The sequence below is a fragment of the Kitasatospora sp. NPDC001664 genome, assembly GCF_053596675.1.
Genome location: NZ_JBSFGS010000001.1, coordinates 1 through 108051 on the forward strand (window position 1 = coordinate 1; position 108051 = coordinate 108051).

118 protein-coding genes and 3 pseudogenes (1 of these 121 only partly in view) are annotated in these 108051 nt (G+C 74.0%); 61 read left to right on the forward strand and 60 right to left on the reverse strand.

The window, feature by feature from the left end; all coding sequences use genetic code 11:
• Positions 1–139: 139 nt before the first annotated feature.
• From ACWCYY_RS00005 to ACWCYY_RS00015, 3 genes are all read right to left on the reverse strand, one after another.
• Positions 140–460 carry a hypothetical protein gene (locus ACWCYY_RS00005; RefSeq protein ID WP_449794582.1) on the reverse strand — a complete coding sequence of 107 codons (321 nt, stop codon included), beginning with the start codon at positions 458–460 and terminating at the stop codon, positions 140–142.
• Positions 454–789, reverse strand: coding sequence for a hypothetical protein (locus tag ACWCYY_RS00010; RefSeq protein WP_449794583.1), 336 nt, complete (start codon positions 787–789; stop codon positions 454–456). The genes ACWCYY_RS00005 and ACWCYY_RS00010 overlap by 7 nt, the downstream gene beginning before the upstream one ends.
• Before the next feature lie 119 nt (positions 790–908).
• A complete protein-coding gene (locus ACWCYY_RS00015) occupies positions 909–1166 on the reverse strand; it encodes a Prokaryotic metallothionein (protein ID WP_345279311.1) in 258 nt (85 codons plus the stop codon).
• Between the two features lie 134 nt (positions 1167–1300).
• Between ACWCYY_RS00015 and ACWCYY_RS00020 the strand changes: the two genes are divergently transcribed.
• Entirely contained in the window at positions 1301–1630 is a 330-nt protein-coding gene (locus tag ACWCYY_RS00020; RefSeq protein ID WP_449794584.1) for an antibiotic biosynthesis monooxygenase family protein, read from the forward strand.
• A 10-nt stretch (positions 1631–1640) separates the two neighbouring features.
• Here ACWCYY_RS00020 and ACWCYY_RS00025 read toward each other — a convergent pair whose 3' ends face one another.
• The gene (locus ACWCYY_RS00025) at positions 1641–3407 is read right to left on the reverse strand and encodes an NAD-binding protein (protein ID WP_449794585.1); all 1767 of its coding nucleotides are present in this window, start codon (positions 3405–3407) and stop codon (positions 1641–1643) included.
• 186 nt (positions 3408–3593) lie between these two features.
• On the opposite strand from ACWCYY_RS00025, the gene ACWCYY_RS00030 reads away from it, so the two are divergent.
• Positions 3594–4208, forward strand: a complete 615-nt coding sequence (locus ACWCYY_RS00030) for an HdeD family acid-resistance protein (protein ID WP_345279303.1) — start codon at positions 3594–3596, stop codon at positions 4206–4208.
• Between the two features lie 52 nt (positions 4209–4260).
• On the opposite strand, the gene ACWCYY_RS00035 is transcribed toward ACWCYY_RS00030, so the two are convergent.
• The 8 genes and pseudogenes from ACWCYY_RS00035 to ACWCYY_RS00070 form a co-directional block, all read right to left on the reverse strand.
• A complete protein-coding gene (locus tag ACWCYY_RS00035; RefSeq protein ID WP_345279301.1) occupies positions 4261–5037 on the reverse strand; it encodes an enoyl-CoA hydratase in 777 nt (258 codons plus the stop codon).
• Between the two features lie 113 nt (positions 5038–5150).
• Positions 5151–5981: a hypothetical protein gene (locus ACWCYY_RS00040; RefSeq protein WP_449794586.1), complete on the reverse strand. Its 831-nt coding sequence runs from the start codon at positions 5979–5981 to the stop codon at positions 5151–5153.
• A 104-nt stretch (positions 5982–6085) separates the two neighbouring features.
• Positions 6086–7129, reverse strand: coding sequence for an enoyl-CoA hydratase/isomerase family protein (locus ACWCYY_RS00045; protein WP_449794587.1), 1044 nt, complete (start codon positions 7127–7129; stop codon positions 6086–6088).
• A gap of 116 nt (positions 7130–7245) precedes the next feature.
• Positions 7246–8457 (reverse strand): fumarylacetoacetase, encoded by a 1212-nt coding sequence (gene fahA, locus ACWCYY_RS00050; RefSeq protein ID WP_449794588.1) that lies wholly within the window; start codon positions 8455–8457, stop codon positions 7246–7248.
• Positions 8454–9218, reverse strand: a complete 765-nt coding sequence (locus ACWCYY_RS00055) for a hypothetical protein (protein WP_449794589.1) — start codon at positions 9216–9218, stop codon at positions 8454–8456. Before ACWCYY_RS00055 ends, fahA begins: the two co-directional genes overlap by 4 nt.
• Entirely contained in the window at positions 9215–10411 is a 1197-nt protein-coding gene (locus tag ACWCYY_RS00060; protein ID WP_345279291.1) for a homogentisate 1,2-dioxygenase, read from the reverse strand. Before ACWCYY_RS00060 ends, ACWCYY_RS00055 begins: the two co-directional genes overlap by 4 nt.
• 24 nt (positions 10412–10435) lie before the next feature.
• Positions 10436–11572 carry a 4-hydroxyphenylpyruvate dioxygenase gene (gene hppD / locus ACWCYY_RS00065; RefSeq protein WP_380150549.1) on the reverse strand — a complete coding sequence of 379 codons (1137 nt, stop codon included), beginning with the start codon at positions 11570–11572 and terminating at the stop codon, positions 10436–10438.
• Positions 11573–11796: 224 nt separating this feature from the next.
• Positions 11797–12420: pseudogene (locus ACWCYY_RS00070) on the reverse strand (phosphoribosyltransferase); the annotation flags it as partial.
• 188 nt (positions 12421–12608) lie between these two features.
• Between ACWCYY_RS00070 and ACWCYY_RS00075 the strand changes: the two are divergent.
• From ACWCYY_RS00075 to ACWCYY_RS00120, 10 genes are all read left to right on the forward strand, one after another.
• Positions 12609–13781, forward strand: coding sequence for a sedoheptulose 7-phosphate cyclase (locus ACWCYY_RS00075; protein WP_449794590.1), 1173 nt, complete (start codon positions 12609–12611; stop codon positions 13779–13781).
• Positions 13766–14515, forward strand: coding sequence for a cupin domain-containing protein (locus ACWCYY_RS00080; RefSeq protein ID WP_345279285.1), 750 nt, complete (start codon positions 13766–13768; stop codon positions 14513–14515). The genes ACWCYY_RS00075 and ACWCYY_RS00080 overlap by 16 nt, the downstream gene beginning before the upstream one ends.
• On the forward strand, positions 14512–14910 hold the full coding sequence (locus ACWCYY_RS00085) for a hypothetical protein (RefSeq protein WP_449794591.1): 399 nt from the start codon (positions 14512–14514) through the stop codon (positions 14908–14910). The genes ACWCYY_RS00080 and ACWCYY_RS00085 overlap by 4 nt, the downstream gene beginning before the upstream one ends.
• Before the next feature lie 114 nt (positions 14911–15024).
• Positions 15025–15354, forward strand: a complete 330-nt coding sequence (locus tag ACWCYY_RS00090) for a hypothetical protein (RefSeq protein WP_449794592.1) — start codon at positions 15025–15027, stop codon at positions 15352–15354.
• Positions 15351–15743 (forward strand): hypothetical protein, encoded by a 393-nt coding sequence (locus ACWCYY_RS00095; protein ID WP_449794593.1) that lies wholly within the window; start codon positions 15351–15353, stop codon positions 15741–15743. The genes ACWCYY_RS00090 and ACWCYY_RS00095 overlap by 4 nt, the downstream gene beginning before the upstream one ends.
• A complete protein-coding gene (locus ACWCYY_RS00100) occupies positions 15740–16273 on the forward strand; it encodes a VOC family protein (protein ID WP_380150533.1) in 534 nt (177 codons plus the stop codon). Before ACWCYY_RS00095 ends, ACWCYY_RS00100 begins: the two co-directional genes overlap by 4 nt.
• 3 nt (positions 16274–16276) lie before the next feature.
• Positions 16277–17389, forward strand: a complete 1113-nt coding sequence (locus ACWCYY_RS00105; protein ID WP_449794594.1) for an NAD(P)-dependent alcohol dehydrogenase — start codon at positions 16277–16279, stop codon at positions 17387–17389.
• Positions 17390–17463: 74 nt separating this feature from the next.
• A complete protein-coding gene (locus ACWCYY_RS00110) occupies positions 17464–18135 on the forward strand; it encodes a response regulator (protein ID WP_449794595.1) in 672 nt (223 codons plus the stop codon).
• Positions 18136–18275: 140 nt separating this feature from the next.
• Positions 18276–20288 carry a sensor histidine kinase gene (locus ACWCYY_RS00115; protein ID WP_449794596.1) on the forward strand — a complete coding sequence of 671 codons (2013 nt, stop codon included), beginning with the start codon at positions 18276–18278 and terminating at the stop codon, positions 20286–20288.
• Between the two features lie 121 nt (positions 20289–20409).
• The gene (locus ACWCYY_RS00120) at positions 20410–20601 is read left to right on the forward strand and encodes a hypothetical protein (RefSeq protein ID WP_345279273.1); all 192 of its coding nucleotides are present in this window, start codon (positions 20410–20412) and stop codon (positions 20599–20601) included.
• Positions 20602–20677: 76 nt separating this feature from the next.
• On the opposite strand, the gene ACWCYY_RS00125 is transcribed toward ACWCYY_RS00120, so the two are convergent.
• Positions 20678–21484: an alpha/beta fold hydrolase gene (locus tag ACWCYY_RS00125; RefSeq protein WP_449794597.1), complete on the reverse strand. Its 807-nt coding sequence runs from the start codon at positions 21482–21484 to the stop codon at positions 20678–20680.
• Between the two features lie 81 nt (positions 21485–21565).
• Positions 21566–23368, reverse strand: coding sequence for a multicopper oxidase family protein (locus tag ACWCYY_RS00130; protein ID WP_449794598.1), 1803 nt, complete (start codon positions 23366–23368; stop codon positions 21566–21568).
• A gap of 307 nt (positions 23369–23675) precedes the next feature.
• On the opposite strand from ACWCYY_RS00130, the gene ACWCYY_RS00135 reads away from it, so the two are divergent.
• The gene (locus ACWCYY_RS00135; protein ID WP_380150530.1) at positions 23676–25034 is read left to right on the forward strand and encodes a M28 family metallopeptidase; all 1359 of its coding nucleotides are present in this window, start codon (positions 23676–23678) and stop codon (positions 25032–25034) included.
• Positions 25035–25141: 107 nt separating this feature from the next.
• Here the strand turns inward: ACWCYY_RS00135 and ACWCYY_RS00140 are convergent, their stop codons facing one another.
• The 5 genes from ACWCYY_RS00140 to ACWCYY_RS00160 all read right to left on the reverse strand — a co-directional run bounded on the left by ACWCYY_RS00140 (position 25142) and on the right by ACWCYY_RS00160 (position 31809).
• The gene (locus ACWCYY_RS00140) at positions 25142–26842 is read right to left on the reverse strand and encodes an acyl-CoA dehydrogenase family protein (RefSeq protein WP_345279267.1); all 1701 of its coding nucleotides are present in this window, start codon (positions 26840–26842) and stop codon (positions 25142–25144) included.
• 22 nt (positions 26843–26864) lie between these two features.
• On the reverse strand, positions 26865–27410 hold the full coding sequence (locus ACWCYY_RS00145; RefSeq protein ID WP_345279264.1) for a PadR family transcriptional regulator: 546 nt from the start codon (positions 27408–27410) through the stop codon (positions 26865–26867).
• A 122-nt stretch (positions 27411–27532) separates the two neighbouring features.
• On the reverse strand, positions 27533–29041 hold the full coding sequence (locus tag ACWCYY_RS00150; RefSeq protein ID WP_449794599.1) for a DUF4246 domain-containing protein: 1509 nt from the start codon (positions 29039–29041) through the stop codon (positions 27533–27535).
• Positions 29042–29118: 77 nt separating this feature from the next.
• The gene (locus ACWCYY_RS00155) at positions 29119–30426 is read right to left on the reverse strand and encodes a cytochrome P450 (protein WP_449794600.1); all 1308 of its coding nucleotides are present in this window, start codon (positions 30424–30426) and stop codon (positions 29119–29121) included.
• A gap of 99 nt (positions 30427–30525) precedes the next feature.
• Positions 30526–31809: an ALF repeat-containing protein gene (locus tag ACWCYY_RS00160; protein ID WP_449794601.1), complete on the reverse strand. Its 1284-nt coding sequence runs from the start codon at positions 31807–31809 to the stop codon at positions 30526–30528.
• A gap of 159 nt (positions 31810–31968) precedes the next feature.
• Here ACWCYY_RS00160 and ACWCYY_RS00165 point away from each other — a divergent pair, with 159 nt between their 5' ends.
• Both ACWCYY_RS00165 and ACWCYY_RS00170 read left to right on the forward strand, forming a co-directional pair.
• Positions 31969–32931: a DNA glycosylase AlkZ-like family protein gene (locus ACWCYY_RS00165; RefSeq protein ID WP_449794602.1), complete on the forward strand. Its 963-nt coding sequence runs from the start codon at positions 31969–31971 to the stop codon at positions 32929–32931.
• 83 nt (positions 32932–33014) lie between these two features.
• On the forward strand, positions 33015–33467 hold the full coding sequence (locus ACWCYY_RS00170) for an SPW repeat protein (RefSeq protein ID WP_345279254.1): 453 nt from the start codon (positions 33015–33017) through the stop codon (positions 33465–33467).
• Positions 33468–33530: 63 nt separating this feature from the next.
• Here ACWCYY_RS00170 and ACWCYY_RS00175 read toward each other — a convergent pair whose 3' ends face one another.
• Both ACWCYY_RS00175 and ACWCYY_RS00180 read right to left on the reverse strand, forming a co-directional pair.
• Complete coding sequence (locus ACWCYY_RS00175; protein WP_345279253.1) at positions 33531–34916, reverse strand: class II fumarate hydratase; 1386 nt, start codon at positions 34914–34916, stop codon at positions 33531–33533.
• 52 nt (positions 34917–34968) lie between these two features.
• On the reverse strand, positions 34969–35148 hold the full coding sequence (locus ACWCYY_RS00180; RefSeq protein ID WP_345279251.1) for a hypothetical protein: 180 nt from the start codon (positions 35146–35148) through the stop codon (positions 34969–34971).
• Positions 35149–35270: 122 nt separating this feature from the next.
• Between ACWCYY_RS00180 and ACWCYY_RS00185 the strand changes: the two genes are divergently transcribed.
• Genes ACWCYY_RS00185 through ACWCYY_RS00195 form a run of 3 tightly spaced genes read left to right on the forward strand, consistent with a single transcriptional unit; the run spans position 35271 to position 36894 of the window.
• A complete protein-coding gene (locus ACWCYY_RS00185) occupies positions 35271–35699 on the forward strand; it encodes a hypothetical protein (RefSeq protein WP_345279249.1) in 429 nt (142 codons plus the stop codon).
• On the forward strand, positions 35693–35926 hold the full coding sequence (locus tag ACWCYY_RS00190) for a helix-turn-helix transcriptional regulator (RefSeq protein ID WP_380150529.1): 234 nt from the start codon (positions 35693–35695) through the stop codon (positions 35924–35926). The genes ACWCYY_RS00185 and ACWCYY_RS00190 overlap by 7 nt, the downstream gene beginning before the upstream one ends.
• Complete coding sequence (locus ACWCYY_RS00195; RefSeq protein WP_449794603.1) at positions 35923–36894, forward strand: NAD(P)-dependent alcohol dehydrogenase; 972 nt, start codon at positions 35923–35925, stop codon at positions 36892–36894. Before ACWCYY_RS00190 ends, ACWCYY_RS00195 begins: the two co-directional genes overlap by 4 nt.
• Here ACWCYY_RS00195 and ACWCYY_RS00200 read toward each other — a convergent pair.
• Both ACWCYY_RS00200 and ACWCYY_RS00205 read right to left on the reverse strand, forming a co-directional pair.
• Complete coding sequence (locus ACWCYY_RS00200; protein WP_449794604.1) at positions 36846–37229, reverse strand: ribosomal maturation YjgA family protein; 384 nt, start codon at positions 37227–37229, stop codon at positions 36846–36848. The two genes, ACWCYY_RS00195 and ACWCYY_RS00200, sit on opposite strands and share 49 nt — an antisense overlap.
• Positions 37230–37307: 78 nt before the next feature.
• Complete coding sequence (locus tag ACWCYY_RS00205; protein WP_449794605.1) at positions 37308–38030, reverse strand: SDR family NAD(P)-dependent oxidoreductase; 723 nt, start codon at positions 38028–38030, stop codon at positions 37308–37310.
• A gap of 65 nt (positions 38031–38095) precedes the next feature.
• On the opposite strand from ACWCYY_RS00205, the gene ACWCYY_RS00210 reads away from it, so the two are divergent.
• Together ACWCYY_RS00210 and ACWCYY_RS00215 are read left to right on the forward strand one after the other, a co-directional pair.
• Positions 38096–39022: a helix-turn-helix transcriptional regulator gene (locus ACWCYY_RS00210; RefSeq protein ID WP_345279241.1), complete on the forward strand. Its 927-nt coding sequence runs from the start codon at positions 38096–38098 to the stop codon at positions 39020–39022.
• A 48-nt stretch (positions 39023–39070) separates the two neighbouring features.
• A complete protein-coding gene (locus ACWCYY_RS00215) occupies positions 39071–39916 on the forward strand; it encodes an NmrA family NAD(P)-binding protein (protein WP_449794606.1) in 846 nt (281 codons plus the stop codon).
• Positions 39917–39938: 22 nt separating this feature from the next.
• Here the strand turns inward: ACWCYY_RS00215 and ACWCYY_RS00220 are convergent, their stop codons facing one another.
• Entirely contained in the window at positions 39939–40439 is a 501-nt protein-coding gene (locus tag ACWCYY_RS00220; RefSeq protein ID WP_449794607.1) for an iron chaperone, read from the reverse strand.
• Positions 40440–40485: 46 nt separating this feature from the next.
• Complete coding sequence (locus tag ACWCYY_RS00225; RefSeq protein ID WP_449794608.1) at positions 40486–41172, reverse strand: DUF6193 family natural product biosynthesis protein; 687 nt, start codon at positions 41170–41172, stop codon at positions 40486–40488.
• Positions 41173–41359: 187 nt separating this feature from the next.
• Between ACWCYY_RS00225 and ACWCYY_RS00230 the strand changes: the two are divergent.
• Both ACWCYY_RS00230 and ACWCYY_RS00235 read left to right on the forward strand, forming a co-directional pair.
• Positions 41360–41920 (forward strand): annotated as a pseudogene (locus ACWCYY_RS00230) (MFS transporter); the annotation flags it as partial.
• 43 nt (positions 41921–41963) lie between these two features.
• Positions 41964–42581: a hypothetical protein gene (locus tag ACWCYY_RS00235; protein ID WP_449794609.1), complete on the forward strand. Its 618-nt coding sequence runs from the start codon at positions 41964–41966 to the stop codon at positions 42579–42581.
• Here the strand turns inward: ACWCYY_RS00235 and ACWCYY_RS00240 are convergent.
• A complete protein-coding gene (locus tag ACWCYY_RS00240; RefSeq protein ID WP_449794610.1) occupies positions 42524–42883 on the reverse strand; it encodes a winged helix-turn-helix transcriptional regulator in 360 nt (119 codons plus the stop codon). The genes ACWCYY_RS00235 and ACWCYY_RS00240 overlap by 58 nt on opposite strands.
• Positions 42884–42955: 72 nt before the next feature.
• On the opposite strand from ACWCYY_RS00240, the gene ACWCYY_RS00245 reads away from it, so the two are divergent.
• Together ACWCYY_RS00245 and ACWCYY_RS00250 are read left to right on the forward strand one after the other, a co-directional pair.
• Positions 42956–43387 carry a YybH family protein gene (locus ACWCYY_RS00245; RefSeq protein WP_380150528.1) on the forward strand — a complete coding sequence of 144 codons (432 nt, stop codon included), beginning with the start codon at positions 42956–42958 and terminating at the stop codon, positions 43385–43387.
• A 184-nt stretch (positions 43388–43571) separates the two neighbouring features.
• Positions 43572–43886 (forward strand): hypothetical protein, encoded by a 315-nt coding sequence (locus ACWCYY_RS00250; protein WP_449794611.1) that lies wholly within the window; start codon positions 43572–43574, stop codon positions 43884–43886.
• 16 nt (positions 43887–43902) lie between these two features.
• On the opposite strand, the gene ACWCYY_RS00255 is transcribed toward ACWCYY_RS00250, so the two are convergent.
• Positions 43903–44427: a GNAT family N-acetyltransferase gene (locus ACWCYY_RS00255; protein WP_449794612.1), complete on the reverse strand. Its 525-nt coding sequence runs from the start codon at positions 44425–44427 to the stop codon at positions 43903–43905.
• 121 nt (positions 44428–44548) lie between these two features.
• Here ACWCYY_RS00255 and ACWCYY_RS00260 point away from each other — a divergent pair, with 121 nt between their 5' ends.
• From ACWCYY_RS00260 to ACWCYY_RS00285, 6 genes are all read left to right on the forward strand, one after another.
• Positions 44549–45724 (forward strand): acyl-CoA dehydrogenase family protein, encoded by a 1176-nt coding sequence (locus ACWCYY_RS00260; RefSeq protein ID WP_449794613.1) that lies wholly within the window; start codon positions 44549–44551, stop codon positions 45722–45724.
• An 88-nt stretch (positions 45725–45812) separates the two neighbouring features.
• Positions 45813–46193: a hypothetical protein gene (locus ACWCYY_RS00265; protein WP_345279226.1), complete on the forward strand. Its 381-nt coding sequence runs from the start codon at positions 45813–45815 to the stop codon at positions 46191–46193.
• A 177-nt stretch (positions 46194–46370) separates the two neighbouring features.
• Positions 46371–46832 carry a hypothetical protein gene (locus tag ACWCYY_RS00270; RefSeq protein WP_345279224.1) on the forward strand — a complete coding sequence of 154 codons (462 nt, stop codon included), beginning with the start codon at positions 46371–46373 and terminating at the stop codon, positions 46830–46832.
• Positions 46833–46951: 119 nt separating this feature from the next.
• On the forward strand, positions 46952–48199 hold the full coding sequence (locus tag ACWCYY_RS00275) for a multidrug effflux MFS transporter (protein WP_345279222.1): 1248 nt from the start codon (positions 46952–46954) through the stop codon (positions 48197–48199).
• Between the two features lie 115 nt (positions 48200–48314).
• The gene (locus tag ACWCYY_RS00280) at positions 48315–48557 is read left to right on the forward strand and encodes a hypothetical protein (RefSeq protein ID WP_345279220.1); all 243 of its coding nucleotides are present in this window, start codon (positions 48315–48317) and stop codon (positions 48555–48557) included.
• Positions 48554–49051 (forward strand): SsgA family sporulation/cell division regulator, encoded by a 498-nt coding sequence (locus tag ACWCYY_RS00285; protein ID WP_380150527.1) that lies wholly within the window; start codon positions 48554–48556, stop codon positions 49049–49051. The genes ACWCYY_RS00280 and ACWCYY_RS00285 overlap by 4 nt, the downstream gene beginning before the upstream one ends.
• A 21-nt stretch (positions 49052–49072) precedes the next feature.
• On the opposite strand, the gene ACWCYY_RS00290 is transcribed toward ACWCYY_RS00285, so the two are convergent.
• Positions 49073–50122 carry a hypothetical protein gene (locus ACWCYY_RS00290; RefSeq protein ID WP_449794614.1) on the reverse strand — a complete coding sequence of 350 codons (1050 nt, stop codon included), beginning with the start codon at positions 50120–50122 and terminating at the stop codon, positions 49073–49075.
• A gap of 446 nt (positions 50123–50568) precedes the next feature.
• Here ACWCYY_RS00290 and ACWCYY_RS00295 point away from each other — a divergent pair, with 446 nt between their 5' ends.
• Complete coding sequence (locus ACWCYY_RS00295; RefSeq protein ID WP_345279216.1) at positions 50569–51165, forward strand: aggregation-promoting factor C-terminal-like domain-containing protein; 597 nt, start codon at positions 50569–50571, stop codon at positions 51163–51165.
• A 77-nt stretch (positions 51166–51242) separates the two neighbouring features.
• Here the strand turns inward: ACWCYY_RS00295 and ACWCYY_RS00300 are convergent, their stop codons facing one another.
• From ACWCYY_RS00300 to ACWCYY_RS00330, 7 genes and pseudogenes are all read right to left on the reverse strand, one after another.
• Complete coding sequence (locus ACWCYY_RS00300) at positions 51243–52181, reverse strand: ABC transporter substrate-binding protein (RefSeq protein WP_345279215.1); 939 nt, start codon at positions 52179–52181, stop codon at positions 51243–51245.
• A 77-nt stretch (positions 52182–52258) separates the two neighbouring features.
• Complete coding sequence (locus tag ACWCYY_RS00305; RefSeq protein ID WP_345279214.1) at positions 52259–52939, reverse strand: ABC transporter permease; 681 nt, start codon at positions 52937–52939, stop codon at positions 52259–52261.
• Complete coding sequence (locus ACWCYY_RS00310; RefSeq protein WP_345279213.1) at positions 52936–53607, reverse strand: ABC transporter permease; 672 nt, start codon at positions 53605–53607, stop codon at positions 52936–52938. Before ACWCYY_RS00310 ends, ACWCYY_RS00305 begins: the two co-directional genes overlap by 4 nt.
• A complete protein-coding gene (locus ACWCYY_RS00315) occupies positions 53597–54673 on the reverse strand; it encodes an ABC transporter ATP-binding protein (RefSeq protein ID WP_449794615.1) in 1077 nt (358 codons plus the stop codon). Before ACWCYY_RS00315 ends, ACWCYY_RS00310 begins: the two co-directional genes overlap by 11 nt.
• A 235-nt stretch (positions 54674–54908) precedes the next feature.
• A pseudogene (locus ACWCYY_RS00320) lies at positions 54909–55298 on the reverse strand (rhodanese-like domain-containing protein); the annotation flags it as partial.
• Positions 55295–55792, reverse strand: coding sequence for a cysteine dioxygenase (locus ACWCYY_RS00325; protein WP_345279207.1), 498 nt, complete (start codon positions 55790–55792; stop codon positions 55295–55297). The pseudogene ACWCYY_RS00320 and the gene ACWCYY_RS00325, both read right to left, overlap by 4 nt.
• 312 nt (positions 55793–56104) lie before the next feature.
• Positions 56105–56824: a hypothetical protein gene (locus ACWCYY_RS00330; protein WP_449794616.1), complete on the reverse strand. Its 720-nt coding sequence runs from the start codon at positions 56822–56824 to the stop codon at positions 56105–56107.
• A 170-nt stretch (positions 56825–56994) separates the two neighbouring features.
• On the opposite strand from ACWCYY_RS00330, the gene ACWCYY_RS00335 reads away from it, so the two are divergent.
• A complete protein-coding gene (locus ACWCYY_RS00335; protein WP_345279203.1) occupies positions 56995–57261 on the forward strand; it encodes a GlsB/YeaQ/YmgE family stress response membrane protein in 267 nt (88 codons plus the stop codon).
• Between the two features lie 72 nt (positions 57262–57333).
• On the opposite strand, the gene ACWCYY_RS00340 is transcribed toward ACWCYY_RS00335, so the two are convergent.
• The 5 genes from ACWCYY_RS00340 to ACWCYY_RS00360 all read right to left on the reverse strand — a co-directional run bounded on the left by ACWCYY_RS00340 (position 57334) and on the right by ACWCYY_RS00360 (position 60748).
• The gene (locus tag ACWCYY_RS00340) at positions 57334–58221 is read right to left on the reverse strand and encodes an ADP-ribosylglycohydrolase family protein (protein ID WP_449794617.1); all 888 of its coding nucleotides are present in this window, start codon (positions 58219–58221) and stop codon (positions 57334–57336) included.
• Positions 58222–58335: 114 nt separating this feature from the next.
• Positions 58336–58926, reverse strand: coding sequence for a TetR family transcriptional regulator (locus tag ACWCYY_RS00345; protein WP_345279199.1), 591 nt, complete (start codon positions 58924–58926; stop codon positions 58336–58338).
• A 38-nt stretch (positions 58927–58964) separates the two neighbouring features.
• Positions 58965–59969, reverse strand: a complete 1005-nt coding sequence (locus ACWCYY_RS00350; RefSeq protein ID WP_345279197.1) for an aldo/keto reductase — start codon at positions 59967–59969, stop codon at positions 58965–58967.
• A gap of 72 nt (positions 59970–60041) precedes the next feature.
• On the reverse strand, positions 60042–60440 hold the full coding sequence (locus ACWCYY_RS00355) for a (4Fe-4S)-binding protein (protein ID WP_449794618.1): 399 nt from the start codon (positions 60438–60440) through the stop codon (positions 60042–60044).
• Positions 60440–60748 (reverse strand): GNAT family N-acetyltransferase, encoded by a 309-nt coding sequence (locus tag ACWCYY_RS00360; protein ID WP_345279193.1) that lies wholly within the window; start codon positions 60746–60748, stop codon positions 60440–60442. Before ACWCYY_RS00360 ends, ACWCYY_RS00355 begins: the two co-directional genes overlap by 1 nt.
• 555 nt (positions 60749–61303) lie before the next feature.
• Here ACWCYY_RS00360 and ACWCYY_RS00365 point away from each other — a divergent pair.
• Positions 61304–62629 carry a M20/M25/M40 family metallo-hydrolase gene (locus ACWCYY_RS00365; RefSeq protein WP_449794619.1) on the forward strand — a complete coding sequence of 442 codons (1326 nt, stop codon included), beginning with the start codon at positions 61304–61306 and terminating at the stop codon, positions 62627–62629.
• A gap of 214 nt (positions 62630–62843) precedes the next feature.
• Here ACWCYY_RS00365 and ACWCYY_RS00370 read toward each other — a convergent pair whose 3' ends face one another.
• The 3 genes from ACWCYY_RS00370 to ACWCYY_RS00380 all read right to left on the reverse strand — a co-directional run bounded on the left by ACWCYY_RS00370 (position 62844) and on the right by ACWCYY_RS00380 (position 64445).
• Positions 62844–63470 carry a DinB family protein gene (locus ACWCYY_RS00370; RefSeq protein ID WP_449794620.1) on the reverse strand — a complete coding sequence of 209 codons (627 nt, stop codon included), beginning with the start codon at positions 63468–63470 and terminating at the stop codon, positions 62844–62846.
• Positions 63471–63535: 65 nt separating this feature from the next.
• Positions 63536–64102 carry a YdeI/OmpD-associated family protein gene (locus ACWCYY_RS00375; RefSeq protein ID WP_345279187.1) on the reverse strand — a complete coding sequence of 189 codons (567 nt, stop codon included), beginning with the start codon at positions 64100–64102 and terminating at the stop codon, positions 63536–63538.
• A 52-nt stretch (positions 64103–64154) separates the two neighbouring features.
• The gene (locus ACWCYY_RS00380) at positions 64155–64445 is read right to left on the reverse strand and encodes a hypothetical protein (RefSeq protein WP_449794621.1); all 291 of its coding nucleotides are present in this window, start codon (positions 64443–64445) and stop codon (positions 64155–64157) included.
• 265 nt (positions 64446–64710) lie between these two features.
• Between ACWCYY_RS00380 and paaA the strand changes: the two genes are divergently transcribed.
• Genes paaA through paaE form a run of 5 tightly spaced genes read left to right on the forward strand, consistent with a single transcriptional unit; the run spans position 64711 to position 68429 of the window.
• The gene (paaA, locus tag ACWCYY_RS00385; RefSeq protein WP_345279179.1) at positions 64711–65670 is read left to right on the forward strand and encodes a 1,2-phenylacetyl-CoA epoxidase subunit PaaA; all 960 of its coding nucleotides are present in this window, start codon (positions 64711–64713) and stop codon (positions 65668–65670) included.
• Entirely contained in the window at positions 65667–65954 is a 288-nt protein-coding gene (gene paaB / locus ACWCYY_RS00390; protein WP_345279177.1) for a 1,2-phenylacetyl-CoA epoxidase subunit PaaB, read from the forward strand. The genes paaA and paaB overlap by 4 nt, the downstream gene beginning before the upstream one ends.
• Before the next feature lie 16 nt (positions 65955–65970).
• Complete coding sequence (gene paaC, locus ACWCYY_RS00395) at positions 65971–66852, forward strand: 1,2-phenylacetyl-CoA epoxidase subunit PaaC (protein WP_345279175.1); 882 nt, start codon at positions 65971–65973, stop codon at positions 66850–66852.
• Entirely contained in the window at positions 66846–67352 is a 507-nt protein-coding gene (gene paaD, locus ACWCYY_RS00400) for a 1,2-phenylacetyl-CoA epoxidase subunit PaaD (protein WP_345279173.1), read from the forward strand. The genes paaC and paaD overlap by 7 nt, the downstream gene beginning before the upstream one ends.
• 3 nt (positions 67353–67355) lie before the next feature.
• Complete coding sequence (gene paaE, locus ACWCYY_RS00405; RefSeq protein WP_449794622.1) at positions 67356–68429, forward strand: 1,2-phenylacetyl-CoA epoxidase subunit PaaE; 1074 nt, start codon at positions 67356–67358, stop codon at positions 68427–68429.
• A 25-nt stretch (positions 68430–68454) separates the two neighbouring features.
• On the opposite strand, the gene ACWCYY_RS00410 is transcribed toward paaE, so the two are convergent.
• Positions 68455–69525, reverse strand: a complete 1071-nt coding sequence (locus ACWCYY_RS00410) for an FAD-dependent oxidoreductase (RefSeq protein ID WP_449794623.1) — start codon at positions 69523–69525, stop codon at positions 68455–68457.
• 77 nt (positions 69526–69602) lie between these two features.
• Between ACWCYY_RS00410 and ACWCYY_RS00415 the strand changes: the two genes are divergently transcribed.
• The gene (locus ACWCYY_RS00415) at positions 69603–70703 is read left to right on the forward strand and encodes a M20 family metallopeptidase (protein WP_345279167.1); all 1101 of its coding nucleotides are present in this window, start codon (positions 69603–69605) and stop codon (positions 70701–70703) included.
• Between the two features lie 42 nt (positions 70704–70745).
• On the opposite strand, the gene ACWCYY_RS00420 is transcribed toward ACWCYY_RS00415, so the two are convergent.
• A complete protein-coding gene (locus tag ACWCYY_RS00420; protein WP_345279161.1) occupies positions 70746–71117 on the reverse strand; it encodes a YbjQ family protein in 372 nt (123 codons plus the stop codon).
• A 73-nt stretch (positions 71118–71190) separates the two neighbouring features.
• Here ACWCYY_RS00420 and ACWCYY_RS00425 point away from each other — a divergent pair, with 73 nt between their 5' ends.
• The gene (locus ACWCYY_RS00425) at positions 71191–72120 is read left to right on the forward strand and encodes a hypothetical protein (protein ID WP_345279159.1); all 930 of its coding nucleotides are present in this window, start codon (positions 71191–71193) and stop codon (positions 72118–72120) included.
• 7 nt (positions 72121–72127) lie between these two features.
• Here the strand turns inward: ACWCYY_RS00425 and ACWCYY_RS00430 are convergent, their stop codons facing one another.
• A complete protein-coding gene (locus ACWCYY_RS00430) occupies positions 72128–72871 on the reverse strand; it encodes a hypothetical protein (RefSeq protein ID WP_449794624.1) in 744 nt (247 codons plus the stop codon).
• 38 nt (positions 72872–72909) lie between these two features.
• Here ACWCYY_RS00430 and ACWCYY_RS00435 point away from each other — a divergent pair, with 38 nt between their 5' ends.
• Positions 72910–73644 carry an aminoacyl-tRNA hydrolase gene (locus ACWCYY_RS00435; protein WP_449794625.1) on the forward strand — a complete coding sequence of 245 codons (735 nt, stop codon included), beginning with the start codon at positions 72910–72912 and terminating at the stop codon, positions 73642–73644.
• A gap of 60 nt (positions 73645–73704) precedes the next feature.
• Positions 73705–74154 carry a hypothetical protein gene (locus ACWCYY_RS00440; protein WP_449794626.1) on the forward strand — a complete coding sequence of 150 codons (450 nt, stop codon included), beginning with the start codon at positions 73705–73707 and terminating at the stop codon, positions 74152–74154.
• A 7-nt stretch (positions 74155–74161) separates the two neighbouring features.
• On the opposite strand, the gene ACWCYY_RS00445 is transcribed toward ACWCYY_RS00440, so the two are convergent.
• Together ACWCYY_RS00445 and ACWCYY_RS00450 are read right to left on the reverse strand one after the other, a co-directional pair.
• Positions 74162–74899: an ABC transporter permease subunit gene (locus ACWCYY_RS00445; protein WP_449794627.1), complete on the reverse strand. Its 738-nt coding sequence runs from the start codon at positions 74897–74899 to the stop codon at positions 74162–74164.
• Positions 74896–75804, reverse strand: coding sequence for an ABC transporter ATP-binding protein (locus ACWCYY_RS00450; RefSeq protein ID WP_449794628.1), 909 nt, complete (start codon positions 75802–75804; stop codon positions 74896–74898). The genes ACWCYY_RS00445 and ACWCYY_RS00450 overlap by 4 nt, the downstream gene beginning before the upstream one ends.
• A 133-nt stretch (positions 75805–75937) precedes the next feature.
• Between ACWCYY_RS00450 and ACWCYY_RS00455 the strand changes: the two genes are divergently transcribed.
• Genes ACWCYY_RS00455 through ACWCYY_RS00465 form a run of 3 tightly spaced genes read left to right on the forward strand, consistent with a single transcriptional unit; the run spans position 75938 to position 78912 of the window.
• Entirely contained in the window at positions 75938–77152 is a 1215-nt protein-coding gene (locus ACWCYY_RS00455; protein WP_345279147.1) for a sensor histidine kinase, read from the forward strand.
• Complete coding sequence (locus ACWCYY_RS00460) at positions 77149–77796, forward strand: response regulator transcription factor (RefSeq protein ID WP_345279145.1); 648 nt, start codon at positions 77149–77151, stop codon at positions 77794–77796. The genes ACWCYY_RS00455 and ACWCYY_RS00460 overlap by 4 nt, the downstream gene beginning before the upstream one ends.
• 57 nt (positions 77797–77853) lie before the next feature.
• Complete coding sequence (locus ACWCYY_RS00465; protein WP_449794629.1) at positions 77854–78912, forward strand: hypothetical protein; 1059 nt, start codon at positions 77854–77856, stop codon at positions 78910–78912.
• On the opposite strand, the gene ACWCYY_RS00470 is transcribed toward ACWCYY_RS00465, so the two are convergent.
• The 3 genes from ACWCYY_RS00470 to modA all read right to left on the reverse strand — a co-directional run bounded on the left by ACWCYY_RS00470 (position 78913) and on the right by modA (position 81776).
• On the reverse strand, positions 78913–79983 hold the full coding sequence (locus tag ACWCYY_RS00470; protein ID WP_449794630.1) for an ABC transporter ATP-binding protein: 1071 nt from the start codon (positions 79981–79983) through the stop codon (positions 78913–78915).
• A gap of 174 nt (positions 79984–80157) precedes the next feature.
• Positions 80158–80979 carry an ABC transporter permease gene (locus tag ACWCYY_RS00475; protein ID WP_345279139.1) on the reverse strand — a complete coding sequence of 274 codons (822 nt, stop codon included), beginning with the start codon at positions 80977–80979 and terminating at the stop codon, positions 80158–80160.
• Positions 80976–81776, reverse strand: a complete 801-nt coding sequence (gene modA, locus ACWCYY_RS00480; protein WP_345279137.1) for a molybdate ABC transporter substrate-binding protein — start codon at positions 81774–81776, stop codon at positions 80976–80978. The genes ACWCYY_RS00475 and modA overlap by 4 nt, the downstream gene beginning before the upstream one ends.
• A gap of 192 nt (positions 81777–81968) precedes the next feature.
• Between modA and ACWCYY_RS00485 the strand changes: the two genes are divergently transcribed.
• The 7 genes from ACWCYY_RS00485 to ACWCYY_RS00515 all read left to right on the forward strand — a co-directional run bounded on the left by ACWCYY_RS00485 (position 81969) and on the right by ACWCYY_RS00515 (position 89265).
• Positions 81969–83345: a cytochrome P450 gene (locus tag ACWCYY_RS00485; RefSeq protein WP_449794631.1), complete on the forward strand. Its 1377-nt coding sequence runs from the start codon at positions 81969–81971 to the stop codon at positions 83343–83345.
• 164 nt (positions 83346–83509) lie between these two features.
• On the forward strand, positions 83510–84289 hold the full coding sequence (locus ACWCYY_RS00490) for an MHYT domain-containing protein (protein ID WP_345279132.1): 780 nt from the start codon (positions 83510–83512) through the stop codon (positions 84287–84289).
• A gap of 26 nt (positions 84290–84315) precedes the next feature.
• Positions 84316–86769, forward strand: a complete 2454-nt coding sequence (locus tag ACWCYY_RS00495) for a sensor histidine kinase (RefSeq protein ID WP_449794632.1) — start codon at positions 84316–84318, stop codon at positions 86767–86769.
• On the forward strand, positions 86766–87176 hold the full coding sequence (locus ACWCYY_RS00500; protein ID WP_345279128.1) for a roadblock/LC7 domain-containing protein: 411 nt from the start codon (positions 86766–86768) through the stop codon (positions 87174–87176). The genes ACWCYY_RS00495 and ACWCYY_RS00500 overlap by 4 nt, the downstream gene beginning before the upstream one ends.
• 104 nt (positions 87177–87280) lie before the next feature.
• Entirely contained in the window at positions 87281–87610 is a 330-nt protein-coding gene (locus ACWCYY_RS00505; protein WP_449794839.1) for a DUF742 domain-containing protein, read from the forward strand.
• The gene (locus ACWCYY_RS00510; RefSeq protein ID WP_449794633.1) at positions 87591–88211 is read left to right on the forward strand and encodes a GTP-binding protein; all 621 of its coding nucleotides are present in this window, start codon (positions 87591–87593) and stop codon (positions 88209–88211) included. The genes ACWCYY_RS00505 and ACWCYY_RS00510 overlap by 20 nt, the downstream gene beginning before the upstream one ends.
• Positions 88212–88296: 85 nt before the next feature.
• Positions 88297–89265: a hypothetical protein gene (locus tag ACWCYY_RS00515; RefSeq protein WP_449794634.1), complete on the forward strand. Its 969-nt coding sequence runs from the start codon at positions 88297–88299 to the stop codon at positions 89263–89265.
• A 92-nt stretch (positions 89266–89357) separates the two neighbouring features.
• Here ACWCYY_RS00515 and ACWCYY_RS00520 read toward each other — a convergent pair whose 3' ends face one another.
• Entirely contained in the window at positions 89358–90716 is a 1359-nt protein-coding gene (locus ACWCYY_RS00520) for a cation:dicarboxylate symporter family transporter (RefSeq protein WP_449794635.1), read from the reverse strand.
• Positions 90717–90873: 157 nt separating this feature from the next.
• On the opposite strand from ACWCYY_RS00520, the gene ACWCYY_RS00525 reads away from it, so the two are divergent.
• Entirely contained in the window at positions 90874–92496 is a 1623-nt protein-coding gene (locus ACWCYY_RS00525; RefSeq protein ID WP_449794636.1) for a sensor histidine kinase, read from the forward strand.
• Entirely contained in the window at positions 92493–93194 is a 702-nt protein-coding gene (locus tag ACWCYY_RS00530) for a response regulator (RefSeq protein ID WP_449794637.1), read from the forward strand. The genes ACWCYY_RS00525 and ACWCYY_RS00530 overlap by 4 nt, the downstream gene beginning before the upstream one ends.
• A gap of 41 nt (positions 93195–93235) precedes the next feature.
• Here the strand turns inward: ACWCYY_RS00530 and ACWCYY_RS00535 are convergent, their stop codons facing one another.
• The 4 genes from ACWCYY_RS00535 to ACWCYY_RS00550 form a co-directional block, all read right to left on the reverse strand.
• Positions 93236–94441 (reverse strand): DUF6236 family protein, encoded by a 1206-nt coding sequence (locus ACWCYY_RS00535; protein ID WP_449794638.1) that lies wholly within the window; start codon positions 94439–94441, stop codon positions 93236–93238.
• Between the two features lie 102 nt (positions 94442–94543).
• Positions 94544–95140: a class I SAM-dependent methyltransferase gene (locus tag ACWCYY_RS00540; protein ID WP_449794639.1), complete on the reverse strand. Its 597-nt coding sequence runs from the start codon at positions 95138–95140 to the stop codon at positions 94544–94546.
• A gap of 77 nt (positions 95141–95217) precedes the next feature.
• Positions 95218–95805 (reverse strand): class I SAM-dependent methyltransferase, encoded by a 588-nt coding sequence (locus ACWCYY_RS00545; protein ID WP_449794640.1) that lies wholly within the window; start codon positions 95803–95805, stop codon positions 95218–95220.
• Positions 95806–95833: 28 nt separating this feature from the next.
• Complete coding sequence (locus tag ACWCYY_RS00550; protein WP_449794641.1) at positions 95834–96658, reverse strand: class I SAM-dependent methyltransferase; 825 nt, start codon at positions 96656–96658, stop codon at positions 95834–95836.
• Positions 96659–96735: 77 nt separating this feature from the next.
• Here ACWCYY_RS00550 and ACWCYY_RS00555 point away from each other — a divergent pair, with 77 nt between their 5' ends.
• A complete protein-coding gene (locus tag ACWCYY_RS00555; protein WP_449794642.1) occupies positions 96736–97689 on the forward strand; it encodes an N-acetyltransferase family protein in 954 nt (317 codons plus the stop codon).
• Positions 97690–97696: 7 nt separating this feature from the next.
• Here ACWCYY_RS00555 and ACWCYY_RS00560 read toward each other — a convergent pair whose 3' ends face one another.
• Positions 97697–98749 carry a PQQ-dependent sugar dehydrogenase gene (locus tag ACWCYY_RS00560; RefSeq protein ID WP_449794643.1) on the reverse strand — a complete coding sequence of 351 codons (1053 nt, stop codon included), beginning with the start codon at positions 98747–98749 and terminating at the stop codon, positions 97697–97699.
• Between the two features lie 83 nt (positions 98750–98832).
• Between ACWCYY_RS00560 and ACWCYY_RS00565 the strand changes: the two genes are divergently transcribed.
• Positions 98833–99402, forward strand: a complete 570-nt coding sequence (locus ACWCYY_RS00565) for a putative glycolipid-binding domain-containing protein (protein WP_345279102.1) — start codon at positions 98833–98835, stop codon at positions 99400–99402.
• Here ACWCYY_RS00565 and ACWCYY_RS00570 read toward each other — a convergent pair.
• On the reverse strand, positions 99399–100595 hold the full coding sequence (locus ACWCYY_RS00570) for a UDP-N-acetylglucosamine--N-acetylmuramyl-(pentapeptide) pyrophosphoryl-undecaprenol N-acetylglucosamine transferase (RefSeq protein WP_449794644.1): 1197 nt from the start codon (positions 100593–100595) through the stop codon (positions 99399–99401). The two genes, ACWCYY_RS00565 and ACWCYY_RS00570, sit on opposite strands and share 4 nt — an antisense overlap.
• A gap of 273 nt (positions 100596–100868) precedes the next feature.
• Between ACWCYY_RS00570 and ACWCYY_RS00575 the strand changes: the two genes are divergently transcribed.
• From ACWCYY_RS00575 to ACWCYY_RS00595, 5 genes are all read left to right on the forward strand, one after another.
• On the forward strand, positions 100869–102206 hold the full coding sequence (locus ACWCYY_RS00575) for a diaminobutyrate--2-oxoglutarate transaminase family protein (protein WP_449794645.1): 1338 nt from the start codon (positions 100869–100871) through the stop codon (positions 102204–102206).
• Positions 102207–102370: 164 nt separating this feature from the next.
• Positions 102371–103813: a pyridoxal phosphate-dependent decarboxylase family protein gene (locus tag ACWCYY_RS00580; protein WP_449794646.1), complete on the forward strand. Its 1443-nt coding sequence runs from the start codon at positions 102371–102373 to the stop codon at positions 103811–103813.
• A 48-nt stretch (positions 103814–103861) separates the two neighbouring features.
• On the forward strand, positions 103862–104320 hold the full coding sequence (locus ACWCYY_RS00585) for a peptidylprolyl isomerase (RefSeq protein ID WP_345279094.1): 459 nt from the start codon (positions 103862–103864) through the stop codon (positions 104318–104320).
• 360 nt (positions 104321–104680) lie between these two features.
• Positions 104681–105403, forward strand: a complete 723-nt coding sequence (locus ACWCYY_RS00590; protein WP_449794647.1) for a tRNA-dependent cyclodipeptide synthase — start codon at positions 104681–104683, stop codon at positions 105401–105403.
• A 32-nt stretch (positions 105404–105435) separates the two neighbouring features.
• Positions 105436–106629 (forward strand): cytochrome P450, encoded by a 1194-nt coding sequence (locus ACWCYY_RS00595; protein WP_449794648.1) that lies wholly within the window; start codon positions 105436–105438, stop codon positions 106627–106629.
• Positions 106630–106746: 117 nt separating this feature from the next.
• Here the strand turns inward: ACWCYY_RS00595 and ACWCYY_RS00600 are convergent, their stop codons facing one another.
• Together ACWCYY_RS00600 and ACWCYY_RS00605 are read right to left on the reverse strand one after the other, a co-directional pair.
• Positions 106747–107544, reverse strand: coding sequence for an inositol monophosphatase family protein (locus tag ACWCYY_RS00600; protein ID WP_345279358.1), 798 nt, complete (start codon positions 107542–107544; stop codon positions 106747–106749).
• 119 nt (positions 107545–107663) lie between these two features.
• Positions 107664–108051, reverse strand: the end of a protein-coding gene (locus tag ACWCYY_RS00605) for a type III PLP-dependent enzyme (protein WP_345279088.1). Its footprint extends 791 nt past the window's final position; 388 of the gene's 1179 nt are visible here — the last part of the coding sequence; the start codon falls outside the window, past its right edge; its stop codon occupies positions 107664–107666.

The window sequence follows — 108051 nt, forward strand, 5'->3', positions numbered from 1 at the left end:
GTCCGGCAGCAACGGCTCGATCCGCGCCCACTGGGCATCAGTCAACGACACATCAGATCCAACGATCCGATGATCCGAAAGAAACGGCCTAGGCCCGTGGATGCGCCGGGGCTCCGGGCCGCCGGCGCATCCGGTTCGGTCAGGAGCAGGCAAGGACCTGCCAGTCCCGGTCGGCGTACGAGAACAGGAAGTACGCGTACCCACCAGGGGGTGCGCTCTGGCACTGGCTGGTCCGGCCGGGGGCCGGTAGGTAGACCTTGAAGCTGTGCGTGGAACTGCAGCGGTTCTGGACCGTGTAGATGACGTCCGCCGGGCCGCTGCCTCCGCTCACCCCGGCGCGGACACCGCAGAATCCGGGGTCCGCGGAGGCCGTGGTGGCCGGGCCGGCCACGGTGAGGGAGAGGGCGAGTGCTGCGATGCTCATGCCCGCGGCGGCGAACCTGCGGCTGGTGTTCAGCATGAACGGACCTCCCACGAGGTGGAGCTGCCCGCGTAGACATAGGTGCGGTCCCCGTACGGGTCGATGCTTTCGCAGAACGTCGACCGGCCGCTCTCCGGGATGTACACCTTGAAGTTGTGGGCGCTGCCGCACTTGTTGTGCACGCGGTAGGCGAAGTACGGGACGTCACCGCCGTTGATCGGGGTCGGCCCGGCCACCCTGACCCCGCAGAAGCCGGGGTCGGCCGACGCGGTGGTTGCGGGGGCCAGCACGAGGAGTGGTGACGCCAGTGCGGCCGCCAGCAGTGCCTTCCCCAGGCGCTTTCCGAGGGCGGCGGAAGAGGTTCTCATGGCGCTCCCACATGTTCACTGGTGACCGAGGGTGATGCTTCGTGTGCGATGCGGGAATCCTCGCACGGCCGAATGCCGGAGAGCACCCGTCGTTCGGCGGGGGTCGGGGGTGCCGGCCGTCAGGCCGGGTGGGCGCCCACCGCGTCGCGGATCTGCTCGCCGAGGCCGCCGTCGCGGCGGGCGCAGTTGGCGCAGCAGAAGAACTTGCCGGAGACCTCGACGCCGTGGCCGACGATCCGCACCTGGCAGTACTCGCAGCGGGGCGCCAGCTTCTCCATCGCGCACTCGAAGCTGTCGAAGGTGTAGCTGTCTCCGGTGATCGTCCTGATCTCGAAGGCCAGCCAGTAGTCGTTGCCGCAGACCACGCAGACTGCCATGGGATTGCTCCGTCTCCGATGGGGAAGGCGCCCGGCCGGGCTCGGCCGCGCGCTTCCACTGTCGAACCGGGCACCAGGGGCGGCAAGCTCGGGCGGCCGAACGGAGAATGGAGGGGTTACCGGAGGTGGTGGCGATGATCGTCCGGATCTGGGAGGCGCAGGTGGTCCCGCGCCGCAGGGACGAGTTCTGCACCAGGCTGGCCGAGGTGGTGATCCCGGCGCTGGACGGGACCGACGGCTTCGAGGGGGCGGAGCTGATGAGGTCGGTCTCCGAGCTGGACCACCGGGTGCTGGTGGTGACGCGCTGGCGGGACGAGGCGGCACTGCGGGCCTACGCGGGGACGATGTGGCGGATCAGGCCGGTCTGGGCGGAGGGGGAGTTCGGCTTCCTGGAGCACCCGCCGTCCGTGTCGCACTTCGAACACCTGCCGCTGGCCGCCGAGTTGACGGCCCAGCAGCGGTGAGAGCTAGGGGCTACTCCTCGGGCGGGACGGGCGGCGGCGGGCTGAGCCGGGCCAGGCCGCTGCGGGTCGCGGCGACCAGCACCCGGTCGCCGGCCTGCAACCGGTGGCCGCGGTCGGCGAAGTTCCAGAACACCACTCCGGGCCGGCGGGCCAGCCGGACCGCGACCACCCGGACCCCGCCGGCCTCCTCCAGCTCCCAGACCGTCCGCCCGAGCAGGCTGGAGCCCACCCCGTTCTCGCCGCCCTCGGCGGTCAGCTCGGCGAGCAGCAGCACGTGCCGGAAGACCGAGAGGGTGCCGACCACCTCACGCCCCATCAGGGCAGCGGCGAAGCCGGGGGCGGAGAGGTAGGAGACGGAGCGGGAGACCACGTTCCCGAGGGTGGCGTAGACGTGGTGGGCGAACTCGTCGTCGAAGAGCCGGACCACGATGCGGATCTCGGGGTGGATCGCCCGGGCCTCCAGGGCCGCCTCCAGGTTGGCGGCGTCGTCCCTGGTCACCGAGACCACCGCCCGGGCGTGCTGGACCCGGGCCCGGCGCAGCTGTCCGTCCAAGGGGGCGTCACCGAGCAGCACCGGCACGCCGAGTGCCCGCATCGCGGCCACGCCCTGGGACTGCGGGTCGCGCTCCACGCAGACCACCGGCACCCCGGTCTCCCGGAGCATCCCGGCCACCCGGGTGCCAAGGTTGTTCAGCCCGACCACCACCACGTGGTCGCGCAGCCCGGCTCCGGGGCTGCGGGGCAGGCCGCGCCGGCCGGTGGCCAGGGCCTCCACCGCGATGGCGGTGGCCAGGGGTGCGAAGGTGATGCCGCAGAAGGTGACGATCACCTGGGCGGCCCGGGCCCAGGGGCCGCTGCCGTCGCCGGGGGAGTCGCCCGGCCGGTCGGGGTTGGCGGCCCCGGCCACGTCCAGCAGGGTGTAGTAGAGGGCCCAGCCGAGGTGGCCGGTGGACCACCAGATCACCGCCCCGCCCAGCAGTACCGCCCCCAGCGCCACGGTGAGCAGCAGCCGCAGCCGGGCGCTGGTGAAGAACCGCAGGGCGTCCAGCACCCGCCAGCGCAGCCTGCGCCACCAGGGGGTGCGCTGCCGCGGCGGGGTGTTCAGCGCCTGGAGCGCGGCGATCCCGCCGGGCTCGCGCTCGGCCCGCTCGGGTGGCGGCCCGCCCTGGCCCTCGTCGCCGAAGCGGCGGGCCAGCTCGATGAACTCAGCGGCCCGTCCGGCGGTGTCGGGCAGCAGCCGCAGCCGGCTCAGGTCCTGCGGGTCGATCCGGTCGGCGACCACGGTGAGCTGGTTCTCGTGGATCTCCTCGTCGTACGCGACGTAGAGGTAACGGCCGTTGACCTGGACCGAGTTGGGCCGCTCCAGGGCGCCGTCGGCGAAGGCCGGGGCGGCGGTGGCGGAGCCGGAGAGCGAGGTGCAGTTGGGCAGCAGCCGTTCGATGTGCTGGCCGAGCCGCTGGTTGTACATCCGCAGCACGATCCGGATCCCGGGGTTGAGACCCTCGGCGGCCATCGCGGCGTGGATGTTGCCCTGGTCGGTGCCGTCCACCAGGGCGATCCCGTTGGCGTCCGCCACCCCGCAGGCGCGCAGGGTCTCGGCCGAGATGGCGGCGTACTCGTGCACCGCGGCCAGCCCGGGGATCTGGCTGATCCGCGGTCCGTGGTCCTTCGTCAGGTCCGGGACCAGTGCGACCACCGGGACGTCGTAGTGCTCGATCAGCTCGCGGATCAGACGGTGGGCGAGCGCGTTGCCGCCGCACACCAGGTAGTGACTCAACCGGCCCCCCGACCTCGTCCCGCTCCGGCCCAGTGGTGCGGCCCCCGACCCGATCATAACCAGCGAGGTGTCCACCGGATGGCGGTCCGATGGCCGTCCCCCGAACGGCCGTTCCCGTACGGCGCACCGCCCCGGGGAGCGGCAGAGTGGGGACGATCGACACCACTGCCCGTCAGGAGCCGCGCCGTGAACGAGGTCTACCGCCCCACCCCGATCCCCGACGAGGAGCACCCCGGCTTCGAGGGCCCGATCCAGCGGCTGGCCAAGATGGCCTGGCAGGTGCTGCTCGCAGCCGGCGTCGTCTCGCTGGCGCTCGGTGTGATCGTCTTCGTCTGGCCCAAGCAGACCCTGTGGGTGGTGGGGGTGCTGTTCGGGCTCTACCTGGTGGTGATCGGCGTGGTGCAGCTGGTCGCCGCCTTCGGCACGCACGCCACCACGGCGCTGCGGGTGCTGGCGTTCGTCAGCGGGGCGCTCTGCCTGCTGCTGGGGCTGCTCTGCTTCCGCAGCGCGGTGCAGTCGCTGGCGCTGCTGGGGATCTGGATCGGGATCGGCTGGCTGTTCCGCGGCATCACCCAGCTCGCGGCCACCGCCTCCGACCCCCGGATGCCGGCCCGCGGCTGGCAGGTCTTCGGCGGCGTGCTCAACACCCTGGCGGGCGTGCTGCTGATGGTCTGGCCGGTGCACTCGGTGGCGGCCCTGACCGTGCTGGCGGGGGTGTGGCTGCTGGTGCTCGGTGTGATGGAGATCGTCACCGCGCTCCAGGTCCGCCGCCGCTCCAAGGAGATCCCGGCGGGCGTCTGAGGGCGTCGGACCAACGGGACCCCCGGCCGCGGTGGCCGGGGGTCCCGTGCGGTCAGCGGTTCTCGAAGGACGGCTTGCGCTTCTCGGCGAAGGCGGCCATCCCCTCCTTCTGGTCCGCGGTGGCGAACAGGGCGTGGAACAGGCGGCGTTCGAAGCGCACGCCCTCGGCGAGGGTGGTCTCGAAGACCCGGTTCACGCTCTCCTTCATCATCACGGAGGCGGTGGTGGACATCGCCGCGATCGTCTCGGCGGTGGCCAGCGCCTCGGTGAGCAGGTCGGCGGCCGGAACGATCCGGGCCACCAGCCCGGCCCGCTCGGCCTCTTCGGCGCCCATCATCCGGCCGGTGAGGCAGAGGTCCATCGCCTTGGCCTTGCCGATCGCCCGGGTGAGCCGCTGCGAGCCGCCGATGCCGGGGATGACGCCGAGCTTGATCTCCGGCTGGCCGAACTTCGCGGTGTCGGCCGCGATCAGCACGTCACAGAGCATCGCCAACTCGCAGCCGCCGCCCAGCGCGTAGCCCGCGACGGCGGCGATCACCGGCTTGCGCAGCCGGCCCAGCTCGTCCCAGGGGCCCAGCCAGTCCTCCAGGTAGACCGCGGGGAACGCGTTGCCCTGCATCTCCTTGATGTCCGCCCCGGCGGCGAAGGCCTTCTCCGAGCCGGTGATCACGGTGCAGCCGATCTCCGGGTCCCGGTCGAAGGCGGTGGCGGCGGCCACCACCTCCCGCATCAGCTGGTTGTTCAGCGCGTTCAGCGCCTCCGGGCGGTTGAGCGTGATCAGCCCGACCCGCCCCTTCTGCTCCACCAGGATCGTCTGGTACTCGGTCATCCTCGTTGACTCCCTCGGTACGCCTGCGGGTCTCCGGGGACAACCATCCCGAAGAAGGGCGCCGCACACCAGTCTCGCGATCCGAGACGATGATCACGTGTCAGGCGGGCGGTTCAGCGCAGCAGGGTGGCCAGCGGACGGGCCGTCACCTGCGCGGCCGGCCGGGAGACGTACAGCGCCGCGTGGTACCAGCCCTCCTCCTCCAGCCCGGCCGGGTCCAGGCCCGCCTCCACCGCCGCCCGCAGCGCCCCCTCCCGCTCCTCGGGCCCGGTGAAGCGGCGCTGCGGGAAGGTCCCGGCGGCCCGCTCGGTGACCAGGCCGTACTCCGCCAGCACCTCGGCCACCGGCCCGTACGGCACCGCCCGCAGCGCGAAGGCCGCCACCCAGGGTGGGGAGGCGGTGCAGGCCAGCAGGTGGTCGAAGCTGCGCTCGGAGACGTAGCCGACGCCGCCGGTCACCGTCACCAGACCGACGTCGGCCAGCAGCGCGCGCAGCGCGGGGGAGGGCGCGGCCCGCTCCAGGTTCTCCGCGAAGGCGGCGTCCAGCAGCCCGGCCCGCCGGGCGTGGTCGACCGGGCCGGTGGCCACGTCCACGCCGATCACCGGCACCGCCTCGGGCCGCCGCCGGGCGGCGTAGAACTGCCGGTCCCGCAGGGTGAGTTCCTCGGCCGAGAGGGAGTCCAGGGCCGGGTCGGTGTAGCGGTGGTAGAGCTCGGCCAGGGTCAGCTGGTGGTTGAGCAGCGCCGCGTTCACCCCGTACGAGCAGCACAGGTCCACCACCGCCCGGGGCGCCCGGGCGGCGGTCAGCAGCCGGAAGACCCGCTGGGCGTGGTGCGGCGTCAGGTACTCGTACGGGGCCAGCGCCCGGAAGTACCCGCGCGGGTCAGGCCCCGCGTACGCGGCGGCGAAGTCGGCCTTGCCCGGCATCGCGTGACCCGAACTCATGCGGCGGCCTCCCCGGCGGGACGGGACGTGTACACACCCCCAGTCAAGACCGGGCCGCCGCCCGGCGCAACGCACCGCTGCGCCGGGCGGGCGCGCCGGTGCCGTCAGCCGGCCAGGCCGAGCTCGTCGCCGGGGCGCGGGGCGAAGAAGGCGTCGACCTGAGCGTCCGTCACCCCGTCGAGGGTGGCGGGGCTCCACCGCGGGTTGCGGTCCTTGTCGACCACCTGGGCGCGGATGCCCTCGACCAGGTCGGGGGTGGTGAGGGCGGTGCAGGAGATCCGGTACTCCTGGTCGAGGGTCTCGGCCAGCGAGCGGTGGGCGCGGGCGCGGCGCAGCGCGGCCAGGGTGACCTTGAGCATGGTGGGGGACTTGGCCCGGATCTGCTCGGCCGCCTCCTTGGCCTCGGCGGTGCCCTCGGCGTCCAGGCGCTCCAGCACCTCCTCCACCGTGCCGGCGGCGTAGCAGCGGTCGATCCACTCGCGCTGGGCGGCCAGTTCGGCGGCCGGGGCCTCGGCGGCGTGGGCGGCCAGCGCCTCGGCGGGGGTGACCTCGGCGAGGGCGGCGCTGAAGGAGGAGAGCGCCGCGCCCGGCACGAAGTGGTCGGCGAAGCCGCAGAGCAGGGCGTCGCCGGGGCCCATCGAGGCGGCGGTGAGGGCCAGGTGGGTGCCGAGCTCGCCGGGGGCGCGGGCCAGCAGCAGGCTGCCGCCGACGTCCGGCACCAGGCCGATCCTGGTCTCCGGCATGGCCACCGTGGTGCGCTCGCTGACCACCCGGACGCTGCCGTGCACGGAGAGGCCGACCCCGCCGCCCATGGTGATCCCGTCCATCACCGCCACGTAGGGCTTGGGGTAACGGGAGATCAGGTGGTTGGTCAGGTACTCGTCCCGGAAGAAGGCCCGGGCCCCGGCACCGCCGAGCTTGGCGTCGTCGTGCAGCGCGCGGATGTCCGCCCCGGCGCACAGCCCGCGGCCGCCCGCCCCGGTCAGCACCACGGTCTCCACCGCGTCGTCCTGGGCCCACTCGGTCAGCCTGTCGCGGACCGCTAGCAGCATCTGGTGGGTGAGCGCGTTGAGCGCCCGGGGCCGGTTCAGCATGATCCGCCCGGCCCGGCCGTCCCGGGCCATCAGCACATCCGTCGTCGTCGCCATGTGGAGCGCACTCTCCGTTCGTCGTCGTCGTTCCGGTCGCCCCATGGATCATCGCAGGCCCGTGCACATGCCACGGCCCCCGCCCGGAAGACCGGACGGGGGCCGTGGCGGAGGTGCTACGGGACGATGCGGCCGGTGACCTCGCCGAAGGAGATCACGGTGCCGTCGGGGCCCGGGGCGGTGGCGGTGATGGTGACGGTGTCGCCGTCCTCCAGGTAGCTGCGGGTGGTGCCGTCGTCGAGCTTGACGGGCTCCTGGCCGTTCCAGGTGAGCTCGATCAGGGCGCCGCGGGTCTCCGGCTCCGGGCCGGAGACGGTGCCGGAGGCGAACAGGTCACCGGGGCGGACCGAGGCGCCGTTGACGGTCATGTGGGCCAGCATCTGGGCGGCGGTCCAGTACATCCCGGCGAACGGCGGGCGGGAGATCACCTGACCGTTCAGACGGACCGTCAGGGAGATGTCCAGGCCCCAGGGCTCGTCCTCCCGGTCGGCCAGGTAGGGGAGCAGCTCGAAGGTCCGGGCCGGCGGGGCGACCCGGGCCGCCTCCAGGGCGTCCAGCGGGACCACCCACGGGGAGAGCGAGGTGGCGAAGGACTTGCCGAGGAAGGGGCCGAGCGGCACGTACTCCCAGGCCTGGAGGTCGCGCGAGGACCAGTCGTTGAGCAGGCAGACGCCGAAGACGTGCTCGCGGAAGTCGGCCTGGGAGACCGGCTTGCCGAGCTCGGAGCCGGCGCCGACCACGAAGGCCACCTCGGCCTCGATGTCCAGGCGGCGGCTCGGGCCGAAGGACGGCAGCTCGTCGGTGGGGGCCTTGCGCTGGCCGTGCGGGCGGACCACCTCGGTGCCGGAGACCACGATCGAGCCGGAGCGGCCGTGGTAACCGATCGGCAGGTGCTTCCAGTTGGGGGTGAGCGGCTCGGTGCCGGGGCGGAAGATCTTGCCCAGGTTGGTGGCGTGGTGCTCGGAGGCGTAGAAGTCGACGTAGTCGGCCACCTCGAACGGCAGGTGGAGGGTGACCTCCGCCGCCGGGTACAGGTGCGGGGAGAGCGCCGCGCGGTAGGACTCCTCGCTCAGCCAGCGGGTGAGCGCGGCCCGGACCTCGGTCCAGGCCGGACGCCCGGCCGCCAGCAGCGGGTTGAGCGTGTCGGCGTCCAGCAGTACCGACGGGTCCCCGGCGGCCCGGGCGGCGGCGCCGGCGTCCAGCACGAAGTCGCCGACGGCCACGCCGATCCGGCGGCGGCCGGGCTCCTCGGCGGTCGAGAAGACCCCGTACGGCAGGTTGTGCAGGCCGAACGGCGAGTCCTGCGCGGAGGCGAGCCAGCTGGTCAAGACTTCTCCCGGGTGAGCAGGCCGAGCTCGGCCAGGTCGGCGAGCGGCTCGGCGATGGAGCAGGTGCCGAAGGCGGTGAACGACCGTCGGGCGGTGGCGATCTGGGTGTCCGTCAACTGCCGTACCACCTCGGCGAGGCGGCCCCCCGACCGCTCGGCGAGGTGGTCGGCGGCATGGTCCGGGTCGGCGGCGGCGAGCAGCACGTTGAGGAAGCCGTGGTGCTCGAAGCCGGTCTCCGGGTCGGTGTGCCGGACGGCGTTGTGCAGCCCGGCGGTGAGCTTGTACGGGATGCCGCGCTCGGCGCAGCCGGCCAGGAAGGCGGCCAGCTGGGCCTCGGTCGGGAAGGCCTCGGCGGCCAGCCCGCCGGTGCGGAACTTGGCCCGGTGCCGGGTGCCCACCAGCTGGTCGAGCTGCTTGAACAGCAGGTCCCCGTAGGGGAGTTCGAGCGCGGCGACGACGCCCTCGGGCAGCCCCGAGGGCAGCTCGGCGGCGGCCACCTCGACGCCGACGACGTCGAGCCCGGGCACCGGGGTGAAGCGCTCGGTGCCCGGCGCCAGCACCAGGGCGACGGGGAAGTCCGGCCGCAGCGCGGCCAGTTCGCCGGCCCGGCCCGCCCCGCACAGGAACGGGCCGACGGCCTCGGCGTACCAGGCCAGGCGGAGCCCGTGGTGTGCGGGCACCGCCTCGCCCAGCGGAAGGTCTCCCGGCGGGAAGACCGACGCGTCGTCGAAGAGTCCTCGGAACAGCGCGGGCACCGTCACTTGCGGCCCCCCGACCAGCTCCAGGCGTACTTGCCGTCGTCGGTCGCGGTACCGCCCTCGCCGAGCTCCAGCGGGCGGAAGGTGTCCACCATGACCGCCAGCTCGTCGAAGAACTCCGCGCCGATCGAGCGCTCGTACGCGCCCGGCTGCGGTCCGTGGGTGTGGCCGCCCGGGTGCAGCGAGATCGAGCCCTGGCCGATCCCCGAGCCCTTGCGGGCCTCGTAGTTGCCGCCGCAGTAGAACATCACCTCGTCGCTGTCCACGTTGGCGTGGTAGTACGGCACCGGGATGGAGAGCGGGTGGTAGTCCACCTTGCGCGGCACGAAGTTGCAGATCACGAAGTTGTTGCCCTCGAAGACCTGGTGGGACGGCGGCGGCTGGTGGATCCGGCCGGTGATCGGCTCGTAGTCCCTGATGTTCAGCGCGTACGGGTAGAGGCAGCCGTCCCAGCCGACCACGTCGAAGGGGTGGTGCGGCACGGTGTAGCGGGTGCCCACCACGCCCTGCGGGCCGCGGTGCTTGACCAGCACGTCCACCGGGCCGTCGTGCTCGGCCAGCAGCGGGCCGACCGGGCCGCGCAGGTCGCGCTCGCAGTACGGGGCGTGCTCCAGCAGCTGGCCGAAGCGCGAGAGGTAGCGCTTGGGCGGGGTGATGTGGCTGTTCGCCTCGATGCAGTAGGCGCGCAGCGGGGCGTCCCCGGTGGGGACCCAACGGTGCGTGGTGGCACGGGGGATGATGACGTAGTCCCCCTCGCCGACCTCCAGCGAGCCGAACACCGTCTCCAGCACGCCGGTGCCCGACTCCACGTAGACGCACTCGTCGCCGAGCCCGTTGCGGTACAGCTCGCTCGGCGCGCCGGCCGCCACGTAGGAGAGGCGGACGTCGCCGTTGCCGAGCACCAGGCGGCGCCCGGCGACGGCGTCGACGTCCTTCCACTCCTCGCCCGGGAAGAGCTCGTGGAGCTTCAGGTGCCGGGGCAGGAGGGGCAGGTTGGGCACGGTCGACTGGCTCGGCAGGTCCCACGGGGCGGCGTCCAGGATCGCGGACGGGATGCCCTTGTGGTACAGCAGCGAGGAGTCCGAGGAGAACCCCTCCTCACCCATCAACTCCTCGTAGTAGAGCGCCCCTTCGGGTGTGCGGTGCTGGGTGTGCCGCTTCGGCGGGATGCTGCCGAGCTGCCGGTAGTGCGCCATCGTCCTGCTCCTCCTGGGCCGGTCTCAGAGGTTTCCGCGCTTGTCCTGCTCGCGCTCCAGGGACTCGAAGAGCGCCTTGAAGTTGCCCTTCCCGAAGCCCAGCGAACCGTGCCGCTCGATGAACTCGAAGAACACCGTCGGCCGGTCGCCCTGCGGCTTGGTGAAGATCTGCAGCAGGTAGCCGTCCTCGTCACGATCGACCAGGATGCCGCGCTTCTTGAGCTCCTCGACCGGGACGCGCACCTTGCCGATGCGCTCGCGCAGCTCCGGGTCGTCGTAGTACGAGTCCGGGGTGGAGAGGAACTCGACGCCGTTGGCGCGCAGGATGTCCACGGTGGTCAGGATGTCGTTGGTGGCCAGCGCCAGGTGCTGGCAGCCCGGGCCGCCGTAGAACTCCAGGTACTCGTCGATCTGGGACTTCTTCTTGGCGATGGCCGGCTCGTTCAGCGGGAACTTCACCCGGTGGTTGCCGCTGGCGACCACCTTGCTCATCAGGGCGGAGTACTCGGTGGCGATGTCGTCGCCGACGAACTCGGCCATGTTCTCGAAGCCCATGACCCGGTTGTAGAACGCCACCCACTCGTCCATCTTGCCGAGCTCGACGTTGCCCACCGCGTGGTCCAGGGCCTGGAACAGGCGCTTGGGGTGCCCCTCCGGGCGCTGCACCCGGGTCTGCGCGGCGACGAAGCCGGGCAGGTACGGGCCCTGGTAGCGGGAGCGGTCGATCAGGGTGTGCCGGGTCTCGCCGTAGGTGGCGATGGCGGCGCGGCGCACGGTGCCGTTCTCGTCCGAGACGTCGTTCGGCTCCTCCAGCACGGTGGCGCCGGTGGCGCGGGCGTGCGCGATGCACTTGTCCACGTCCGGGACCTCGAGGGCCAGGTCGACCACGCCGTCGCCGTGGCGGCGGTGGTGGTCCAGCAGCGGGCTCTCCGGGGAGACGCCGCCCTTGATGACGAAGCGGCAGGAGCCGGAGCGCAGCACGTAGGCCTTGCGGTCGCGGCGGCCGGTCTCCGGGCCGGAGTAGGCGACCAGCTCCATGCCGAACACGGCCTGGTAGAACTGCGCCGTCTGGGTGGCGTTGCCCACCACGAAGACGACCGCGTCCTGGGCGGTCACCGGGAAGGGGTCACCGGCGGCGTCGTGCTCGACCAGACCCACCAGGCGGCGCAGCTGCTCCGCGTCGAGCCCGGCCTCCAGCTCCTCGGGGGTCAGTTCAACGGCGTTGGTGGTCATGGGTGGTTCCTCCACGTCGAGGCATGCGGTGCGCTGAGCTTGCTCCCGTCCGGTCGGTTGGGCAACAGGTCGCCCGTGGGCTGCACAGTGTGTACAAGGTGGGCAGGGGTCGGCCGGTACGGCTGGACAGATTGCCCAGTGGTGGTCGGTCAGGCTCCCCTTGCCAGGATCTCCAGCACCTCCCGGTCCGAGGTCTGGCCGAAGTCCGCGTAGAACGCGCCGACGGCCCCGAAGCGCTCCGGTTCGTACGGGCAGACCAGTTCGTCCGCCTCCCCGGCCAGCTCGGCCCGCCAGCCGGCCGGGGCCACCGGGACGGCCAACACCAGGAGGGCGGCGCCGCGCTGACGGAGCGTCCGGCAGGCCGCCCGGGCGGTGGAGCCGGTGGCCAGGCCGTCGTCCACCACGACCACGGTGCGTCCGGCCAGCGGCAGCGGCGGGCGGCCGCCCCGGTAGCGGGCGGCCCGGCGGGCCAGCTCGGCGCGCTCGGCCCGCTCCACGGCGGCGAGCTGATCCGGCGTCACCCGGGCGGCGCGGAGCACCTGTTGGTCCAGCACCAGGGCGCCGTCCTCGCCGACCGCGCCCATCGCCAGCTCCGGCTGCCAGGGCACCCCGAGCTTGCGCACCACACAGACGTCCAGCGCGGCCCCCAACGCGGCGGCCACCTCGGCGGCCACCGGCACCCCGCCGCGCGGCAGCCCGGCCACCACCGCACCCGGGCGCGGCCCCAGCGCGGCGGCCAGCCGGCGCCCGGCGTCCCTGCGGTCGGTGAAGTGCACGGTCCCGCCTCCTCCTCCCACCGTACGTCCGCCGGTCCCGGGCACCGGCCGGGACAACGGGGGCCGGATTCCGGGACGACGGGGGCCGGGCTCCGGGACAGGGTGGAGGCGCAGCGCCCGTGCGTCCGGGACGGCAGGCCGGAGACCTTGGAGCTCCGAATCCAGTACGCACCGAGGGAGGCCCACCCGTGGCCGCCAAGACCAACACCCCCGCGCACGGCCTGTTCACCACCGGCGAGCCGATCAGCGCCTGGACGGTCAGCACCGCGCTCCCCGTCACCTACCAGGTGGCCTTCACCCCGCAGATCCTCGGCCCGGCCAACCCCGCGCTGGCCCATGCCGGGGCGCCCGCCGGACGGCGTCTGGTGGTGGTGGAGGAGACCGTGCACCGGCTGTACGGGGACCGGATCCGCGCCTACTTCGAGGCCCGGGGCCTGACGGCCGCGCTCTGCGTGCTGCCGGCCCACGAGCAGGTGAAGACCATGGACTCGGTCTTCCTGGTCGCGGAGCAGATGGACCGCTTCGGCGTCTCCCGCCGGCACGAGCCGGTGATCGCGATGGGCGGCGGCGTGCTGATGGACGTGGTCGGCCTGGCCTGCAGCCTCTACCGGCGCTCCACCCCCTTCGTCCGGGTGCCCACCACCCTGATCGGCCTGGTGGACGCCGGCGTCGGCGCCAAGACCGGGGTCAACTTCGGCCCGCACAAGAACCGGCTCGGCACCTACCACCCGGCGGCGGTCACCCTGCTCGACCCGGCCTTCCTGGCCACCCTGGACCAGCGGCACCTGAGCAACGGGCTGGCCGAGGTGCTCAAGGTCGCGCTGATCAAGGACAAGCGGCTCTTCGAGCTGCTGGACCGCACCGGCGAGCAGCTGATCGAGCAGCGCTTCCAGGGCCCGACCCCCGGCGGGGAGGTGCTGGTGCGGGCGGTGCACGGGATGCTCCAGGAGCTCCAGCCCAACCTCTGGGAGCACCGCCTGGAGCGCTCGATGGACTACGGGCACTCGTTCAGCCCCACCGTCGAGATGCGCGCGCTGCCCGAGCTGCTGCACGGCGAGGCGGTCTGCCTCGACATGGCGCTCACCACCGTGCTCGCCCAGCGGAGGGGACTGGTCGAACGGACCGAGCGGGACCGGGTGCTGACGGTCATGCGCAAGCTGCGGCTGCCGCTCTGGCACCGGCTGCTGGACGCCGCGACGCTGGCCGACGCGCTGGCCGACACCGTCCGGCACCGCGACGGCCGGCAGCGCTTCCCGCTCCCGGTCGGCATCGGGGCCGGCTGCTTCGCCGACGACGTCACGGCCGACGAGATCGCCGCGGCCGCCGCCGAGTTGGAGGAGCTGGCATGCGCAGCGCGGTGATCGTGGCCGACACCCGGGGGCCGGCCGACGTGCACGGTGTGCACGGCACCCACGGGCTCACCCACTGGACCTGCCTGGCCCGCCGGCCCGGCCTGCACGGCGGCTGGGAGGCCGTCGAGTGGGCCAGCCTGCCGCCGGGCGGGGTCAGCGGGGAGCACCTGCACACCAGGACCGAGGAGGTCTACGTCCTCCTCACCGGCCGCGGCGAAGTCACGCTCGACGGCCACCCCCATCCCGTCGAGGCCGGTGACGTCATCCTCACCGGGCTCGGCACCACGCACGGCCTGCGCAACACCGGGGCCGAAGCGCTGGACTGGCTGGTGATCGAAATGCCCGCACCGCACCCCGGCCGACTGCCCGACCGGCACCCCGCCCACCTGCCCCGCCCCCGCACGCCGATCATGCGGCACGCGGTGGTCACCAACCTCCGCCGGGTCGGCCCGATCGACCCCGGGGTGGTGCTCACCGGGCCGCTGGTCCGCCTGGAGGTGGTCCGGCTCGCGCCGGGCGCCCGGGCCGAGCTGGTGGCCGACGGCGTCGAGCACACCGTCTTCGTGACGGCCGGCCGCGGCCGGGCCGCCGCCGGGGACGTCCGGGTCCCGATGGAGCCCGGACGCTCCGTCACCCTCCCGCTCGGCAGCTCGGCGGCCCTCACCGCCGGGCCGGACGGGCTGGAGTACGTCCACGCGGTGCTGCTCGTGGCACCGCCCGCCACCGGAGGCGAACCCGAATGATCGTCAGCGACACCGCGCACGCCGCCGTGCACCTGGGCCCCGGCACCCAGCGGGTCCGCACCCGCTGCCTGGCCCGCCGGGGCATGCTGCACAGCGAGACCGAGGCCGTCGACCACGTCCGGCTCAGCCCCGGCGCCTGCTTCGACCTCACCGGCCGGGGCGGCACCGAGGCCGCCTGGTACGTGCTGCGCGGCCCGGTCGCGCTGCTGGACTGCCCCGAGCAGCCGCTGCGCACCCTGACCGAGGGGGACCTGCTGCTCGCCCCCGAGGGCGGCCGGGTCCACCTGCACGGCGGCCCACTGGGCGCCGAGCTGCTCTGCCTGACCCTCACCCCGGCCGCCGTGAGCGGCCAACTCCCGGCCCGCAAGCCCGACTTGCTGGTCCGCGAGGGCTGACCGACACCGCCTCCCGGGGCCACGGCAGGGCCGGAACGGGACCCCGCGCCCTGCCGCCCGGGACAGCGGGCGGGACATTGTCGAAGCATCGAGACCGAGCAAGGAGCGTCCGAGATGACCAGCACCGCGATCACCGCCCTCCGCCGGGGCCGCGCCGTCGACCCCGGTCGGGTGCTCACCGGACCGCTGCGCGGCGTCGGGCTCTCCTGGCTCGACCCCGGCGAGAGCGTCGAGCTCACCTCCGACGGGGTCGAGCACACGATCTACGTCACCGCCGGCGGTGGTGAGGCCGCCACCGAGGAGACCGAGGTGCCGCTCGCCGAGGGCACCGCCGTCACGCTGCCGCTGGGCGGCCGGCTCGCCCTCACCGCCGGCGAGTCCGGCCTGGAGTACTTCCACGCCGTGCTCGCGGTCCCCACCGACCCGGGAGATGAACCCCGATGATCGTCACCACCGCCTCCGCCTCGGCGATGACCGTGGTCGGCCCCGGCAGCGAGCGCACCCGGGTCTCCACCCTGGCCCGCCGCGACCTGGTCCGGGCCGACTGCGAGTCCTTCGAGCACCTGCGGCTCAGCCCCGGCGCCACCCACGCGCGGACCGGCCGCCGGGAGACCGAGACCGCCTGGTTCGTACTGCGCGGCCCGGTCCTCGCGGACCAGCACCCCGGCGAGGCCCACCACCTGGCCGACACCGGCGACCTGCTGCTGGTCCCGGCCGGCCAGGACCTCACCCTGCGGGCCGGCCCGCTCGGCGCCGAGCTGCTCTGCCTGACGCTCGGCGCGGCCCGGCGGCCCCGGCGCCACCCGCGGCTGCGGAAGGCCGTCCGGCCGTGACCGCCCTCCCCGGCGCCCGCGCCGTCCACCACGTCGCCTACACCGTCCCCGACCTGGAGGAGGCCGTGACCTTCTTCACCGGGCTGCTCGGCGCCGAGCTGGTCTACCGCACCGGCCCGGTCCAGGACCCGGACGGGGACTGGATGGAGCGTCAACTCGGCGTCCATCCGAGGGCGGTGGCGCACATCGCGATGCTGCGCCTGGGCCCGGTCGGCAACCTCGAACTCTTCCAGTACGAGGCCCCGGGCCAGCGTCGCGAGCTCCCGCGCAACAGCGACTGGGGCGGCCACCACCTGGCCATCGCGGTGGCCGACGTGGACGCCGCCGCCGCGTACCTCCGGGCCAACGGCGTGGAGGTGCTCGGCGAACCGGAGACGGTCGCCGAGGGCGGCCCGATCGACGGCGACCGCTGGGTCTACTTCCGCGCCCCCTGGGGCCTCCAGCTGGAGCTGATCGACCTGCCGCGCGGCCTGCCGTACGAGCGGACCACCACCGCCCGGCTCTACCACCCCGACACCGACTGGAGTTGACCGATGATCAGCGCCACCGCCGCGGTGGTCCGCGGCCCCGGGGAGCCCTTCCGGCTCGAACCCGTCCTGCTGGACGAGCCGCGGCCGGACGAGGTGCTGGTCGAGGTGGCCGCCGCCGGGATCTGCCACACCGACCTGAGCGTCCGGGCCGGGCACACCCCCGGCCCGCTGCCGGCCGTGCTCGGCCACGAAGGGGCCGGCACCGTGCGGCGGGTCGGGAGCGCGGTGACGGGCCTGCGGCCCGGCCAGCCGGTGGTGCTGACCTTCACCTCCTGCGGGCGGTGCCCCGACTGCCGCACGGGGCGGCCGGTCCGCTGCGAGCACTGGCCCCGGCTCAACCTGTTCGGCGGGGCCCGCGCGGACGGCAGCCCGACCCTGCGGGCGGCCGACGGCTCGCCGCTGCACGGGCACTTCTTCGGCCAGTCCTCCTTCGCCACCCACTCGCTGGTGACGGAGCGGAACGCGATCCCGGTGCCCGGCGGCCTGCCGCCGGAGCTGCTGGCGCCGTTCGGCTGCGGGGTGCAGACCGGGGCCGGGGCGGTGCTCAACGTGCTGCGCCCGGAGCCGGGTTCGACCCTGGTGGTGTTCGGCGCCGGGGCGGTCGGGCTGGCCGCCCTGCTGGCGGCCCGGCTCACCCCGGCCACCGGGCTGGTCGCGGTGGACGTCCGGCCGGAGCGGCTGGCGCTGGCCCGCGAGCTGGGCGCCACCGCCGTGGTGGACGCCACCGCCGGGGACCCGGTGGCGGCCGTGCGCGAGCTGACCGGCGGCCGGGGCGCCGGGTACGCCCTGGAGACCAGCGGGCAGCCGGCCGTGCTCGGGCAGGCGGTCGGCGCGCTGGCGGCCGGTGGCACCTGCGCGGTGGTGGGCGCCCCGCCCCGGGGGAGCGAGCTGGCCCTGGACGCGGCGGTCCTGCTGGACCGCACGCCGAGGATCGTCGGCGTCAACCAGGGCGCGAGCCTGCCCGGGCGATTCCTGCCCGCGCTGGTGGAGCTGTTCCGGGCCGGCCGGCTGCCGGTGGACCGGCTGGTGCGGGCCTTCCCGTTCGCGGAGGTCGAGCGGGCCGCGGCCGCCGCGGCGGGCGGCGAGGTGGTCAAGCCGGTGCTGGTGATGGGCTGACGCGCCGTCAACCCGGGCCGGCCCGCCAGCATGTCACGCTAAGTCATACATTCACCACTGGTAGTGTCGGCCGGGTGGATGAGCAGCAGAGGGACACCGGTGCCGTGCGTGTACTGATCGTCGATGACCACCCCCTCTTCCGGGAGGGGCTGAAGGCCGCCCTGCAGAGCGCCGAGGGCATCGAGGTGGTGGGCGAGGCCGAGACGGTGGCCGCCGTCCCCGGGGCGGTGGCCGACCTGCTGCCCGACGTGGTGGTGCTCGACCTCTCGCTGCCGGACGGCTCCGGACTGGAGGCGGCCCGGCTGCTGGCCGCCCAGACCCCGACCGCTCCGGTGCTGATGCTGACCATGGCCGACGACGACGGCAGCCTGCTGGCCGCCCTCCAGGCCGGAGCCCGGGGCTACCTGGTCAAGGGCGCGGGGCGGGACGAGGTGCTGCACGCGGTGCGCACCGTCGCGGCGGGCGGCGCGGTCTTCGGCTCCGACATCGCCGCCCGGATCACCGCCCTGCTGGCCGGCACCAAGCTGCGCGAGGCCGGGCAGCTCTTCCCGACCCTGACCGCCCGCGAGGCCGAGGTGCTCAACCTGGTCGCCAAGGGCCTGGACAACCGCCGGATCGCGCGCGAGCTGGTGGTGGCCGAGAAGACCGTGCGCAACCACGTCACCCACATCTTCGAGAAGCTCCACGTGGCCACCCGGGCCGAGGCCGTGGCCCGGGCCCGGGACATGGGCCTGGGCGACGACTGAGCCCGATCAGCAGAGCCTCGCGCCCCCGGTGTGACCACCGGATGTCGGGGCCGGGACGGGACCAGCGGCCCGTGCGACCGGGACAGCGGACGGGGGAGCATGGGCAGCCCCACGTGGGTCACGGGCGAGGAGCACAGCCGATGAGCGAACCTCAGAGCACCAGCACCGCCCGGGCCCTCGCGGTGTCCGGGCTGGCCCTCCTGGCGGCCCTGCTCTGGGCGGGGCTGGCCATCGCCAACCCCGGGCTGGGCTTCGACCAGCAGTACTTCTACGACGGCGGCTGGGTCGCCTTCGGGCTCACCCTGGCGCTCTGCGGCGTGGCGCTGGTGCTCAACCGCAACGCCGTCGGCCTCGGCGTCATGCTGCTGCTCTCCGGGCTGCTGATCCCGGCCGGGGCGGCCGCCGAGCTGGTGACCGGGCTGGCCGAGGCCGGGCCGGCCGCCGTGTGGGCCTCGACCTCGGTGGCCTTCGCCTCCCAGGTCTGCTTCATGGCACTGCTGATCGCGCTGCCGCTCTGGCTGCCGGGCATGCGCCTGCCCGCCCGCGCGCGGTGGGCGCTGCCGGGCGTGCTGCTGCTGGCCCTGCCGATCGGGATGGTCAACGTCTGCCTGAACCCCACCGTCTACGGCCGGACCAACCCGTACGCCGAGAGCTCCCTGTACGCCTGGCTGGACTCCTGGTTCACCCTGGCGGTCTCGTACCACGTGCTGCTCGGCGCCACCTGCCTGACGCTGCTGGTCGCGGCCGTCCGCTGGTACCGCTCGCCCGGGCCGCAGCCCTTCCAGCGCGAGCTGGTCGCCGCCTACCTGCTGTGGAACGTGCTGGTCACCGTCCCGTACTACGTCGACTTCCAGGCCGACTGGCTGGTGTACGCCACCTTCCTGGCCGGGGTGGTGGCCTGGGCCCTGGTGCCGGCCGCCGCCTTCCGGCGGGACCACTCGCTCGCCCTGGACCGGGCCACCCGCCGCTACCTGGTCGGGTACGCCTTCGGCACGCTGCTCTTCGTGGTGGTCACGGCCGCCGCCGTGCTGGCCCAGCTGCTGCTGCCCGGCGGCTCGGCCGGTGCCCGCTGGGCCCTGCTGATCAGCGTCGGCGCGCTCGGCGCCCTGCTCCAGCCGGCGGCCCACTCCATGACCCGGCTGGTCGACCGCTACTACTACGGCGAGCGGGCCCAGCCCTACCAGCTGGCGCGCGGTCTGGCCGAGCGGATGAGCCACACCGTCAGCCCCGCCGAGGCGCCGCCGCTGCTCTGCCGGACGGTGGTGGAGGCGCTCGGCCTGCCCGGGGCCCTGGTCCAGGTGGAGACCAGGGCCGGGGCGCGTGAGCTGGCCCGGCTGGGGAGCCCCGGCCCGTCCGCCGAGAGCTTCCCGCTGAGCTACGAGGGCGCGGTGATCGGGCAGTTGACGGTCTCTCCGCGCTCGGGCCAGCGCGAGCTGGACCGGCAGGACCGCGAGGTGCTCCGGCTGCTGGCCGACCAGGCCTCGCCCTCGATCGCCGCGATCGGCCTGTACGAGGACCTCCAGGACAGCCGCAAGCGGATCGTACTGGCCCGGGAGGAGGAGCGGCGGCGGCTGCGGCACGACCTGCACGACGGGCTCGGCCCGGCGCTCTCCGGCCTGCGGCTCCAGGTGGACGCGGCGCAGACCGGTGTGCCGCCCGGCTCGACGGTGGCCGACTCGCTCACCGCCGCCTCAGCCGGGATCGGCGGTGCGATCACCGAACTGCGCCGGATCACCGACGGGTTGGCGCCCGCCGCGCTGGACGGCGAGGGCCTGTCCGGGGCGCTGCGCGGGCTGGCCGACGGGCTGGGCCACCGCGCCCTGCGGGTCACCCTGGACCTGGATCCGGACCCGCTGCCACCGCTGCCGGCCGCCGTCGAGGTGGCGCTCTACCGGATCAGCGGTGAGGCGCTGAACAACGTGGTGCGCCACTCCGGGGCCTCCTCGGTCCGGCTCAGCCTGCGGGTCGGCCCCGAGGAGGTCACCGTCGAGGCGGCGGACGACGGCGCGGGATTCCCGGCCCACCACTCGATCGCCGGGGTCGGCCTGCGGTCGATGGCCGAGCGGGCCGAGGAGCTGGGCGGCACCTTCACGGCCGTGAACGACTCCGGCGGCGCCCGGGTCCGCGCGGTCTTCCCGCGGGCCCAGGTCTGAGCGCTCCCGGCGGGCTTCCGGGACCTCGCGGGGACCAGCGGCCCATGCGGACGGGACCGTTCCGGGCGCAGGGTGGTGGAGGACCCGCTCCCCGGCGGGCCGCCACACCGGAGGCGATCGCATGACCACCGTGAAGACCCTGCCGATCCCCGGGCCGCGTCCCGTGCCGGGCACGTACGCGCCGGGCAGCGACGCGCCGCTGCGGATCACCTGTCGGCCGGGCATCCCGCGCCGCCCGCACAAGCCCAAGCCGGAGGGGGAGCCCAAGCCGGACGACGAGCCCAAGCCGGACGAGGAACCCGAAGTGCGCTGAGCGCGCGCTCCGGGACCCACTGGGAGCAGTACCGAGCGGCCCGGCCGGGCACCCCCGGCCGGGCCCTTCCGCGCGCTCATGGCGCGCGCAGCACCAGCTCGGCGAAGCGGTCCGGCCGGGAGAGGTTGAGGAAGTGGTCGGCCCCGGCCACCGTGACCAGCTCCGCGCCGGGCACGCCGGCGGCGATCCGGGCGGCACAGCGGTGGGTGTACGGGAGGTCGTGCTCGCCGACCGCGGCCAGGGTCGGCGCCGTCACCTCGGCCAGGTGGGCGACGCCGGGGCGGGCGGGCTCCAGCGGCTCGGCGGGGGTGCCGAGCAGGAAGTCGGGGGAGTCGGCGTAGAGCCGGGCCAGCCGCAGCCGCTGGGCCGGGGTCGCCCGCGGTGCCCAGACGTCGAGGTCGGCCAGCGCGGCCGCCTGCTGGTCGCCCCGCCGCACCGCCTCCGCGCGCGGCGCCAGGGCGGTCAACACGGCCTCCAGGTCGGCCTGTTCGGCCGGGTCGGGGTCGGGCAGGTGCAGCGCGCAGCCGACCAGCACCAGGCGCTCGACCCGCTCGGGGTGGGCGAGGGCGAAGTCCAGCGCCTTGCGGCCGCCGTCGGAGGAGCCGGCCAGGGTGGCCCGCTCGATCCCATGGGCGTCCAGGACCGCCAGCAGGTCGGCGGTGAAGGACCAGGGCACGGTGGCCCGGGCGGAGCGGGGCCCGACCGAGCGGTCGTCGTACCTGGTCACCCGGCGGTGCGGGAGGAGTGCGGGGAGGTTGCCCTCCCACATCCGCAGGTCCACCGAGCCGGCGTTGAGCAGCACCAGGTCCGGGCCCGTCCCGGCCCGGGTGCTGAAGAGCTGGCCGCCGGGGACCGGGACCACCAGGTCCTGAGGGGTCGTCAAAGGGGGCTCCGTTCGGAAGGGTCGGCCGTGGGCCGGACCAGCTGAACAGAGCCCCCGGGGCGGGTGCCAGTGAATTGGCGGTCAGTGGTGGTGGCCGCCCATGTCGCCCATGCTCGGGTCGAGCGCCATCACGGCCATCGGGGAGACGGTGAAGGGCCGCATCATGCCGTCGTCCTCGTGGTCGAGGATGTGGCAGTGGTACATGTACTTGCCGGTGGCGCCGGTGAACTGCCCGGCGATCCGGACGAGTTCGCCGGGGGCGACGGTGACGGTGTCCTTCCAGCCCTGCTCGGCGGGCTCGATCACCGAGGGCGTGCCCCAGGTGACCGGCTTGCCGACCGGGGTGCCGCCGGCCGCCCGGTCCATGGTGGTGATGTCGCAGGCGGCCCGGGTGAGGATCTGGAACTGGATCAGGTGGACGTGCACCGGGTGGAGCGCCCTCGGCCCCAGGTTGACGACGGTCCACTGCTCCCAGGCGTCCTCCATGATCCGCCAGTTCAGCCGGTCGTTGAACTCCCGTGCGACGCGCCGGTACGTCCGCTCCGCCTGGCCGTCCTGGCGCAGCTGGACCAGGCCGTCCACGACGGTGCCGGGCGGCGGCACCTCGGCGGCGGGCACCTCCTCCATCTCCCAGAACTCGAACATGTTCTGCGGGGTCTGGTGGATCATCAGCATCCGGTGCCCGTGGTCGTGCGGGATGTCGTCGTGGCTGAGCCGCCGGAACGTGGGCGAGAGCACCGCCGGCAGGGCGAACGGCTCCTCGCAGTCGGCCCGTTCGGCGACCCGGAACTCCATCACCTCGGGGTCGGGCAGCCGTTTCGCCGGGTCCGGCACGCCGACCGGGTCGTCCTCGCCGATCCGCTCGCCCTCGGCGGGCGCCGGGGCGGAGTTGACCAGCCGCAGGGTGCGGCCGCCCAGGGCGGTGAAGTCGACCAGCAGGTCGGCCCGTTCGGCCGGGGCCAGGCTCAGGCCGGTGCCGCCGACCGGCACGGGCGTGCCGAACAGGCCCGCGTCGCTGCCGATCTGCCAGACCACCCCCGGCACCCGCCGGTTCTCCTGGTCCACCAGGTGCAGCCGGAAGGGGCGGGAGTTGGCGGCGTTCAGCACCCGGAAGCGGTACCAGCGCGGCTGCACCGCGTGGTGCGGCCAGATCACGCCGTTGACCAGGGTGTAGCGGCCGCAGAAGGGCAGCGGGCCGACGGTCTTGTGCAGCAGCTGCCCGGTCGGGGCGCCGTCGGGGCCGGTGGCGAAGTTGCGGTCGCAGAGCACCAGCGGCACCTCGAACTCGCCGGAGGGGAGCCGCAGCCGCTCCTCCTCCTCGTCCCGCACCAGGTACATCCCGGCCAGGCCGGCCAGCACGTTGAGCCGGGTGACGCCCATCGCGTGGTCGTGGTACCAGAGCGTCATCGAGGCCTGGTCGTTCGGGTACTCGGAGAGCTGGGAGCGGCCGGTGTGCACCGCGTTGTCCGTCCAGCCGTCGTGGCCGCCGTCGGTGACGGCGCCGTGCAGGTGGACCACCAGCCAGGGCGGCAGCTCCGGGCCGGCGGGGTTCAGCAGCGCCGGGTCGATGCCGGGCTCGTTCTCGGCCGGGGGCAGGGTGACCTCGGGCAGGTGGCCGACCAGGGCCGGGTACCGGGTGCTGACCCGGTTCTGCCAGTCCACCCGGAGCCGCTCGCCGCGCCGGACCTCGATGGTCGGGCCGGGGAAGGTGCCCTCGTAGGTCCACATCGGGGTGGGCGGCAGCTGGGAGTGCAGCCGCACCTCGGCGGAGACCTGGCGGACGGTCAGCTCCCCGTCGGGGCCCGGGCGGAGCACCTCGGGGATGCGCAGCGGGTCGAGGAACTTGGTCAGGTCGGCGGTCGGGGGAGGGGTGGTCTCGGGCACGGGTGGCCTCCGCGTCGGTCGGTGTACGTCCCAGCCTGGCGGCCCGACGGTCCCGGTCGCATGAGGCAGCGGTCCCGGGCCGTCCCGTGTCACCGGTGTTGCCGACCCGTGTCAACTCGCGGCGCTCCGTGGGCGGACGGCCCTTGGGCCGTCAGGAACCGTTCCGGGAGCGGTGGTTGAACCCCTTGACGCGCTCTTGCCCTTCACCCAATCATCATGGGCACGTCAGCACACCCTCGCCGACCGGACACCCGGCCCGGCGGGCCCCGTACGTTCCGTTCTGCCCCACCAGAATCTGGAGCTCCCCTTGTCCCAGCATGCCGAGCAGCGTGCCCAGCGGCGATCCCGCCCGCACCGCTCCGCCCTCGTGACCGCCGCCGCCCTCGCCCTCACTGCGGGCTTCGCGGCACCCGCCGCCCTGGCAGAGGCCGCCCCGGCGCCCGCGCCGGCCGCGGCCGCCCTGGCCGCGGCGCCGGACATCCCGGTGGCCAACGTCAAGGCGCACATCAACCAGCTCCAGTCCATCGCCACCGCCAACGGCGGCAACCGCGCCCACGGGCGGCCCGGGTTCAAGGCCTCGCTCGACTACGTGAAGGGCAAGCTGGACGCGGCCGGCTTCACCACCACCGTGCAGACCTTCACCAGCAGCGGCGCCACCGGCTACAACCTGATCGCCGACTGGCCGGGCGGCGACGCCAACCACGTGGTGATGACCGGCGCCCACCTGGACTCGGTGACGGCCGGCCCCGGCATCAACGACAACGGCTCCGGCACGGCCGGCGTCCTGGAGGCCGCGCTGGCCGTCTCCCGGGCCGGCCTGCAGCCCACCAAGCACCTGCGGTTCGGCTGGTGGGGGGCGGAGGAGCTCGGCATGATCGGCTCCAAGTACTACGTCAACAACCTGCCCACCGCCGAGCGGGCGAAGATCGACGCCTACATGAACTTCGACATGATCGGCTCGCCGAACCCGGGCTACTTCGTCTACGACGACGACCCCAAGCTCGAAGGCGTGCTGAAGAACTACTTCGCGAGCGTCAACGTCCCCACCGAGATCGAGACCAACGGCGACGGCCGCTCCGACCACGCCCCGTTCAAGAACGTCGGCATCAAGGTCGGCGGTCTCTACACCGGCGGCGACGAGATCAAGACGGCCGCCCAGGCGACCAAGTGGGGCGGCACCTCGGGCCGGGCCTTCGACGCCTGCTACCACGCCTCCTGCGACACCAGCGCCAACATCAGCGACACCTCGCTGGACCGCGGCGCCGACTCCATCGCCTACGCCGTCTGGGCCCTGGGCACCGAGGCCCCGCCGCTGCCCGGCACCGTCTTCGAGAACACCGCCGACGTGCAGATCCCCGACAACGGCGCGGCGGTCACCTCCTCGGTCACCGTCAGCGGCATCACCGGCAACGCCCCCGCCACCCTCAAGGTCAGCGTGGACATCAAGCACACCTACCGCGGTGACCTGGTGCTCGACCTGGTCGCCCCGGACGGCTCCGCCTACCGCCTGAAGAACTCCAGCACCAGCGACTCGGCCGACAACGTGATCGCCGACTACACCGTGAACGCCTCCAGCGAGGTCGCCAACGGCGTCTGGAAGCTCAAGGTCCAGGACGTGGCCGCGCAGGACACCGGCTACATCAACAGCTGGAAGCTGACCTTCTGAGCGGACCCGACGGTCCCTGAGGCCGTGGAGGACAGGTGAGAGGTGCGGGCCCCGGGGCGTGAAAGCCGGGGCCCGCACCCGCAGTTGGGGCGCTGGTCGGTGCGCCGTTACGGCCGCATCTCGTACGCGCCGGAGAGCGCCTCGACCCGGGCCCAGACCTTGGCGTCGCGGTCGGCGTCCGCCACCGGACGGCGCACCTGGGTGAGCGCCCAGGCGGCCTGCTCCTCGCTGGTGGAGGTCTTGCCGTGCAGCTCGGTGGCGTGCGCGGAGAAGTCCCGGACCAGGAAGTCGAAGATCCCGTCCAGCACGTCCGCCTCGGTGCCGGTCAACTCGGCCTGCTCCAGCACCAGGTGGCCGTAGACCACCAGCGCGAAGAGCTGGCCGATCTCCAGCAGGAAGTCCAGGTCCTGCGCCTGCTCGGCGGTCGGCGCGTGCTGCAGCAGCAGCGCGCACAGGCCGTCGGCCTGCTCGCGGAAGCGGGCCACGTTCGGCAGGTGGGCGTGCGCGTCGTAGGCGGTCCGCCAGTCGTGGAAGCGGATCGCGCCCAGGCCGCGGGCCGGGCCCTGGCGGAACAGGAACTCGTCGTCCGCCGCGTCCAGCCGGCTCGGCACCGGGGCGTAGTCGGTGGGCGCGAACAGGTAGTTGGCCATGAACTTGAGGATCAGCGCCAGGTTGACGTGGACCGTGCCCTCCAGCTTCGGCAGGCCGCGGATGTCCTTCGCGGCCTTGTCGAAGTAGGTGTCCGCCTCGAAGCCCTTGGCCGCGATGACGTCCCACATCAGGTCGATGACCTTCTCGCCCTCGGTGGTGACCTTCATCTTGGTCATCGGGTTGAAGAGCAGGTAACGGCGGTCGTCGGGGGAGGCGGTGCGGAAGTAGTCCACCGCGCGGGCGCTGAACAGCTTCATCGCGTTCAGGCGCAGGAAGGCGTCGGCCAACTCCCGGCGCACGTGCGGGAAGTCGGTCACCTTGCGGCCGTAGAGCACCCGGTTGTGGGCGTGCGTGACGGCCTCGTACATCGCGTGCTCGCAGATGCCGACCGAGGCGGTGCAGAGGTTGAACTTGCCGACGTTCACCGTGTTCAGCGCGGCGTCGAAGGCGGCCTTGCCGGTGTGCAGCACGTCCTCGGCCCGGACGGGGTACTCCTCCAGGCGGAACTCGGAGACGTACATCTGCGCGTTCACCACGTTCTTGACGAGGTGGTAGGAGGGGTGGCGGCTGTCGACCGCGAAGAAGACGTAGCCCTCCGGGCCCTCCACGTCCGAGCGGCGGCCGAAGACCGAGACCAGGCCGGCCACGTTGCCGTTGCCGATGTAGTACTTCGGGCCGGTTGCGGTGAAGCCGCCGTCCTCGGTGGGGGTGAGGATCATGTCGGTGGAGTAGATGTCCGCGCCGTGGCTGCGCTCGGACAGCCCGAAGGCCATCACGTGACCCTCCGTCAGCAGCTGCGCGGCGCGGGCCCGGACGGCCTCGTTCTCGCTCTGCCAGACCGGACCGAGGCCGAGGATGGTGACCTGCCAGGTGTACCAGTAGCCGAGGCCGTAGAAGCCGAGGATCTCGTTCAGCTCGGCGATCCGCGCGGTGTCCCAGCGCTTGTCGGCGTCGGCGCTGCTCGGGGTCAGGAACTCCGCGAACAGGCCCTCCTTGGCCGCGAACTCCAGGAAGTCCCCGTACCAGGCGCGGTCGATGTAGGTGTCGATCAGCGCCTTCTTGCCGCGCGACTCGAACCAGTCCACGGTGGCGCGCAGCAGCCGGCGGGTGGTGTCGTCGAACTGCTTCGGGTCGTACGTGCTCGGGTTGAACAGCATGTGAAGTCCTGTGGGGTGAGGGTCAGTTGGCAAGGCGGTTCAGGGTGGCCAGCACGTCGTCCAGCCAGGCGAGGGTCATCCGCTCGAACTCGATGCCGCCGCGCAGCACCACGTGCTGCAGCTGCTGCTGCGGGCTCTGCTCCGCCGGGTCGCTCGGGAAGTCGCGCTGCTCGCCCGTCAGGTACCGCTCCAGCAGGGCGGCGTGGGCGGTGCGGTGCCGCTCCACCTCGGAGATCAGCGCGCCCGGGTCGTCGAAGGCCGCGGCCCGGATCTTCACCGCCAGCTCGTGCCGCACGGTCTCGGCCTCCACCGGCTCGCGCAGCCAGTCCCCGAGGACCGACCGCCCGTCGGCGGCCACGGCGTACACCTTCTTGTCCGGCCGGCCGTCCTGCGGCACCTCCTGGGCGGTGATCCAGCCGTCCGCCTCCATCCGGCGCAGCACCCGGTAGATCTGCTGGTGCGTCGCGGTCCAGAACCGCCCGATCGAACGGTCGAACCGCCGGGCCAGCTCGTACCCGGAGCCGGGCTGCTCCAGCAGAGAGACGAGGATCGCGTGCTCCAGTGCCATAGGGGCATCCTGCTATGCAACGAGTTGCATAGGCAACGCCGCCGCGCCGCGGTGAGACGCGGATCACGCCGACGGCGGGGAGGGGAACCGGGACCCGGCTCCCCTCCCCGCCGTCGGGGGGCTCAGTGCTCGCAGAGGGAGAACTCGCGCTCGTAGAGCTGCTCGTTGTGCTCGTCCACGAAGAACTTCCGCTCCTTCATGAGCTCCTCGCGGTACGCCTCGGCCTGCTCCAGGGTCATGGTCGTGGTGGCGGACCAGGGCTGCTGCGGCGGTACGTCCGAGGTCGAGACGATCCGCTGCGAAGGGTCGACGAGGAAGAACGCGAGGATCTTGCGGTGGCCCGGGCGGGTCGGGTCGGCCAGGCGGAAGGCGTCCACGCGGTGCTGGAGGACGTTGGGGAAGGCCAGGCAGCGGCCCTCCGGGGTCGGTACCGCGCCCAGCGGCTGGTTCAGGGCGTCCTCGTCCTGGAGGCCGTAGACCTCGCGCACCCCGGCGTCGTCGTTCTGCTCGTAGTACGGGTCGTCGAGGGCGGTGCGGAAGCCCAGCCGGCTCTCGGTGACGTTCTCGCTGTCCCAGTAGTAGATGCCGGTCGAGACGATCCGCTCGTTCAGCATGCCCTCGACGTGCCAGGAGCCGCCGGCGTACTCGGGCTGCTCCGGGGTCAGGTGGACGGTGGCCAGCTTGACGATGACCTGGAGGCCGCGGCCCCGCAGGTCGACGCGGGCGGGGGCGTCGGGCAGGGCGGGCGGGCTGAACTCCGGGGCGTCCGGGACGATCGGGCGGCGGTTCTCGGACCACTCGTCGTACGCCTCGCTCCAGGCGGAGCGGGCCTTCGCGTAGGTGTCGTCGTCGGGGTAGGACGACCTGTGCGGGTACTCCGGCTCGGAGTCGTACCAGCCGTAGGGGTCGGCCTCGATCCGCAGCGGCCGCGGGTGCCGCAGATCGGTGAGCACGTTCTCGAACAGCGGGAGCAGGCGCGCGAAGAGGTCCGGCAGGACGGACTCCAGCGCGCGGTGCTCCTCGGGGTGGACGTTGTTGACGTACGAGCGGAAGGCGACGGCTCCGTCCTCGCCGACCTCGACGTCCGTGGGCAGCCACTGGAACCGCTCCGAGAACTCGTACTTCGCGTAGTGCTTCGCCGGGTTCTGCCACGCCTGCTCGGGACCTCCGCTCACCTCCCGCACCAGACAGAACAGGGAGGGGTGGACGAGGTCCAGCACCTGGCCGTCGGACCCGGGGTGCCAGTCGCGCTCCGCTTCGGGGACCTCCTCCAGGACCCGGACCGCGTCGCGCAGCCGGGTCCTGAGCCGCTCGTCGACGAGGGTGTCCGACTGCCAGACGCCGTCGACCGCGGAGACCTCGATGCCGGTGCGCGCGTCCCGCAGGGCGGCGTAGTGCCCCAACTCGGCCAGGACGTACCGCACCTGAGCCTCGGTCATGCCCTGTGCCAGCGCCTCCCGCGTCCACCGGGCGGCGATGTCGGCGTCGTTCCTCTTGTCGAACCACGCGGGCTTGGCGCGCAACTGCGCACTGCACTGCATCATCTGCAGCTCCCGCAGTGTCCGGGGCGTCGCGAACGCCGAGGAGGTGGTGCTCTGGAAGGGAAGCGGGAAGGCGGACAGGCCGGTCACTGCTGATGGGTCCTCACGGTCGGTGTGCGTAGCCGGGAAGAATAGTCCGGCGCGCGGACACCCCCGCCACGGGCCGGTCAGGGGCGGCGGAGGGTGGCCAGGACCGGGGTGGCCGGGTGGGCAACCAGGCTGGGGAGTGGGGGAGGGGTGTCGCCCTCCAGCTCCAGGTGGAAGTGCTGGGCCAGGGTGGCCAGCAGGAGGACCAGTTCGACCTGGGCGAAGCGGGCGCCGAGGCAGGCCCGCCGGCCGGCGCCGAAGGGGAAGTGGGCGCGTTCGTCGGCCGCCGGGGTGCCCCAGCGTTCCGGGCGGAAGGCCAGCGGGTCGGGGAACCAGCGGGCGTCCCGCTGGGTCACCCACGGGCTGCACCAGACCGCCGTCCCGACCGGCACCGGCCGCCCGCCCACGGTGGTGCCCGGCACCGCGACCCGGGGCGGCACCAGCCAGACCGGTGGGTGGAGGCGGAGCGTCTCGCTGACGATCCGTCGGGTCCACGGCAGCCGCTCGTGGTCCGCGTACTCCGGTGCCCGCCCGTCCAGGACCTCCGCCAGCTCCCGGTCCAGTTGCGCCCGCGCGGCCGGGGAGCCGGCCAGCAGGCACCAGGACCAGGTCAGCGCCGTCGCCGTGGTCTCGTGGCCACCGGCCCAGAGCGTGACCGCCTCGTCCCGCACCTCACGCGCCGTCAGCGCCCGCCCCTGCGCGTCCCGCGCAGCCAACAGCCACCCGACCAGGTCCTCCCCCTGCTGCCCGCTCGCCGCCCGGGCCGCCACCAGTGCCCCCAGCTCGGCGTCGATCACCCCGACCGCCCGCCGCATCCGCCGTCGTGCGGGCGTCGGCACCCACCCCGGCAGCAGCACCCCCGGGCCGCGCAGCTCCACCCCGATCTCGTGCGCGGCCTCCGTCATCGCCCCGGCCAGGGCCCCGGCCCGCGCCCCCAGCTCGGACCCGAAGAGCGTGCGCACCGCGATCCGCTGCGTCAGCAGCGTCATCTCCCGCAGCACGTCCACCCGTTGGCCGTCCGCCCACCCCGCCAGGTGCTCCGCCGCGCACTCCGCCATCGCGGGCGCGAACGCCCGCACCTGCCGCGGCCGCACGGCCGGCTGCACCAGCGCCCGCTTGCGCCGCCACCCCGCGCCCTCGCTGCGGATCACGCTGTCCCCGACCAACTGCCGGAACATCCACCCGATGTCCAGCACCCCGTGGTCCAGCTCCGACCCGAGCACCTCGGCGATCGCGGCCGGATCGGCCAGCGACAGGATCCGCAGCGGCCCCAACCGCCAGCTCACCGCGTCCCCGTACTCCCGGTGCAGCCGCTCCAGGAACCCCAGCGGATCCCGCCCGAACCCCGCCAGACACCCCACCAACGGCAGCCCACGCGGCCCGGACACGAACGGAGAGTCGCCCACACCCCACCCAACGAGCCCGGCCCGCCCCGGAAACGCAGCACGGCCCGGCCCCTCCCGGGACCGGGCCGTGCTGAGCGTGAATCAGGACTGGTTGGTGCGGCGGCGGGTGGCGATGAGGGCGCCCGCGCCGAGGGCGACGGCTGCGGCGCCGGCGGCGCCGATCTGGCCGAGGGGGGCGTCGGTGCCGGTGTAGGCGAGGCGTCCGCCGGCGACGGGCTGGCCGTCGGTCACGGCGGTGGGGGTGACCGTGCGGGTGGTGTCGGTGGCGGGGGTCACGACGGTGGTGCCGGTGGTGGGCTTGTTCTTGGCGGCTTCGGCTTCGGCGGCAGCCTTGGCGTTGGCCTCGTCCTTGGCGCGGGCCACGTACTGACCCTCCTTCAGGAACCGGCGGACGTCCTCGATGGTGCCGGACATGGCCTTGTTCGCGGCGTCCTGCACTGCCGGGCCGCCGCGGTACATGATGTTGCTGAGCAGGATCCGGTCGTCGTGCTCGGCGGCCCCGGACAGCCCTCCGTTGAGGGCCTTCTCGACGTCGGCGGCGGTGCCGGCGAGGGCCTTGCGGGCGCCCTCGCGGACGCCCTGGCCGGTGGCCGGGTCGTCGATGATCTTCTGGAGCTTGGCGCGGTTCTCGTCCTCGGCACGGGCCACGTGCTGGCCGACCTTCAGGAACCGGCGGACGTCCTCGATGGTGCCGGACATGGCCTTGTTGGCGGCGTCCCGCACCGCCGGGCCGCCAACGGACAGGATCTGCATGAGCAGGATCCGGTCGTCGTGCTCGGCGGCCCCGGAAAGCCCCCCGTTGAGGGCCTTCTCGACGTCGGCGGCGGTGCCGGCGAGGGCCTTGCGGGCGCCCTCGCGGACGCCCTGGCCGGTGACCAGGTCGTCGATGATCTTCTGGAGCTTGGCGCGGTTCTCGTCCTCGGCGCGGGCCACGTACTGGCCGGTCTCCAGGAACGCGCGGAACGTCTCGAGGTCGTGCGAGTCGAACGCGGCCCGGGCGGCCTTCTGGAGGACGGGGCCCGCGCCGTTGAGGGTTCGGACGATCGCGACCCGCGCGTCGGACATGCGCAGCTGCGCCATCTCCTTGGCGACGAACTCGGCGCGGCCCTCGGGGGTTCCGGCGAGGGCCGCGGCGACGCGGTCGCGCAGGTACTTGCTCGGGGCGGTGAGCAGGTAGTCGTTCGGCCAGACCAGCAGGGCCTTGATGGTGGCGATGTTCTCCTCGTCCGCCACGGTGGCGCCGGCCTGGTCGATCTGCTCCAGTCCGGCCGGGGTGCCCTCGGCGAAGGCGGGGGCGGCAGCGGCGACGGGTGCGGCGGCGGTCGCGAGGAAAACGGCGGTGGCGAGCGAACGACGGATGTTCAACAGGTCCCCCGGAAGTGCAAACACATGGTCAAGTCAGGCAGCTTGATCGTACTAGCACCAAACCCTCCGTACGAACACGCTTTCGTCAAACTCCGCCCGGCCCCGGCCCGGCCGCAGAATGGGGGCGTGATCGATGACGACGCGTTTCTCCGGTGGCGAATGCACAGTCAGTTCGGCGGTGGGGGGTCGGTATCCGACATCGCCGCCCGCGCTCCGGGGATCCAGGCGCAGGACGCGGCCGCCGCCCGGCTCGGGCTGCGGGCCCGCGGGCTGGCCGGGGCGGCGGCGGTGGAGCGGGCGTACGCGGCCGGGGAGGTGGCGGCGAGCTGGCTGATGCGCGGCACCCTGCACCTGGTGCCGGCCGCTCAACTCCCTTCCCTGATCGCGCTGTTCGGGGAGCGGAACATCGCTGCCGGGGCCCGGCGGCGCCGGGAGCTGGGGCTGACGGAGGACCTGCTGGCCAGGGCGGAGGGGGCGCTGCCCGAGGTGCTGACGGAGCCCTTGAGCCGGGCGGAGCTGGTGGCGCGGCTGAACGGGCGCGGCGTCGGCGTGGAGCCCACCGGCCAGGCGCCCGCGCACCTGACGGCGTACCTGGCCGGGCGCGGGCTGCTCTGCCGCGGCGCCGAGGTGGCTCCGCGCGAGCCGGGGTACGTCCCGCTCCCGGCGCGGGACGGGGAGGCCGACCCGGAGGCGGCGGCCGCCGAGCTGGCGGCTCGGTACGTCGCGGCCTTCGGGCCGGTCTCGGTGGCGGACTTCGCGGCGTGGTCGGGGTTGCCGCAGGTGCTCGGGAAGCGTGCCTTCGCGGGCCTGCCCGAGGTGGGGGAGGGGCTGTACGCGACGGCAGGGGCGCCGGCCGCCGGGGAGCCGCTGGTCCGGCTGCTCGGTGCGTACGACAACTTCCTGCTGGGCTACCGGGACCGCTCGCTGATGCTGGATCAGCGCTTCGCGAAGCGGGTGAACGCGGGCGGCGGGGTGGTGCGGCCGGCCCTGGTGGTGGACGGCCGGGTGCGGGGGATCTGGGCGCGCGGGAAGGACGGGCGGCCGGTGGTGGAGCCGTTCGAGCCGCTGCCGGAGGAGGTCTGGGCGGCGGAGGCCGGGGCGGTCGAGGAGTTCCTCGGATGAATTACGGACAAATCCGTTAATTCCGGCACAGAATGGGTAGTGAGCAGGCGCCTGTCAAGTCGCGAGCTAAGGAGGTGGTCCCGGTGTCGACCCAGCTTCCGATGAGCATGGAGCACCATCCGGACATCTTGGAGATGCGTGACCATTACGAGCGGATCGTCTCCACTCCCCGTGCCCAGGCCGTCGAGGCCCTGGCCGTGGCGGCCGGTCTGTTCCTCGCGATCTCCCCGTGGGTGGTCGGGTTCTCCGGCTTCTCCGGCCTGACGGTCAGCAATCTGGTCCTCGGGCTGGCGTTCGCCGCGCTGATGGCGGGCTACGGCTCCGGGTACGAGCGCACCCACGCCCGCGCCTGGGCCGCGACCATGATCGGCGCCTGGACGGTCATCGCCCCGTGGGCGGCGGCCGGTACCGACGCCGTCCGGCGGACCATCCTGACCAACGTCATCACCGGCGGCCTGATGGTCTGTCTGGGCATGGCGGCGGTGTCGATGGCGGCGGGTGTGATGAGCCGCCGAGGGATGGCGAGCGGAGGCTGAACAGCCGTATCTGCAACGGGGCACGGCCGCTCACGGCCGTGCCCCGTCTGCTGCGCGGAGCAGTCAGGGGCGGGTCATCCGCAGCACGTCCAGGGCCTCGTCGAGCTGGGCCTCGGTGAGCTTCCCGGCCTCCAGGTACCCGCGCTCCACGACCACCTGACGGATCGTCTTGCGCTCGGCCACCGCCTGCTTGGCGACCTTGGCGGCCTCCTCGTAGCCGATGTAGCGGTTGAGCGGGGTGACCACGGAGGGGGAGGACTCGGCGTACTCGCGGGCCCGCTCCACGTTGGCGGTGACGCCGTCCACCGTCCGGTCGGCCAGCAGGCGGGCGCTGTTGGCCAGCAGCCGGACGGACTCCAGCACGTTGCGGGCGATCACCGGGAGCATCACGTTCAGCTCGAAGTTCCCGCTCGCGCCGGCCACCGTGACGGTCGCGTCGTTGCCGATCACCTGGGCGGACACCATCAGCACCACCTCGGGCAGCACCGGGTTCACCTTGCCCGGCATGATCGAGGAGCCGGGCTGGAGGTCCGGCAGGTTGAGCTCGCCGAGGCCGGTGCGCGGGCCGGAGCCCATCCAGCGCAGATCGTTGGCGATCTTGGTGAAGCCGACCGCGACGGTGCGCAGCTGGCCGCTCAGCTCCACCAGTCCGTCCCGGGCGCCCTGGGCCTCGAAGTGGTCGCGGGCCTCGGTCAGCGGCAGCCCGGTGGCCCGGGCCACCTCGGCGATCACGGCGGCGGAGAAGCCGGGCGGGGTGTTGATGCCGGTGCCCACCGCCGTGCCGCCGAGCGGGAGTTCGGCCACCCGGGGCAGGGTGGCGCGCAGGCGCTCGATCCCGTACCTGACCTGGGCCGCGTAGCCGCCGAACTCCTGGCCGAGGGTGACGGGCGTGGCGTCCATCAGGTGGGTGCGGCCGGACTTCACCACCTCGGCGAAGGACTTCGCCTTGCGCTCCAGCGCCTGTGCGAGGTGCTCCAGCGCCGGGATCAGCTCGCCGGTGACGGCGGCGGTGGCGGCGATGTGGATGGAGGAGGGGAACACGTCGTTGGACGACTGGCTGGCGTTGACGTGGTCATTGGGGTGGACCGGTCGGCCGAGGCGCTCGGTGGCCAGGGTGGCGATCACCTCGTTGGTGTTCATGTTGGACGAGGTGCCCGAGCCGGTCTGGAAGACGTCGACCGGGAAGTGCTCGTCCCACTTCCCCTCGGCCACCTCCTCGGCCGCCCCGGCGATCGCCGCCGCCGTCTCCGGCTCCAGCACCCCCAGCTCGCCGTTGACCTTGGCGGCGGCCGCCTTGATCCGGGCCAGCGCCGCGATGTGCGCCCGCTCCAGCCGCTGGCCCGACACCGGGAAGTTCTCCACCGCGCGCTGGGTCTGCGCCTGCCACTTGGCGGACGCGGGCACCCGCACCTCGCCCATCGAGTCGTGCTCGATCCGGTACTCCTGCATGGCCTCATGCACCTCCTGTCCCTGCCAGCTCCCGGGGTGCCCCAGGTATTTCCTACTGTCCGAGCAGGGTGGCGAAGTCGTAGCCCACGTCGGCGAGGGTGAGCACGCTGCCGAGGTCGCTGATCGCCCCGACCGGGATGCTGTGGCCGTCGGCGGACGGGACGGCCGAGGCGGGGGCGGCGATGGCGAGCAGGGTGGCGAGGGCGGTGATCAGCCGGGTCACGGTACGCATGCCAGGGACAACCGGCCGGGCCGGGGTCCGGTCACGGGTGGTGTCAAAGATTCTTGACGCGATGTCCGGTCTGCTTTACCTTCCATCGTGTCAGCTTTTCTTGACATCGGAGGTGTGGCGGGATGGCACTGGAGGAACGACGGGCCTGGATCGCGGGGGTGGTGGCCCTGCTCGGCTACACGGGCTACCTGCTGGCGGTGCTGCTGCCCGGGAGCAGTCTCGCGCTGGCCCAGCGGCCGTACGCGGCAGCGCTGTTGTGGAGCATCGGGGCGGCGGTGGTGGTCTCCGTGCTGCTGAGCGTGGCGGCCGCGCTGGTCCGGCCGGAGGAGGGGGCGGCCAAGGACCTGAGGGACCGGCAGATCCACCGCTTCGGCGAGCACGTCGGCCAGTCCTTCGTGGTGATCGGCGCGATGGCGGCGCTGGTGCTGGCGCTGGTCGAGGCCGCGCCGTTCTGGATCGCCAACGCCGTCTACCTGGCCTTCGTGCTCTCCGCCGTGCTCGGCGCGATGGCGAAGATCGCCGCCTACCGGCGGGGGCTCCCGCAGTGGTGAAGCCCACCCGGGTGGTCAACACCATCCGCGCCCTGCGCTTCGCCCGCGGCGAGATGACCCAGGCCGAGCTGGCCCGCCGGATCGGGGTGACCCGGCAGACCGTGATCGCCATCGAACAGGGCCGCTACTCGCCCTCGTTGGAGCTCGCCTTCCAGATCGCCGAGGTCTTCGACACCCCGCTGACCGAGGTCTTCCAGTACCCGTCCGAATCCGAGGAGTCCCAGTGAGAGCGATCACCCGCCACCGGTACGGCACCACCGAGGTCTTCGAACTCCGCGAACTGGAGCGGCCCGTGCCCCGCTCCGGCGAGGTGCTGCTCCAGGTCACGGCCGCCGGGATGGACCGCGGCGTCTGGCACCTGATGGCCGGGCTCCCTTACCTGGTGCGGTTGTTCACCGGCATACGGCGGCCCCGGCAGGCGGTGCTCGGCCTGGACTGCGCCGGTGTGGTGGTCGAGGTCGGCCTGGGTGTGCACGGCCTCCGGGCCGGCGACGAGGTCTTCGGCGAGTGCGCCGGGGCCTTCGCCGAGTACGCCCGGGCCCGCGCCGACCGGCTGGCGCTCCGTCCGCCGGAGCTGACCCCGGCCGAGGCGGCCGCCGTCCCGGTCTCCGCCGTCACCGCCCTCCAGGGCCTGCGCGACGTCGGGCGGATCGCCGCCGGTCAGCGGGTCCTGGTGATCGGCGCCTCCGGCGGCGTCGGCACCTACGCCGTCCAACTCGCCAAGCTGGCCGGGGCGGAGGTCACCGCCGTCTGTGGCCCCGCCAAGGCCGAGCTGGTCCGCGGGCTCGGCGCCGATGCCGTGCTCGACCACACCCGCCAGGACTGCACCGACGGCCCGGCCGGGGCCTACGACCTGATCCTGGACCTGGCCGGCGGCCACCCGCTGGCCGGGCTGCGCCGGGTGCTCGCCCCGCGCGGCACCCTGGTGCTGGCCGGCGGGGAGGGCGGCGGACGCTGGTTCGGCGGCGTGGCACGGCAGTTGCACGCCGCCGCGCTCGCGCCGTTCGCCCGGCAGCGGCTGCGCAGCCTGCTGGCCCGCACCAGGCAGGAGGACCTGGTCCACCTGCGCGAGCTGCTGACCACCGGGCAGCTGCGGGTGGTGCTGGACCGGACCTTCACCCTGGAGGAAGTCCCGGACGCCGTCCGCTACTTGGAGGAGGGCAAGGTCCGGGGCAAGGTGGCGGTCCTGGTCTGAGCCGCCCGGTGCACGGCCAGGCAGGCGGCCGCGCCGAGGGCGTACCAGAGCAGGTCCGCCGCGTTGAAGCCGGTACCGAGCAGCAGCCGCCAGCCGGGGTGGGCGGCCGGGATCCCGGTGAGCTGGAAGAGCTCCACCGCCCAGCTGATCCCGGCGGCGGCCGAGGCCGCGACGGCGGGCTGGGTGCGGGGCGCGGCGAGCAGCACGGCCAGGTACCAGGCGACGGTGTAGAGCGCGTCGCGCAGCGCGTCCCCCGCCACCCCGGGCACGGCGACCGTCACCACCAGCCCGGCCGCCACGGTCGCCCCGATCAGCCCCAGCGCCTTCAGCCGCACCGCACGTTCCCCGTTCCGTCGTTCCCGTCGAGGACTCCGGCGTGGGGCCGCGCGGTTCCCGCAGCCGGGCCGCGGCACTCAGCCGTCGCGCAGGAGCCGGCGGGCCAGCGGCGGGCAGAGGCGCAGCAGGACCAACAGGGCGCGGGAGGCGCCGACCGGGAGGACGGCCGACCCGCGTTCCACCCCGCGGGCGATCGAGCGGGCCGCCGCCTCCGGGCTGAGCTTGCGCACCGGCCCGGAGCGGCCCGCCGTCATCGGCGTGTCCACCAGCGGCAGCACCACCTCCTGCACCCGCACGTGCGGAGTGTCCGCGCGGGCCTGGTAGCGCAGCGCCTCGCAGAGCACGTGCACCCCCGCCTTGGTCGCGCAGTACAGCGGCGCGCTCCGCTTGGGCGCGTACGCCAGTCCGGAGGTGACCGCCACGAAGGCCGCCTCCGGCGAGGCCGCCAGCCACGGCCAGGCGGCCGCCGCCAGCTCCGCCACCGACCGCAGGTTGACCGCCACCTCCTGCTCCATCCGCTCCAGCAAGCCGGGGGTGACCCCCGCCGTCAGCCGCTCGTGGTGCTGGACGCCCGCGTTGGCCACCACCAGGTCCAGCCCACCGAGGCGTTCGGCCGCCTCCCGCACCAGCCGCTCCGCCTGGCCGGCCACCGCGAGGTCGGCCGCCACCTGGCCCTCGCCCGCCGCCGTGCGTCCGCAGACCACCACCCGGGCCCCGCGCTCCGTCAACTCCGCCGCCAGCGCCCGGCCGACGCCCGAGGTGCCGCCGGTGACCAGTACCCGCCTGCCCTTGATCTCCATGCCCGCCATGCTGGCCCGCCGCCCGGACTCCCACTTGTACCGGTGCGCCACTACGATCGGTCGCCATGACCGGTCCGGCCCGCAGCGTCCACCCCGTGCTGGTGCGCGCCGCCGTCCGGGCGCTGCGCCGCTCGCCCGGCGTGCTGCCGGTCGCCGACCGGGCCGAGGCGTTGCTCGACGCGGGCGATCCGGTGCCCGAACTCCTCCACGCCGAGCTGCTGTTGGCGCTGCGGCGGCGCGGCTGGCCGACCGTACGGGCGGCCGCGGGGCACCTGCTGGACCGGCCGCGCCACCCCTTGGTCTCCGCACTCGCGGCGAGCAGCGGCCCGGCCGACTTCCTGGCGCGCTCGCGGCTTCTGGAGCGCTGGTTCCACGTCGGGCACACCACGGCCGCGGCGTACGACGGGCCCGGACGCCTGACCGTCCGTCACCTCCCGCACCTGGGCGGTCCGCCGTCGAGCGCCGAGACGCTCTTCGTGGCGGCGGCGTACCAGGTGGCGACCGGGCTGGTGGCCGGACGCGAGCCGGCACTGACCCTGCTCACCGCTTCGGGCTCCACCACACCGGAGGCCGCGTGCGCCGACTCCGGTCCGGTGCTCGCCGGTTGGCGGCTGTGCTGGCCCGAACCGGGGCCGCCCGCGGCGACCCTCCCGGAACTGCGCGCCCGGATCGCCCTCGACCCGGCCCGTCCCTGGCGCCTGCCGGACGCGGCGGCGGCCCTCGGGCTCTCCTCCCGCACCCTCCAGCGCCTGCTGACCTCCCAGGGGACCGCCTTCCGGGACGAACTGCTCGCCGTACGGCTGGAGTCGGCGGCCCAGCTGATCCGCCGCAGCACGCTTCCGCTGGCCGACATCGCCGCCGCGGCCGGCTTCACCGACCACCCGCACCTGACGCGGCGCTTCGGCGAACGGTACGGCCTCCCGCCGGCGGCCTACCGGCTGGCGGGGGAGCGGAGTGGGTGGACGGGGTTGGACGCTCGGACATCCCGGTGAGCGTGTGGACCATTCTCCCGGATGGTCCCGCGCCGGTGTACTGAACACATGACGACGACGAAGCAGAACCACCCGTTCCTGGTCCTCGGCGGCACCGGCAAGACCGGCCGCCGTGTGGTCTCCCGCCTGCGGCAGCGCGGCCACGAGGTGCGCGTGGCCTCGCGCAACGGCACCACCCGCTTCGACTGGAGCGACCGCTCCACCTGGGAGACCGCGCTCGACGGCGCCCGCGCCGCGTACCTGGTCGACTCCCAACTCCCGGACGCCGGGGCCTCGATGACGGACTTCGCGAAGCTGGCCGCGGCCAGTGGGGTGGAGCGGCTGGTGCTGCTCTCGCACCGCGACTGGGTGGCGGCCGAGGGGGAGGAGAAGCTGCCCTGCGAGCGGGCGGTGCGCGAGTCCGGCGCCGAGTGGACCCTGCTGAAGCCGGCCTGGTTCGCGCAGAACTTCGACGAGGAGGCCTTCTGGCTGGAGCAGGTGCTGGACGGCGCGCTGGTGATGTCGACCGGCACCGGGCTGGAGCCCTTCGTGGACGCGGACGACATCGCCGACGTGGCGGTCGCCGCGCTCACCGAGGACGGCCACGCGGGGGAGGCCTACGAGCTCTCCGGGCCACGGCTGCTGAGCCTGGCCCAGGTGGCCGAGGAGATCAGCCGGGCCACCGGGCGCCCGCTGGTCCACCGGGCGGTCTCCCCGGCGGAGTTCATGGCCTACGCCATCGCGCAGGGCCTTCCGGCGGACTTCGCCGGGATGCTGGAGATGCTCTACGGCTGGATCGCCGACAACCGCTTCGCCACGCTGGCCGACGGCGTCCAGCGGGCCCTCGGTCGCGAGCCGCGCGACTTCGCCGCGTACGCCCGGGCCACCGCCGCGACCGGGATCTGGGAGGGCTGATCCCCCTGACGGGGCGTCACCGTCAGGCGGCGTCGGCGTTCGAGGTGTCCGCGGCCCGGCGGACCAGCTCGGCCAGCTTGGCCTCGACGGCGGGGCTCAGGGTGGTGAGGGCGTAGGTGACCGGCCACAGCTCGCCCTCGTCGAGGAAGGCCTGGTCGCTGAACCCGAGGGTGGCGTAACGGGTCTTGAACTTCTGGGCGCTCTGGAAGAAGCAGACCACCTTGCCGTCCCGGGCGTAGGCGGGCATCCCGTACCAGGTCTTGGGCGCCAGCCCGGGGGCGTTGGCCGCGACGATCGCGTGCACCCGCTCGGCGAGCAGGCGGTCCGCCTCCTCCATCTCGGCGATCTTCGCCAGCACGTCGGCCTCGCCGTCCGCCTTGGTGGCCTTCCCACCCCGGCGGGCGGCGGCCTTGAGGTCCTTGGAGTGCTCGCGCATCGCGGCCCGCTCCTCCTCGGAGAATCCGTCGAAGGACTTGGCGGCGGCGGCGGTGGTGGCGGCGGTCTTGCGGGCGGTGGCGGTCATGGTGTGCTCCTCGGTCTCGCGGTCCCCGGCTGGGCTGTCACCAACCTTAGGAAGGAGCACCCCCTCCGCGCTTCTCCGAAACTGACCGACCCTCGACCGAGGCCACGACCAGGCGGATCGCCTCCGCCAGATCGGTGGTGCGGGGGATCTCCGGGCCGCCCCGCGTCCGGAGCTGGTACCAGCCGCCGGGCTGCGGTTCGATCCCCCAGCCGATCTGCTCGAAGGTCTGCGTCCCGGGAACGAGGAACCGGAGCATGCGGTGACTGGTGACCGGATGCAGCCGGCGCAGCGCCGGCTGGGCGTGGGCGGCCTCCCACATGGCGGCCGCGTGGGGCAGGGCCCGCCAGACCGGATGGCGGACGTGGTCGAGCCGCTGCCACCAGGCGAGCTCGACCGGGTCGAGCGGTTCGCGTTCGTGGGCCAGGGCCCAGTCGCCGTATCGCACGAACGGCGCCGCGGCGGCGGTCTCCTCGAGGCCCGCGCCGCCGAGCCAGACCACTACGGCGCGGACCGCCTCGCCCGGGTCCTCGGTCCACCCTTGGGCCAGCAGGGCACCCGGGGTCCGCAGCTGCACGTCGAGGTCGGTCCGGTCCGGCCAGCGGCGGACATGGACCGCCCGTGTGCCGTCGGGGCTGCGGTATGTGGCGGGGTACCCGCTCTCGTCCGCTGGCGGCAGGGCGAGGCCCAGCGTGCTTGCGGCGAAAGCGAGTTCGGCGGCGAGGTCGGAGGTCACCGCCTCATTGTGCACCGTCGGCCCGCCAGGTCTGTCGATATCAAGTATCTTGACGTCGAGATAAATGTACGCCAGGCTGCTTCCGTACGGACCGGATGACAGGGGCGTGAGTATGCGCGGAGGACGGGGCGGCGGAGGGCTGGTGGCGCAGCTGCGGCGGCCGCCGGGTGGGCGGGACGGGCGGATCATGCTGCTCGTGCAGTTCCTGGACCGGCTCGGGACGGGGGTGTGGGCGGCGGCCTCGGTGCTCTACTTCACCTTCGTCTCCCGCCTGGACGCCGGGCAGGTCGGCCTGCTGCTGGGCGTCGCGGCGGTGGCCGGCATCGCCGGCTCGCCGATCGCCGGGCAGCTCGCCGAGCGGTACTCGGCCCGCACCCTGTTGATGTGGTGTCACCTGCTCCGGCTCGGCACCATGCTCCTGCTGCTGGTCTCCCGCGACTTCGCCGCGCTGCTCGCGGTGATGGCCGTGACCTGCCTGGCGGAGCGGGGCGCCAAGACCCTGGAGATCCTGTTCGCCACCCGGGCCACCGACGGGCAGCGCTCCACCTACCGGGCGCTCGCCCGCACCGCGATGAACGCGGGCTACGCGGTCGGAGCCGGCCTCGCCGCGATCGGCCTGGCGATCGGCACGGTGCCCGCCTACCAGGCCCTGGTGCTGGCCAACGCGCTGTCCTTCGCGGTGACGGCCGCACTGGTCCGCCGCACCGGCGAGCACCGGGCCGTCGAGGTGCCCGTCAAGGCGGCAACGGAGGAGCCGGTGCCCGGCCCGAGCCCGTGGCTACCTGCGCTTCGTGCTGCTCGACATCCCGATGAGCCTGGACGACTCCGTGCTCTGCGTCGGCCTGCCGCTCTGGCTGATCACCCGCACCGAGGCCCCGCCCGCCCTCGCCCCGGCCTTCCTGGTGCTCAACACCCTGCTCGTGGTGCTGCTCCAACTCCGCGTCTCCGCCTGGGCCGAGGGCCCGCGCCGGGCGGCGGCCGCGGTCACCCTGAACGGCCTGGCGATGCTGGCCGGCTGCGCACTGCTGGCCTTCGGCACCGGAGGCGGAGCCTGGAGCGCCTCGATCGTGCTGCTGCTCTCCGCCCTGCTGGTCTCCGGGGCCGAGCTGATGCGCTCCGTCAGCTCCTGGGAGCTGGCCGTCGCCCTCGCGCCCGAGCGCTCCCGGGCCTCCTACCTCGGGGTGGCGGGCATCGCCCAGTCCGCGCAGAAGGCGCTCGGCCCGCTGCTGCTCACCGGAGCGGTGATCACCACCGGCCCGCTCGGCTGGCTCGCCCTGGGCGGCGGTGTCCTCGGGCTCTCGGTGCTCCAACGGCGCGGCTGCGAACGGCGGTTGACCGAACCTGGGCAGCCTCAGGGCGTCGTAGCGGCGCCGGGCGATCCGGCCCGGAGCACCTCGCCCGTGCGGTAGAGCTCGATCAGCAGCGGGCGCAGGGCCCGGCCGGTGTCGGTGAGGGCGTAGCGGGTGCGCACCGGGAAGCCGGGGAGGCGCTCCCGCTCGACCAGGCCGCGGCCGCGGAGCTCGTCCAGCCGCTCGGTGAGCACCTTGGGGCTGATCTCGGGGAGGCGCTCCCGCAGGGTGCCGAAGGAGTGGTCCGCGTGCAGGAGTTCGCGCAGGACCAGGGTGGTCCAACGGCCGGAGACCGCCGCCAGCGCCGTCTCCACCGGGCAGTCGGCCTCCGGCCGCAGCGTGCGGCCGGTCGGTGAGGGCACCAGTTCGGCGTCCCAACTCCCGCCGTCGCTTTCCGTTTGGTGACCCACTCCGGCGCCGGATTGACTGCCGCCGTGAACACCACCATGGATCTCGCGCATGACCACGACCCTATCCCCGCCGGCCTGGTCACCGACCCGGCGCAGCACCCCGCGGCCTTCGCGGCCGCCTTCAACTCCGGCAGCCCCCGAGCGCTCGCCGCCGTCTACGAACCGGGAGCCGTCTTCGTGCCCAGCCCCGGCCGGGCCGTGACCGGTGACGAACTGCTGGCCGCCGGTGCCGAGTTCCAGTCGCTGGGCGTGCCGATCACGGTGAGCCTGCGGCACTGCTACGCGGTGGGGGAGCTCGCCCTGCTGATCGTGGACTGGGTCATCGTCGGGGCGGGCCCGGACGGTGCCCACGTCCACATCGAGGGCACCGCCACCGACGTGGCGCGCCGCGGCCCGGACGGCTTCTGGCGGTACGTCATCGACAACCCGTTCGGTGCGGTCGGCGGAGCATCCTGACTCCGTCGGGGGTCGACGCGGAACCGCCGGAGGGCCGGCTGCCGCCGCCCCGGGCGCCGCTAGGTCGCCCAGTGCTGGCCGCAAGGTGACGTACCCACATGCTGCCAGCCGTCCGGCCTTCCACCGGAGGCCCGTGAACGGCAGGCTCGGTACCAAGCTGCCATCGGCCCGTCGGGAGATTCACATGCGCATGGTCACGGTCGTCCTGCTCCGCCGCGGCGGTGGTGCCGGCACCGATGGCGAGGCACACCTGGTGGACGAACTGCTGCGCTCGCACGCCGTGCCCGAGCACGGGGTCGAGCGGCTGCGGGTGCGGCCGGCGCCCGAGGGCATCGGGGCGGTGGTCTTCGTCCGCGCCGCGACCGAGGTGCGCGCCCTGATCAGCGTCCGGGCCCTGCTCGCCGTGGCGCACGCCCCGCTGCACGCCTTCGGCTACACGGTGGCCGCCGTCCGCACCGGCAGTCCGCTCTCCGACTCGCTGGCGCAGCAGGCTTCCTGAGCCGCCCTGAACGGGCTCATCCGGCGAGCGTCTTGAAGTAGAAGGTGGTCGGGCGCAGCTCCCCGGCCGGGTTGGTGGCGTGGCCGGGGACGGTGCCGAGGGCGGTCCAGCCGGCCGAGCGGTAGAGGTGCTCGGCGGGGCTGTCGGTCTCCGTGTCGAGCAGCAGCAGGGTCAGCCCGCGCGCGGTGGCCGCCGCCTCGGCGTGGGCCAGCAGCAGCCGCCCGGCGCCCCGGCCCCGGGCGGCGCGGTGTACCAGGAGCTTGGCCAGCTCGGCCCGGTGCCGCCCGTTGGGGTAGGAGGTCAGCCGGAGCTGGACGGTCCCGAGCGGTCGGCCCCCGTCCTCCTCGAAGGCGGCCCAGAGCAGGAGTTGACCGTCCGCCAGCGGCCCGGCCAGCCCGCGCCACCACTCGGCCGCCGCGTCCGCGCCGAGCCCGGCCTCGAACCCGACCGAGGCGCCGCCTTCGACCGCGTCGGCCAGCAGCCCGCCCAGGGCCTGGGCGTGATCGGTGAGCTGGTCGGCGGTCAGGGCGGTGATGTGCACGGTGCGGCGGCCTTCCGGGGGTGTGGTCAGTGTCTCGCACCCTGCCAGGTCCCTGTTGCGCCGGTGTTACGCGATACTGCGTGCGCACCCTGACGCCCTGACGCGTACGCGAGGAGACACCATGGCAGGCACCCCCCTCGACCCGGCCGACCTGCTCGCGGTCGGCGAGCTGCTCACCGACGAGGAGCGGCTGATCCGCGACACCGTACGGAAGTTCGCGGACGACCGCATCCGCCCGTACGTCGGCCAGTGGTTCGACCAAGGGGTGTTCCCCGCCAAGGAGTTGGCGCCCGAACTGGGGAGGCTCGGGGTGCTCGGCATGCACCTGGAGGGCTACGGCTGCACCGGCTCGACGGCCGTCGAGTACGGCGTCGCCTGCATGGAGCTGGAGGCGGCCGACTCCGGCCTGCGCAGCTTCGTCTCGGTCCAGGGCTCGCTGGCCATGCGCTCGATCCACGCCTTCGGCTCGGAGGAGCAGAAGCAGCGCTGGCTGCCCGAGATGGCGGCCGGCCGGGCGATCGGCTGCTTCGGCCTGACCGAGCCGGACTTCGGCTCCGACCCGGCCAACATGCGCACCCGGGCCCGCCGCAAGGGCACGGACTGGGTGCTCAACGGCAGCAAGATGTGGATCACCAACGGCTCCATCTCGGACGTCGCCGTGGTGTGGGCGCAGACCGAGGAGGGCGTGCGCGGCTTCCTGGTGGAGCGCGGCACCCCCGGCTTCACCGCCAACGACGTGCACGGTAAGCTCTCGCTGCGCGCCTCCGTCACGAGCGAGCTGGTCTTCGACGAGGTGGTCCTCCCGGCCGACGCGGTGCTGCCCGGCGTGACCGGTCTGCGCGGCCCGCTCTCCTCGCTCGGCGAGGCGCGCTACGGCATCCTCTGGGGCACCGTCGGCGCGGCCCGGGACTGCTACACCACCGCGCTGGAGTACGCCAAGACCCGGATCCAGTTCGACCGGCCCATCGCCGCCTTCCAGCTGACGCAGCAGAAGCTGGTGGAGATGATGCTGGAGGTGGAGAAGGCCTACCTGGTGGCCCACCGGATCGGGCGGCTGAAGGACGCCGGCCAGTGCCGCCCGGCCCACATCAGCTTCGGCAAGCTCAACAACGTCCGCACCGCCATCGAGGTGGCCCGCTCGGCCCGCACGGTCCTGGCGGCCAACGGCATCACGGTGGAGTACCCGGTGCTGCGGCACGCCAACAACCTGGAGTCGGTGCTCACCTACGAGGGCACCTCCGAGATCCACACCCTCGTCCTCGGCGAGACCATCACGGGCGAGGCCGCCTACCGCTGACGGCCCCTCGGAAATCGCTGGCGACCGCGGTGACCCGCGCCTACGGTGGGGGCCGCACACGGACCCCGAGCAGGAGAGGAGCGGAACGATGACCGGGACCACCACGCCCACCACCACGCTGTGGCGCCCCACCGGACCCGAGGAGCTGGCGCTCGTCGAGGCCGCCGGCCGGCGTGCCTGGCCTCCCCGCCTGCCGGACCAGCCGATCTTCTACCCGGTGATGAACGAGGACTACGCCGTCCGGATCGCCCGGGACTGGAACGTGCCCGCCTCCGGTGTCGGATACGTGACCCGCTTCGAGGTGGAGACGGACTTCCTGGCCCGCTACCCCGTCCAGCAGGCCGGCGGCCGGACCATCCTGGAGCTCTGGGTCCCCGCCGAGGACCTGGACGAGTTCAACCGCCACATCGTCGGGCGGATCGAGGTGGTGCGGGAGTTCCGCCCCGGAGGTGAGGTCCCGCGCGGCTGAACGAGCGCTGACGCGGGACCTTCGTCCCGTACGTGACCCCGTCGACCCCTGAGGGTCGGCGGGGTCACGTACGTCCCGGGGTGGAGGCGGGAGCGGTACCTCGTGCCGACGGTCCGGCGGATGCGGCCGGACAGGATGGAGAGCGCAGACGGACGGACGAGCGTGAGGAGCGGCGGCATGGGTGGCGCGGGCAAGGTGACGGCCGGGATCGTGGCGGCGGGAGCGGTGGTGACCGCCGGAGTGGTGGTCGCGGCGCCGATGGCGCGGGACTGGGCCGAGGGCCGGCACCAGCAGCAGGCCGCGTACGACAGCGGGACGGCCGCCAAGCAGGACCGCGCCTCGGTCCCGCGCTGGCTGCCGGACGGGGCGACGGGGGTCTCGTACCTGATGTCCACCACCGGCGGCGACCGGCTGATCCGGGCCACCGTGCCGGGCGGGGCCGCGCCGGCGGAGTGTCAGAAGGGACTGCCGGACGGCCCGGTCAAGCTGCGGGCCTCCTGGTTCCCGGACGAGGCGGTGGCCCGGGCCGACTGGCGGTGCGGGCTCTACAACGTCGCGCTGATCGGCGATCAGCTCTACGGCTGGCAGGACGACGCCGTGGTGGTCGCCGCCCGCAAGGCCGGGACCACCACCGAGTGAGGGCCGGTCGGGACGGGCGCCGCGGGGAGCGATCGGGAGTAGTCGGTGGGGGCGGGTACCGGTCGAGGGTTCGGGTGCGATAGGACAGGTGGCACCCGCTCACCTCGCAAGGAGCCCCATTGACCACCGGCACCGGTTCCATACCCGGGACCACGACCGACGACGCCACACCCACGGCGGCGCCCGGCAAGGCCACCATCGTCGTGCTCGGCAGCCTGAGCGCGCTCGGTCCGCTGACCACTGACCTCTACCTGCCCGCCCTCCCGTCGTTGCGGGAGGACCTCGGCACCACCTTCCCGGCTGTCCAACTCACCATGACCGCCTCGCTGTTCGGCCTGGCGCTCGGTCAGCTGCTGTTCGGCACGCTGAGCGACCGGCACGGGCGCCGCCGCCCGCTGCTGACCGGGATGGCGCTCTACACGGTGGCCACCGTGATCTGCGCGCTGGCCCCGTCGATCCCCGTCCTGGTGGCCGGACGCTTCCTCCAGGGGATGGCCGGTGCGGCCGGCCTGGTGATCGCCCGCGCCATCGCCCGGGACCGCTACGAGGGCGTGGCGATGGTCCGCTTCATGGCCTCGCTCGGACTGATCAGCGGACTGGCCCCGATCTTCGCCCCCGCTCTGGGCGCCCTGCTGCTGAAGCTCACCGACTGGCGGGGCACCTTCGCGGTCCTGGTGGTCTACGGCACCGTCGGCACGCTCGCCGCGATGTTCCTGCTCGCCGAGTCGCTGCCGCCCGAGCGCCGGCACCGGGACGGCCTCGGCAGCACCTTCCGGGCGATCGGCGGCCTGCTCCGCGACGCGCGCTTCGTCGGCTACGTGCTGACGAGCACCTTCAGCTTCGGCGCGCTGTTCGCCTACGTCGGCGGCTCCTCGGTGGTGATCCAGGACGTCTACCAGGTCTCCCCGCAGACCTACAGCCTGATCTTCGCGGTCAACTCCCTGGCGGTGGTGGGCGCCGGGCAGCTCAACGGGCGGGTGCTGGTGCACCGGGTGTCGATGAACCTCCTGCTGGTGACCGGCATGGCGGCGGCGGCGCTGGCCGGCACCGCCTTGATCCTCTTCACCACGGTCTGGCACCTCGGCCTGCCGGCGGTCTGGCCCGCGCTGTTCGTGCTGATGGCGGGCATGGGCATCGCGCTCCCGAACTCCTCGGTCCAGGCGCTCACCCTGGCTCCGCACGCGGCGGGTTCGGCCTCGGCCCTGCTCGGGGTCGGGACGTTCACCTGCGGTGCGGTGGTCGCTCCGCTCAGCAGCCTGGGCGAGCGGCCGTCGGTGGCGCTGCTGGGCGTGGTCGTGCTCGGCTGCGGGGTGGCGGGCCTGCTGTCCTTCGCGCTGCTGTGCCGGCCCTGGCGGCAGGCTGTGTGACGGTCTGTCAGGAAGCCACGATCGAGTGAGTGTCCTGGGGTAGGCGGAGATCGTTGTTCCGGTTGTGAGTGTGAACCGGGGTGTGGGCGGCAGCAGTGAAGAAACGATTCTGCTGGTGGAGTGCCCGATCTTCGCCGACCTGGTGGGTCGGTGGCGGCGGGCCGGACGGGCGGTGCCGGGCGAACTCGACCGCGAGTGGGACTCCCTGACCGCCCCTCCGGCCGCCCGCGCCCGCCCGCCCCGCCCACCGGGCCAGGACCCGTCGGTCCTCCCGGTCGGCCCGGTCCTCCCGGTCGGCCCGGGGCCGTGGGCGGTCGGGCCGGGCGGTCCCGGCTACGCGGGAGCGGTACGGCGATGACCCACCGCAGCGCACCGCGCGTCCCCGCCCAGCGCACCAGTGCCGGCGGCTGCGTCATGCCGCTCGACCTCTCCCTGGTCGCCGGACCCGGCCTGCGCGTCCCCGTCGCCGCCTGCCTGCGCTACTCGGCCCTCGACCCGTACGCGGTCCACCTCGACTTCCACCTCGGGCAGGGCATGCCCGTCCGCTGGACCTTCGCCCGCGAGCTGCTCGCCACCGGCCTGCACGGCTGGGCCGGCACCGGCGACGTCTCGGTCTTCCCGGGCACCGACCAGGACGTCCGGCACACCTGCCTCTCCCTCGAAGGCGACACCGGCACCGTCCTCCTCCTCGCCCCCACCCCCGCCGTCACCACCTTCCTCGCCCACACCGACCGCCTCGTCCCGCCCGGCACCGAGGCCCGCCACGTCGACCTCGACACCCTCCTCACCCGCCTGCTCGACGGGCCTGATCCCGGCTTCGGCTGGCGCGAGGGGTTCACCGACCTGGACTGACGCGCCGTCGGGCCGGGTGCCTCAGCGGGTGCCGCGGGCGAGGAGGCGGGCGCGGGCGTGGGCGGCGAAGTCGGGGCCGGCGGCGGTGGCGGCGGGGTCGGCGGCGGTGCCGCCGGGCTTCACGGTGCCGGAGACCGTGTAGTAGGTGTAGCGGCCCACGGCGGCGTGGGTGTTGGTACAGCCGGCGGAGGTGCAGAAGGAGGTGGCGCCGGCAGGCACGAGGCCCTGGATCTGGCCGGTGTGAGCGGCCGTGGCGGCGTCGGCCTTGGCGCGTTCGGCGAAGACGGCGACGCCGATGGTGACGGCGCTGTTGCCGGAGGTGTAGGTGGCGCGCAGGAGGGTCTGGCAGCCCTGGGGGGAGATGACGTTGCCCAGGCCGCCGGTGGTGCCGTTCCAGCAGGGCGAGGTGGCGGCGGTGGTGAGGCGGGTCCAGGTCCTGCCGCCGATGCCGAGCGTGGTGGCGGGGAAGAGGGAGTTGGCGTCGAGCGGGGCCGTGTCGGTGGTGGCCGAGGAGATCACCGTCAGCGGGTCCGGCGGGGTGGTGCCGCTCGGCGGGGCGGGGGGAGCCGCGGCGCTCGCGGTGGCGGTGCCCTTGGCGGAAGGGGCGGCGGAGGGCTTGGCGGAGGGGGTGGCCGGTGCCGAGGTCGATGCGGATGCCGAGGGGGAGGGGGAGGCCGAAGGCGAGGGGCCCGACGGGGTCGGGGTCCCGGGTGACGGAGTGTCAGCCGGAGCGGGGGCGGAGACGGAGGGGGCGTCCGGGGCGGCGGCCGGGGGAGCGGTGGGCTCGGCGCCCCGGCCCAGGAGGAGCGCCGTGGTGGTGATGGCGCCGACCAGGAGGACGGCCCCGGCGACGGCGCCGCCGTTGCGGAGCTGCCGGCGGCGGCGCTGGCGCTGCTCGTGCCGGTCGGCGAGGGCGGACCAGTCGGGCTCGGTGGCGTCCGGCCGGGCCCACCCGTGGGTGGCGGTGCCGGTGGCCGGTGGGCCGAAGGCGGGGAGGGCGGACGGCGCCGGGGCGGACGTGTCCGGTCCCGGTGTCTGCTGCGGCTGCCGGCCCGTCACCCCGTCGCTCATGGGCCGTGATCCTAGAGCATTCGAACGTCGGTGCGCGTACCCGTCCGGGTACGGAGCGTGGCAGGGCGCGTGAGGCGGGCCACAGTGGAATCGAAGGCGGGAGGGGTGGAGGAGGACGGGTTCGCCGTGCGGTGAGGCGGTCGGCGGCCGAAGGTGCAGGTGCCACTACGACCCGGCGTCGTAGGTGGAGCCCTTGATGGCAGGTAGGGGCCGCGTTAAGACTGGTGGAGTCGCAAGGCGCTCCCGCCCGTCGCACCGGCCACCCCAGGGTCCGGGCCGGTCCGGGGGGAGCGCACCGTCCGGCGTCCGGTGCAGACCGGGGCGCTCACGGCCGGTGGCGCGGCTGCCCAGGGGAACGGCGATCGGCCGACCGGGCGGCGGAGTGCCCCGAGTCGGTCCACACGATTGAGGTCGTCCTCTCCATGCGTAGTTCCCTCCTTGCCGTCATGCGCCGTCGTACCACCCTCGTGGTGGCCTCCGCCGGTCTGGCGACCGCCTGTGCCGCCTCCGTGGTGGCCGTGGCGCTCCCGGAGGAGAAGGCCGCCGCCGCGGCGGTCGAGGTCACGCACGTCCCGGCGCCCGAGCAGCAGGCCGCGCAGGCCCAGGTCCAGGTCGAGGTCCAGCCCCAGGCCCAGCAGGCCCGGCCCGAGGCTCAGCAGGCCGTCGGCGAGCAGCCGAAGCAGGAGCAGCAGGAGGCGGCCGCCTCCCGGTCCGAGCAGCGCTCCGACCTCTCCGCGGCCACCCGCGCCACCTCGCCGAGCGCGGTGAAGGAGCTGGCCCGCGACCTCGTCCCGGCCGCCCAGTTCGCCGCGTTCAGCAGCATCATCAGCCACGAGAGCGGCTGGAACTTCAAGGCCACCAACGCCTCCTCCGGCGCCTACGGCCTGGCCCAGGCCCTGCCGGGCTCCAAGATGGCCTCGGCCGGTGCCGACTGGAAGACCAACCCGGCCACCCAGATCAAGTGGGCCCTGGCGTACATGAACGACCGCTACGGCAGCCCGAACGCCGCCTGGGCGTTCTGGCAGAACCACCACTGGTACTGAGCAGCGCGGACGCGTCGGCCCCGCACCCCCTCGAAGGGGTGCGGGGCCGACGCATGGTCAGTGCAGTGCAGTGCAGGTCAGACCAGGCCGTTGGCCTTCAGCCAGTCCTTCGCCACCGCCGACGGGTCCTCCTTGTCGACCGCGACGCGCTTCATCAGCGCGGTGAGGCCGGGGGTGTCGAGCTTGGCGGAGACCGCGTTGAGCGCGGCCGTCGAGGTGGCGTCCACGCCCGCCTTGTTCACCAGCGGCAGCACGTTCTGGCTGGAGAACACCGACTTGGGGTCGGCCAGCGGGACGAGCTTCAGGGTGACGACCTTGGGGTCGGTGGTGAAGACGTTGCCGATCTGGATGCTGCCGTCCTTGATGGCGTTGGCGGTGGTCTCGCCGGTCGGCTTCCACTCCTTGAACGTCAGCCCGTAGACGTCCTTGAACTGCTGCTCGCGGCGGCTCTTGAACTCCGGCGGGCCGCCGATCACGAAGTCCGCGGACTTGCCGGCCAGGTCCGCGATGGACTTGAGGCCGAGCTTGTCGGCGGTCTCCTGGCTGACCGTCAGCGAGTCGTTGTCCTGGGCGGCGGAGGAGTCGAGCACCGTCAGCTCGGCCGGCAGGGTGGTGTGCAGGGCGGCGTTGACCGCCTCGGTGCCGCCGGTGAGGGCCGTGCTCTTGGGGTCGAGGTAGCCGAGCAGCGCGCCGTTGTACTCCGGCAGCACGGTCAGGCCGCCGCTCTTCAGCTGGCCGTAGAGGATCTCCCGGCTGCCGACGTTGAACTTCTCCTCCACCTTCACGCCCTTGGCCTTGAGGGCCTGCGAGTAGATGGAGGCGAGCAGCACGTTCTCCGGGAAGTTGGCCGAGCCGACCACGACGGTCTTGCCGGAGGCCGCGGAGGACGCCGCGGCGGAGCCTCCGGCGCTCGGACTGGAGGCGGCCAGCGGGTCGCTGCCGCCGGAGGAGCCGCAGGCCGCCGCGCCCAGCAGGAGCGCGGTGGCCGTGACGGTGCGGAGCAGACGGGTGGTCATCGAAGGTTCCTTCTTGGCAGGTGAGTTGGGGTTGACGTGCCGGTGGTGCGGTCGAGGGGTCCGGGGCGGCCGGGCGGTCAGCCGGCGGGGCGGCGGACGGGGCGGCTGCCGGGGGGCAGCGAGTACCGGATCAGCAGGGCGAAGAGCAGTTGGGCGGCCAGCGCCAGCGCCACCACCAGCACCGCGCCGCCGGCCACCACGTAGTACTTGCGCAGCGCCAGTCCGTCGATGACGTAGCGGCCCAGGCCGCCCAGGCCGACGTACGCGGCCACGGTGGCGGTGGCGATCACCTGGATGGTGGCGGTGCGCAGCCCGGCCAGCAGGCTGGGCAGGGCGGCGGGGATGCAGACCTGGCGCAGCACCTGGGGGTGCGTCAGGCCGATCCCCCGCGCCGCGTCCCGCAGTTGGGGGTCGGTGCCGCGCACGCCCTCGACCGCGCCGACCAGGAGCGGCGGGATGGCCAGCACCACCAGCGGGACGATGGTGGAGGCCCTGCCGACGCCGACCAGCAGGACGACCAGGGTGACCAGGCCGAGGGTGGGCAGGGCGCGGGCGGTGCCGGCCAGCACCGTCACCAGGACGGCGCCCCGGCCCAGGTAGCCGAGCAGCAGTCCGAGCGGGACGGCCAGCAGGACGGCCCAGGCCAGCGATTCGGCGGTGAAGGCCAGGTGCTCGGCGAGCCGGTGGGTGATGGCGTCCGGCCCGCTCTGCTGGGCCGGGTCGGTGAAGAAGGCGCGCAGCCAGTCGATCCAGTTCACCGCAGCCCGCCTTCCGGCCCGGTGGCCCAGGGCGCGAGCAGTCTGCGGGCCAGCAGCAGCAGGCCGTCGACCAGCAGGGCCAGCAGTACCACCAGGACGATCCCGGCCAGGATCGGGGTGGTGAAGGTCCGCTGGAAGCCGTCGATGAACAGGTAGCCCAGCGCGCCCCGGCCGATCAGCGCGCCGACCGCCGCCATCGAGATGGAGGAGACCGCGGCGACCCGCAGCCCGGCGACCAGGTACGGGACGGAGGCGGGGAGTTCGACGGCGGTCAGCCGGCGCCACGGGCCGTAGCCCATCGCGGTGGCGGCCTGCCGGACGGAGTCCGGGGTGGCCCGCAGCCCCTCGACGGTGGTGGGCAGCATCAGGGCCACCACGTAGCAGGTGAGCGGGATCGTCACCGCGCTGGTCTCGGCCGGCCCGGTGTACGCCACCAGGATCACGAAGAGTGCCAGGGCGGGCAGCGCGTACACGGCGTTCAGCACCACCGCCACCGGCTGGTAGATCCGCGGGTGGCGGGCGCAGAACAGGCCGAGCGGCACCGCCAGCAGCAGGCCGACGAGCACCGGCGGCAGCGCCAACAGGGCGTGGTCCAGGGTGAGTTGCGCCAGGTAGCCGAGGTGGTCGGCCAGCCAGCCCCAGCGGATCAGCGGTTCGTCATCGGGCACCGCCGTCACCTCCCGGCGCGGCGGGCGCCACGGCGGGCCCCACGGCCGGGCCGAGCGCGTCCAGCACGGCGGCCCGGTCGGCGGTGCCGGTGGCGCGGCCCTCGGCGTCCAGCACCACGGCCAGCCCGGCGGGGGAGAGGACGGCGGCGTCCAGCGCGGTGCGCAGGGTGTCGGTGGCGGGGTGGAAGCCGAAGGCGGAGTGGGCCGCGTGCTCGGGGTGCCGCCACTGCGACGGGCGTCCGTCGGCGTCGAGTGCGAGCAGCCAGCCGTCCGCGCCGCGACGCTCGGCGAGGGGGACGGTGGCCACCTGGCCGGCCGGGCGCAGGCCCAGGCCGCGCAGGCCCCGGTCGCGGCCCAGGAAGGCGGCCACGCCCTCGTCCGCCGGGGCGGTCAACAGGGTGTGCGGGTCGGCGAGTTGGGCTATTCGGCCGTGCTCGCGCAGCACCACCACCTGGTCGCCCAGCCGGACGGCCTCCTCGATGTCGTGCGTGACGAACAGCACGGTCTTGTGCAACTCGCCCTGCAGGCGCAGCAGTTCCTCCTGCAGCCCGGCCCGCACCACCGGGTCGACCGCACTGAAGGGCTCGTCCATCAACAGGACCGGCGGGTCAGCCGCCAACGCCCGGGCCACGCCCACGCGCTGCTGCTGCCCGCCGGAGAGCTGGTGCGGGTAGCGTCTGGCGGTCTCCGGCGGGAGGCCGACCAGCTCCAGCAGCTCGGATGCCCGGGCCCGGGCCCGCTTGCGGTCCCAGCCGAGCAGGTAGGGCACGGTGGCCACGTTGTCGATCACCCGACGGTGCGGGAAGAGCCCCGCCTGCTGGATCACGTAGCCGATGCCCCGGCGCAGCTTCGCGGCGTCCAGCCCGGCCACGTCGGCGCCGTCCAGCAGCACCCGGCCGCCGGTCGGCTCGACCATCCGGTTCACCATCCGCAGGATGGTCGTCTTGCCGCAGCCGGACGGGCCCACCAGCACGGTGATCCGGCCGGCGGGCACTTCCAGGTCCAGGCCCTCGACGGCAAGGGTGCCGTCGGGGTGGCGCTTGGCCGCGCCGTCGAATCTGATCACGGGGTTGCAGTTCCTAGTCGTGGCGCCCGGTCCCCGGGCGTCGGCTGTCTGTCGATCATGAGGACACTGACCTTTGCCCTGCCCGCCCGGAGGGTAAACCCGCGGTCGGACAGAGCATGGCTGGTCAGCTGGTGTCCCGTCAGGTCGAAGGGGATCGGTCGGGTGCTACTCCGTCAGGTCCCGAGGTCTCCTCGGCGAGCAGCCGGGCCTCGTCCAGGGACGGGTTGCCGCCCCGGACGGTGGGCAGTCCGGCGGCGGCCCAGGCCCGGAATCCGCCGTCCAGGTCGGTGGCCCGGGGCAGCCCGATCTCGCGCAGCGCGGCCGCCGCCAGGCTGGAGGTGTACCCCTCCGAGCAGAGCACGATCACCTCCAGCTCCGGACCGGTGGCCTCCGGGATCCGGTGGCTGCCGGCCGGGTCGAGCCGCCACTCCAGTACGTTCCGCTCGATCAGCAGCACGCCCGGGATCTCGCCCTCCCGGGCTCGCTGGGCCTGCGGCCGGATGTCGACCAGCAGTGCTCCGCGCCGCTGCGCCGCCGATGCCTCGGCCGGGCCGGGGCGGTGCACGCCCTCGCGGCTGCGCGCCAGCAGGGCGTCGATGCCGCTGGTGGGGAGGTCCTCGCTCATGCCCACTCCTCCTTGCGCTCGTACGCCGTCTGCACCAGGCCGCCGGCACGGAGCTCGTAGCGGGCCATCTCGCTCAGCGGGGGCGAGTAGGCGTGGATGGTGACCGCCGGGCCGTTGCCGGTGTTGCGCACGTCGTGCAGGAAGTCCGGGCCGAAGGAGCGCACCGTCCCGGCGCTCAGGTTCCGCACCTGGAGGTCGTGTTCGGGCCCGGAGAGGGACAGCTCGGCCAGCTCGCCGAGCGCCACGGTGAACGCCCCGCGCGAGCCGCCGTGGCCGTGGAAGCCGGTGGACTGGCCGGGCAGCCAGCTGATCAGCCAGACCTCGTGGTCCTCGGTGAGCGCGAGCCGCTCGTACCAGCGCTGCTCGGCGGAGAGCCGCACCCGGGGCAGCCAGCCGGCCGGGCGTTCGGCCAACTCGCTGACGATGGTGCGTAGTTCGGTGAGGGAGAGCGGCTTGGCGGTGCCGTGCGGGGCGTGGTCGAGCTCGACGGTCATGGCGGTCCTCGGGTAGCCGAATGCGGCCGGCCCATGCGGTGGCCGGCCGTGAAGGCGGAGCGGTGTGCGGGTGCTGCGGGGCGTGCCGCGGTCCTGGGGGTCTTCACAGGGCGGGGGAAGGGTGACGCGACGGGGCGGAACGCGTCAGCAGGCACACATGTCGCTCGCCTGGCGTCGCAGATCGACGTGCAGGCGGCAGACCAGGGTGGTGCCGGTGTCCATGGAAGTGATCCTGACGGCGGTCGGCGACGGAGTCAAGCACGTCCCGCCTGCTGAGAGCGGCGCCGGGGTGGATGGTCCGGTGCCGAACGCTCAGCCGGTGGCCCCGCCCTTGCCGAGGCCGAGCGAGGAGAAGTCCACCGTCTGAGCGGGCGGCGGCTCGACCGGCTCGACCGGGAGGCCGTACTCGGAGAAGGCGATCTCGCAGTACTCCACGTCGCTGTCCGCACGGACCAGCAGAGGGAGGGGAGTGGCGGTGTCGGACACCTCGACCACGGTGCCGTACCGGTCGGTCATCCGGATCCGGCCCTCGCCGGCGCCCTCCCGGCGCAGCTCCGCGGGGTCCTGCAGGGACCGGGCCAGGCTGACGTTCTGGATGACGGTCCGGCAGAAGAGGTCCGCCGCGGGGTACTCCTCCGCGGTGATCCTGACGTAGGAATCCATCGGCCGCAGGGCTCCGGCGTGCGAGAAGACGGACGGGGCCTTCATCCAGAACCGGTCGGCGATCTTGATCAGCTGTACCCGGCCGGCCTTGGCCATGGTGAGGTCGTAGGTGCACCGGTCGCCGTCCAGGCCGACCGCGACCCTGCCGGTCACCCGTTGCCCCGTCACCATGGCGTCGAGGCGGGCCGTGACGGTGCCCCGGGCCGCCGCGTTCCGTCCCGCGAGGCTCGCCAGTTCCGGGGCGGAGAGCCCGGCGGTGGCGGAGACGGTCGGAGCGGCGGGCGGCGCCGGCGACGGGGCGGCCTGGGCGCAGGCGGTGGCCGCCAGGACGAGGACGGCCGGCAGTGCGCGGAGACGGAACGGTGCCACGGTGCTTCCCCCCGGAAAGCTGGGACGGTGTCAGGTCACCAGCATGACAGAGGAGTTGAACACGTTCAAACTGATCTCCGGTCAGCTCCGGGAACCCGTGCGGCGGTTGGCGCGTCCTCTTCCACGGGCCGCCGCGCATGGGCGGTGACGGGGAAGGGCAGGACCACACCATGGGCATCATCAGTTGGATCATCCTCGGCCTGGTGGCCGGGGCCATCGCCAAGTTCATCCTGCCGGGGCGGGACCCGGGCGGGATCGTCGTCACCACGCTGATCGGCATCGCCGGCTCCTTCGTGGGCGGCTGGCTCTCCAGCGCCGTCCTGGACCGGCCGGTGGCCACCAGCTTCTACGACCCGGCCACCTGGATCGCCGCGATAGCGGGCTCCTTCGTGCTCCTGGTCGCCTACCGCATCCTGTTCGGCAACTCCCGGGACTGAACGCGCCCCGGCAGCACCGCGCCCCGGCACCGGAACGATCCGGTGCCGGGGCGCGGCGTCGTTCACGGACCGTCAGAGGCCGTCCGGCAGTGCCTCGCGGGCGTCCCACCACGGCCCGGGCACCTGGTCCAGGCCGGTGCGCCCGGCCACCACCCCGGCGGTGATGGCGCAGGTGGTGTCCATGTCGCCCCAGCCCTCCAAGGTGCACCAGATCGCCTCCGGCAGCCGGTCCAGCCAGCGGGCCGCCGACCAGAGGGCGAACGGCACCGTGTCCGGCCCGGACATCTGCCGGCCCGAGCCGAGCACCACGGAGGCGTGCCGCACCGAGGTCCCGTCCGGGAGCCGGGCGGCGATCAGCAGACCGGAGCGCACGTCGCTCTCCGGCAGGTGGCCGGCCACCTCGGTGAGGAAGTCGGCCGGCTCCGGCGCCGCACCGCCGCGGGAGCGCACGGCCAGCGCCGTCGCCACCGCCACGGCGACCGCCCCGGCCACCGCCTCCGGGTGGAAGTGGGTGACCAGCGCGGAGCGCCGGGCCTGCTCGGCGGCGACCGCCAGGTCCCCGGCGAACCAGGCCCCCAGCGGGGCGACCCGCATCGCGGCGCCGTTCCCCCAGGAGCCCTGGCCCTCGAACATCCCCGAGGTGACGCTCCGCCAGTCGGCGCCCTCGTGGATCGCCCGGAGCACCTGGTGCATGGACCCGCCGTACTTCCGACCCGGGTACGCGGTGTACTCGGCGGCGAAAGCGGCCGCCAGCGCGTCCGGCTCGACCTCGCCGTACTCGACGAGGTGCCGGTACAGCACCACGGCCTGCGCGGTGTCGTCGGTCCAGTGCCAGGGCGCCGGGCGGATCCGGCGGGACGTCAGTTCGGCGGCGGCCTCGTCCGCGATCACCTGGAACCAGCGGTCGCCGAAGGCGTCGCCGAGGGCCAGGGCGTGCAGGCTCTCCAGGGGTACGGACATGGTGCGGCTCTCCTTCGGGACGCGGTGGTCAGGAGCCACCATTGTCCCGGTCCGGGGCACCGCCCGGCGACCGAATATCCGCCGTGGCGGCCGGGCGCCCGCCGTGACGGCCCGTCAGGCCGCCAGACCGGAGAGCAGCAGCGCCCAGACCGACTCGAAGTCGGCCTCGCAGCGCGGGTCGGACCACTCGCCCGCGAACACCGGGTCGTGGAAGTGGGCGGTGGCCTGGAAGACCGCCCGGGCGGTGGCGTCGGTGTCCATCGGACGGAACTCGCCGGTGCGGACGCCGTCCGCCAGGATCACCGCGATCTGCGCGGCCAGCGTGTCGACGTGCTCCTCGACCGTGCTGGAGAGCTCGCCGACCAGGGTGAGGTAGGTGGCGAACAGCTCGGGGTCGTCCGTCGCCTTGTGCCGCTTGGCCGCGAAGAGCGTGGCCAGCCAGCGGCGCAGCCGCTCGGCGGCCGGGCCGGGGTCGGCGGTGACCGCCGCCAGCTCGTGGTGGGCCTGGTCCAGCCAGCGCTGGGTGACGGCCTCGCGCAGCGCGGCCTTGCTGGGGAAGTGCCGGTAGACGCTGCCGTGGCTGACGCCGAGCGCCCGGGCGATGTCCACCACCGTGGCCTTGGCGGGCCCGTACCGCCGCAGCACGTCCTCGGCGGCGCTGAGGATCTGCTCGGAGGTCAGGGCACTGTCGCTGGGCACGGTCATCCTCTGCTCGGGTGGCGGCGGCTGGGCCCGGCGGCGGGTCAGTGCTCGCTGTCGAGGTGGGCCATCTGTGCCGCAGCGTACCTGTCTCCGGCGGCGGAACCGGCCGGGACGGCGGCCTCGATCGCGGCCAGGTCGGCCGCGGTCAGCTCCAACTGCCGTGCGCCGAGCGCCTCGGCGAGCCTGTCCCGGCGGCGGGCACCGACCAGCGGCACGATGTCCGCGCCCCGGGAGGCGACCCAGGCGATGGCGACCTGCGCCACGGTGGCGTCCTTGGCCCCGGCGATGGCGCGGAGCTGCTCGACCAGCCCGAGGTTGTGGGTCAGGTTCTCGCCCTGGAAGCGCGGGCTGAAGCCACGGAAGTCGGTGGCCGCCATCTCCTGCCGCCCGCTCCAGTGGCCGCTGAGCAGGCCGCGGGAGAGCACGCCGTAGGCGGTCACACCGATGCCCAGCTCGCGGGCGGTCGGCAGGATCGTCTCCTCGATGCCGCGGGAGAGCAGCGAGTACTCGATCTGCAGGTCGCTGATCGGGTGGACGGCGGCGGCCCGGCGCAGGGTGTCGGCGCCGACCTCGGAGAGGCCGATGTGCCGGACGTAGCCGGCCTTGACCAGCTCGGCGATGGCGCCGACGGTCTCCTCGACCGGCACGGCCGGGTCCAGCCGGGCCGGGCGGTAGACGTCGACGTGGTCGGTGCGCAGGCGGCGCAGGGTGTAGGCGAGCGCGGTCTTCACGGCCTCCGGGCGGGCGTCGTAGCCGAGCCAGCTGCCGTCCGGGCCGCGCTGGGCGCCGAACTTGACGCTGATCTGGACGGAGTCGCGGCCGCGGCCGCGCAGGGCGTCGTGCAGCAGCAACTCGTTGTGGCCCATGCCGTAGAAGTCGCCGGTGTCCATCAGGGTGACGCCCGCGTCGAGGGCGGCGTGGACCGTGGCGATCGACTCGGCCTCGTCGGCCGGCCCGTAGAGGTCGGACATGCCCATCAGGCCGAGGCCGAGGGCGGAGGTCTCCGGGCCGGTGGCGCCGAGGCGGGTGCGGGAGGTGGTGGTCATCAGGTGCTCCAAGGGATGGCGGGGGCAACTGACGTCAACTATGACATGAGGGATGACAGATTTCAATATCTGTCAGCCCCCCTCTGTTCCGCAGGTTCCCGAGCGGTCGCAGTACGGGGCCTCGGCGGTGCGGCCGCAGCCGCAGAGCATGGCGCGGGTCGCCGCCCGCTCCCCGATCCGCAGCTCGCCGCGGAGCAGCAGGCGGCCGTCCTCGGTCCGGGTCACGGTGGTCGGGCGGTCCGGGGGTTCGGTGCCGCCGGGTGTGAGCAGGTAGGTGAGGGCGCCGGTCGGGCAGCGCCGCACGACCGCGGCGACCACCTCGGGGGCCGCCGCGCCCGGGGTGATCCAGGGGCGCCGTCCGGTGTCGAAGACCTCGGGGAGTCCGCCCACGCACTCGGCCGCGTGGCGACAGAGTCCCGGGTCGAAACTGACGGAGACCCCTTCGGCTCGGTACTCCTTCGCGGGGGCCATCAGTCGCTCACCCGGCTCCGGTTCTCGTAGGCCAGGTCGGCGTACTCCGGGTGCCTGAGCATCCAGGCCTTGATGAAGGGGCAGGTGGCCAGCACCGGCAGCCCGCGCCGGCGCGCGTCGTCCAGGGCGGCCCGGGCCAGCATCCCGCCGATGCCCTGGCCCTCGAATCCCGGGTCCACCACGGTGTGCGGGTAGACCACCAGCCGGTCGTTGCGGATGTACTCGGCGAATCCGGCCAGCTCCCCGGCCACGGTGGCCTCGAACCGGCTGTTCATCTCCACGTCATGCACCCGGACTGCTTCTGACATTGTCGGCCCCTTGGTCGATCGTGGATGACGGAGGGTCAAATCGGGACGAAACCCACCCTACGTGCGCGGCGGCCGCCGGAAGGCGGCACTGGTTCCAAAGGCTGACCTTCCGTCACCCATCAGGCGTGGATCGGACGCTGGACGGCGCGGTTCGCGGCGCGGCCACCGTGTTCCGGGTCCACAGTGGAGGGGAGCGCGGCCCCGGCCGATCCGGGCCGGGAGCGCCCCGGAAGGCGGCTGGCCCAGGCCTGTCGCCGGTGCGGGGAGCGCCGGGCCACTCGCAGGGAAACGAACGAATCTTCTAGGCTCGCCTCGCGACTTCCCCCGTGCCGGTGCCCGTCCGCACCGGCACGCGGGAGCCGCCGTCCCACGGGCCCCGGGCCGAGCCGGGGTCACCGGACCGAGCGAGGAGGACGCAGTGTTGCCCAGCCCGAGGTCGCTCCACCTGCCCTGCCCCGAAGGCGCCCGGCGCGCCGGGGCCGCCACCCCACCACGCCGGCTGCACCCGACGGCGGGTCAGGCGTCGAGTACCGGCAGCGGTCGGGGAGGCGAGCGATGACCACCCAGTCCGCCCCCGGCCAGCTGCCCGCCCTGGAACTCGACCGCCCGGCCGAGGGCCGTTCCGCGGAGGGCCGCTCCGCCGAGAACCGCTCCGCCGAAGGCCGTTCCGCCGGGGCTGATCCCGCCGGGAGCCGCCCCGCCGAGGCCGCCGACACCGGCGCGCTGCCCGGCCTGCCGGCCGCCCTCCGCTCCCGGGCCGGCACCCTGGCCGGCCCCGTCCGCCGCCGGATCGCCGAGCTGGCCCGGATGGAGTCGCCGACCGCGGACACCGTCCGGCTCAACCAGCTGGCCGAGGAGTTGGCCGCCGGGTACGCCGCCACCGGCGCCACCGTCCGCCGGGTCCCCAACGAGGCCGGCGACCACCTGGTGCTGGACTGGGCCGGGCGGCGCGAGGACCTCGCCCCGGTGCTGATCGTCGGCCACCACGACACCGTCTGGCCGGCCGGCATCCTGGCCGACTGGCCGGTGGAGGAGCAGGACGGGGTGCTGACCGGCCCCGGCGTCCTGGACATGAAGGGCGGACTCGCCCTGGTCGAGGGCGCGTTGGCCCTGCTGGCCGACCTCGGCCAGCGCCCGCACCGGCCGGTGCGGCTGGTGGTGGTCTCCGACGAGGAGCTCGGCAGTCCGGACGGGCGCCGCCTGGTGGAGCGTCAGCTCAGCGGCGCCGCCGCCGTGCTGGGCCTGGAGCCGCCGCACCCCGACGGCCGGCTGAAGACCGCCCGCCGCGGCAGCAGCCGGGTGCGGCTGACGGTCACCGGCAAGGAGTCGCACGCGGGCAACGACGCGGCCCTCGGCGTCTCGGCCGTCGACGAACTGGTCGACCAGCTGGTCGCCGTCCGGGGCCTGATCTGCCACCCCGACGCCGAGCTCAACGCCGGCCGCATCCTCGGCGGCACCCGGGCCAACGTGGTCGCGGGCCGGGCCGAGGCCGAGCTCGGCCTGCGCTTCGCCACCCCCGAGGCGCAGAGCCGCACCCTGGACACCCTGGCCCGGCTCACCCCGCTGCGGCCCGGCGCCAAGGTCCGCGCCGAGGTGGTCTCCAGCCGCCCGACGTGGCCCGTGCGCACTGGCGACCCGCTGCTGCGCCACGTCCGTTCGCTGGCCGCCGCCCTCGGTCAGCAGCTCGACGGCGCCCCGGCCGGCGGCGCGGGCGACACCAACGCGGCCGGCGCCCGCGGCCTGCCCACCCTGGACGGCCTCGGCGCGGTCGGCGCCGGCCCGCACGCCCGCCACGAGCACATCCGCACCGACCTGCTGGCCCCCAGGATCGCCCTGCTCGCCGCCCTGCTCGCCGTACCCCTGCCCCGCCTGCGCGGCTGACCATCCCTCAGGGCCCGCCGGGACGGCACCCGGCGGGCCCTGAGGGGTGTGTCAGCGCGCTCACCCCTCCTGCTCCTGCTCCTGCTCCTCGCCGACATGGCGGTCCCGCAGGGCGCACGAGTGCGTCAGGGCACTCGCCCCTCTCCTCGCGCCCCCGCCCCTCCCTGCTTCCGCTCCTCGCCGACACGGCGGTCCCGGAGGGCGCATCGGTGCGTCAGTGCGCGGAGTACCGGTACAGGTCGCGCAGCAGGGCGATCTCGGCGCCGTGGTGCAGCAGCTCCTGGTTCACCCACCAGACGATCTCGACGAAGGGCTCCTCGGCGTCCCCGCCGTAGGGGTAGGTGCAGTACCCGACGGTGTCCAGCGCGGCGTCGCCCGCCGCGAGCAGGGTGTTCCGCCAAGCCGTCGCCGCGGCCTCGAAGTCGGCCACCGCCTCCGCCGCCGTGCCCGGCACCGGCAGGTCGTCCCGGTCCAGCGAACGGGTGCCGTCGGTGTGGTCGGAGCGCAGCCACAGCATCTCGGTGAGGTGGCACAGCCGCCAGGCCAGCGTGGTGAACGGGGTCGGCTCCGGGTGCGGCCACGGCGCCGAGTCCCGCCCCCACTCGCCCCCGCCTCCGCCGACCAGGAACCCGGCCGCCTCGCCCGGCCCCTCCGACCGCCGCCGCACCGACCAGCAGCGCGGCACCGGCTCCCAGCGGTACTCGTGGTCGGTCATGGTGACCACCGCGACGTCCAGCCCGTTCCCGCTGTTGACCGTCGGCCCGGCCATCCGGTCGGTGAGCCGCTTGCGGGCGAAGTCGAACTGGGCGAGCAGGGGCGCCAGGCGCTGAGGGGTCGTCATGGGGCGAACCCTGGCACGGCGGACGCTCCGTCCGCGACCGGGTTACGGGGCCGGGGCCGGTTCGGTCAGCCCGCGCCGAGCTGCCGCAGCGCCCGCTCCAGCCGGCTCGCCCGGCTCTTCGGGGTGAGGGCCTGGAGCAGCGGCAGCATCAGCTGGTAGCGGGCCGTCCGGTCCAGCCCCTCGAACGCGGCGGCCGCCGCCGGATCCTCCGCCAGCGCCGCCGCCAGCTCGGGCGGGACGACGGCAGTGCTGGCCGGCGGGTACGCCCCCGCCCAGCGGCCGTCCTGCTGGGCCCGCCGCACCTCGGCCAGCCCCGGCTCGCGCATCCGCCCGGCGGCGGTCAGCTCGGCGACCTTCTCCACGTTCACCAGCGACCAGAGGCTGCGCGGCCGCCGCGGCACGTACCGCTGGAGGTACCACTGCCCGTCCAGCGACCGCCGCTGCCCCGACACCCACCCCCAGCACAGCCCGACGTCCACCAGCTCCTGCTCCGTCACGGACGGGACCCCGGCCCCCTTCTTCGCGACCTTCACCCACACCCCGTCCACCCGCCCGTGATGCTCCGTCAGCCACCCCTCGAACGCCGCCCCGTCCGCGAAAGCGATGACCTCGACCCCGTCCAGCTGCTCCATCCTCCCAGGCTAGCCACCCGCACCGACGCCCCGTCAGCTCCGCGACACCGCCTCAGACCGGCCAGGCGAGCCAGAGCCGGCGGACCTCCTCCCGGGGGGTGGAGATGTGGCGGCCCCAGGGGACGCCGTGCGGGTAGCAGACGAGGTTGGCCAGCACGCTGCGGACGGCCTCCTCGTCGACCTCCCCGGGCCAGGCCTCCGCGACGGCGGCGATCTCCTCGCGGGTCCGCCCCGTCAAGGTCTGGAACTCCCACTCCTCGAAGAACGGGCCGTGCACCGCCGCGTCCAGGCACTCCTGGACGGTCCGCAGCTCCTGAGGGGTCATCCGGTCCGCAGCGCGCATGCCCGCATGGTCCCACCGGCCCGAGGGCGTGCGGCGGAGGTGCGGGGGGTGGGTCGCGGTGTCGACGGAGTCCGAGCCGTGGCCGGGACTGCCCCCACCCCCCGTAGCCGCGAGCCCCGAGGGCGCTCCGTCCGGCGGATGCACAGCACCGTAGCTGTGGCCTCCGACAGCCCGGTCGGAGGCTGCGGCGGGCCGCCCTTGTCAGGGGAGGCGGGTGGGCTGCACACTGGTACCGACCGAACGGTCAGTCGGGAGGTGGGTTGCGGTGACGGTGGCCGATGCGGGTGAGGCCTTGGCGGGGCGGTTCGAGGCCGTGGTGGCGGCGGACCAGCGGATCGAGCCGAGGGACTGGATGCCGGAGGCGTACCGGGCGACGCTGGTGCGGCAGATCGCGCAGCACGCGCACTCCGAGATCATCGGCATGCAGCCCGAGGGGAACTGGCTGACCAGGGCCCCCTCGCTACGCCGGAAGGCGATCCTGCTGGCCAAGGCCCAGGACGAGGCGGGCCACGGGCTGTACCTGTACGCGGCGGCGGAGACCCTCGGGGTGGACCGGGCCGAGCTGACCGAGAAGCTGATCAGCGGGCGGCAGAAGTACAGCTCGATCTTCAACTACCCGACGCTGACCTTCGCCGACGTCGGCGTGATCGGCTGGCTGGTGGACGGCGCGGCGATCTGCAACCAGGTGCCGCTCTGCCGGTGCAGCTACGGGCCGTACGCCCGGGCGATGGTGCGGGTCTGCAAGGAGGAGTCCTTCCACCAGCGGCAGGGCTACGAGCTGCTGATGACGATGATGCGCGGCACCGAGGGCCAGCGCGCCATGGTGCAGGACGCGGTGGACCGCTGGTGGTGGCCGTCGCTGATGATGTTCGGCCCGCCGGACGGCGACTCGCCGAACACCGCGCAGTCCATGGAGTGGCGGATCAAGCGCCACACCAACGACGAACTGCGCCAGCGCTTCGTCGACATGACGGTGCCCCAGGCGCAGCACCTCGGCGTCACCCTCCCCGACCCGGCGCTGGCGTGGAACGAGGAGCGCGGCGGCTGGGACTTCGGCGAGCCGGACTGGTCCGAGCTCAAGCAGGTGATCAAGGGTCAGGGCCCGTGCAACGCGCAGCGGGTCGAGCGCCGCCGGGCCGCCCACGAGGACGGCGCCTGGGTCCGCGAGGCCGCCCTGGCCCACGCGGCCAAGCAGCAGGCGAAGCAGAAGGAGAACGAGGCATGAGCAAGGCCGACTGGCCGCTGTACGAGGTGTTCGTCCGCCCCCGGCGGGGCCTGAACCACGTGCACGTCGGCTCGCTGCACGCCGCCGACGACCGGATGGCGCTGCTCGCCGCCCGCGACCTCTACACCCGGCGGAACGAGGGCGTCAGCCTCTGGGTGGTGCCGTCGAGCGCGATCACCGCCTCCACCCCGGACGAGCAGGACCCGTTCTTCGCCCCCAGCGGCGACAAGGTCTACCGCCACCCGACCTTCTACGACATCCCCGAGGATGTCCCGCACATCTGACGGGGGAGCACCTCTCATGAGCGACGACCACGTGTACCTGAGCCTCGCCGAGGCGGACCACGGCCCGGAGGGCGAGGCCCGCTGGGCGTACGGCACCGGCTTCTCCGACCCGCTGCTCGGGGTGGACCGCGCCGTCCCGGCGGGGGTCGACCCGGCCGCCCTGGCCGAGTTCTGCCTGATGCTCGGCGACGACGCGCTGGTCCTGGCCCAGCGGCTGATCGAGTGGTGCACCCGGGCGCCCGAGCTGGAGGAGGAGGTGGCGCTGGCCAACCTCGGCCTCGACCTGCTCGGCCAGGCCCGCCAACTGCTGACCCGCTCCGGCCAGTTGGACGGCACCGAGCGGACGGAGGACGACCTGGCGTACTGGCGCGAGGACCACCAGTTCCGCAACGTGCGCCTGGTCGAGGTCCCCAACGGCGACTTCGCGCACACCGTGGCCCGGCTGCTGCTGTTCTCCACCGCCCGCCTGGCCCTCTTCGAGCGGCTGGCCGGCCACGCCGACCCGGTGCTCGCGGCGGTCGCGGCCCGGGGAGTCAAGGAGCTGGCCTACCACCGCGAGTACGCCGCCGCCTGGACGTTGCGGCTCGGCGACGGCACCGCGTACTCCGCCGAGCGGATGCGGGCCGGTCTGGCGGCGGTCTGGCCGCTGCTGGACGAGCTGTTCACGCCGCACCGGGTGGAGCTGGCGCTCGGGGTGGACGTCGCCGAGCTGCGCGAGCCGGTGCTGGCCACGCTGGCCGAGGTGCTGGCCGCGGCGGGGCTGGAGCTGCCGGAGGCCGCGCCGATGGCCCGGGTCGGCGGCCGGGCCGGGCGGGACGGCGTGCACACCGAGGCGCTCGGCCTGATGCTCGCCGAGCTCCAGGTGGTGGCCAGGGCGCACCCGGGGGCGACGTGGTGACCACGACCCTGCGGCCCGCTCTGGAGGTCGCCGCCGAGGTGCCCGACCCGGAGCTGCCGATGCTGACCCTGGCCGACCTCGGCGTGCTGGCCGAGGTCGAGCAGCGCGGCGACGCCGTCACCGCCTGGCTCACCCCGACCTACTCCGGCTGCCCGGCGGTGGCCGAGATGGCCGCCGACGTGGCGGGCCGGCTGCGGGCCGCCGGGTACCGGGAGGTGGACGTGCGGCTGCGGCTGGACCCGCCGTGGTCCACCGACCTGATCACCGAGGCCGGCCGGGCCAAGCTGGCCGCCGCCGGGATCGCCCCGCCGCACGCCGTCGCCGCCGCGTCCCCCGGGCCGCTCGCCCTCACCCTCGGGCGGACCAGGCTCGCGGTGCTCTGCCCGCAGTGCGGCAGCCGGGAGACGGAGGAGCTGTCCCGCTTCGGCTCCACCTCCTGCAAGGCGCTCTGGCGCTGCCGCGACTGCCGGGAGCCCTTCGAACGGATCAAGGAGATCTGACCCGTGACCACCACCGCCCCGCGCCGCCTGACCTTCCACTCGCTGCGGATCGCCGCGTCGGAGCAGCTCTGCGAGGACGCCGTCGCGGTCACCTTCGAGGTGCCGCCGGAGCTCGCCGAGGAGTACGCCTTCCGCCCCGGCCAGACCCTGACGGTCCGTCGGATCGTGGACGGGGTGGACGAGCGGCGCTCGTACTCGATCTGCGCCCCCGCCGGGGGAGCGCTGCGGATCGCGGTCCGCGAGGTGCCGGGCGGGCTGTTCTCCCGCTGGCTGGTCCGGGAGGCGGGCGTGGGCACCGAGGTGGAGGTGCTGCCGCCGGTCGGCCTGTTCACCCCCGACCTCTCGGTGCCCGGCACCCACGTGCTGCTGGCGGCGGGCTCCGGCATCACCCCGATGCTCTCGATCGCCGCCTCGGTGCTGGCCGACGGCGTCTCGCAGGTGGTGCTGGTCTACGGCAACCGGCGCAGCGACACGGTGATGTTCGCCGACGAGCTGGCCGACCTGAAGGACCGTCACCTCGGCCGCCTCCAGCTGGTGCACGTGCTCTCCCGGGAGAGCCGCGACGCCGAGCTGCTCAGCGGCCGGCTCGACCCGGAGCGGGTCCGGGCCCTGCTGACGGCCCTGGTGGACGCCCCCGAGGTGGACCACTGGTGGCTCTGCGGCCCGTACGGCATGGTGATCGGCGCCAAGGAGCTGCTGCACGAGCTGGGCGTCCCGGCCGAGCGGGTCCACCAGGAGCTGTTCCACGCCGAGGACGAGCCGCCCGCCGAGCGGGCCGAGGAGGAGGCCGTCGACGCCGACGCCGCCGAGGTCACCGTCATCCTGGACGGCCGCTCCGGCACCCTCTCCCTCCCGCGCGACCGCTCGATCCTGGACGGCGCCCAGCGCGCCCGCCCCGACCTCCCGTTCGCCTGCAAGGGCGGTGTCTGCGGCACCTGCCGCGCCCTGGTCACCGAGGGCGAGACCACCATGCGCCGCAACTTCGCCCTGGAGGAGAAGGAGCTCGCCGCCGGCTACGTCCTGACCTGCCAGGCCCGCCCCGTCTCCGACAAGGTCACGGTCGACTTCGACCGCTGACCCGGAACGCCGGGACGGCCGTCGCTCACCGGACCGGGGCGGGCTCGCGCTCGTGCGGGTCGCCGAGGAGGGTGACCAGGTCGTTCGCGGCGGCCCGGCCGGCGCGGTTGGCTCCGACGGTGGAGGCGGAGGGGCCGTAGCCGAGCAGGTGGATGCGGGGGTCGTCGGTGGCGCGGGTGCCGGTGAGGCGGATGCCGCCGGCCGGGGTGCGCAGGTGGAGCGGGGCGAGGTGGGCGGTCTCGGCGCGGAAGCCGGTGGCCCAGACGATGGCGTCGAAGCGCTCCTCCCGCTCGCCCCAGGCCACGCCGTGCTCGGTGAGGCGGTCGAACATCGGGCGCCGGTGCAGGGCTCCCAGCTCCTCGGCGCGGCGGTACGCGACCGAGGGGCCGAGGCCGGTGACGCTGACCACGCTGCGCACCGGCAGGCCCTCCCGGACGCGCTGCTCGACCAGGGCGACGGCGGCCCGGCCGGACTCGGGGGTGAACGGCCCGTCCCGGTACTCCGGCTCACGCCGCGTCACCCAGACCGTCTCGCCGACGGTGGCCACCTCCGAGAGGACCTGGATCGCCGAGGCGCCGCCGCCGACCACCAGCACCCGCTTCCCGGCGAACTCCTCCGGCCCCCGGTAGTCCGCGTAGTGCAGCTGACGGCCCGTGAAGTGCCCGGGGTAGAACGGCAGGAAGGGCCTGGTCCAGGTGCCGGTGGCGTTCACCAGCGCCCGGGCCCGCCACTGCCCGGCGTCGCTGCTCACCAGCAGCCGCCCGTCGGGCAGCGACTCGACCGAGGAGACCTTGACCGGCCGGACCACCGGCAGGGCGTGCCTGGCCTCGTACGCCGCGAAGTAGCCGGGCACCACCTCGCGGGCCGGCGCGCTCGGGTCGGGCTCCGGCAGCTCGAAGTCGGGCAGGTCGTGGAAGCCGTGCACGGTGGCCATCCGCAGCGAGGGGGAGCGGTGGGCCCAGGCGCCGCCCGGGGTGGCGTCCGCGTCCAGCACCACGAAGCCGGTGTACGGGGCGAAGCCGCGTCGGCGCAGGTGGTAGGCAGCGGACAGGCCCGCCTGGCCGGCCCCGATCACCACGACGTCGACGTCCACCATCGTTTCACCGTAAACAGTCACGGTGGTGAAACATCACCGGGGGGAGAGCTGTTCCCCGCCCCGACTAGTCTCGGGGCATGACGATGCGCAAGGCCGTTCCCCCGAGTGTCGACGCCATGCTCGAAGACCTCGAGAGGCTCATCACGACCGAATCCCCCTCGGACGACCCCACCGCACTGAAGGCCTCGGCCCACGTGGTCGCCGAGGTGATCGAGCGGCGCCTGGGCGGGCGGGCCGCGATCGTCGAGCTGGACGGGCTGCCGCACGTCCACTGGTCCGGCGGCGGCGAGCCCCGGGTGCTGGTCCTCGGTCACCACGACACCGTCTTCCCGCTCGGCACCCTGGAGCGCCGCCCGTTCACGGTCGCGGACGGGCGGGTCACCGGGCCGGGGGTCTTCGACATGCTCGGCGGCCTGGTCCAGGCGGTGCACGGGCTGGCCGCACTGGACGACCTGGCGGGCGTCGAGATCCTGGTGACCGCGGACGAGGAGGTCGGCTCCCGCAGCTCACGGGCGCTGATCGAGGAACGGGCGCTGGCCTGCGGCGCGGTGCTGGTCTTCGAGGGCGCGGCCGACGGCGGCGGGCTGAAGACCGCCCGCAAGGGCACCGGCGGCTTCCACGTCACCGTCACCGGGCGGGCCTCGCACGCCGGACTGGAGCCCGAGGCCGGGATCAACGCGCTGATCGAGGCCGCCCACCAGGTGCTCGCCATCGCCGAGTTCGGCCGCCCGGAGCTCGGCACCACCGTCACCCCGACCGTGGCCGAGGCCGGCACCGCCGAGAACGTCGTGCCCGCCTCCGCGACCGTCCTGGTCGACGTCCGGGTCGAGAGCCGGCAGGAGAAGGAGCGCGTCGAGGCCGCCTTCGCGGCGCTGACCCCACGGGTGGAGGGCGCGAAGCTCGCCGTCTCGGGCGGGATCAGCCGGCCGCCGATGCCGGAGTCCGCCTCCGCCTCGCTGTTCGCGGTGGCCCGGGAGCTGCTCCCCGGGGTCGAGGGCCGCGCGGTCGGTGGCGGCAGCGACGGCAACTACACCGCGGCGCTCGGCGTCCCGACCCTCGACGGGCTGGGCGCGGTCGGCGGCGGGGCCCACTCCGACGACGAGTACCTGCTGGTCGGCTCGATGGTCGAGCGCGCCGAACTGGTGGCCGGCCTGGTCGGGGCGATCCGGCAGACCTGACGGACCGTCGGCGGGCGACCGGAGCCGCCCGCCGACCTCCGCTCACTGCAGCGGCGAGATCACCACGGCCGTCCCGTACGCGCAGATCTCCGTCCCGAGGTCGGCCGCCTCGGTGACGTCGAAGCGCATCATCAGCACCGCGTTCCCGCCGCGCGCCCGGGTCTGCTCGACCAGGCGCTCCATCGCCTGATTCCGGGACTCCACCAGGGTCTTGGTCAGCCCCTTCAACTCCCCTCCCAGCATGGACTTGAAGGAGGCGCCGATCTGCGTCCCGATGTGGCGGCTGCGCACCGTCAGGCCGAACACCTCCCCGATCACCCGGTCCACCCGGAAGCCCGGGACGTCGTTGGTCGTGACCACCAGCACGTCGGCGCCCGGGCCCTGCCCGCCGCCGAACTCTTCGAGGTTGCTCATGGTTGCCATCCTGCAACCCGGGGACCGGCCAAGCAGGTGGACTCGCTCGGGCACAGCCTGTAAACCTGGTCCCATGGGCGAGCGAAGCGATCATCCACAGGGGCCGGGCGCGGCGGCTGACTCCGGCGCGCAGGAGATCGAAGCGACGGTGGTGCTCGGCATCCGCATCACCGACTGGGACCAGTTGCGCCGTGCCGCGCGGGCCGCCGTCGAGGAGCTGGACTTCACCGGGATCGATCCGCAGGGGCAGCGGGAGGCACTGCTGCGCGAGGTCTCCGAGGACCCCAACGCGGCGCTCGGTGCGCTGCTCCACCCCGACCGGCTGGTGGCCGCGATCCCCGGCGTCGAGGCGATCGGCGGCACCCTGGAGATCGCCGTCACCGACGACTTCGCGCCGGACTTCGCCGAGCTCTTCCCGCTCGACCTGGACGAGGAGGAGGGCGGCGGCACCGGGGACTGGACCCTCACCCCGCGCACCGCCTGCCTGATCCACACTCAACTCATCACCCTGGCCGACGCCGCGTACGACGACCTGGACGAGCACGAGGACGACCCGGTCACCGACGAGGAGGAGGCGGACTGGGCGGTGCTCGGCCGCCTGCCGCAGCGCACCTGGCAGCTGCACCGCAGCTGGCGCCGCGCCTTCGCCCGGGCCTTCGACGACCTCGCCGACGACCTGGCCCTCGGCGAGTGGCCGCTGCCCCGCAACCTGGCCGAGGAACTGGCGCTCCGGCTCGCCCTGGTGGACGCCCGCGAACTGCTCGGCGCCCAGCCGCAGGCCGTGGCCGACATGATGGGCGACCTCCCGGTCGACCTCTACGACTACGACTGGGACGGCTGCGCCGACGAGCTGTTCGGCGTCTACGGCCCCGACGAGGGCGACCCGGAGCTGGACGCCACCGAGCGCACCGACGTCCTGCTGGCCGCCACCCACCCCGAGGGGTGGTTCCTCACCTACGAGGACGCCGAGGAGCGCGACCCCACCCGGGGCTACCGCCGCTGACCCTCCGTCAGGCTCCCCCGCCCAGGGCCTCGGCGAGCCGGGCGTCCTGGGCGGGGGTCAGCGGGAGCCGGGTGTGCCGGGGGCTGTGCTGCTCGGAGCAGCGCGGCAGCCGGCTCGGGGTGGTGGTCGCACCGCTGAGCGGAGAGACCGCGTCCTCGCCGGTCACCCAGCTCGGGCCGTCCCAGAACGGGTGGTCCAGCAGGGCCTCGGCCAGTTCGGGCAGTTGCGCGGACCGCACGCCGACGCCGGTGAGGGCCTCGGCGACGGTGGTCGCGGCGTCCGGCGGGAGGTCGGCGTCGCCGAGGACGGGCAGCAGCAGGAGCAGCCGGGCGTGCGGGTCGGTGACGCCGGGGCCCTCGCCGGGGTGGCGGGCGGCGTGCAGGAGTTCGGGCCAGGCGAGGCCTGGGCCGGTGTAGTGGCCCTCGGCGCTCGCCACCTGGAGCGCGCGGTCCCATTCGGGGTGGTCGAGGTGGTAGTCGACGCCCTCGTCGTCGGTGAAGTTGCGGTGGACGATCACCAGCCGGTGGCCGTCGGCGAGCGGCAGCCGGATCACCGGCCAGGCGGCCGGGTCGTGCAGCACCTCGACGGCGGCGTCCACGTCCGCGCCGTCGACGCCGAACAGGGCCGGCTCGGGCTCGAGCTCCTCGCCCTCGGCGAGCCAGAGCAGGTAGGCCGCCCAGAAGCCGGGGAGCAGGAGCAGGTCCTCGCCCGGGGTCAGGGGTTCGTCCTCGTAGTCGGGTGTCCGCAGCACGGGAGCATGGTGCCACGCCGACGATCTAAGCTCGACGGGTGACCAGCTCTCCTTTCACCGCGCCCAGCACGCCCGCCGTCGAGGACCCCCGGGACGCCAACCCGCAGTACGTGCTGCCGTTGGTCGTCCAGCTGGAGAAGACCGACCCGCCGGCCCGGACGGACGCGCTGGAGACCTCGGCGCGGGCGGTGCTGACCCTGCTGGCCGACGAGCGGGTGACCGGGGCCGAGGGTGAGTGGGCCGAGCGGGTGGCCGCCTGGGAGGACGCGCGGATCCGGAAGGTGGTGCGGCGGGCCCGCGGCGGCGAGTGGCGCAAGGCGAACGAGCTGCCGGGGATCACCGTGACGGGCCGTCAGGCCGAGGTCCGGGTCTACCCGCCGATCCCGCTGGACGGCTGGCCCAAGGAGCTGGCCAAGCTCCAGGTCTCCGGCACCGACCTGGACGACCCGGAGGAGCCGGGCCCGGCCCCGGACGGGGTGCCGGTGCTCTGGCTCAACCCGGAGCTGGAGATGAGCGCCGGCAAGACCATGGCCCAGACCGGCCACGCCGCCCAGCTCGCCTGGTGGCGGCTGGACGGCGCGCAGCGCAAGGAGTGGGCCGAGGCCGGCTTCCCGCTGGTGGTCCGCACGGCGTCGAAGGAGGACTGGCCCGCCCTGACGGACGGTCACCTCCCGGTGGTCCGCGACGCCGGCTTCACCGAGATCGCCCCCGGCTCCTGCACCGTGGTCGCCGACCACCCGGCCTTCCGTTCGAATTCGGTGGAACCGCGCTGACCTGCGGAGCATCCTTGACCTCACAGGATCTTGGGGACGGGGACGGGGCCGGGGGCGGGGATGGCCGGGAGCGGGTACGTGGTCATGGTGGTGGCCGGGCTGTTGTTCGCGGGGATCCCGGTGGTTGCCCGGACCGTGCACCTGCGGCGGGAGCGGGCGGGGCGGCGGGCGTTGGCCGAGGGGATCGAGGTGGAGGCCGGCTGCGTGGACGTCTTCACGACCCGGTCCGGGCCGGACGGTGGGGGCCGGGGGCCGCGGCAGGTGGTCCTCGGCTTCCGTACGCTCGAAGGCCGGGAGGTCCGTTTCCAGGACCTGTCCGGTGTCCCGTGCGTGGTCGGTGAGCGTGTGCGGGTCCGGTACCTCGCCGAGCACCCCAGGAGTGCGGCCGTCACCGACGCGGATCCGTTCGGCGGGTCGGGCCGCACCTTGCTGCTGGTGGTCTTCCCGCTGCTGTTCGGCGGCGCCCGTCTCGCCCTCGCCGGGTTCGGCGCCTGGCAGTGGCTCGGTTAGACCCCCGTCAGACGTCCTTGCGGGTCAGGGAGCGGTGGCCGAGCCAGAGCAGCAGGACCGTCCAGGCGGCCATCAGGAGCAGGCCGGTCCAGTGGCCGAAGGCGATGTGCGGGTCGGGCTGCTGCTTCCAGGCGTACTGGCCGGCCCGGTCGGGGAGGTACTGGGCGGCCACCCGGACGCCGGGGATGGCGGCCAGGGCGGTGGTGCCGAAGAAGACCAGCGGGGTGAGCAGGCCGAGGGCGGCGCTGAGGTTGCGGAAGCAGGCCGTGATGCCGAAGCAGATCAGCACCAGCATCGGGCAGTAGAGCACCCCGGCCACGGCGGTGCGGAGCATGCCGGGGGCGGAGAGGTCGAGTCCGGTGGTCGCGGCGACCGCGAGCATGGAGCCGCCGGTGGTGAGCAGGCCGACCAGCAGGCCGAGGCCCGCGCCGAGCAGGGCCTTGGCGGCGTAGAGGCGGCCGCGCCGGGGGACGGCGGTGAGCGAGGCGCGGATGGTGCCGGAGTTGAACTCCTGGCCGATCAGCAGGATGCCGAGGCAGGCCAGCGGCACCTGGCCGAAGTTGAAGCCGTAGAAGATGCCGACGCTCTTGTCCTCGGTGAGGGAGGTGTCGGCCGCGTAGTTGACGTTGACCAGGAGGGTGATCCCGACGCTGAGGACGACGGAGACCAGCGGGGCGGACCACTGGGAGATCAGGGTGGTGAGCTTGGTCCACTCGGAGCGCAGCACGAGGGTGGTGGTGCTCATGCCGCCACCGCCCGGTACTCGACGCTGTCCGCGGTCATCCGCATGAAGGCCTCCTCCAGCGAGTCCTGACGGCTCGCGATCTCGTAGAGCACGACGCCGTGCGCGGCGGCGTACCGGGCGAACTCCTCGCCGCTCACCCCGTCGACCTCCCAGCCGCCGTCCTCGGCCTGGGTCGCGGCGAGGGACACGGTGGCCATCAGGCGGTCGAGCTTCTCCGGGTCGACGGCGCGCACCCGCAGCCGGGGGCGGCCGTGCTCGGCGATGAAGGCGTCCAGGGTGGAGTCGGCCAGCAGGCGGCCTCGGCCGATGACCACCAAGTGATCGGCCGTCAGGGCCATCTCGGTCATCAGGTGCGAGGAGACCAGCACCGAGCGGCCCTCGGCGGCTAGGCCGCGCAGCAGTTCGCGGATCCACCGGATGCCCTCCGGGTCGAGGCCGTTGACCGGCTCGTCCAGCAGCAGGGCCGGCGGGTCGCCGAGCAGGGCCGCTGCCACGCCGAGCCGCTGGCGCATGCCGAGCGAGAAGCCGCGGACCCGGCGCCGGGCCACCTCGGCCAGGCCGACCTGCTCCAGCACCTCGGCCACCCGTCGGTCCGGCAGGCCGTTGCTGCGGGAGAGGCAGAGCAGGTGGCCCCGGGCGGTGCGGCCGCCGTGGACCGCGTTGGCGTCCAGCAGGGCGCCCACGGTGCGGAGCGGGTCGGTCAGTTCGGCGTAGGGGCGGCCGTCCACCAGGGCGCGGCCGGCGGTGGGGCGGTCGAGGCCGAGGAGCATTCGCACGGTGGTGGTCTTGCCGGCGCCGTTCGGGCCGAGGAAGCCGGTCACCGAGCCGGGGCGGACCTCGAAGGAGAGGTCGTCCACGGCGCGGGTCCGTCCGTAGGTCTTGCTCAGGCCTTGGACCTGGATCACGTTCGCCTCCTCGGGGAGTTGCTGACGTGGTCCATTCCAGCCGGGGCGGGGCACGGGCGGATCCCGCCGGGGAGGGGAAGGCCTCCCTCCCGGGAGGGAGCCGCCGACCGCAGGGGCCTGGCACGATGGGCGGATGCTCAAGACGATCTTCGCGCCGGTGTTCTCGCCGGTCACCTACGCCCGCTGGCTGCACCTGGTGATCGGCCTGATCTTCGCCGGGATGGTGCTGTTCGTCTACCCGGGGATCGAGCCCGGGGTCGGGGTGGCCGAGATGATCGCCAAGTGGGCGGCGCTGGTCTCCGTGCTGCTGGTGCTGGTGGCGCTGATCCCGGCGGTCCGGCGGGCCGAGGGCGTTCAGGCCCGGCTGCTGCTGGTGCCGGAGCGGGAGGAGGAGATCGGCACCGCCTCCTCGGTGGGCTGGGTCGACCGGAGGCGGACGGCGGCCTGGCTGCTGGGCCGGACCGCGCTGGGCGTGCCGGTGGGCTACGTCTCGTTGTTCGGGGTGGCGGGCGCGGTCTCCACCGTCTCGTACGTGGTGGAGGGGCGGCACCCGAAGCCGTTCGGCCTGCAACTGCCGGATGCCGTGCCGCCGTTGGTCTACCTGCTGGTGGTCCCGGTGGTGCTGGCCGCGCTGATCTGGTTGGTCTCGCTGGCCGGTCGGGTGCAACTGGCCATGGCGGTGCGGCTGTTGGGTCCGTCCCCGACGGAGCGGCTGGCCGAGGCGGAGCAGCGGGCCGAGCGGCTGCTGGAACGCAACCGGCTGGCACGGGAGTTGCACGACTCCATCGGGCACGCGCTGACCGTGACGGTGCTCCAGGCGGGCGCGGCGCGGGAGGTGGCCGATCCGGCCTTCGTGGCGAAGGCGCTGGAGGTGATCGAGGAGACCGGCCGCCGGGCGATGGACGACCTGGAGCGCACCCTGGTGCTGCTGCGGGACAGCGCGGACGGCTCGGCGGTGGAGCGGCCGGGGGTGGAGCAGCTGGAGGGGCTGTTCGAGACGGCCCGGGCGGCCGGCAGCCCGGTGGTGGCGGTGGTCGCGGTGGCGCCCGGGGAACTGCCGGGGGTGCTCTCCCGGGAGTCGTACCGGATCGTCCAGGAGGCCGTCACCAACGCGCTCAAGTACGCCCCCGGGCAGCCGATCACCCTCCGACTCGCCATCGAGGAAGGGGACTTGCTCATTCGCAGCGCCAACGGGCGGTCGGCGGAGGGTGCTTCCCGCAGGGGCGGCGGGAAGGGGCTGCGCGGCGTCCGGGAGCGGGCGACCCTGCTGGGCGGGGAGGCGGCCGCCGGGTGGGAGGGGGAGGAGTGGGTGCTCTCGGTGCGGCTCCCGCTACGGTTGTCGGCATGATCGACATCCTGCTGGTGGACGACGAGGAGCTGGTGCGGGCCGGGCTGCGGGCCGTACTGGAGGCGCAGGGGGACCTCCGGGTCGTCGGCGAGGCCGCGGACGGCGCGGAGGCGATGGTGCTGGCCCGCACGCTGCGGCCGCACGTGGTGCTGATGGACGTCCGGATGCCCGAGGTGGACGGGCTGAGCGCGACCCGGGCGATCCTGGCCTCGGGCGGGGCGGACGCCCCGAAGATCCTGGTGGTCACCACCTTCGAGAACGACGACTACGTCTACGAGGCGCTGCGGGCCGGTGCCGACGGCTTCCTGCTCAAGCGCTCGCGGCCGGCCGAGATCGCGCACGCGGTCCGGCTGGTGGCGGCGGGCGAGTCGCTGCTCTTCCCGGCCGCGATCCGCCGGCTGGCGGGGGAGCGGGCCAACCGCCCCGCCCGGGAGGCGCTGGACCGGGCCGGGCTGACGGAGCGTGAGGCGGAGGTGCTGCGGCTGGTGGCGCAGGGGCTCTCGAACGGGGAGATCGCCGAGCGGCTCTTCCTGGGCGTGCAGACCGTCAAGACGCACGTCAGCAGCGTGCTCGGGAAGCTCGGCGCGCGGGACCGGACGCAGGCGGTGATCGTGGCGTACGAGTCGGGGTTCGTGCCCAGGTAGGGGTGGGTGCGCGCGGCGATCCGGGGCTGGGTGTTTTGGGGTGGTATGTCTGACTTCATGACACGACGGGTCGCGGTGGCGGGTTGTACGGCGGTGGCGCTGGGTGCGTTGGCGATGGTGCCCTCGATGGCGGTGGGGCCGCGGGCGGTGGATCCGAACGCGCTGGCCACCTCGGAGCTGGTGAAGCTGACCCAGCAGAAGGTGGACCCGATCGGGATGACCGCCTTCAGCGGTGTCTACGGCACGGCGGACAGCGTGGCCATCGGCGACACCGACAACGGGGACTTCAGCGACCCGAACGGGGTGCTCACCAAGCTGACCATCGCCACCCAGGTCAGCCGGACCGACGCGGCCGAGAGCAAGATCTACGGGCAGGCCCAGCTCACCGACCTGGTGATGACCCACAACAGCAGGCCGCTGCTGGCCATCCGGTCCACGGCCCAGAGCGGCGTGGCGTCGATCGACTCCTACGCGGAGTGCGTGCCGCCGCCGATCGGCCCGTACGCGCTGGCCTACAACCGGACGGACGGGTCCCAGATCACCGTGCTCGGGCAGCGGGTCGGGGTCGGGACCACCCAGCTGTCGGTCACCGGAACGGACTTCGGTGTGCCCACGGTCGGGCCCAGCACGCTCACGGTGGTGGTGACGCCGCATCAGGATCCGGCCACGCAGAGCCGGCAGTACGACGCCTCGGCATGGCTGGACATCCAGGTGAGCGGGGTGCTGAACGACACGGGCGGGACCCAGGTGTACCGGGGGGACATCACCACGATGCGGCTGGGCGAGGTGCACGCGCACTGCAAGGACAACACCACCCCGACCCCGACGCCGACTCCCACACCCACGCCGACTCCCACACCCACGCCGACCCCCACACCCACGCCGACCCCCACGCCCACCCCGACGCCGACTCCTACGCCGAGTCCGACCGTGACCCCGGCGCCGGGTCCGACGCGGAGCAGCGCCCCGCCGGTCCCGGTGCCGCCGGACGGTGGCGGGAGCCTGCCGGACACCGGTGCGGGCCTCGGGTGGCAGCGGCCGGTGCTGGGGGCCTCGGTGCTCGGGCTGGTGGGTGCCGGTCTGGTGGTGGCCGGACGGCGGCTGCGGCGGCGCTGATCAGGCCGGGTAGGCGTGGGTCTGGGCCGCCTTGACGGTGGCCCAGACCGGAGTGCCCGGGGCCAGGTCGAGTTCGGCGGCCGCCGCCGGGGTGAGGTCGGCGGCCAGGTCGAGCGGCCCGGTCAGGTCCGCCCGGACCTGGTCGCCGTGCAGGTCCAGGCCGGTGACCTCCAGCTGCCAGACGTTGCGGGCGCTGGAGTCCGGCCGGGAGCGGTGCAGTTCCACGGCGGAGGGCGGGAAGGCGACGAAGGCCGGGCCGGTGAGCTCGTCGCTGGTGACCAGGGACGGGCCGCCGCCGGGGAGGGTGACGGTGTGTCCGGAGGCCTCGCCCTGGTAGAGGTTGAGGCCGACCAGGCGGGCGATGTAGTCGGTCCGGGGCCGCCGGGCGATCTCGGCCGGCGGGCCGGACTGCACCTCGCGCCCCTCCTCCACCACCACGAGCCGGTCGGCCAGCACCATCGCGTCCAGCGGATCGTGGGTGACCAGCACGGCCACCGCCTCGAACTCGGCCAGGTGGCGCCGGAGCTGGGCCCGCACGTCCAGCCGGGTCCGGGCGTCCAGGGCGGCGAGCGGCTCGTCCAGGAGGAGCAGCCGGGGGTGGACGGCGAGCGCGCGGGCGAGCGCGACGCGCTGGGCCTGGCCGCCGGAGAGCCCGGCGGGGCGGGCCTGGGCGTGCTCGGCCAGGCCCATCCGCTCCAGCCAGGGGAGGGCGGCCTCGCGGGAGGCTCGGCGGTTCATGCCCTGACAGCGGAGGCCGAAGGCGACGTTGTCGAGGGCGGAGAGGTGGGGGAAGAGCAGGTAGTCCTGGAAGACCACGCCGACGGGCCGGGACTCGGCGGGCGTGTGGACCCCCTTGGCCGGGACCTCCAGCGGGCCGCCGTCCAGTGACAGGTGACCACCCGTCAGCGGCAGCAGCCCCGCGAGCGCCCGCAGGGCGGTGGACTTCCCGGCCCCGTTGGGCCCGAGCAGCGCCACGACCTCGCCGGGCGCGGCGGCCAGTTCGAGGTCCAGCCGGAACCCGGCCCGCCCCGCCTGCGGCTCCCGCTCGACGATCAGATGGGCATCAAGCACCGTGGCTCCTCGCGAACGTGGTTACCCCAGGGGCGCGGGGAACTGCGCGCAGGGGAACGGCAGCACGTGCAACTGGCTCGCCTGCCCCGATCTGGCTCCGGTCCGCCTTCCGCTTCGCGCAGTTCCTCGCGCCCCCAGGGTGACCACGTTCGCCCGCGCGCCCGCCGGTCCTGCTCACGACATCCACCGGCCGCGCAGTCCGGCGAGCACCGCGATCGAGACCGCGAGCAGCACCAGGCTCAGCGCGATGGCCGCCGCGGGTTCGGACTCCATGGCCAGGTAGACGGCGAGCGGCATGGTCTGGGTCTTGCCCGGGAAGTTGCCCGCGAAGGTGATGGTGGCGCCGAACTCGCCGAGCGCGCGGGCCCAGGCGAGGACGGCGCCGGCCGCCACGCCGGGGGCGATCAGCGGGAGGGTGACGCGCCGGAAGGCGGTGAGCCGGGAGGCGCCCAGGGTGGCGGCGGCCTCCTCGTAGCGCGGGTCGGCGGCCCGCAGCGCTCCCTCCACGCTGATCACCAGGAAGGGCATCGCCACGAAGGCCTCGGCGAGCACCACCCCGGAGGTGTGGAACGGCAGGGTGACGCCGAACCAGGCGTCCAGGTAGCGCCCGACGATGCCGTTGCGGCCGAGCACCAGCAGCAGCGCCACGCCGCCGACCACCGGCGGCAGCACCAGCGGCAGGGTGACCAGCGCCCGCACCAGCCCCCGTCCGGGGAACTCCGTCCGGGCGAGCAGCCAGGCGAGCGGGACCCCGAAGAGCAGGGAGAGTCCCGTCGCCGCCGTCGCGCAGAGCAGCGAGAGCCGCAGCGCCTCCCAGACCTCGGGGCTGGTGAGCTGCTCGGGCATGTCGCTCCACGGAGCGCGGATCAACAGCCCGAGCAGCGGCAGCACCAGGAAGGTGAGGCCGATCAGTGCGGGAAGCAGCAGTGCGTACGGGATCCGCGAGCGTCGCGCGGGGCGCGCCCGGCGGCCGGTGCGGGGCTGAGCAGGTGTCACGGCGCCTGGAAGCCGGCCTCGGTGAGCACCCGGCGGGCGTCGGCGGACTGGACGTAGGCGGTGAAGGCGGCGGCGCCGTCGGGGTTGGGGGCCTTGGCGAGCGCGGCGATCGGGTAGTCGTTGACGGCCTGGGCGGCCTCGGGGAAGTCCACACCGTCGATCTTGGCAGCATCGGCCTTGACATCGGTCTTGTACACGAGGGAGGCGTCCACCTCGCCGAGCTCGACCTTGGTGAGCGCGCCCTTGACGTCCTGCTCCAGGGTGACGGGGGTCAGGTTGACCCCGCCGGCCTTGAGGGCGTCCAGGGCGGCGGCGCCGCACGGCACCTCCTTGGCGCAGAGGGCCACCTTGAGACCGCCGCCGGCCAGGTCCTTGAGGCCGGCGATGTGCTTCGGGTTCCCCTTGGGGACGGCGATGGCCAGCGTGTTGCGGACGAAGACCTTGGAGTCGGCGGCGGCCTTGGCGTCGGTGACGGTCTTCATGGTCTTGGTGGAGGCGGCGGCGAAGACGTCGGCCGGGGCGCCCGAGGTGATCGAGGTGGCCAGGGCGGAGGAGCCGCCGAAGTTGAAGGTCACCTTGACGCCGGGGTACGCGGTCTCGAAGCGCTTGCCGAGCTCGGTGAAGCTCTCCTTGAGCGAGGCGGCGGCGAAGACGGTGACGGTGCCGGAGAGCTTGGGGCCGGTGGCCGAGGCCGAGGGCGAGGAGCTCGTGGAACCGGAGCTGCTGCACGCGGTGAGCCCGGCGGCCAGGGCGAAGGCGGTGGCGGCCAGGGCGGCGCGGCGGACGGTGACGGTCATGTGAACGAGTCTCCTCATGATGTGGTGAGGCGATCATAGTGCCGCAGCTGCGGCTGAAATATCCCCTGTTTCATTGCACGGGCCAGGCCCGAGGGGGCATGCAGGGAGCATGTGCGAAGTGACAGGCGACCCTCCGTGGCCGAACGCGTGCCCTATCTGGGCTGATACTCCGTCAGTTAGCGTGGGGAGCGAATGCCTGTTCCATCGAGGGGGGATCCTTTGCCGACCACACAGGTGCCGGGGCCGGCCGGCCTGCCGCTGCTCGGTTCGATGTTCGACCTCAAGCGCGACCCGCTGGGCACGTACCTGGCCGCGCACCGCGCGTACGGGGACGTGGTCCGGCTCACCGCCGGCCCGCCCGGGCTGCGGGTCGAGTTCTACGGGGTCTACTCCCCGGAGGGCGCCCAGCAGGTGCTGGCCGGCCAGGCGGCCAACTTCCGCAAGGAGAACAGCTTCTACGAGGAGATCCGGGCCAGCTTCGGGAACGGGCTGCTCACCTCCCAGGACACCGACTACCAGCGCCAGCGGCGGCTGATCCAGCCGCTCTTCACCCGCCGCCGGGTGGACGGCTACGCGGACGCCATCGGCATCGAGGCCGAGGCCCTGGTGGACCGCTGGGGCGGGCTGCCCGGCCCGGTGGACGCGGTGGACGAGATGTCGCGCTTCGCCCTGCGCGCCGTCTCCCGGATCCTGTTCGGCGCCGACGTGGAGACCGCGCTGGACTCGGTGCGGACCAACTTCCCCGTCCTGGCCCACTTCGTCACCGCGCGCGGCTTCCAGCCGGTGCGCATCCCGCGCACCTGGCCGACGCCGACCAACCGGGAGGCGATGGCCGCCGAGCGGGCGCTGTACGAGGTCTGCGACGCGATCATCGCGGCCCGCGGCGGCGCGGCGGCCGGCTCGGACGACCTGCTCGGCCTGCTGGCCGCGGCCCGCGGCGAGGACGGCGAGCGGCTGGACGCCACCGAGCTGCGCGAGCAGGTGCTGGTCTTCCTGCTGGCCGGGCACGAGACCACCGCCACCTCGCTCACCTTCACCCTGCACCTGCTGGGCCACCACCCCGAGGTGCAGGCCCGGGTGCACGAGGAGCTGGACGGCCTGCTGGCCGGCGGCCGCCGCCCGACCGCCGCCGACTACAACGAACTCCCGTACCTGACGATGGTGTTGAAGGAGGCGATGCGGCTCTACCCGGCGGCTCCGGTGGTCGGCCGCCAGTCGGTGGCGGAGACCGTGATCGACGGCACGGTGATCCCGGCCGGGTCCAACGTGATGGTCGCCCCCTACGTCACCCACCGGCACCCGGAGCACTGGGAGGACCCGGAGCGCTTCGACCCCGAGCGCTTCACGCCCGAGGCGGAGGCCGCCCGGCACCGCTACGCCTGGTTCCCGTTCGGCGGCGGACCGCGGGCCTGCATCGGCCAGCACTTCTCGATGCTGGAGTCGGTGCTCGGTCTGGCGTCGCTGCTGCGCACCTTCGAGGTCGAGGCGCTGGACGACGAGGTGCCGCTGACCCACGGGATCACCCTGGAAGCGGCCGGCCCGGTCCGGCTGCGGCTGAAGCGCCGCTGAGGCACGGACCCCGGCTGAACGGGAGGGCGTGCGCCCGGCGCACAGGGCGCACGCCAGTTCAGCACACGCGAGCCCCCCGGTGGGCTGCTTTTCACATCTTCTGGTGGCCCCCTTCCGCCGCTGCGTAGCGTCCCGCACCTGACGCCGCATCGGACGGGGGCTCGATGGCACACCTGGATCACTTCGGCTTCGGCTGGCCGACTCCGGTCATCGCCTACGCGATGGCCTGCATCGGAGCCGCTCTCGGCCTGCGCTGCACCCTGCGCGCCCTGGAGGCTCCACCCACCGCCCGTGCCTCGCGGCGCAACTGGCTGGTCACCGCCGCCGCCGCGATCGGCTCCGGCATCTGGACCATGCACTTCGTGGCCATGTTCGGCTTCGCCGTGGACGGCACCGAACTGCGGTACAACGTGCCGCTCACCGTGCTCAGCCTGCTGGTCGCCGTCCTGGTGGTCGGGATCGGGGTCTTCGTGGTCGGCTACGGCCGGCACCGGGGGCGCGCGCTGCTGCTCGGCGGGCTGATCACCGGCCTCGGCGTGGCCGCCATGCACTACCTCGGCATGGCGGCGGTGCGGATGCACGGCCACCTGCGGTACGAGGCCGGCACGGTGGTGCTCTCGGTGCTGATCGCGGTCGGCGCGGCCAGCGCGGCGCTCTGGGCCGCCGTCACCATCCGCAACGTCTACGCGGCGGCCGCCGCGGCCCTGGTGATGGGCGTGGCGGTGAGCCTGATGCACTACACCGGGATGGCCGCCGTCCAGGTGGAACTGGAGCCCTCGCGGGTCGAGTTGGGCGGCGCCACGCCGATGCAGTTCATCTTCCCGCTGGCGGTCGGGCTCGGCTCGTTCCTGTTCCTGACCTCGGCCTTCGTGGCGCTCTCGCCGACCGCACAGGAGCGTGCCGCGTACCGGGAAGCCGGCCAACTGGCCATCGAGGAAGTCTAGTTCCGTTACCGAGAGGGTCCTTTTCGATGGGAAGCCACGCCGGACCGGCCGACCGCCCCGGATGGCGGCGGCTGAAGCCGCGGACGGTACGCGCCAGGATCGTCGCCCTGCTGATGGTCCCGGTGGTGTCGGTGATGGCCCTGTGGTCCTTCGCCACCGTCACCACCGCGCAGCAGGTCGCCGACCTGCTGCGGGTCCAGCAGGTGCAGGCCGAACTGCTCACGCCGGTGGCCGCGACCGTCGGCGGTCTCCAGGCCGAACGGGCCGCGGCCGGGCAGCAGTTGGCCGCACCGGGCGCCGTCCGCGAGGCCACCCTGCGGGAGGCCGCCGACTCCACCGACCGGGCGGCCGCCCCGCTCGGGATCGGCGGCTCCTACAACCGGGCCGACGCCCGGGGCTACGGCGCCGAGGCGGCCGGCCGGCTGGACGAGCTGGGCCGCGCGCTCACCGCGGTGGCCGAGCTACGCCGCCGGGTGCTCTCCCGCGAGGTCCGCTGGGACGAGACCTACGCCGGCTACACCGCCGCGATCGACCGGGCGCTGGAGGTCGGCGGAGCCGTCAGCGGGCTCCAGGACCACCGGGCCGGCTCGGCCGCCCGGGTGCTGCTGGAGTTCGCCCGCTCGCGCGAACTCCTGGCCCGGGAGGACGCGTTGCTGCGCACCGGCCAGCGGGCCGGGGCGCTCACCGAGGAGCAGCGGGCCGAGTTCGCGGCCGCCGTGTACGCCCGGCGGCTGTTCCAGCAGACCGCCGCGCGCGACCTGCGCCCGGCCGACCGGGCCGCGCTGGCGACCGTCACGGGAGGCCCGGACCACCGCGAACTGCTGCGCCAGGAGGACGCGGTGCGCGCCGCGCCCGACGGCCGCTCGGCCGCCGAGGCGGTCAGCGCCGAGCAGTGGATGGTGGCTGCCGGGAACGTGGCCCGCACCCTGCGCACCGTGGAGACCGAGGCCGGGGCCACCGCCGCCGCGCAGGCCCGCCCGTACGCGCTCGGGCTGTTCTCCGCCTCCGGCGCGGCGGTGCTGCTCGGCCTGGTCGCGGTGGTCGCCTCGCTGCTGATCTCGGTGCAGATCGGCCGGGGCCTGGTCACCGAGCTGATCGCCCTTCGGAACTCGGCGCTGGAGCTGGCCGGGCGCAAGCTCCCGGCCACCATGCGCAGACTGAGGGCCGGCGAGGAGATCGACGTGGAGCGCGAGGCGCCGCAGCGCCCGCACGGGGCGGACGAGATCGGGCAGGTGCACGGCGCGCTCGGCTCGGTCCAGCGGGCCGCCGTCACCGCGGCGGTGGAGCGGGCGGAGGTGCTCTCCGGGGTCTCCGGGGTCTTCGTCAACCTGGCCCGGCGCAGCCAGGTGCTGGTGCACCGTCAACTCGCCCTGCTGGACGCGATGGAGCGCCGCACCGAGGACCCGGCGGAGCTGGCCGACCTGTTCCGGCTCGACCACCTGACCACCCGGATGCGCCGCCACGCGGAGGGTCTGATCATCCTCTCCGGGGCGGCCCCGGGCCGGGGCTGGCGCAATCCGGTGCCGCTGATGGACGTGGTGCGGGCCGCCGTCTCGGAGGTGGAGGAGTACCCCCGGGTGGAGGTGCACCGGCTGCCGAAGGTCGCGGTGGCCGGCCAGGCGGTGGCGGACCTGGTGCACCTGCTGGCCGAACTGGTCGAGAACGCCACCGGGTTCTCGCCCCCGCACACCAAGGTGCACGTGCGGGGCGAGCAGGTCGGCAACGGCTACGCGCTGGAGATCGAGGACCGCGGGCTCGGCATGGGCACCGAGGCGCTGGCCGAGGCCAACCGGCGAATCGAGGCCGCCGAGCAGGTCGACCTCTTCGACAGCGACCGGCTGGGCCTGTTCGTGGTCAGCAAGCTGGCCCGCCGCCAGGACGTCCGGGTCTCACTGCGCCCCTCGGCGTACGGAGGGACCACGGCGGTGGTGCTGCTGCCCAACGCACTGCTGGAGGAGGAGGGTTGGCGGGCAACGGGGCGCGGACCCTTGTCGGAGCAGCTGGAGCACACGGAGCTGCCGGAGCACACGGAGCGGCCGGAGGCGCTGGAGCTCCCCGGCCTGGCCGTCGTGCCGCCCGCCGCCGTGTCGGCCGGTGCCGGGCCGCCCGCCGCGGTGCCGCCGGCTCAGGTGCCCCCGCCCACCGTCCCGCTGGCGGTCGTGCCCCCGCTCGGGGTGCCGCCGCTGGGGCGGCCCGTGGTGACCGACCCCGACGAACTCCCGCGCCGGGTGCGGCAGGCCAGCCTGGTGCCGCAGCTGCGGCAGGCACCGGAGCAGCCCCCGGCGGCGGCCCGGCCGCCCCGCCCGGCGGGGCGCAATCCCGAGGAGGCCAGGGCCGCGATGTCCGCCTACCAGCGGGGCTGGGCCCGCGGGAAGGCCCAACGCACCGTCAGCCCGTCGTCCCCACCGGCCCCACCGGCCCCACCGGCTCCGCAGCACCCTTACACCCAGTCCGGACCGACCGAGGGAGAGCTCCGATGAACGGCACCACGCACCGCAGAGGCGAGCTCGACTGGCTGCTGGACGAGCTGGTCTCCCGCGTCCCGCAGGTCCGCTTCGCCGTGATGCTCTCCGCCGACGGCCTGGCGATCGGCAGCTCGGCCGGGATCGACCGGGAGGACGGTGACCACCTGGCCGCCGTCGCCTCCGGCTTCCACAGCCTGGCCAAGGGCGCCGGGCGGCACTTCGAGGCAGGTGAAGTCCGTCAGACCATGGTCGAGTTGGAGCACGGCTTCCTCTTCGTGGCGGCCGCGGGGGAGGGCACCTGCCTGGCCGTCTTCGCCCGGGCCGACGCCGACCTCGGCCTGATCGCCTACGAGATGGCCCGGCTGGTCCGTCAGGTCGGCGAGCACCTGTACACACCACCGCGCTCGACGGTCGGCGGGTGAGCACGGTGCTCTACCCGCAGCGCCGCCACCTGGACGGCACCGCCTTCGGCTACCCGTCCGAGCCCGAGCGGCACACCCGCTGGTACGACGGCGAGGCCGGGCCGATGGTCCGCTCGTACGCACTCGTCCAGGGCCGCACCGTGCCCACCGGGCGGGAGTTCGACCTGATCGCCCTGGTGGTCAGCGACCTGTCCGAGGGCGCCGACCCGCCGGTGGGGCCCGAACACGGCGCGATCCTCGGCCTGTGCCGCGACGACGCCCTCTCGGTGGCCGAGATCGCCGCCGAGACGGACCTCCCGCTCGGGGTGGTCCGGGTCCTGCTCGGCGACCTGCTGACCGCCGGCTACGTCCGGGTCCGCCGCCCCGTCCCGCCCGCCCTGCTCCCCGACGAGCACATCCTCCGTGAGGTCATCCATGGACTCCGCGCGCTCTGACCGCTCCTCCGTCCCTTCGGCCGACGCCGAGGCCGACCTGGCCCTGAAGATCCTGGTGGCCGGGGGCTTCGGCGTCGGCAAGACCACCCTGGTCGGCTCGGTCAGCGAGATCCGCCCGCTGCGCACCGAGGAGCAGCTCACCCTGGCGGGGGCCGGGGTGGACGACACCGGCGGGGTGGAGCGGAAGACCACCACCACGGTGGCGATGGACTTCGGCCGGATCACCATCCGGGAGGGCCTGTCGGTCTACCTGTTCGGCACCCCCGGGCAGGACCGCTTCTGGTTCCTCTGGGACGAGCTGGCCCACGGCGCCCTGGGGGCCGTGGTGCTGGCGGACACCCGGCGGCTGACGGACTGCTTCCCGGCGGTCGACTTCTTCGAGCACCGGGGCATCCCCTTCGTGGTCGCGGTCAACCGCTTCGCCGGCACCCGCGAGTTCGGCCCCGAGGAGGTCGCCCGGGCGCTGGACCTGGACGGCTCCACCCCCGTGGTGATCTGCGACGCCCGTCGCCGGGAGTCCGGTAAGGAGGTCCTGGTCAACCTGGTGGAGCACGCGGGCCGGGTGCACGCCGCCCGTCTGCTGGAACAGGTCGGCGGCTGAGCGCGCGGCGCGATCGGCGCAGCGTCCACCGCCCGGCCCGGCCGCGCCTCCCTTGACGGGCCGTCACGATCCGTACGCTGAAAATGTGATCACCTACGAGTGCCGCTCGCTGCGGACGCTGGCCGACGAGGAGCGCTGGCCCGACCTCCTCGGGCTCTACCGGGAGTCCCGCGCGGTCGGCGCCGAGCTGCGCGGCGAGGCCCAGGGGGCGGCCGAGACCGCCCCGCTCGGGCACCTGATCGCGTACGGGGCGCCGCCCGAGGTGGCGGCGCGGCTGTTCGACCCGGACGGCGGCCCGGGCAGCACCGCGACCACCGCCGACCACGACAGCGGCCCGCTCTGGGAGGTGCTGGCGACCCGTCACACCTGGCGCCGGCTGGCCCCGTTGCTCGGCCCGGAGCCGGTGCGGCGGCTGGTGCGGCACACCCGGGTGCTGCTCGGCGAGCAGCTCGGCCACGGTGCCGAGCCCGATCCCGAAGGCGTGCCGCTGGCCGCGGAGCCCTGGGAGCTGGCGGCCGGTCAGCCCGATGCCCTGGTGCGGGAGTACCTGCCGGCCGGCGGTGCCCGGCGGGCGCTGCTCACCCTGCCGGCCGGCATGGAGGGCCTCGGCCCGGTCGAGCTGCCCGAGCGCGGGGAGCAGGTGCTCGGCCTGGCCGCGACCAGGCTGCTGGCCGCCGCCGTACCGTGGGCCACGGCCCGCTGCGTCCGGGGGGTCGCGTCGGCCGCCGCCGCACAGCTGACCCCGGAGCGCCGGGTCACCGGGGGGCACCTGCCGTTCGGCGCGGTCTACCCGGCGCTGGTGCAGGCCGCCTCCGACCGCCTGTGGCAGGGCTGCGCCGAGGGCCGCCTCGCGGTCTGGCGGATCCTGGCCGCGATGACCGGCGAGGAGGCGGGGTGCGCCCTGTCGGTGGCCGAGGTGAACGCCCTGGTCTCCCGGCTGCGCTGTTTCACCTGGTACGAGCCGGACGACGAGCTGCGCTTCCTGCACCTGGCCCTGGAGGACCCGGCCACCGGCCTGTCCTGGGTGCTCAGCGGCGCCCGCCACGACCTCTAGCGGGCCGGTGAACCCGGGGCCGGGCCGGGGACGGCGCAGGCCCCGCCCGGTCGTGGTGTTCCCGGGCGGGGCCTGCGAGTCATGAGGGGGCGTCAGCCGGTCTTCTCCAGGACGGGTGCGGTGGCCTGCTCCGGGACGGTGCCGTGGCCGCCGTCGACCAGGGTGCTCTCGTCGAAGGGCAGCCGGCCGGCCAGCACCTCGGCCATCCGCTCCCGGTCGAGCTCCTTGGTCCAGTGGCCGATCAGCACGGTGGCCACCGCGTTGCCCGCGAAGTTGGTGAGGGCGCGGGCCTCGGACATGAAGCGGTCGATGCCCACGATCAGGCCGACGCCGTCGACCAGTTCGGGCCGGTGGGACTGCAGGCCGCCGGCCAGGGTGGCCAGGCCCGCGCCGGTGACCCCGGCGGCGCCCTTGCTGGCGATCACCATGAAGACCAGCAGGCCGAGCTGCTGACCGAGGGACATCGGCTTGTCCAGCGCCTCGGAGATGAAGATCGAGGCCATGGTGAGGTAGATCGCGGTGCCGTCGAGGTTGAAGGAGTAGCCCGTCGGCACGGTGATGCCGACCACCGGGCGGCTCACCCCGAGGTGCTCCATCTTGGCGATCAGCCGGGGCAGGGCGCTCTCCGAGGAGGAGGTCGACAGGATCAGCAGGAACTCCCGGCCGAGGTAGCGCAGCAGGCCGAAGACGTTCACCCCGGCGGCGAGCCGCAGCAGCCCGCCGAGCACCACCACCACGAACAGCAGACAGGTCAGGTAGAAGCCGATCATGATGACGGCGAGGCTCTTCAGGGCCGCCGTCCCGGTCGCCCCGACCACGGCGGCGATGGCGCCGAAGGCACCGACCGGCGCCAGCCACATGATCATCGACATCACCCGGAACACCAGCCGCTGCACGTGCTCGATCCCGCGCAGCACCGGGGCGCCGGCGGAGCCCATCGCCTGGAGCGCGAAGCCGGCCAGCAGCGCGACCAGCAGGGTCTGCAGCACCTTGCCCTCGGTGAGGGCCGAGAGGAGCGTGGTGGGGATGATCCCGAGCAGGAAGTCGGTGGTGGACTGCGCGTGCCCGGCGGTGGCCTGGGCGTGGCCGGCCTTGGCCAGCGCCTGGGTCAGGTGCAGGCCGGAGCCGGGCTCCAGCAGGTTGCCGACCAGCAGGCCGATGGCCAGCGCGACGGTGGACATCACCAGGAAGTAGCCGAGCGCGAGGCCGCCGACCCGGCCGACCTTGGCCGCCTTGGTCACCGAGCCGATGCCGAGCACGATGGTGCAGAAGATCACCGGGCTGATCATCATCTTGATCAGGTTCACGAACCCGGTGCCGACCGGCTTGAGCTCCACCGCGAATTCCGGCGCGGCCAGGCCGACCACGACACCGGCCAGCACGGCGACGATCACCGCGAGGTAGAGGTAGTGCGTCCGGTCTCTGCGGCCCGGGGCTGCTGTCCTGGTCATGGGGGAGGCTCCTTCGCCTGGGTACGACGTCGACCCGTGGGTGGAGGGGTCGGACAAGACCATCCCGTGCGGACGTGAGCCAGGTCACGTTTGCGTTCATAGAGTTCACGCGCCCTCAGGATCCGGCTCCGCTCCCCGGCAGTGCACACTGGCCTGCATGGACGCGCGCCCCCCGGACCTCCCCAAGCGCCGCCGGGCCCGCAGCCTGGCCGGGCAGCTCTTCGTGGTGCAGGTGGTCATCGTGGCCGCCGTGGTGGCCGGGGGAGCGGTGCTCGCCTACCTGTTCACCGCCGGGCGGGCCGAGGACGCCGCGCTGCGCCAGGTCACCGCCGTCGCCCGCTCGGTCGCCGACGCGCCCGACGTCCGGGCCGCCGCACTGACTCCCGACCCCTCCGCCGCGCTCCAGCCGTACGCCGAGCAGGTCCGCCGCGACACCGGGGTCGACTTCGTCACCGTGATGGCCCCCGACGGCATCCGCTGGACCCACCGCGACCCGGCCCAGATCGGCAAGCGCTTCCTCGGCCACACCGAACAGGCCCTGGCCGGCCAGGTGTTCCGGGAGACCTACACCGGCACCCTCGGCCCCTCCGTCCGCGTGGTGGTCCCGGTGCAGGACGGCACCCGGGTGGTCGGCCTGGTCAGCGCGGGCATCACCGTCCAGTCCATCAGCGCCCAACTGCGCGGCCCGCTGCTGGCCCTGGGCGCCGTCGCGGCCGCCGCCGTCCTGCTCGGCGGCCTCGCCACCTACCTGGCCAACGCCCGGCTGCGCCGCCACACCCACGGCATGGGCGCCGCCGAACTGAGCCACCTCTACGACTACCACCAGGCGACGCTGCACTCCGTCCGGGAGGGCCTGGTGCTGCTCGACCGGCACGGCCGGGTGGTGCTCTGCAACGACGCCGCCCGCGAACTCCTCGGCCTCACCGGCCCGTTGGACGGGGTCGAGGTCCGCTCGCTCGGGCTGCCGCCCTCCCTGGTGCGGGCGCTCACCGGGGACGATCCCGCCCGCGACGAGGTGCACCTCACCGAGGAGCGGGTCGTGGTGGTCAACACCTCCGCCGTCGGCCCGGGCCTCGGCACCGTGGTCACCTTCCGGGACCACACCGAACTCCAGTCGCTGTCCGGAGAGTTGGACTCCGTCCGGGGCTTCGCGGAGGCGCTCGGCGCGCAGGCCCACGAGGCCGCCAACCGGCTGCACGCGGTGGTCTCCCTGATCGAACTCGGCCGCCACCGCGAGGCGGTGGAGTTCGCCACCGCCGAACTCGAACTCGCCCAGCAGCTCACCGACCGGGTGGTGGCCGCGGTCGGCGAGCCCGTGCTCGCCGCCCTGCTGCTCGGCAAGACCGCGCAGGCCTTCGAGCGCGGCGTCGACCTCACCCTCACCGAGGACAGCCGGATCGACGACGGCGTCCTGCCGCCCGGCCTCACCCCGCGCGACCTGGTCACCGTGCTGGGCAACCTGGTCGACAACGCGGTCGACGCCGCCATCGAGAACGCCGCCGCCCGTGCCCCCGAAGTCACCGTCACCGCCCGGGTCGACGGCCCCGAACTCCTCCTCCGGGTCGCCGACTCCGGCCCCGGCATCGACCCCGCGGCAGCCGGCGAGGTCTTCGACCGCGGCTGGACCACCAAGGCCTCCGCCGGCGGGCGCGGCCTCGGACTGGCCCTGGTCCGCCAGACCGCCCGCCGCAACGGCGGCACCGTCACCGTCGGCGGCTCCGCCTCCGACGGCGCCGTCCTGACGGTCCGCCTGCCCCTCCAGCGGGAGGCCACGGCATGACCACCATCTCCGTCCTGGTCGTCGAGGACGACCCGGTCGCCGCCGACGCCCACACCCTCTACGTCTCCCGCACCCCCGGCTTCCGCGCCGCCGGGACGGCCCACAGCTGCGCCGCCGCCCGCCGCCTGCTCGACCGGGCCCGCGCCGAGCGGACCCCCGTCGACCTGATCCTGCTGGACCTCCACCTCCCCGACGGCCACGGCCTCCAGTTCTGCCGCACCCTCCGGGCCGCCGGCCACACCGCCGACGTCATCGCCGTCACCTCGGCCCGCGACCTCGCCATGGTCCGCTCGGCCGTCTCCGCCGGCGTGGTCCAGTACCTGCTCAAGCCCTTCACCAGCGCCGCCCTGACGGACCGTCTGGAACGCTACGCCCGCTACCACGCCACCCTGGCCCGCACCGGCGAGGCCACCGGCCAGGACGAGGTCGACCAGGCCCTCGCCGCCCTCCGCACCCCCGACCGCACCGCCCTCCCCAAGGGCCTCAGCGCCCCCACCCTCGACACCCTCGCCGCCGTCCTGCGCACCGCCCCCGAAGGCCTCACCGCCACCGCCGCCGCCACCGCCACCGGCGTCTCCCGCATCACCGCCCGCCGCTACCTCGAACACCTCGTCACCACCGGCCTGGCCGCCCGCGAACCCCGCTACGGCACCGTCGGCCGCCCCGAACTCCACTACCGCTGGCGCAGTCGGTCCTGAGGTATTGCCGTTGACGAGGCCGCAGGCCCGAGCGTGCTGTCTCAGACGCCAGTGCCAGCCGCTCGGGCCGCAGCGCGCTTGACCCGGTCCAGCAGGGTCGCAGGCTTGAGGTCCTGCTCGACGCGGAGCAGGTAGCCGACCGGAGAGGCTGCCATCGCCGCGTCGCGTGCCTTGGCGGTCTCGTGCCGCCAGGTGGCCGTTCCGATCGCGAGACCTCCGGCGGCAATGGTGGTGCTGCCGCCGAACAGTCCGCTGGCAGCGGTTGCCGCGGCAAAGGTCTCGCTCTTGATGTTGAAAGCCGAAAAGACCGTTTGAAGGTTCAAGCCAGTCATGGCGGCCCGCAAACGTCCGAGTGGCTGCGCGATGTTCTCGTCGAAGGAGAGCTGGAGGTGATTCTCGAACGCGGTTCGATCCGTCACGTGGGCAGTGCGTTCCCGAATCGCGGTGGCCGCCGCTCCGACCCCCGCTGCGAAGGCGGAGAACTCCTCGGCGTGGTTGCGACGGAGCTTGATGATCTTTTCGACCGGTACGGCGTCCAGGTTGGCTGGCAGCACGCACTGCACCGCCATCAAACCAAGACGGGTCTCCGTGTCGAGCCCGGTCTGGAGGGGCTCACGGCCCAGAAGCGCTGCCGTGATCCGCTCGCCGGTCCAGTCGTCCGAAGTGCCGTGAGCGACGACTTGGTCCGTCACAGGGACGTACGCTGTGCGCTTGGCGAGTTCTGCGGTGAGAACGCACTTGTAGACCCAGGCGAACGCCGGATCCACGCCGACCCAGTGGTCGGAATGCTCCCCGGGCGCCGCAATCCTGGGGCGGGGATGGACCAGGCCTTCGTCGATGAGGAGGGATGTGAGGCCGGGATCGAGCTCCCCTCGGTGAATCGCGGCCAGTGGCGCTAGGTGAGCCGCGCGATGCGACACCTGGCCCGCTGTGAGAGTTGGGTCCGAGTTGACGATCAGTGAGCCGTAGGGGATGTCCATCGTCGCAGCGAATCGGTGCCGAAGTGAGCTCTCGTTGCCCTGGATCGCCCCGGTGAACAGGTGAGCCGCAGCGGTGACCGCCTCCCTCGGATCGACGTCCACAATGAAGTCGCATTCGTTGCTCAGGGCTCTCAGGGTCTCCCGGTCGTTCAGCAGGAAACCCTCCGGAACGATACGGCCGAGTTTCGGTAGGTAGAGGGCGGCAGCTTTCAGCCACGTGTCATCCCGAACGTGAACGTACGGGTAGTAGAGACCGATCTGCTGCATCCCGGATGCACCTTCCGTTCCCGAGCTCGAACCCATCTGTGCCTCTGCGCAGTATCACGGCATCCATGGGTGGTCCGTGGTCGAACACGGCAGATTGCCCGCTCAGCTCTTGGTGGCGATCACCAGGTAGCGGTCGTCGGTGTCGGTGTAGGTGTCCATGTGCCAGCCGTTGGCGGTGAGGAGGGGGCGGAGGTTGGGTTCGGCGCGGAGGTCGTCGGGTGTGAGGGCGCGTTGGTGGCGGGCGGCGAGGACGGCGCGGCCGATGGCGTGGAAGAGGACCAGGCGGCCGCCGGGGCGGGTGACGCGGGCGAGTTCGCGCAGGCCGGCCGCGGGGTCGGGGAGGTGGTTGACCAGGCCGGCGGCGAAGACCACGTCGGCGGTGGCGTCGGGGAGGGGGAGCCGCTCGCAGTCGGCGAGGACCACCCGGGCCTCGGCGGCGTGGGCGGCGGCGCGACGGAGCATCTCGGGGGTCACGTCCACGCCGAGCACGGTGCCGGTCTTGCCGGCGGCGGCCTTCAGGAGGGGGAGGGCGCGGCCGGTGCCGCATCCGGCGTCGAGGATGAACGCGCCGTCCAGTGGCCCGAGTTCGGCGATGGCGGCGGCGTAGCGCGGACTGTCGTCGGGGTACTTGGAGTCCCAGGTGTCCGCCCGCGCGGCGAAGAACTCTCGGATGCCGGAGATGCTCGCTTCGTGTGCCATGACCAGCAGCTTAGGTGCCGGCGCGGCGATCGGGTCGGGAGGCCGCCGACCCGGCCCGTACCTCGCCACCTTCCCGCTCAGGCGCGGACCGCCACCGCGAGGAAGTGGTCGTCCGCGTCGCGGTGGCTGACGAGGTGCCAGCCGGTGGCGGCCAGGAGCGGGCGGAGGAGGGGCGCGGACTGCGGGTCGGTGGCGGGGTCGCGGCCGTGCCGGGCGGCGAGGGCGGCGCGGGAGAGCGGGAGGTAGAGGGCGAGGCGGCCGCCGGGGCGGGTGACGCGGGCGAACTCGCGCAGGCCGGTGGCGGGTTCGGGCAGGTTGGGGAGCAGGCCGGCGGCGAGGACCAGGTCGGCCACCGCGTCCGGGAGCGGGAGGCGGGTGCAGTCGGCGACGGCGAGGGCGTCGACGCCGGGGTGGGCGGTGGCCTCGGCGAGCATCTCGGGGGTCAGGTCCACCCCGACCACCCGCCCGGCGGGGCCGACGGCGGCGCGCAGGAGGGGCAGGGCGCGCCCGGTGCCGCAGCCCGCGTCGAGCGCGAACGCGCCGTCCAGCGGGCCGAGTTCGGCGATGGCAGCGGCGTACCGCGGCGGGTCGTCGGCGAACTTGGCGTCCCAGCCCGCCGCCCGCGCCGCGAAGAACGCCCGGACGGCCTCTCGGTCCTGTGCCATGCGCCCAAGCTACCGGGCGGCCGCCGGATCAGCAGCGACGCGCCGTCACCAGGTGGATCCGGAAGCCGCAGGGCACGAGCCCCTCGGGGGTGGTCAGCTCCCGCGCCACCGCGAGGAAGTCGAGGCGCAGCCGCTCCAGGGCCGGTCCGTCGAGCGGGGCGAGGTCGTACAGGCCGGAGAGGGAGGCCCAGACCTCCGTCACCGGGCCGGTCAGGTCGATCGGCACCGTCTCCCACTCCACCGGCGCGAAGCCCGCCGGGCCGAGGAGGCCGTCCAGGCCGTCCCGGGTGCGGGTGCGGCGGTCGCCGAGGGACGGGATCCGCTGCTCCGGGGGCGTAGCGGCGACGGCGGACCGCAGCAGCCCGACGAACGCCTCGTAGGCCTCGCCGCCGACCGCCTCGCCGCCGATCACGCAGGCCAGCACCCCGCCCGGGGCGGTCACCCGGGCCAGTTCGGCCGCGACCAGCTCGACCTCCCCCATCAGCATCAGTGCCATGTGCGACGCGCAGGCGTCGAAAGCACCGTCGCCGAACGGGAGTTCCTGGGCCCGGCCCTGCTCCAGCTGGACCTCCGCGAGCGCCGGACGGCGGCGGGCCGCGGCCAGCGCGTGGGCGGAGAGGTCCAGCCCGGCGAGCGTGCGCCCCGGCTCCCGGGCGAGCAGCTCGAGCAGCAGGCCGTCACCGCAGCCGAGGTCCAACACCCGTCGGCGGCCGGCCAGTCGGTCACTGAGCAGCTGGTAGCTGGAGCGGCCGTCGGGGGCGCGGCCGTGGGCGAAGGCCTCCGCCGTCACCGCCGGGTGCTCGGCGTGGAAGTCCTGGAGGAAGCGTTCCTGTGCTGTCGTGTTCGTGATCACGCGCCCACCGTAGGCCCGGTCCGTACCGGGCGGAAAATGGTTCGCGGCATGCCGGGGGCGATGGGAGGGTGAAGGGTATGACCACGACAGGAACGCCCCCCGCCGGGCTGACGGTGCGTCCGGCGACGCTCGGCGATGCCGAGGCGGTCTGCGCGCTGCTCAACGAGATCGACCTGCTGGAGATCGGCCGGGCCGAGACCGAGCTGAACGAGGTCGAGGCCGACCTCAAGCACCCCGAGGTGGACCTGGAGAAGGACTCCTGGCTGCTCTTCCAGGGCGAGCGGCTGATCGGCTACGGGCTGCTCTGGGACGACTCGGGCGCCGAGCGGATCGACATGGACCAGTACGTCCTGCCGGACCAACTCCCGGGGACGCTGCACCTGTTCGAGCTGATGGAGGCCCGCGCCGCCGAGCGTGCGGCTGGCAACGGCGCCGAGCGGGCCGTGATCCACATGCACCTCAACACCGCCCCCACCGTCGACACCGACGCCCTGCGCGCCCGCGGCTGGCGCCCGGTGCGGCGCTACAACGTGATGGCCCGGGACGTGGTCGCCGCCGAGCACCCGGTGCCCGTGCCGCCCACCGGCGTCACCCTCCGGGACTGCACGGAGGAGGCGGACCGCCGCACCGCCCACCGGCTGCTCCAGGAGAGCTTCGCCGAGCACTTCGACCACCAGCCGCGCAGCTACGAGCAGTGGCTGCACGACATCGACGGCGAGCGCGCCGACTGGTCGCTGGTCTGGATCGCCTCCCTGGACGGCGAGGACGTGGCCGCGCTCCGCACCCGCAACGACCGCACCACCATGGGCTGGGCGGCCAATCTGGGCGTCCTCGACACGGCCCGTGGCCGCGGCCTCGGCAGCTACCTGCTGCGGCACTTCTTCGCCCACTACGCCACCGCCCTCGGCCGCGACCGGGTCGGCCTCGGGGTCGACACCGACAACAGCACGGGTGCGCTGGCCCTCTACGAGCGGCACGGCATGACGCTCGACTTCGCCGTCGACACCTGGGAGTTGACCCGCCCGGTCTGAGGCCGCGTCAGCGCAGGGTGACCCGGTACAGGTGGTCGTCGCCCGGGCGGACCTCGCCGCGGCCGTCGGTGTTGCTGGTGGTCAGCAGCAGGGTGCCGTCCGGTTCGGCGAGGACGGTGCGCAGGCGCCCGTGCGCGCCGGCCAGGTACGAGGACGGGCTCCCGCCGCCGTCCACCGGGACGCGCCAGAGGCGGCTGCCCCGCAGGGCGGCCAGCCAGATCGCGCCGTCGGCGTACGCGATGCCGCTCGGGGAGGCCTCGGCGGGCTTCCACTGGGCCACCGGGTCGGCGTAGCCCTCGCGGCCCGCCCGGCCCTCGACCACGGGCCAGCCGTAGTTGGCGCCCGGGGTGATCCGGTTCAGCTCGTCCCAGGTGTCCTGGCCGAACTCGGCCGCCCAGAGCTGCCCCTGGGCATCCCAGGCGAGACCCTGCACGTTTCGGTGGCCGAGCGAGTAGACGGGGGAGCCGGGGAAGGGGTTGCCGGGGGCCGGGTCGCCGTCGGGGGTGAGGCGCAGGATCTTGCCGCCGAGCGAGGAACGGTCCTGGGCCGCCTCGCGCCGCCCGGCGTCACCGGTGCCGACGTAGAGCAGGCCGTCCGGGCCGAAGGCGATCCGGCCGCCGTCGTGGGTCGGTCCCTTCGGGATGCCGGTCAGCACGGTGCTCGCGGCACCGGGGCGCCCGGCGGCGAGGTCGAAGCTCAGGACGCGGTTGTCCTCGGCGGCCGTCAGGTACGCGTACAGCCGCCGCCCGTCCGGGGAGACGGCCAGGCCGAGCAGCCCGCCCTCGCCGCCGGGCACCACGCCCGGCACCGTCCCGAAGTCCGTGCGGGAGCCGTCGGCGGCGATCCGGGTGATCCGGCCCTCGTCCCGCGAGCCGACCAGCAGAGCGCCGTCCGGCAGCCGGGCCAGCCCCCAGGGGGTGTCCAGGCCCTCGGCCACCGTGGCGGTCACCCGGACGGTGCGGTCGTCCCTGACCGGTGCCGGTGCGTCCGGCTGCGGCACGGGGGTGCAGCCGACGGCCAGCAGGGCGGCGAGGGCCGCGGCGGCTCGGTGCGGTCTCATCCGGGACTCCTCCTCGGTGATCCCTCCCAGCACACCACGGCGCCTCGGCCGAGGGAAGCCCCGCCCGTACTACCGTGGCGGTCATGACCGCCAAGACCGTGCTGACCTGGGAAGTGACCGAGAGTCAGGGGTACGAGACCGCCTGGGTGGAGCTCACCCCGGACACCCTCGCCGCCCGGGGCCGGGTGGTCGGCACCGCGCCGCGGCCGTACTGGCTGACCTACCGGCTGGAGACCGGCCCGCGGTACGTCACCCGCCGTCTGCGGGTCACCGCCGACTCCGCCGAGGGCGTCCGCGAGCTGGACCTGCGGCGCGACGAACGCGGCCGCTGGGAGGCCAACGGCCGCGACCTCCCCGAGCTGGCCGAGGCCCTCGACTGCGACCTCGGGCTCTCGCCGCTCACCAACACCATGCCGGTGCTGCGCCACGCCCTCCACCACACCCCGGGCCCGGCCGGCCCCCACGAGCTCCTGACGGCCTGGGTGTCCGTCCCGGACCTGACGGTCCGTCCGTCCCGCCAGCACTACACCCACCTCGCCCCGGGCCGGGTCCGCTACGCCTCGGGCGACTTCCACAGCGAGCTCACCGTCGACGACCGGGGCCTGGTCCTCGACTACCCGCAGCTCGCCCGCCGCCTGGAGAGCGTGGGTTAGACAGCTCCGGCGACCGAGAGGAGGACGTCGACCAGGCGTTCGGCGGCGTCGGGGCGGCCCAGGGCGCGGGCGCGGGAGGCCATGTCGGCGCGGCGGTGGGGGTCGGCGAGGAGGGGGGAGATGAGCTGGTGGAGGGCCTCGGGGGTGGCCTCGCCGAGGAGAGCGGCGGCGGCGCCGGCGTCCTGGAGGTGGCGGGCGTTGTGGGCCTGCTCGTTGCCGGCCGAGCTGGCGAGCGGGACGAAGACGGCGGCCTTGCCGAGGGCGGTGAGCTCGGCGAGGGTGCCGGCGCCGCTGCGGGAGACCACGACGTCGGCGAGGGCCAGGACGTCCGGGAGCTCGGGGCCGACGAAGCCGGTGAGGTGGTAGCGGCCGGCCAGGTGCGGCGGGAGGCCGGCGGCGTTGGCGGCCAGCTCCTCGACGTTGGCGGGGCCGCACTGGTGGAAGACGTTCGCGTACTGGAGCAGCCAGGGCAGCAGCTGGGCGATCAGGCCGTTGATCTGGGCCGAGCCCTGGGCGCCGCCGGTGACGTAGACGGTGGGCAGCGAGCGGTCGAAGCCGTGCAGCCCGACGGCCTGGACGGCCTTGTCGGGGTGCCCGGTGAGCACCTCGGGGCGGACCGGATTGCCCGTCACCACGGCGGTGGCGCGGGCGGATTCGGGCAGCAGGCCGATGGTGGACTCGGAGGAGACCGCGACCCGGGCGGCGACCTTGGCGAGCACCTTGTTGGCCAGGCCGAGGCGGACGGTCTGCTCGTGCACCACCAGCGGGCGGCCGCAGGCCTTGGCGGCCAGGCCGACCGGCACCGCCACGTAGCCGCCGGTGGCGAGCACCACGTCCGGACGGAAGTCGGCGACCACCGAGCGGGCCTGGGCGGCGCCGAGCGGCACGCGGGCCATGTCCTTGACGTTGGCGGGGGAGAGCATCTTCAGCGGGTTGGAGGAGCGCCGTACCTTGCCGGTGGCCACGGTCTTGAACGGGATGCCCTCGGCGGGGGCGACCCGGGCCTCCAGACCCTTGTCGGTGCCGACCCAGAGCACGTCCAGCGAGCCGCCGGAGCGGGCCAGCCGGGCCTGCAGGGTGCGGATCGCGGTGAGGGCGGGGTAGGTGTGGCCGCCGGTGCCGCCGCCGGTGACGATCAGCCGGAGCGAGCGCCCCGTGGCCGGGGCCGCGTTCGGTGCGTGGTGGTCGTACACGGTGGTGGCTCTCCGTCGGGTCTCTGTGGTGACGGGCGGTCAAGGCCCGGCGTTGCTCGATCGTAACCCGAACGGATGACGCGGTCCGGGGCGGTCTCCGGAGGGCGGCCCGGCGCGGTCGCGGCCTGGTGGCCCGGGAACCGTTTCCTCGGCGCGGCCCGCTCGTTGATGAGGTGTCAGGCGCACCCGATCAGGTGAATCCCCGGGACGCGGGCGGGGTGGGGATCGGCGGCCGGTAAAGTTAGGCTTACCTAACCTAAAGGGGAGTCCGCCTTGTCCCTCACCGCCGCCCCGTCGGCCGGCGCCGCCATCCTGCGCCGCCAGCGCGTCCGCGAATCGGCCGCCCGCACCTATGCCCGCTCCTTCCCGATCGTGCCGGTGCGCGCCAACGGGATGACGGTCGAGGGCGCCGACGGCCGCCGGTACCTGGACTGCCTCTCCGGCGCCGGCACCCTGGTGCTCGGCCACAACCACCCCGTGGTGCTCGCCGCCATCCGCCGCACCCTGGACAGCGGCGCCCCGCTCCACCTGCTCGACCTGGCCACGGCGGAGAAGGACGACTTCACCACCGCGCTCTTCGAGAGCCTGCCCGAGGGCCTCGCCACCTCCTCCCGGGTGCACTTCTGCGGCCCCGCCGGCACCGACGCGGTCGAGGCCGCGCTGAAGCTGATGCAGACCGCGACGGGTCGGCGGGGCGCGCTCGCCTTCACCGGCGCCTACCACGGCATGACGGCCGGGGCGCTGGCGGTCACCGGCTCGGTGGAGGTCAAGGAGCCGCTGCCGACCGGGGGCGAGGTCACCCGGCTGCCGTACCCCTATGCCTACCGCTGCCCGTTCGGGGAGGGCGCGCGGGGCGCCGAGCTCTCCGCCACCTACGTGGAGCGGCTCCTTGACGACCCGTCGGGCGGGGTGCTGCCGCCCGCCGCGATGATCCTGGAGGCGGTGCAGGGCGAGGGCGGCGTGGTGCCCGCGCCGGACGGCTGGCTGCGGGAGATGCGGCGGATCACGGCGGAGCGGGGGATCCCGCTGATCGTGGACGAGGTGCAGACCGGCGTCGGCCGGACCGGAGCCATGTGGGCGGTGGAGCACAGCGGGATCGTCCCCGACGCGATGGTCCTCTCGAAGGCCATCGGCGGCAGCCTGCCGCTGGCGGTGGTGGTCTACCGCGAGGAGTACGACGGCTGGCTCCCCGGTGCCCACACCGGCACCTTCCGGGGCAACACCCTGGCGATGGCGGCCGGCGCCGCGACCCTCCGGTACGTCGCGGAGCACGGGCTGGTGGAGCGGGCGGCCCTGCTCGGCGCGCGGATGACCGCGCGGCTGGACGGGCTCAAGGGCCGGCTCCCGGTGATCGGCGGCGTCCGCGGCCGCGGCCTGATGATCGGCGTCGAGCTCGTCGACCCGGCCGGCGAACCCGACCGCTGCGGCTCCCACCCCGCCGATCCCGCCCTCGCCCGCCGCGTCCGCGAGGCCTGCCTCGAACGCGGCCTGATCGTCGAACTCGGCGGCCGCCACGACGCGGTGCTTCGCCTGCTGCCGCCCCTCACCATCACCGACGACCAGGTCGACGCGGTCCTCGACCGCCTGGCCGACGCTATCGAGGCGAGCTGACACCCCGCGGGAGCGCCCCGCAGGGGCGCGAGGAACTGCGCGCAGGGGAACGGCAGCACGTGCAACTGGCTCTCCTGCCCCGATCTAGCACTGGGCCGCCTTCCGTACTCGCGCAGTTCCTCGCGCCCCTGGCGGCATGGCCACGTTGAGAGAGGAGTGCCCCCGTGGGTGAGTTGCGGGATGCGGTGGAGCTGGCGTTGATCGGGTTGGAGGTGGGGGCCGCCCGGCGGGGCGGGCCGGTGCCGGCGGTGAGTCCGGAGGCGTTGGCGGAGCAGGTCCGCGGGGTGCTCGGCCTGCAGGAGCAGGACGACGACGCGCTGCTGCGGTTCACCGAGCTGCTCGCCTACGGTTCGGCCGATCCAGGGCATCCGGCGTGCGCGGCACACCTGCACTGCCCGCCCCTCCCGGTCGCCGTCGCCGCCGACCTCGCCGTCTCCGCCCTGAACCCCTCGCTCGACTCCTGGGACCAGGCCCCGGCCGCCACCACCATGGAGGCCGAGCTGATCGCCGAGCTCGCCGCGATGGTCGGCTTCGACCCGGCCACCGCGGCCGGGGTGCTGACCACCGGCGGGACCGAGTCCAACCTGATGGGCCTGTTCCTCGCCCGGGACCACGCCCTCGGCGGCGAGGTATCGGCGGACGGCGTCCCGGCCGGCCGCCGTCCGGTGGTCTTCGCCTCGGAGGCCGCGCACTTCTCGGTGCAGCGCGCCGCCGCCCTGCTCGGCCTCGGCGAGCGCGCCGTGCTCCCCGTCGCCGTGGACCGCACGCTGCGGATGGACCCGGCGGCGCTGGCGGAGCGGTTGAAGGAGACGGTGCGTCAGGGGAGGACCCCGGTGGCGGTGGTGGCCACGGCCGGGGTGACGGACACCGGGGCGTTGGATCCGCTGCCGGAGGCGGCGGAGCTGGCGGCGGAGTACGGGGTCTGGCTGCACGTGGACGCCGCGTACGGGGGAGGGGTGCTGCTCTCCGAGCGGCTGGCCCCGCTGCTCGCCGGGATCGAGCGGGCCGACTCGGTGTCGCTCGACTGGCACAAGTTCGGCTGGCAGCCGACCGCCGCCGGGGTGTTCCTGGCCCGGCGGGCGGAGAGCTTCGGGCCGCTGGAGCGCCGGGCGGTCTACCTCAATCCGGCGGACGACGACGAGGCCGGGTACCCGAGCCTGCTGGGCCGTTCGCTGCGCACCACCCGGCGGGCCGACGCGTTCAAGCTGCTGGTCACGCTGCGGACCTTCGGGCGGGCCGGGCTGGGCGCCCGGGTGGAGGCCTGTCGTGAACTGGCCCTGGCCACCGCCGACTCGGTGCGGGGGATGCCCGGTCTCGAGCTGTACTGCGAGCCGGTGCTGTCCACGGTGGTGTTCCGCTACCGCCCGGAGAGCGGAGCCGGGCCCGAGGAGCTGGACCGGCTCAACGCCGAGCTGCGACGGGAGCTGCTGCGGACCGGCCGGGCGGTGGTGGGCCGCACCGAGCTGCCGGGTGAGGGGCCGGGGCGGATCCGGCTCAAGCTGACCCTGCTGAACCCGGAGGCCACGCCCGCCGACACGGCGGCGGTGCTGGCCGAGGTGGTGGCGGCCGGAGGGCGGATCAGAACCGATCGGACCGGGCGGATCTGACGTATGGTTCGAAAATAGGACACTCCCAGTGATGGCAGGTGGTTGGCGGTGGCGAACCGAACCGTGCTGATCGAGACCTCCAAGGGCTCGGTCACCGTGGAGCTCTACGAGGACGAGGCGCCGGTCACGGCGGCGAACTTCGCGGACCTGGTCGGCCGGGGCTTCTACGACGGCCTGACCTTCCACCGGCACGAGCCGGGATTCGTCATCCAGGGCGGCGATCCGAAGGGGAACGGCACCGGTGGATTCACCGATCCGGAGACCGGCCGGGAGCGCACCATCGCGCTGGAGGTGAAGCCGGGCCTGCAGCACGGCGAGGCCGGCGCGGTGGCGATGGCCCGCAGCCAGAATCCGAACAGCGCCTCCAGCCAGTTCTACATCACCCTCGGCCCCGCCCCCTTCCTGGACATGAACTACGCGGTCTTCGGCCGGGTCACCTCGGGGATGGACGTGGTCGAGCAGCTCAGGGCGGGTGACCGGGTGGTCAGTGCCACGCTCGGTGACTGAACCGGAATTTGGTGGAAAGGACAGCCGGGGCGCCGCTCCGGCTGTCACAATTCGTAGGTAAGACAGAGCAGTTGACGCCCCGTGGGTGATTCCGGGGTGGATCCGTGGACATACCTTCTCCGGTGCTGTCCAGCTGTTTTCGGCCGCACTCCGACGGGATCTCGCCAACCGCCGGTGTGTGCTTGCGGATCGGGAGAAGCCCGGCGGTAACTTCTTGTAGCCGCCGCCACACCGGGAGCACACGGCTCCTTGGGACTTGCGGCGCGAGGGAGCAGCGAACCCGCCGTCATCCGGCGCGGCCACTCCCGCATCGACGCGAACCTTCCCCCGTACTCAGCCCTGCCCTGCGGAGGCCTCGGCATGACCGAAACACTCCTGAGCACCACCTTCAGCACCTTCCAGGCCCTGCCGTTCTCCGACCGCTGCCACCGGGTCTGGCAGCGCGGCGACCACCTGCTGGTCGGCGTCAGCCCGGGCAACAGCTACTTCAGCCAACTGCGGATCGCCCAACTCGTCCGTTGGGGACGCCAGTTCTTCGACACCGTCGACGTGGTCTACGCCGACCTGCACGTGGACACCCAGTACGCGGTGAACGGCTACCCCGCCGAGCTGGCGCTGCGCAGGGCCGGCAAGGAGATCAAGGCGACCAGGCGCCGGATCGAACGCGGCGTCGCGCTGGCCGGCCGGAGCGGGGTCGGCGTGCACGCCCTCTCCGAGTTCGCGGACACCACGGCCTACCGGCGACTGCGCGGCGAGGTGGCGGCCGCGATGGACGAGGACGCCGAGTTCCGCGTCGCCGCCGAACTGATGGCGGCCGGCTTCCTGGCCTCCCGGCTGGCCGGGGACGAGACGCCCACGGCGGAGCAACTGGCCGCCGGGCTCGGCTACATCGCGGCCGAGCTGCCGTTCTTCCTGGACACCCCGAGCCTGCTCGGGGTGGAGTCATCGGTCTCCTGCTACCACGTCGAACTCCCGCTCACCCCCGTCCTGTTCGGCCGTGACCACGGCCTGCGGGCGGCCCCCGGCCAGGGCTACGCCGTGCTCCGGCCCCGGGTCGCACCGCAACTGGCCGACGCCGCCTGATCCTTGAGACCTTGGAAGAGAGAGCTCCTTCGATGACCACGAGTGCGCAGTGCCCGTACACCTTCCCGCTCTCCCGGCGCGGCGACGTGCTGCCCGAGGAGGCCACCCTGCTGCGGGAGCAGGCCCCCGTCGCCCGGGTGACCACGCTGACCGGCGACCCGGCCTGGCTGGTGAGCAGCTACGCGCTGGCCAAGCAGGTGCTGGAGGACGAGCGGCTCAGCCTGCCGGCCACCGCCAACCCCGGGGTGCCGCGGCAGTACGCGCTGACCATCCCGCCGGAGGTGGTCGACAACATGGGCAAGATCAACAGCGCCGGGCTGCGGGACGCCGTGATGAAGACCCTCTCCCCGCGCGCGGACAAGGAGTTGGCGAGCTGGCTGGAGACCGAGGCGCACCGCCTGGTCGACGAGCTGGTGGCGAAGGGCGCGCCGGGCGAGCTGAAGGACGGGTTCACCGATCCGTACTCGGCGGCGCTGCACTGCCGGCTGCTGGGGATCCCGGCGGACGACTGGCGGCAGCTGATGTCCGGGATCGACGTGGCCTTCCTGACCAGCCCCGAGGTGTTCGAGGGGTCGGCGGCGAACTGGTACCGCGATCTGGGCTACATGCTGGGGAAGTTGAACGCGGACCCGGCGCCGAAGGACGGGCTGCTCGGGCGGTTCGTGGCGCTGCGGGAGGTGCGGGACCTGGAGGACGACGAGCTGCTGGCGACGGTGGCGCTCTCGCTCTTCGGCGCGGGGGCGGTGTCGACCTCGGCGTTCCTGCTGCACGCGGTCATCGCGCTGCTGAAGCAGCCGGAGCTGGCGGAGCGGCTGCGGCGGGAGCCGGCGGTGATCGGGCGGGCGGTGGACGAGCTGCTGCGGTACAACCTGTCGATCGGGGACGCGCTGCCGCGGCTGGCCCTGGCCGATGTCCAGGTCGGGGACGTGCTGGTCCGCGAGGGCGAGCTGGTCCTGGTCCTGATCGAGGGCGCCAACTACGACCCGGAGGTCTTCCCGGACCCGGAACGGATCGACTTCGACCGCGAGGCCAACCCGCACCTGGCCTTCGGCGCCGGCCGCCACTTCTGCCCGGCCTCGGCGTTGGGGCGCACCCATGCGGAGATCGCTCTGCAGGTCCTGGTGGAGCGGCTCCCGGAGCTCCGGTTGGCCATCCCGGTCGACCAACTCGCCTGGCGCCCGGGCTTCATCAAGCGCCTCCCGGAGCGCCTCCCGGTCCTCTGGTGAGTGCGGCTCCGCCGAGCGGGCGCGTCGTGGAAAGGCAGCACGTGCAACTGGCTGACGGTGGTTCAGCTGCCGGTGGGCCGTCTTCCGACTCGCGCAGTTCCTCGCGCCCCTGGGCGCTCACGCGGTGAGCACGGTGCGTACGTGTTCCCAGGTGGCGGGGTCGGCGGCGACCAGGAGGCCTTCGGGGCCGCCGGGCGGGGTGGGGGCGTAGGGGGTGCCGTCGAGGCGGGCGGAGACGCCGCCGGATTCGGTGACCAGGAGGGAGCCGGGGGAGTGGTCCCAGGGGAGGGTGCGCCAGTAGAGGATGAACTCGAGTTCGCCCTCGGCGACCAGGGGGTACTCGATGCCGGCCGCGCTCAGGCCGCCGAAGGTGCGGCCGAAGGCGGTGGTGGCGGCGGACTGGAGCCGGTGGTGCTCGGCCGGGTCGAGGAAGCGGCTCTTGAGGATGCCGCGCCACTTGTCCGCCGGGTCGGTGACCGGCGGCCGGAGCAGGCGGTGGCCGTTGCGCCAGGCACCGGAGCCGAGCTCCGCCGCGTAGGCCGTCCCGGTGACGGGCTGCCAGATCCAGGAGGCCACCGTCCGTCCGGAGCGGACCAGCGAGGCCATCACGGCGTAGTCGGGCTTCCCGGCGGCGAAGTTGGCGGTGCCGTCGACCGGGTCCACCAGCCAGGCGGCGGGCTCGGTGAGCAGGGCCCGGGCGAGGGCGGGGTCGGCGGCGACGGCTTCCTCGCCGACCACGGGGACGGGGAGGAGTTCGCGCAGCCGTCGGGAGATGATCACCTCGGCCTCGCGGTCGGCGACGGTGACCACCTCGCCGGGGGCCTTCTCCATCACCTCGCCGGCCGCCAGTGCCCGGAACCGCGGCTCGACCGCCTCGGCCGACGCCTCGGCGAGGATCTCGGCCACCTTCTCCATCAGCACCTTCGTGCTCCCTTCACCCACCCCCACTCTCCCACGCCGCCGCCCGCGCCGACCTGCCGGGTTGGCCCGACGGGTCGTCAGCGGGCGGTGGCGCGGGAGAGCGGGAGCGGCGGTCAGCCCAGGTAGTGGAAGCCCGGGCGGGGGTGCATCAGGAACTCGTGGTGGGAGATGTTCCAGGCGTAGGCCCCGGCCATCGCGAAGACCACCCGGTCGCCGGCCCGCAGGGTCTCCACCGGCTGGTGGGCGGAGAGGACGTCCTTGGGGGTGCAGAGCTGGCCGGAGACGGTGACCTTGCCGGTGGTGACGGCGGGGCGCTCCCAGGGGTGCGGCCACTCCTCGACCGGCTGGACGGTGAAGGGCTGGTCGTGGCCGCGGGTGGCGGGGGTGCGCAGGTGGTGGGTGCCGCCGCGGACGATGGCGAAGTCCTCGCCGTGGCTCTGCTTCACGTCCAGCACCTCGGTGGCGTAGTACCCGCAGTAGGAGGTGAGGGCGCGGCCCGGC

Excerpts from the sequence above, each read along its gene's own strand:
- ACWCYY_RS00140 (WP_345279267.1), bottom strand. The coding sequence starts at position 26,842 with ATGCTGTTCAACCCGAGCACGTACGACCCGAAGCAGTTCGACGACACC.
- ACWCYY_RS00345 (WP_345279199.1), bottom strand. The coding sequence starts at position 58,926 with ATGACCGTGCCCAGCGACAGTGCCCTGACCTCCGAGCAGATCCTCAGC.
- ACWCYY_RS00060 (WP_345279291.1), bottom strand. The coding sequence starts at position 10,411 with ATGGCGCACTACCGGCAGCTCGGCAGCATCCCGCCGAAGCGGCACACC.
- ACWCYY_RS00010 (WP_449794583.1), bottom strand. The coding sequence starts at position 789 with ATGAGAACCTCTTCCGCCGCCCTCGGAAAGCGCCTGGGGAAGGCACTG.
- ACWCYY_RS00120 (WP_345279273.1), top strand. The coding sequence starts at position 20,410 with ATGACCACCGTGAAGACCCTGCCGATCCCCGGGCCGCGTCCCGTGCCG.
- ACWCYY_RS00485 (WP_449794631.1), top strand. The coding sequence starts at position 81,969 with ATGCCTGTTCCATCGAGGGGGGATCCTTTGCCGACCACACAGGTGCCG.
- ACWCYY_RS00185 (WP_345279249.1), top strand. The coding sequence starts at position 35,271 with ATGGCACTGGAGGAACGACGGGCCTGGATCGCGGGGGTGGTGGCCCTG.
- ACWCYY_RS00105 (WP_449794594.1), top strand. The coding sequence starts at position 16,277 with ATGATCAGCGCCACCGCCGCGGTGGTCCGCGGCCCCGGGGAGCCCTTC.
- ACWCYY_RS00540 (WP_449794639.1), bottom strand. The coding sequence starts at position 95,140 with ATGGCACACGAAGCGAGCATCTCCGGCATCCGAGAGTTCTTCGCCGCG.
- ACWCYY_RS00325 (WP_345279207.1), bottom strand. The coding sequence starts at position 55,792 with ATGACCGTCGAGCTCGACCACGCCCCGCACGGCACCGCCAAGCCGCTC.
- ACWCYY_RS00215 (WP_449794606.1), top strand. The coding sequence starts at position 39,071 with ATGACGACGACGAAGCAGAACCACCCGTTCCTGGTCCTCGGCGGCACC.
- ACWCYY_RS00530 (WP_449794637.1), top strand. The coding sequence starts at position 92,493 with ATGACCACCATCTCCGTCCTGGTCGTCGAGGACGACCCGGTCGCCGCC.
- ACWCYY_RS00035 (WP_345279301.1), bottom strand. The coding sequence starts at position 5,037 with ATGACCGAGTACCAGACGATCCTGGTGGAGCAGAAGGGGCGGGTCGGG.
- ACWCYY_RS00565 (WP_345279102.1), top strand. The coding sequence starts at position 98,833 with ATGACCGCCAAGACCGTGCTGACCTGGGAAGTGACCGAGAGTCAGGGG.
- ACWCYY_RS00180 (WP_345279251.1), bottom strand. The coding sequence starts at position 35,148 with ATGCGTACCGTGACCCGGCTGATCACCGCCCTCGCCACCCTGCTCGCC.
- ACWCYY_RS00600 (WP_345279358.1), bottom strand. The coding sequence starts at position 107,544 with ATGGAGAAGGTGGCCGAGATCCTCGCCGAGGCGTCGGCCGAGGCGGTC.
- ACWCYY_RS00535 (WP_449794638.1), bottom strand. The coding sequence starts at position 94,441 with ATGCAGCAGATCGGTCTCTACTACCCGTACGTTCACGTTCGGGATGAC.
- ACWCYY_RS00560 (WP_449794643.1), bottom strand. The coding sequence starts at position 98,749 with ATGAGACCGCACCGAGCCGCCGCGGCCCTCGCCGCCCTGCTGGCCGTC.
- ACWCYY_RS00270 (WP_345279224.1), top strand. The coding sequence starts at position 46,371 with ATGGGTGGCGCGGGCAAGGTGACGGCCGGGATCGTGGCGGCGGGAGCG.
- ACWCYY_RS00250 (WP_449794611.1), top strand. The coding sequence starts at position 43,572 with ATGCGCATGGTCACGGTCGTCCTGCTCCGCCGCGGCGGTGGTGCCGGC.
- ACWCYY_RS00260 (WP_449794613.1), top strand. The coding sequence starts at position 44,549 with ATGGCAGGCACCCCCCTCGACCCGGCCGACCTGCTCGCGGTCGGCGAG.
- paaC (WP_345279175.1), top strand. The coding sequence starts at position 65,971 with ATGAGCGACGACCACGTGTACCTGAGCCTCGCCGAGGCGGACCACGGC.
- ACWCYY_RS00300 (WP_345279215.1), bottom strand. The coding sequence starts at position 52,181 with ATGACCACCCGTCTGCTCCGCACCGTCACGGCCACCGCGCTCCTGCTG.
- ACWCYY_RS00380 (WP_449794621.1), bottom strand. The coding sequence starts at position 64,445 with ATGCGCGCTGCGGACCGGATGACCCCTCAGGAGCTGCGGACCGTCCAG.
- ACWCYY_RS00175 (WP_345279253.1), bottom strand. The coding sequence starts at position 34,916 with ATGCAGGAGTACCGGATCGAGCACGACTCGATGGGCGAGGTGCGGGTG.
- ACWCYY_RS00165 (WP_449794602.1), top strand. The coding sequence starts at position 31,969 with ATGCACAGTCAGTTCGGCGGTGGGGGGTCGGTATCCGACATCGCCGCC.
- modA (WP_345279137.1), bottom strand. The coding sequence starts at position 81,776 with ATGACCGTCACCGTCCGCCGCGCCGCCCTGGCCGCCACCGCCTTCGCC.
- ACWCYY_RS00420 (WP_345279161.1), bottom strand. The coding sequence starts at position 71,117 with ATGAGCAACCTCGAAGAGTTCGGCGGCGGGCAGGGCCCGGGCGCCGAC.
- ACWCYY_RS00460 (WP_345279145.1), top strand. The coding sequence starts at position 77,149 with ATGATCGACATCCTGCTGGTGGACGACGAGGAGCTGGTGCGGGCCGGG.
- ACWCYY_RS00015 (WP_345279311.1), bottom strand. The coding sequence starts at position 1,166 with ATGGCAGTCTGCGTGGTCTGCGGCAACGACTACTGGCTGGCCTTCGAG.
- ACWCYY_RS00555 (WP_449794642.1), top strand. The coding sequence starts at position 96,736 with ATGACCACGACAGGAACGCCCCCCGCCGGGCTGACGGTGCGTCCGGCG.
- ACWCYY_RS00510 (WP_449794633.1), top strand. The coding sequence starts at position 87,591 with ATGGACTCCGCGCGCTCTGACCGCTCCTCCGTCCCTTCGGCCGACGCC.
- ACWCYY_RS00490 (WP_345279132.1), top strand. The coding sequence starts at position 83,510 with ATGGCACACCTGGATCACTTCGGCTTCGGCTGGCCGACTCCGGTCATC.
- ACWCYY_RS00145 (WP_345279264.1), bottom strand. The coding sequence starts at position 27,410 with ATGGCACTGGAGCACGCGATCCTCGTCTCTCTGCTGGAGCAGCCCGGC.
- ACWCYY_RS00005 (WP_449794582.1), bottom strand. The coding sequence starts at position 460 with ATGCTGAACACCAGCCGCAGGTTCGCCGCCGCGGGCATGAGCATCGCA.
- ACWCYY_RS00040 (WP_449794586.1), bottom strand. The coding sequence starts at position 5,981 with ATGAGTTCGGGTCACGCGATGCCGGGCAAGGCCGACTTCGCCGCCGCG.
- ACWCYY_RS00205 (WP_449794605.1), bottom strand. The coding sequence starts at position 38,030 with ATGGAGATCAAGGGCAGGCGGGTACTGGTCACCGGCGGCACCTCGGGC.
- ACWCYY_RS00545 (WP_449794640.1), bottom strand. The coding sequence starts at position 95,805 with ATGGCACAGGACCGAGAGGCCGTCCGGGCGTTCTTCGCGGCGCGGGCG.
- ACWCYY_RS00045 (WP_449794587.1), bottom strand. The coding sequence starts at position 7,129 with ATGGCGACGACGACGGATGTGCTGATGGCCCGGGACGGCCGGGCCGGG.
- ACWCYY_RS00350 (WP_345279197.1), bottom strand. The coding sequence starts at position 59,969 with ATGACCACCACCTCCCGCACCCGCCTCGGCGCCACCGGCCCGGAGACC.
- ACWCYY_RS00505 (WP_449794839.1), top strand. The coding sequence starts at position 87,281 with ATGGTCCGCTCGTACGCACTCGTCCAGGGCCGCACCGTGCCCACCGGG.
- ACWCYY_RS00020 (WP_449794584.1), top strand. The coding sequence starts at position 1,301 with ATGATCGTCCGGATCTGGGAGGCGCAGGTGGTCCCGCGCCGCAGGGAC.
- ACWCYY_RS00295 (WP_345279216.1), top strand. The coding sequence starts at position 50,569 with ATGCGCCGTCGTACCACCCTCGTGGTGGCCTCCGCCGGTCTGGCGACC.
- ACWCYY_RS00525 (WP_449794636.1), top strand. The coding sequence starts at position 90,874 with ATGGACGCGCGCCCCCCGGACCTCCCCAAGCGCCGCCGGGCCCGCAGC.
- ACWCYY_RS00355 (WP_449794618.1), bottom strand. The coding sequence starts at position 60,440 with ATGGCCCCCGCGAAGGAGTACCGAGCCGAAGGGGTCTCCGTCAGTTTC.
- ACWCYY_RS00285 (WP_380150527.1), top strand. The coding sequence starts at position 48,554 with ATGACCCACCGCAGCGCACCGCGCGTCCCCGCCCAGCGCACCAGTGCC.
- ACWCYY_RS00590 (WP_449794647.1), top strand. The coding sequence starts at position 104,681 with ATGACCGAAACACTCCTGAGCACCACCTTCAGCACCTTCCAGGCCCTG.
- ACWCYY_RS00410 (WP_449794623.1), bottom strand. The coding sequence starts at position 69,525 with ATGGTGGACGTCGACGTCGTGGTGATCGGGGCCGGCCAGGCGGGCCTG.
- ACWCYY_RS00445 (WP_449794627.1), bottom strand. The coding sequence starts at position 74,899 with ATGAGCACCACCACCCTCGTGCTGCGCTCCGAGTGGACCAAGCTCACC.
- ACWCYY_RS00415 (WP_345279167.1), top strand. The coding sequence starts at position 69,603 with ATGACGATGCGCAAGGCCGTTCCCCCGAGTGTCGACGCCATGCTCGAA.
- ACWCYY_RS00220 (WP_449794607.1), bottom strand. The coding sequence starts at position 40,439 with ATGACCGCCACCGCCCGCAAGACCGCCGCCACCACCGCCGCCGCCGCC.
- ACWCYY_RS00340 (WP_449794617.1), bottom strand. The coding sequence starts at position 58,221 with ATGTCCGTACCCCTGGAGAGCCTGCACGCCCTGGCCCTCGGCGACGCC.
- ACWCYY_RS00595 (WP_449794648.1), top strand. The coding sequence starts at position 105,436 with ATGACCACGAGTGCGCAGTGCCCGTACACCTTCCCGCTCTCCCGGCGC.
- ACWCYY_RS00360 (WP_345279193.1), bottom strand. The coding sequence starts at position 60,748 with ATGTCAGAAGCAGTCCGGGTGCATGACGTGGAGATGAACAGCCGGTTC.
- ACWCYY_RS00290 (WP_449794614.1), bottom strand. The coding sequence starts at position 50,122 with ATGAGCGACGGGGTGACGGGCCGGCAGCCGCAGCAGACACCGGGACCG.
- ACWCYY_RS00440 (WP_449794626.1), top strand. The coding sequence starts at position 73,705 with ATGGCCGGGAGCGGGTACGTGGTCATGGTGGTGGCCGGGCTGTTGTTC.
- ACWCYY_RS00465 (WP_449794629.1), top strand. The coding sequence starts at position 77,854 with ATGACACGACGGGTCGCGGTGGCGGGTTGTACGGCGGTGGCGCTGGGT.
- ACWCYY_RS00095 (WP_449794593.1), top strand. The coding sequence starts at position 15,351 with ATGATCGTCACCACCGCCTCCGCCTCGGCGATGACCGTGGTCGGCCCC.
- paaB (WP_345279177.1), top strand. The coding sequence starts at position 65,667 with ATGAGCAAGGCCGACTGGCCGCTGTACGAGGTGTTCGTCCGCCCCCGG.
- ACWCYY_RS00335 (WP_345279203.1), top strand. The coding sequence starts at position 56,995 with ATGGGCATCATCAGTTGGATCATCCTCGGCCTGGTGGCCGGGGCCATC.
- ACWCYY_RS00495 (WP_449794632.1), top strand. The coding sequence starts at position 84,316 with ATGGGAAGCCACGCCGGACCGGCCGACCGCCCCGGATGGCGGCGGCTG.
- ACWCYY_RS00265 (WP_345279226.1), top strand. The coding sequence starts at position 45,813 with ATGACCGGGACCACCACGCCCACCACCACGCTGTGGCGCCCCACCGGA.
- ACWCYY_RS00375 (WP_345279187.1), bottom strand. The coding sequence starts at position 64,102 with ATGGAGCAGCTGGACGGGGTCGAGGTCATCGCTTTCGCGGACGGGGCG.
- ACWCYY_RS00520 (WP_449794635.1), bottom strand. The coding sequence starts at position 90,716 with ATGACCAGGACAGCAGCCCCGGGCCGCAGAGACCGGACGCACTACCTC.
- ACWCYY_RS00080 (WP_345279285.1), top strand. The coding sequence starts at position 13,766 with ATGCGCAGCGCGGTGATCGTGGCCGACACCCGGGGGCCGGCCGACGTG.
- ACWCYY_RS00500 (WP_345279128.1), top strand. The coding sequence starts at position 86,766 with ATGAACGGCACCACGCACCGCAGAGGCGAGCTCGACTGGCTGCTGGAC.
- ACWCYY_RS00370 (WP_449794620.1), bottom strand. The coding sequence starts at position 63,470 with ATGACGACCCCTCAGCGCCTGGCGCCCCTGCTCGCCCAGTTCGACTTC.
- ACWCYY_RS00455 (WP_345279147.1), top strand. The coding sequence starts at position 75,938 with ATGCTCAAGACGATCTTCGCGCCGGTGTTCTCGCCGGTCACCTACGCC.
- ACWCYY_RS00090 (WP_449794592.1), top strand. The coding sequence starts at position 15,025 with ATGACCAGCACCGCGATCACCGCCCTCCGCCGGGGCCGCGCCGTCGAC.
- ACWCYY_RS00365 (WP_449794619.1), top strand. The coding sequence starts at position 61,304 with ATGACCACCCAGTCCGCCCCCGGCCAGCTGCCCGCCCTGGAACTCGAC.
- ACWCYY_RS00085 (WP_449794591.1), top strand. The coding sequence starts at position 14,512 with ATGATCGTCAGCGACACCGCGCACGCCGCCGTGCACCTGGGCCCCGGC.
- ACWCYY_RS00425 (WP_345279159.1), top strand. The coding sequence starts at position 71,191 with ATGGGCGAGCGAAGCGATCATCCACAGGGGCCGGGCGCGGCGGCTGAC.
- ACWCYY_RS00115 (WP_449794596.1), top strand. The coding sequence starts at position 18,276 with ATGAGCGAACCTCAGAGCACCAGCACCGCCCGGGCCCTCGCGGTGTCC.
- ACWCYY_RS00210 (WP_345279241.1), top strand. The coding sequence starts at position 38,096 with ATGACCGGTCCGGCCCGCAGCGTCCACCCCGTGCTGGTGCGCGCCGCC.